Raw genomic sequence first — 115,343 nt, 5'->3', positions numbered from 1 at the left:
TACCGAACTCGTCCGGCGAAATCTCACCTAAACCTTTAAAGCGGGTGATTTCCGGATTCTTCCCCAGCTTTTTCATAGCTGCCTGCTTTTCGGTTTCGTTGTAGCAATAAATGGTTTCTTTTTTGTTGCGTACCCGGAACAAAGGTGTTTCCAGAATAAACAAGTGTCCATTTTTAACTAAATCCGGGAAAAACTGTAAGAAGAATGTCATCAGCAGCAAGCGAATGTGCATTCCATCTACGTCGGCATCGGTAGCAATTACCACACGGTTATAGCGCAAATCTTCCAGGCTTTCTTCAATATTAAGGGCATGCTGCAACAAGTTAAACTCCTCGTTTTCGTACACCACTTTTTTCTTCAGGCCGTAGCAGTTCAAAGGCTTACCACGCAAACTAAATACCGCTTCCGTATCTACATTGCGGGATTTCGTAATAGAACCACTCGCCGAATCACCCTCGGTGATAAACAATGTCGAAAGCAGGTGTTTATCGCTTTTTTCGTCGGTAAAATGTACACGGCAATCACGGAGCTTGCGGTTATGCAGGTTGGCTTTCTTGGCACGTTGGTTAGCCAGTTTTTTGATGCCGGCCATATCCTTCCGTTCGCGCTCACTTTGCTCAATCCGGCGCTTCATGGCATCGGCCACTGCCGGATTTTTGTGCAGGAAGTTATCTAAATGCTCTTTAATGAAGTCATTAATGTAACCACGAACGGTAGGCCCGTCATGAGCCATGGCAATAGAACCCAATTTGGTTTTGGTTTGCGATTCAAAAACTGGCTCTTGTACCCGAATAGAAATTGCACCAATTATAGATGCTCGAATATCAGAGGCTTCGTAATCTTTTTTAAAGAACTCTTTTACCGTTCTGGCAATAGCTTCTCTGAAAGCTGCTAAATGCGTACCGCCTTGGGTGGTGTACTGGCCGTTAACGAAAGAATAATACTCTTCACCGTATTCGTCGCCGTGGCTTAAGGCTAATTCAATATCATCCCCTCTTAAGTGAATAATTGGGTAGCGTAAAGCCTCTACGTCTGTTTTATGCGATAATAAATCCTTTAATCCGTGTTCTGAATAATATTTCTGGCCGTTGAAATTCACGGTTAAACCAGCATTCAGGTATACGTAATTCCGCACCTGGTTTTCCAGGTACTCCGGAATAAACCGGTAGTTCTTAAAGATAGTATCATCCGGAACAAACGTAACAGTAGTACCGTTGCGCTGCGTGGTTTCTACAATCGGGTGGTCCTGGATTAATTCGCCACGCTCAAATTCAGCAACCTTCATTTGCCCGTCGCGCACCGATTGCACTTTAAAGTAAGAAGCTAAAGCGTTAGTCGCTTTCGTACCTACCCCATTCAAACCAACCGATTTCTGGAAGGCTTTGCTGTCGTATTTACCACCGGTGTTAATCTTGCTTACACAATCGATTACCTTACCCAATGGAATTCCCCGGCCATAGTCACGCACCTGCACCTTGTGGTCGGATATTTTTATTTCAATGGTTTTGCCATTGCCCATCACAAATTCGTCGATGGCGTTATCTATAATTTCTTTTACTAAAATATAAATACCGTCGTCCTGGCTGGACCCGTCGCCGAGCTTACCTATGTACATACCCGGACGTAAACGAATATGCTCCCGCCAGTCAAGCGAGCGAATACTGTCTTCGGTATAAGCGTTATTTACTTCTGCCATTCTTTATAAAAAGTGGTAAAAATGAAATGAATTTAAACTTAAAGATACTAAAAAAACCTGAAATGCTAAAATATTTAGAGTGGTTTCTTAGAAGAGAGGCGATCAAAATTACATAATAAGCTGAACTATATAGAAATATTTATTTCTGTTTATATGTAACCAAATTTAGGGGTTGGAGGTTCAATAAAACAAGCGAAAACCGCCTTTTAAAGCCATAAAGAACGGATAAATTAAATTTTTACTATATTTAGGAGCTATTGATTAATCTTTTCGTTTTTTTATAAAATAAATACTACTGCCCGTAATCAATTACTTTAATGGAGCTAAAATTACCTAATTATTTTAAATACACGGTTGTCTTACTAGGAATCATTTTACTTGTCTGGCTGCTCCAGGCTTTCCAGTCATTTTTGGTCCCACTTTGCTTTTCCATGCTTTTTGCCTTGTTGCTTTTGCCGCTTTGTGAACGCATGGAACGTCTGAAAATCCCGCGGTCTTTATCTATAGTATTGGCCATAACCATTGTGTTTTTAGTAGTAGGGCTTCTTATTTGGTTTTTATCTCATCAGTTAATGAGCTTTTCCGAAGAACTTAGTAATATAACTGATAAACTGATGGTCTTTTTCGATAATGCCCAACAGTTTCTTTTTCAGAAATTTGGAATTAAGCCTACGAATAAAAATGAGCTAGTTACCAAAAACTTATCAACTATACGAGATACCGGTACCCGCTTTCTGGGAAGTACCATTTCATTAACTACTGGCGCCTTAAGTACTGTAACCATAATTCCGATTTACATTTTTTGCATGTTGTATTACCGCGACCATTTCCGGCGGTTTATGTTTCAATGTATAGCCCGGGAAAAAAGGGACGCCTTTATGAGTACAATAGATAATATCCAGAAAGTAGTAGAAAGTTATATATCTGGTTTAATGATTGTTATAGTTATTGTAGCTTTTTTAAATACAATGGGTTTATTATTTATGGGTGTTCCTTACGCTTTTTTCTTTGGAACATTTGCGTCTATTTTAACCATAATTCCTTACATAGGTATTTTAATCGGAGCTTTATTGCCTGCCCTCTACACTTTGGTAAACACTGGTTCTATCGGTAATGCAGTAATTGTTATTGGTATTTTTACTTTTGTTCAATTTCTGGAAGGCAATTTTATTACCCCTAACATTACCGGTTCCAAAGTAAGTATTAACCCTTTTGCGGCCATACTTGCCTTAATTTTAGGAGGTGAAATCTGGGGTGCCACCGGGATGATTCTATCTATTCCCTTGATAGCTGTGCTTAAAGTATTATTTGATTCTTATGAACCGCTTAAACCAATTGGTTTCTTGTTGGGCGATGTTAGTAGTGCTAATAATGGTCCTGGAATTTTTGAAAAATTTTTTGAAAAATTCAGGAAGAAGCCAGATATTAATCCATAAATAATAAATCTAGCTAACTCTTCCTATGTCCCAGTTTTAGTGCAACTTATAATAGGCAATTAAAGTATATAATTTTACCTATTTAAAGGTAAAAAGCGTGAAACGTACACTAAAACTAAGGAGAATTAAAAATGGATATGAATCAGGATAATAAAGCAATAAAAGCTATAACCGACTTATTAGAAACTGCAAAAGACGGCATGAAGGGGTACGAAACAGCCGCCGAAAGTGTTGAGAACCCACAAGTAAAAGCAGAACTAAGCCGGTTGTCGCAACAACGGGCGGCTTTTGTGAACGAATTAGAATCTTGTGCCAACCAATTTGGTTTCTCAGCCAATCAAAATACTACTGTAGAAAGCGTAGCCATGGATGCTGCCGGGGCTGTTCATAGAGGCTGGATCAATTTAAAATCTGCCATTACTGGTAATAGTAGCCAGGCCATTTTAAGTGAATGTGAAAATGGAGATGCTGCCGCTTTGAAAACTTACGAAGAAGCACTTTCTAATACTTCACTACCCACTGAAGTACGGAATGTAGTGGAAAAACAACACAGCGAAATTTTGGAAGCTAAAAATAGGGTAACCATGCTGAAACAGCAGGTTTAGAATATAAAGTTATAAACTAAAGAAAAAGAGCAGCCATTAGGATGCTCTTTTTTATTTTTCATTTATTTCCTAATCGTTTAAATTGCTAAAAAAATTAGCTTTGCTAAATTTATGAACCCAACGATACTTTTTAGGGTTAATAAATAAATTTACCCTCTTTAAATTAGAAATAGTTTTGTACGCTATCATTGATATTGAGACCACCGGAGGGCAACCCTCACAAGATCGAATTACGGAAATAGCCATATTTATTCATGATGGTGAGAAAATAGTTGATCAATACAACACATTAATAAATCCGGAACGACCTATACCTTTTTTCATTACCCAGCTTACCGGTATTACAGATGCCATGGTAAGGGACGCACCTAAATTTCATGAAGTAGCTAAAGAAATTGTGCAGTTTACTGATGGGAAAATATTTGTTGCCCATAATGTCCGATTTGATTATTCCTTTATTAAAAAAGAATTTTCTGACCTGGGATTTAATTATCAACGCAAAACTTTATGTACGGTGCGGCTAAGCCGTTCTTTGATACCAGGCTTACCTTCTTACAGCTTGGGCAAACTTTGCAAGAGCATTGATATTGAATTAAAAATGCGCCACCGCGCTATTGGGGATGCTGAAGCCACTGCCATTTTATTTGACAAGCTTCTGAAAATAAATAAACAGGAAATTTCTGTCACAGCAGAAAGTACCTCCCAGGAGAAAGTCATTAAAAATGCTGTTAAAACCTCTCTGCTTCCTCCGGCAATTAGCAGGGAACAAGTAGATGCCTTACCCGATGCAGCGGGTGTTTATTATTTTTATGATAGCGATGGTGAAATAATTTATGTAGGCAAAAGCATTAACATCCGGAAAAGAATTATTCAGCATTTCAACATAGATTATAAGAGTAAAAAGTCCATTGAATTTAAAAACCGGATTGCTGATATCACCTATGAACTAACCGGCAGTGAATTAGTAGCTTTATTATTTGAATCTGACGAAATAAAACGCTTAAAACCTCAGTATAACCGGCAGCAGCGCCGAAGCGTATTTAGCTCCGGAATTTATTTAGATGTGGATGAAAAGGGGTACAAACGTCTTTCTTTTGATAAGGTATCTACGGAACGATCTCCTATCATAGCCTTACCGAATCATTTTAAATCCAAAGCCTTTTTGTTTCATAAAGTAGCCAAATACAACTTGTGCCAGAAACTTAGTGGACTTTATAAATCGAACGGGGCCTGCTTTGATTACCAAGTACACCAGTGTAAAGGTGCATGTATAGGCAAAGAATTGCCGGATGAATACAATGCCCGGGTGGATGCGGCCATTGAATCCTTTAGTTTTGAGTACGATAATTTTGTTATTATAGGCAAAGGGCGGCAGGCAAATGAAAAAACAGTGGTTGTTATAGAAAATAACCGGTATCTGGGATTTGGTTATATAGATGAAACCTTCTCGGCCAATAATTTACAGGATTTTAAAGATGCTATTAAGTTTTACAAGGATAATAAAGATGTTCAGCAAATTATCCGGGGCTATCTCCGATCCAGTCATAAAGACAAGGTTATCATTTTCTAGCGTTTTAAGCTTTAGCTATTCATATTTTAATTTAAATATTTGCGAAAGCAGAAAAACTGATAGTAGACGAATTTATAACTAGTGACTTAAATTTTGTAAAACCATCTTGCCTTAATCATGAAGCCTATGCAAAAGCAGCCAGCCCGCTCCGCTGTACTCATGCGCCAGCGGGTATTTATTTTTGATTACTTTCGTTTTAGGTCCGGCAGAAACAGTATTCCCATCAGGTGAATTGTAAATCCGGGTTTTCTTCAGGATGGATTTTACCTGTGAGCTGTCATTAATAACATCCTGGCCTTCGCCATCATAAATTCGGACTTTTATTCCGTTTTTTACCTTACCGGAAATAATAAATTCGTCATTGCCCCCAAAGCCGTAGATAGATACCGCTTTTGTTTTGGAGGTATTAAAAATACGTTCCCCTAGTTTTATTTCGCCACAATCCCCTTTTCCCAAAGTATGTACACTAATCCGGGTTTCCCGATTGTTTAATCGTTCAATCTTAAATAAATCCTTTCGGTCGGAGCCAGTTACACTTACATACTTGGAAATTAAGTTATAATACTTTTCAGCTACCTGCGGCATTTGGTTTCGGCGGGAAATTAATTTTTGCTCAAATTCCTTACCGGTCAGGGCCTGAATATTCTCTGGCCACACCCCTATCGCTTCTTTAATAACCGCATCTGAAAGCTGGTTCTTCATTTCCTGCGCTACCGCTAAAAAATCTTCTTTCGAGAGCATGGCCAACAAATATTCATCCATTGGTCGGGCACTTCCATTCAATCCTTTTACATCCTTAATCTGGTATCCAAAAGTTTGGTAATTAGTTTTTATTTTACTGGTAAACCAGGTAATTAGCCCATCATTAAATAAGAAAAAAGCATGGTCGCGATCACGGGGAATAGGTTTATAAATAGTTTGATTGCCGTTGGTAAAGGTACTCCAGCGCCACTGATCTTCGCGCCGGCTCCAATCGCCCAGCCACATATCAAACAACCGTGATTTCAGGTATTGGCGGCTATCCACCGCATAGCAACCGGAACCAACCATTTTAGAAAATGCTTTGCGGGAACTTATAATCTGGGAAGAATTGCCAAAGCTTTCTATTTCCTCCCTTTCCCCCTGCGGCCTTTCTTCCACTAATGCCAGCATATGGCCAAATTCCTGTTGAAATTCACCTAAAGCTGGATCGTCGGGAATAATGACCAGCTTAGGGTTCGTATGATAAATTTCCGCTGCACGGGCTAAGGTAGGTACAATAAAAGCGCCATACGGATGAATGACACTGGTTTGGTCGCGCATTAAATTGCCCACTAAACCATTTTGTAATTTCGAAGGCAATGCTTTAGAAGGATCTTTATCAATGGATCTAATTACAAACTCTTTACCTTCCGGATTTACCATCCGCAGGTTTTTGGTTTGAAAGCTACCTCCTTTTTTAACGGGAGTCAGTCCTCCTGCTTCTTGCTGTAAATTTAGAATTGGTGCCTGCACAGGCGTAGCCCATACATCACGGTAATGTTTTCCCCAAAATAACTGGTAAAATTTGCTGCGCTGGTAATGCTTGCCAGCTGTAACGGTTACTAAAGAATCCGGATTAACTGTAGGAAAAACTTTGTTCTGGTGTTCTTGACCCAAAACTCCTGCTCGACACTCTTTTGATTGAGGTAAACCGGCAAAACTTAAACTTATTAATATAAAAATTTTTTTCACGGTAGTGCCTACGCGTTTATACGTATAATAATATAGTTAAATACTTATACTTAAATTTCTAAATTTCGTTTAATACCCTTAGTAAATCATTACTCAACTATAAAAAAGGTCAGATCTTGTAACCTGACAACAAAAAGAATATAATTAAAATATGTACCTAAGATTTCTTTGTATAACCTTACTAATTTTCTTTACTAACTGTGCCCGCAAGAATTTTTTTCAAGAGGATGCACTTTATACCAAAAATGAGGCCGTATCTGCCTCTCCGACTAATACTGTTTTGGTTACAGCCGGAAAACAATATAAAAGAAGCCGGTTACACGAAATAATTTGGGGCCGGCATTACCGCCAAGTTTGGGCCACTCCTGTGCCAGCAACAGTTATAGATATCCATAAAATACATGGTGGTCTGGAGCCGGTAAAATTAGGGGGAGGTATGCAAACCACCAGTCTAACTTTAAAAGATAAAGCCGGAAAACTTTATTCGTTAAGAACCTTAGATAAAGATCCTAGTTTAGCTTTGTCTAAATCCTTACGGAATACTTTTGTGGCCAATATTATGCGGGATCAAACATCGGCCGGTAATCCATACGCTGCGTTTACCTTGCCTCCACTGGCCCAGGCCTCTAAAATTCATTATACTAATCCTGAAATGTACTATGTACCTAAAAACTACCAGGGCTTGGGAGAATTCAGTGAAAAATTCAGGGGCAAGGTGGTAATGCTGGAAGAAAAATACGAAGGCAAAAAATCGTTGGCACCAAAATTTGGAAATGCTACTGATTTGGTTGAAAGTGATGAAATGTTACGGGCCCGTTTTAAATCAAATAAAAATTCGGTAGATCAATTAGCTTTGGCTCGCGCACGTTTATATGATATTTTAATAGGCGATTGGGATCGCCACGAAGGTCAGTGGACCTGGGCAATTTATCCCGATAAGGACAATAAGACAAAAGTTTTTTATCCCGTACCTAAAGACCGGGATCAAACATTTTACCGTTTTGCCGATGGCATCATGCCCTGGCTAGTAAGCCGGAAATTTTTGGTTCAAAAATTAAAACCTTTCCGGCATAATATTGAAGATGTAAGCGGATTGATTTTTAATGCCCGCTTTTTAGACCAAAGGTTTTTAAATGAAGTTACGGCTGAACAATGGGCTGCAATTGCGGAGGATATGAAAGGTTCTATTACAGATGAGGTTATACAAAAAACAATTTCTTTGTTTCCGGACCCCATTCAAAAAATAGAAGGAGCTAAAACTTCTTCCAAATTAAAAAAACGGGTAGATCAACTACCGGAGGCGGCACAAGATTTTTATAAGATCCTGGCAAAGGAAGTAACTATTGTTGGCTCCGATGAACAAGAAATGTTTACTGTAAAAAGAATTGACAATAACACCACGTCGGTAGAAGTATTCGCTATACCTGAAGATAAAGAAGAAAACCCAAGAAGTATTTATTACCGGGTATTTAACCACCAGGAAACTAAAAAACTTATATTACATGGGTTGGCTGAAGATGATGAATTTGAAATTGAAGGAAAAGTGGATAAGGGTATCGAAATAGAAATTTATGGCGGATTGGGCGAAGACAAAATAACTGATACATCAAGGGTTAAAGGACTAAAGAAAAAAACTAAAGTATTTGACACGAAAAATGGGACTGAATTAAAAGCAGGTAAAGAAACCAAAGATAAAACGACGAAGGATGTTGCTGTTCATGCTTACGACCGGGAAGGCTATTGATTCACCTTTAAAAAACGTATTGGTTTTAATAAAATATAAAACAATAGTAAAACATTGTACCTACAATAGATGTATATACAGGAATAAATTTCTACCTTTGCGTAGCATTTAGCATTATGAAACTGGAAGAAGAGATTAAACAGCAAAATTTTAAGACCCCTTACCACCGGATGGCTGTGAACGTGATGTTTACCGGCAACTGGATTCAAAAGGATTTGTCTTGTCAGCTGCGTGCTTTTGATCTTTCTCTGCAACAACACAATGTTTTAAGCATTTTAAAAGGCCAATATCCTAACCCCTGCACCCTAGGGTTAATACAGGACCGTATGTTAGATAGGGAAAGTAATGCTACGCGGTTAGTTGATAAATTAATTGAAAAAGGATTAGTAGACCGCTGTGTTTGTGTTTCTAATCGCCGCAAGGTAGATATTTTAATTACTCAGGCTGGTTTAGATTTACTAGAAAAAACCGCCCCCATAATTAATGCTATAGAAACCCGCTACCAAAACCTTACCCCTGAAGAAGCTACCTTATTAGGTAATCTGCTGGATAAACTTAGAGAATAAATTTTTTTACCTTAATACTTGTATATACAAGTTTTGTACATACATTTTTATAATAAATATGAAAAATCAACCATTATTAAAAAGCTTTCAGTTAGGGTCCATACTACTAAAGAACCGAATTGTTATGGCTCCTATGACTCGTAGCCGTGCAGTAAATCCAGAAACTGCTGCCGGTGACTTACAAGTAACCTATTATTCCCAAAGAGCCAGTGCCGGATTAATTATTTCAGAAGGCACTCCTGTCAGCCCCCAGGGTGTTGGCTACATCAACATTCCTGGTATCTACTCAGAAGCGCAGGTAGCTGGCTGGCAAAAAGTAACTCAGGCTGTACACAATAAAGAAGGGAAAATTTTTGCTCAAATCTGGCACGTAGGCCGGATTTCACATCCTGATTTTCATAACGGAGATCTACCAGTAGGTCCTTCTGCCATAAACCCTAATGATAAAGTATTTACAGCCGAAGGCTTTAAAGAAACCGTTACGCCACGGGCATTAGAAACAGCAGAAATCAAAGCCATTGTTCAGGACTTTAAAAATGCGGCAGCCAATGCTGTAAAAGCTGGTTTTGATGGGATTGAAATACATGCTTCGAACGGGTATTTATTCCATCAGTTTTTTAATACATGTTCCAACCAGCGCACAGATGAATACGGAGGATCTATAGAGAACCGCACTCGCTTTTTATTTGAAGTGTTGGATGCGGTGAAGGAAGTAATAGATTTAAACCGGGTAGGAGTTCGATTAAATCCATCTTTACACGGTATGTTTGGCATTTTTGTAGACGAAGAAACGATTCCAACATTTGAACACATTGTAAAACGCCTAAACGATTACAACCTGGCTTACCTGCATTTATCAGAACCATTTACGCCAGTAGACAAGGTACCATTTGCGGTAAAAGAAATAGCTAAACATTTTCGCCCCCTTTACCAGGGTACTTTAATGATTAACAAAGGCTTTACCCGGGAAACTGGCAACCAGGTAATTGCCGATGGTTTGGCTGATTTGGTTGCCTATGGCGTACCGTTTATCGCCAACCCTGATTTAGTTCAGCGTTTTGAGCAGGAAACTGATTTAAACACGCCTGATCCGGCTACCTTCTATACCAGCGATATAAAGGGATATATTGATTACCCTGCGTTGGCCGAAGTTACAATAGCCGTTTAATTTTACCTGTTTTCCTTTACCAGGACGAATCTTTAGCCAGTTCGTCCTGGTTTTTACTTTTACAGGTACTGTCCATTATTAATTAAATAATTTTTTAAAGCATTTTGGATTTAATTTATTTTAGTACCAGAAAACCCGTTACGTAAATCAAATTCAATTATTGTGGACCTCAATTTTTACTATTTTATTTTAAAAATATAAACCAAAAACTATGGAATTAAGAAAACTAGGTAACTCAGATGTAATGGTTACACCTATGGCCTTTGGAGCTTGGGCTATTGGGGGCTGGATGTGGGGCGGTGCTGAAGAACAAGCCGCAATCAGTGCCATAAAAGCAGCTTTTGATGCCGGTATTACCACCATTGATACCGCACCTGTTTATGGATTTGGCAGAAGCGAAGAATTAGTGGGAAAAGCAATGGAAGGCGTATCGCGCGATAAGTACCAAATCTTAACCAAGTTTGGCATGAACTGGGAAACCGAGCAAGGCGAATACTTTTTTGACTCCGTAGATAATGACGGAAAACCTTTCCGGATGTTTAAATGGGCCTCCAAAGAAAAAATAATGCAGGAATGCGAAGTCAGTTTACGTCGGCTGAAGACTGATTACATTGATCTTTACCAGATTCACTGGCCTGATGCCTCTACTCCTATCCATGAAACTTTTGAGGCCGTACAACGCCTGATAGAGCAAGGAAAAGTAAGAGCAGCAGGTGTATGTAATTATAATACCGCTCAGGTTGCAGAAGCTTTAGCTACTATACAATTAGCTTCAAACCAGGTTCCGTATTCTATGATTAATCGTGGAATAGAAAAAGATGTGGTGCCGCAAGCTATTGAAAAAGGACTCGGAATAATTCCTTATAGCCCATTACAACGAGGTTTACTTACCGGTAAAATTAAACCTGGTCATAAATTTAATGAAGGCGATACCCGGGAAGGCAATTTATATTATACAGATGAGAATATCCGCCGGACCCATACCTTACTGGAAGAAATAAAACCCATAGCCGAAAAACATGATGCAACCTTAGGTCAGTTAGTTATTAACTGGACCATGAACCGGCCTGGTGTAGCGTGTGTTTTGGTAGGTGCCCGGGATGAACAACAAGTAACTGACAATGCCAAAGCCTTTGCATTTACTTTAACTACGGAAGAATTAAATGCTGTAACTGAAGCCGCTGACAGATTTAGCTTAGCTCCGGTTAACCAAGCATAATTTTAAAGAAAAGGAAAAAAGCAGGAGAATTATTTTACCTGCTCTTTTTTTGTATTAAGTTACTAAGCCATAAAATTAATCAAAGCTTGTAATTAAGTAATTCAGGTGGTATGGATCTTATTTCTTATACAAGGTGCACCCATATAACTTTTATATTTCCCGGAAGGAATGCGTTTAAAACTAAGTATATTAGATCAGTCGTTGGTAGCGAAGGGCATTACCGCCAGCCAGGCGCTGGCTCAAACAGTAGAGATGGCCCGGCTGGCAGACCAGTTGAGTTATACCCGATTTTGGGTTTCTGAGCATCATAACATGACAGCTATTGCTGGTTCGGCACCAGAAATTCTGATGGTTAAACTAGCCGATGCCACCGAACGCATAAGAATAGGATCCGGAGGTATAATGCTGCCCAACCATAGTGCCTTAAAAATGGCAGAAAACTTCCGGCTCTTAGAAGCTTTATTTCCGGGGCGGATAGATATGGGCATTGGCAGGGCCCCTGGCGGCGACCGGACAACCGCTTACTTACTTAACCCATCCAACGACTTCAGTGAAAATAGTTATAGGCAGCAATTAGATTATTTACAATTATTTTTTTCTGACACCGCTAGTACTGAAAACGGTAGAATAGTAGCTATTCCACAAATCAGTACCACTCCTAGCCAATGGATGCTTAGCTCTAGTGGCGGAAGCAGCAAAATAGCTGCTAAATATGGAATGGGGTTAGCCGTAGCCAAATTTATCAATGGTGATGTTACTCCCCAGGTAGTTCTGGATTATCACAAAAATTTTAAACCAACCTCACAATTTCCGGAACCACACACCATTTTATCAGTTATTGTGTTGTGTGCTGACACCGCTCAAAAAGCCTTTCAAATGCGTAAGGTATTGGACTACCGGTTTATCCAAATGGAACGAGGGAATTATTCTTCTTTAAGTACGTATGAAGACATTCAGGATTATGTGTTTTCAGATTATGAATTATTGCGCATAAAAGCTAATGCCTCTAGGGTAATATCGGGCACGCCTGAAATTGTAAAATCCGAATTAGAAAAGTTAGCCCAGAATTTTGGAATAAATGAAATAGTAGTTACCACTATGGCTAATTTTGAAGAGCGAAAAAGGTCCTTCGAATTATTGGCTAACGCTTTTACTCTAAACAAATAAAACATTAATAGCTTAACCTAACCGATTAACCCAAAACACCACTTAGATAAAGTGGTGTTTTGGGTTAATCAGTTTAAATAGCATCTGTTACTACCGGATAGGTAGGATCTTCCAATATGTTTACATCAATTACTCCTTTAGCATTATTTAATAATACCCGGCAATCAGGACTTAAATGCCGTAGATGTAATTTTTTACTAGCCTTATGATAACGTTCGGTAAGTTTATTTAAAGCTTCAATCCCGGACATATCGGCCACCCGGCTTTCCTTAAAATCAATTATTACTTCTTCCGGATCATTCAAAACATCGAATTTTTCATTAAAAGCTGTTACAGAACCAAAGAATAAAGGTCCAAATATTTCATAATGTTTTATTCCTTTATCATCTGTATATTTTCTGGCCCTAATACGTTTAGCACTTTCCCAGGCAAATACCAAGGCTGAAATTATAACGCCAATTAAAACAGCTAAAGCCAGGTTATGTAGCCAAATGGTAATCACCGCCACCAGCATGCCTACAAAAATATCCTGCCGCGGCATTTTATTAATAATGCGTAAACTCATCCATTCAAAAGTACCAACTGCTACCATTATCATTACTCCGGTTAGAGCAGCCATGGGCAAACCTTCAATAACCGGAGCCCCAACCAGAATAATAACTAAAATAGTAAGGGCGGCAACTATGCCGGATAACCTGGTTCTGGCCCCTGCCGAAAGATTAACCAGGGTTTGAGCAATCATGGGGCATCCGCCCATACCGAAGAAAAATCCGTTTAAAATATTGGCACTCCCCTGGGCAACGCATTCCTTATTTCCCTGTCCACGGGTGCCAGTTATTTCATCTACCAGGTTTAAGGTTAATAATCCTTCTGTAAGCCCGACTCCCGCCATAATTAAGGCATAAGGAAAAATAACCTGCAGGGTTTGTAAGGTAAAAGGAACCGAGGGAATGTTGAAAGGAGGCAGTGCACCACCAACAGAAGCAATATCTCGAACAGTTCTCGTATCGATATTTAAAACCAGCACTACACTATAAACGGCAATAATGGCCACCAGGGAACTTGGGATTGCTTTAGTTACTTTGGGAAATCCTATTACAATGGCAATGGTTAATAATACCAGGCCCAGCATTATCCAAAGTGGTGTACCTGTCAGCCAATTTACTTCACCGTTTACCACGGTTTTAAATTGTTCTAATTGGGCCATAAAAATTATAACCGCTAAACCATTAACAAAACCATACATAACGGGTTGGGGCACCAACCTGATAAATTTACCTAACCGGAAAATACCAACTAAAATTTGGAGAACACCAGCCAGGGCTACGGCCGCAAAGACATATTCCAATCCATGGGATTGCATTAAAGCAATCAGGACTACTGCCGTTGCTCCTGCCCCACCCGAAATTAAACCCGGTCTGCCTCCAAATAGGGAAGTAACCAATCCCATAATAAAAGCAGCATATAAACCGGCTAAAGGCGGAAACCCGGCTAAAATAGCAAAAGATAAAGACTCGGGCATCATGGTCATGGCCACCGTTAATCCCGCTAATATTTCAACTTTAAAATTTATTTTTTGACTAAAATCAAACAAATGCAAATAATATTTCATCCTGATAAAAATGAAAGAGATAGACAATAAAATTTAGGTACCAAACCTGAGGCTGGAATAAAAGGTTAAGGGAGGTGATAAATGGTACTCAAGGTGGAGTCAAGATGATATTGTTTCTGTTGACAGGCAAAATTAAACAGAAATTGAAAGGATTCCTAAAAACTGGCTTTTTGGAAGATTAGCTTTAAGCTAATCTTCCGATGCTGGCAAATACTTAAAAGTCATTAAAATAACTAGTTAAGCCTTGGCTACTGATTTTAACATATCTAAAACCATAGTTTCGGTAGGTGTCAGGTAAGTATTATCTTTGGTAGTAGCATCATGTTTCTTCAGGTAGTCAAATAATTTATCTTCTTTAAATATATCCAGCACTTGCGGATGCACATAGTATTTACTGCAAACAGATGGGGTATTTCCTAAGCCTTTTGCCACCGTTTTAAACGCTTCTTTAACCGTTTTATCTTTTTCCAGCTCAGGTTTTTCATCAATTAGCTGTTCCAGGCATTGCACCATTAACACGGTACCGCCCCAGGTTCGAAAATCTTTAGCCGTAAAATCTGCCTGGCTAATTTCCTGGATGTATTCATTTACATCCCCTGACTCCAGGGTATGTCGGTTACCTTCTTCGTCAAAGTACTGAAACAAATCATAACCTGGAATATCCTTGCATTTTTTAACTAATGTAGCTAGTCGCCGGTCTTTAATATCAATTTCGTGCTCTACTCCTTTTTTTCCTACAAAACTGAACCGGACATTATGGCCTTCAATTGTCACATGCTTATCGCGTAGAGTGGTTAAGCCATAAGATTTATTAGATTTAGCATAATAGCGATTACCTATCCGGATAAGGGAGTGGTCTAAAAGATTTACCACAATGGCCGTAATTTTCTGTTTATTTAGTTCTTTAATAGCTAAATCTTTTTCCAGTTGTTTTCTGATTTCCGGTAGTTTTGCCCCAAAGGCAATCATCCGACCAAATTTATTCAGGCTGCGGGCATCCCGCCATTTTGGATGGTATATGTACTGTTTACGCCCCTTTTGGTCCCGCCCTGTTGCCTGAATATGGCCATTCGGTGATGGACTAATCCAAACATCTGTCCAGGCCGGAGGGATAATTAATTTAGTAATGCGTGCTAATGTTTTTTCATCGGCAACCTCTTCTCCTTTAGCATCAAAAAAAATAAATCCATTATCTGCTGGTTTGCGGCTAATTCCTTTGCCTGTATCAGGTAAGTACCGCAAACCAGCTACTGAAGCCGACTGAACAGGATCTGCATAAACAGCATGGATATCTAAAGCATCTGGATTAGCCATTGTCTAAATTTTATTTACTATTTAACCAGAAGAGGTATCAAAAGGTTATAAGAAGGTAAAAGTAATATTCAATAAAATTTATATTGTTCCTGGTCAACTAATTAATCTTTTCCAAATATAAAATCCTGATCATTCTTGTCTCTTTTTCGTAATACTGATGCAGGACTCCAATTAACAGAAAACATTATATAAGCTGTCTCCTATTACACAGCCTTGCTTTCTATAGTTAATGGAAAGCTGCAGCATTCATTTTCACCATTATGATCAGAATATTTACTTTACCAGTTTATTACCTCTTTATTATGGGGGTGTTTTTATCTTTAACTGTGTCCTGTACGGAAGATAAAAACGGAGACCGCCTGCTTTTTTCCATTGAAGATGATATAAGATTAGGCCTAGAAGTTGCCGCAGAAGTAGATTCCACCTATCGGGCAAAAGGACAGCTGATTGAAAGAAACAATCCTAAATATTCCATTGCTTACCAAAACCTGGACCGGATAGTAAATCGAATTTTAAACTCGGGCAAAGTAAGTTACAACAGTGAATTTCCGTGGGATGTAAAAATTATTAATGACGATAAAACATTAAATGCTTTTGCCACTCCCGGTGGACATATATATGTATTTACCGGGCTAATTAAATTTTTAGACACTGAAGATCAATTGGCCGGTGTGCTGGGACATGAAATTGCCCATGCAGATAAACGACATACTACCAAACAATTACAAACCCAATATGGTGTTGCTTTATTATTATCGGTAGCTTTAGGAAAAAACCCGGGTACCCTGGCACAGATTGCAACTGGCCTGGCAGGCTTAAAATTTAACCGGGAGTACGAAAAAGAAGCCGACGATAATTCGGTAATATATTTAGCTGGTACCAATTTTTATGCTTGTAATAGCGCAGCAGCCTTTTTTGAAAAAACCTTAGCCCTGCAAGATGGCGTCAGTTCTCCTGAATTTTTAAGTACACATCCTGACCCAGGAAACCGGGTACAGGCCATTAATGCCAAAGCTCAACAAGAAGGCTGCAAAACTACGCCATCCGGTTCCAATGGCTTCCAGGAACTAAATAATAATTTAAATCAGTAACCGAAAGGTTTAAAATATAGTAAATCCCAGATAAAACATCTGGGATTTTTTATTTCATCGCAAAATGGATTTAAAAAAAGCATTTACCACGTACGCTGCTCAAATAGAGGAAAAGATTGATACCGTAATATTTGATTTACGGAGAAGGCTAAATTTGTTCCAGCCATTACAAATTGTGCCCTACCGGAGCTACGGCACCCCAGAACGTTTATATATAAAAGGTCGCGTACTGGCAGATAAAGGATTAACACCCGCATCCGATAAAGATAAGTTACTGCATAATTTGCTAAACATGTACCGGCGTTTCGAAAGTGATGAAATACCAAATGCCCGGATTAAAATTTACCTGCAGGACGAAGAATATGAAACCACTACCGATCACGAAGGTTATTTCACCATTAACCTGGAACCTAAAACGGCCTTACAATTAGATGAAATATGGCATTTTGTAGTCGTAGAACTGGTAGATGCTCCTCTGGAAATACCAAAAGGTTTACAGGCTCGGGCGGAAATTCTGGTACCCCCGCCGGATGCTGAATATGGCATTATAAGCGACATAGACGATACCATAGTCAAAACTTCTGCAACAGACCTCTTAGCTATGTCTGGGCAAGTATTTTTGAAAAATGCCTTTACCCGATTACCATTCGCGGGAGTTTCGGCATTTTATAAATCATTACAGCTGGGTTGCAACGGGAAACGAAACAATCCTTTCTTTTATGTTTCCAGCAGCCCCTGGAATTTATATGATTTACTGCATGATTTTTTGGATATTAATGAAATCCCTCCCGGGCCACTCCTGCTCCGGGATTTTGGATTAGAAGGCAACAAGTTATTTACAAGTGACCACATGGGGCACAAGTTTAAGGAAATAGAAAATATTCTGATAACTTACCCCCAGTTGAACTTTGTTTTAATCGGCGACAGTGGCCAGGAAGATCCTGTTATATATCAGGAAGTAGTAAAAAAATACCCCACCCGCATTTTAGCCATTTATATAAGAGATGTGCAACTGCCTGAGCGGGAAAAAATAGTAATACAGGTTTCGGAAGAATTAAAAGGGCATAAAGTAGAGATGGTGTTAATTGACAATACAGTGGAAGCCGCCGAACACGCAGCAAAAAATGGTTTAATTTTCGCCGAAGAAATTCCAGCCATTGAGGCAGAAAAAGAAAAAGATAAAAGTCCCGAACCAGATACCTTACCCTAAGGTCTAGGTATTAGGGCTTACCTGTTATATCTTTTACGTGCTGAATTCCGCCAAGCTGCCGCATACCCTTCAACACCCGGCGGCGCTTGCGAAGCACGCCTTCAGAGGGATGATTTATTTTATAAATAATAGGGTTAGGTAAAACTGAGGCTATCAAAGCCGCTTCCTGCTGGGTTAAGGAAGCGGCAGGTTTATGAAGATATAACCGGGAAGCTGCTTCCACTCCAAAAACCTGGTTACCGGTTTCGGCAATATTCAGGTAAACCTCCAATATTCTTTTCTTTCCCCAAATTACCTCTATCAGCATAGTAAAATACGCTTCTACGGCTTTACGGACGTAACTTCTGCCGTGCCAAAGGAAAACGTTTTTAGCAACCTGTTGGCTTATGGTGCTCCCCCCGGCAATTCGTTTACTTTTTAAATTACGCTTAAAGGCGCCTTGTATGGCTTCAAAATCAAAACCATTGTGCTGCAAGAAAAGTTGATCTTCGGCTGCAATAACTGCCAAAGGCATATTAGGAGATACTTCTTCTAAAGAAACAAACCTGTATTTTATATATTTATTTGCTTCATTTTCGCGGCCAGCCTCAGCCCGCCGGGAAAACATATGTAAGGTAGCCGGAGGTGGTAACCATTTGTAAACCAATACCCAAAATATACTTAATATAAATAAACTCAGCGTAAGCCGAAAAAGGAGCGATCTGATGAGTCGGGGATTTATATTCATGCAAGTTTTAATCGTTGAAAAGAAGCGGCAAAAATAGAATAATTTAGGTTGTTGCCCTTTTTAAACGTAATAATTAATTATGGTTTACCTTTAAAGGTATTTCCCGCTGTATTTTACTGGCGTTGCAGTAAATTATTTCGTAAATCGCTTTACTAAAACAACCCGCCTTCCAACATGGCCCGTTTTTTACCTTTATTTCCACTTGGTATAGTAGTATTTCCTGGTGAAAAGTTAAACCTGCATATTTTTGAGCCGCGGTACAAACAACTTGTCTCGGAATGTTTTGAACAGAAAAAAACCTTTGGCATTCCTGCTTTTATTAATAATGCGGTTAGTTCGTTAGGCACCGAAATAAAGATTTTAAGCATTGAAAAAACGTATGCTAACGGGGAAATGGACATAAAAACCAAAGGCATGGGAATTATAAAAGTGGTAGATTTTTTTAAACAGGCTCCTAATAAGTTTTACCCGGCCGGTACTGTGGAAGATATAAAAACCTCAAATAGGGAAGATTCTTTGTTACGGGCAAAAATTACAGAAAGCATCAGGCAGTTGTATAGTATACTAGGCATAAACAATTTATTTATGGAATTGCCTGACAATTATAAAATCTTTGATATTGCCCATCACATCGGATTTTCGATTGAGCAGGAGTATGAAATTTTGCAATGCCAGGATGAAAGCTCTCGCCAGGAAATTGTCTTTGCTCATTTACAACGAATTCTTCCAGTTTTATTAAAAACAGAAAAGCTAAAAGATCGGGTGCGGATGAATGGGCACTTTAAAAATATTGTTCCTCCCAACTTTTAAGCTACTTTCCCGGTAAGTAAATTAAATATAAATTTATTTACGCTGATAAGACCTGCATGCTGTATAATACCCTGCTTATTTTATTTATTTTAATTTGTTTGGGTTTGGTCATTGCATATTTTAGGGAGAGCAAGCACCGGCGGCAACCTTACTTCAAATTTCCGGCAGAGGCGCAGCCGGCTTCTTTATCAAACCTGGCCAAACCTATTCATTCAGTAGCGCTTATTGGTGACCCAGGCAACATAACGGATTCCGAAAATGACCCGATCATGAAATTGCTTCGCCGCTGGATGACTTTTGCCGGTGAGGCAGGTACAATTATTATTTTAGGCGATAACATATATCCAAAAGGGCTACCGGCTAAAGATGATTATAAAAGAGCTAACGCCGAATTAAAAATTAATGCCCAGTTGCAGGTATTAAATGAGCATAAAGGGAGGACTATTTATTTAAGTGGTAACCATGACTGGAACCGTGGTCGAAAGAATGGTTTTTCTTATTTAATGCGTCAGCAAGACTATATTACAAATTATTTACAAGATGCTGAATCATATTTACCGCTGAATGGTTGCCCGGGTCCGGTTTCAGTAGAGCTTACGCCCGGGCTACAATTAATAATTATTAATACGCAATGGTGGGTACAACGTGGCTTACGCCCTATTGGTAAACAGTATGGCTGTACAGTAGACACGGAAGAAGATTTTTTTAAAGAATTAAAGGCATTATTAGATGCCAATAAAGAAAAGCAGGTACTTATTGCGGCTCATCACCCTTTGTACAGCAATGCCCAACACGGTGGCAAATTTAATTTAAAACAACATGTTTTTCCGCTTACTGCCGCAAACAAACGTTTTCTTATTCCGTTGCCTGTAGCCGGCTCTATTTATCCTATGTACCGTAAATATATTGGGGCTTACGAAGACATGTCGCACCCCCGTTACCGGCATATGCGCCGACAGCTACTAACGTTATTGCACCAATATAACAACCTTATTTATGCTGCCGGCCACGATCATAACCTGCAATATTTTCCAGTTAAAGGAAACCATTATCTAGTAAGTGGCTCTGCCTCTAAAACTACTTTCGTTAAGAAAGGAGGAAAAGCCGCTTTCACTCATGAACACAGAGGCTTTTTTACAATTGATTTTTATGAGAAAGAAGTTTGGTTACGGGCACTGGAACCCAATCTGCTTTTGGAAAACCACCCGGAGGTAGTTTATCAGCGAAAATTAGTTTAAGCTTCATTGGGAAGCACTTTGGGGACTAACACGGGTAAACTTTGTTTATGCATTATGATGCGGATCTCATTCCCTACCGATACTGGCTCTCCATCTATTTGCAGAATATCTTCCGTTTCTTTTATTATGGTGGCTTCCCGGCAAGTTAAAATTTTCGAATATTCTGAATTCTGAATATCATTGGTATATAAATCATACAACACTCCGAAAGCGGCCTGTTTAGGAAAGGGCTCGATTAAACAAATCTCAAATTTTCCATCGTCTACAATGCCGGCTGGGTTAATAGCGGCATTGCTACCAAAAGCATTAGCATTGGCAATAGTAAGCATAAATGCAGGTCCATGAAAGGTTTCCTTGTCGGTGGTAATGGTATAGGTAAATGGCTCGTAGTATATATATTCTTGCAGGGCAATTTTTACATAAGCAGCCGGTCCGCGAGTTTCCCCCTCGCTGAATTTCTGTACAATACGGGCATTAAATCCTAAATCACTTAAATGAAAGGAAATCTGGCCATTTAACTCCAAAGAATCTATTTTTCTGATTACGCCTTCTAATAATACATTTAGGGCTTCTGAAATAGCTTGCGGAATATGTAAATCCTTAGATAATCCATTGCCTGAGCCTAATGGTATAATGCCCAAAGGAATATCGCCATAATTTAAAATATTGGCTACCAAACTTACCGTACCGTCTCCTCCTATAGCTACAACCAGATCAAATTTATTTTTCTGAATTAAATTCCGGATAGCTTTATCATCATTTTCGCCGGAGGTAAAAAAAAGGAAGTACTCCATCTGATTCTGGGAGCAAAATTCCTCTAAAGCTACCTGAACAGTTTCTTTTTCCAGTCCGCCGGAAATAGGGTTTAAAACAAAAAGAAGGTTTTTAAAAGGTGGAAAAGCCTGCATATATTTTTTACCTGTTATTGAATCAGACCTGATGGCACACCTTGCGGAAACTCTTCCTGAATAGCTGTTTCTAAACGGGCAATTCTATTTTCCGGGTTGGGATGGGTTTGAAAAAATTCAGGTGAAGAAGCTCCATTACGGGCAGCTCCTAAAATCTTCATAACTTCAATCATGCCCCTAGGGTCATAACCAGCTTCTGCGGTAAACTTTACAGCCCATAAGTCTGACTCCAGTTCATCCTCCCGGCCGTACTTTAAAGTTAAAAGTTTGGCAATAGCGGCGGCAGCAATGGCTCCACTGGCACTTGCAGGTCGGTCCGGGTCATAAGTAGCTATACCGGCTGCACCAGCTAAACCTTGAGTTAATTTGGCTTTTGCCAGCTGTTCGGCAGAATGCCTGGCAATAACATGCCCGATTTCATGGCCCAAAATTCCGGCTAATTGTCCTTCCGTTGATAATTTACGGAGCAAACCAGCTGTTATAAATATTTGGCCACCTGGTAATGCAAAAGCATTTAAAGTTTTTTCATCTGCCAATAAATGAAAATCAAACCGGTAAGGACTGGATCCCGCTTTTGTTTGCTGCACCAGGCGCTGCCCAATGTTTTTGACTTTAGCCGTTGCCTGATCGTCGCGGTGCAGGCCGCCATACTGCTGGGCCATTTGCGGAGCAGCTTGCAAACCTAAAGCAATTTCCTGATCAACCGTCATATCAATATGTTGAACTTCGCCGGTAACGGTATTTTCTTCTCTTTTGCACCAATAAGATATCAAAGAAAAACCAGCTATTAAAAGCGCAATGATGTAATTTAATGCACTACCCATTCTTCTTATTTTTTAACTTAACAACGCCAAATGTTATCCATAGTTTCAAAGCTCAAAGTGTTCTAAACAAAGAAATACAGAATAAAGACAACTAAATGGGGTACAAATGGAGTAATTAGAAATTTTCTATATACCTGAAGTTAAATTAATCGTAAAACCGTTGAAAATCAGGTAATGTTAACCTTAAACGATAACATAAGAAACTATGAACCTTAAAAGAACATTCGGTGCTATATTAACGATATTAGGAATACTTTTTATTATATGGGGAGCATTTGCCTTCATGCAGGGAGGTGGTTCTGTTGGCGGAATTGCAGTTGGCAAGTTCAATTCTATTGTTCCTTTTATTGTTGGTCTTATTTTTTTTATGTCGGGCATAGGCCTGATTAAAGGAACTAAAGACGAGGCCTAACCAAAAGTTGTATAAAACAAAAGCCACTTCTACTTTTAAAAGTGGCTTTTGTTTACTTATCAAAAATATTATAAACTAGCTTGTAAGCTCTCGGTCTGGCTAGCATAATGAGCAATAGCTTTATCCCGATTAAGGTAAACAGAAGTATATTTAGATTCCGGACCTTCAATATAAAGTACTGTTTTCTCTTTTATTACATTTATTACCTTAGGCGTAAGGTCACTTGGTAAAACCGGGCAACCAAAACTTCTACCTAAATAACCATTAGCCTTAATAAAATCTTTGCTTACATAATCGGCACCATGCACCACAATGGCACGATTTCGGGCATTGGTATTAAAGCCTTTGTCTACACCATCTAATCTTAAAGCAAGACCATGTACACCATAATACGTTTTATCGGTAACATAAAAACCTAGGCTACTCTGGTGGGAATTAGGCTTATTGGAAAAAGCAAATGGCTTATCGCCGCCACTTCCCTGACCATGAGCTACTAAAGAATTAAATACTAACTTCTTTGCTTTTAGATCAATAGTCCAAAACCTTTTGTTTTTGCCAGATTTATTGAAATCTACGATAGATAATACAGATTTATAAGGTGATACCTGTCCGGCTAATTTTAGGTTATGATAACCAACAATAGCTCTTTTGAAAATATCTTTCTTTAAACCAGCTCTTCTTAAATCAGCAGCATCATAAATTTCATTCACATACTTCTCATATGAGTCCTCTGCTGATTCTTTTACGACAGTTGATTCAAGTTCTACTTCTGCTTCAGCAGTAAGAGGCAAAGCCGCTTCAAAATTTGGCACTTCCTGAGAAGAAACATTTGGGTTCCAACTCATAGCAGGCATAGCGAACGCAAACATTAAAAAGCTTGCGCCTGTTAGGATAGTTTTTTTCATGTTAGCTCCTCTTTTCATTCAATTAAAAAACCTTAAAAGCATTTAAATTGTTCCCTTTTGGCTAATATTATAAATTTTAATATAAATTTACCCTAAAATTAAATTCCTTCAAATAAATTTTCACTTTCTGCAGAAGTTCCTAATATATGCCAGGTAAATCTTTATATTTTAAAACTTATAAGGTAACCCTTCTAAACTTTTTTATTTTAATTATTATAAGTGGGTGCAATAGCAAAAAAATCGATTTACCTGGATTCAATCAGGAAGAATGGCGCCAGGATGAGCGAAGCTGTGGTAGTAGAAGACCTAATTTACTACCAGGTTTCCGAGCGATAAGAAAAAAGCTTATAGGGCTTAACCATTATGATATAATTACTATTTTTGGTAAACCAGAAGGTGAATCCCTGGAAGCTAGTGGACAACGGATTTATTATTATTTTGTTGAGGCAGGACCGCAATGCCAGGAAAGGAGAGCCATAAAAGGAGTAGAAAAAGTAGCTATTAAATTTGATGTTTTAGATCGGGTAAATGAAATAATTTTTGTGAAAGATTAAATAAAAAAGCCGCTATTTAGATAGCGGCTTTTTTATTTAATTTACTCTTTAACTTTTATTTTTTTGTTCTTCGTTTCCATTTTAAACTTATCATCCTCTACTTTCACTTTGCCATTGGGAGTTTCTAATTTAGCTTTACCTCTTTCGCTTTTCGCTTTATAAGCTCCGTCATTTGTTTTAAATTTTGCTTCATCTGCATCAGCCTTGTACTCGGCGCTGCTGGTTTTAGCTTTTTCTTTATTTCTTTTAACCTTTAATTCATTGCTTCCCGATTCCACTTTAACTTTGTCATCAGTTACTTTAACTTCTCCACTGGTAGTTCCGGAAAAATCAGTTGAATTTGTTCCCATGCCAGGAGTAGCAAAATTAGCTGAATCGGTAGTAGCTCCCCCAGCGCGGTTTACAGCACCCATTTCCAGTGTACCACCAGATTGTGTATCTGTAGCCCGTCCAGTTAAGGCTAAATATGAATTAAATTGTTTTGGAGAAATAGCCTGAGCTAAATTAGAATCAAAATTTTGCTGAATTGCCTGTAATCTTCTTTCCCGCATTTGGGCGTCGTTGGCATACATGCTATTTATTTGGGAAATTTGTTCTTGGCGGGACCGCATTAAATCTCTCAATTTTACGTATTGCCCTTCATTCAGTTCTAATTGATTAGCTAACTGTCTTACTTCTTCAGGTGTGCTAACGCGGCTTGGGTTATAAACGCCCACCTGAATATGACTTTCTGTAGAATTCGTCTGAGCTGTAGCAACTAAAACTGATGCCAGCATAAAAGAACTCAAAATTAACTTTTTCATATTTATATATTTAGTTTACTCCAGTCTGTTTTAGCATTTTTTACGGCACAACCTTTTATATAGTTATTTATCAGAGTTATAATATTCCAAAACCTATAAATTATTTATATCTATTATACAAACTTATTGTTTAAGTCCTATTTACAATAAAATTCAATCTACTTAAATATGGAAATTATAGGTGTTTATGGAGAGGCTATTTAAAAGGAAAGAGAGGGAAATAATATACAGGGAATAAAAAAGGAGTGTTCAAAGACACTCCTTTTTTATTCCCTGTACTAATTAAGTATCATTTATTAAACGTTCAAATGTTTACTAGCTGAGGTGTCACCTCCAGATTTATCGTAAAGCATCATTAAGATATAAGCTACAAAGGCACCGCCCACTACTCCTAATAAGGTAATAGAAGCAAACTGAACAATTGGTGAAATATCAGAACCAAAATAATCTTGGGTTCTTAAGGTATTTTGATATTCCTGACCAATCAAAGTCATATACAGGTAAATAAAAATTCCGTAGATAATAGACGATACTAAACCTATTACAAAACCAATACCTAAACCCTTTAGGTAGGAAATAGAGCCATCATTAACTCTCTTGACTTTAAGAATGGCCATTATTACCCCAATACCTATAAAAATATGATTTAAGAATCTGATTTCTTCTATATTTTGTAGACCAAATAAATTTAAAATTAAAAAATATATACTCATCGCTATACCAGTATAAATACCATAGCGAAGCCCTATTCTATCTGTTGCTGTTCGTGAAGTTGCCATAAAATAAATTATATTATAATACAATTCCTTTAAATACCTTAAATACTTAAGGCTTGTTTAATGTGATTTATTTTATATACTCCGGTTATACATCGAAGGTTTAATCAATGTATATTATTTTGCTATTAAACTTGTGATACCTTTTATATTATAATTAAGCGTATTACAATTAAATTTTATTAGGTATGAGTTTTTTTCTTTATAGAGCCTTCTTTTAATTTTTTTAATTTTTCTAATTTCCCTGGTTTTAATATTTTATAATTTTAGCGCTATTTGATGAAAATTTACTTTTAAAGAATTAAAAAACTATTCAATGAAAAAGGCTGGTATTACCAGCCTTTTCTAAATTATAGGTCGGGTAATATTAATCCCTACCCCCTGAGTTATCATATAACATCATAAATATATATCCGGTCATGGCCCCTACGGCAACTCCTAACAAGGCAATACCACCAAATAGCATTACCGGGGATAACTCTGCACCAAAATAATCCTGGGTTCGTAAGGTTGTCTCATAACCTGGATTAAACAGATAGGCATAAAGCATAATAAATAAGGCATAAAAGAAAGAAGCCGATAAACCGGTCAAAAATCCTATACCTAGTCCAGGTAAATATTGCATATGGCCATCGTGGCTCCTTTTATAGTACCCAATGGCTAATACAGTACCAATAATAATAAATATATGGCTGCCAAAACGCACTTCTTCCATATGCTCCAGTCCTAATAAATTTATTATTAGGAAATAAATAATCATCGCGATGCTGGACATGGCACCATAACGAAATCCTATTCTGTCTGTTGAAATTCTTGTTAGTTCCATAGTTTTAAATATTTAGGTTAATGACTTTTGCCATGTAAGAGCTGAGTTTATTTATATACAACAAAAACAAGTATTTGTTTAAGTTCCAACTAGTTATTATACCGAAATGCCCAGAAAATGGTTAAAAGGCCCTTTAAGAATTAATTCGGTCAGACGGCTTTAAGGTTCCTTAAAACTTATTGAACTAACTAAAAAGCCTGTTAGTTATAGTAGATCACCGCCGCAAGACAACTTAAAAATCAATTATTTATTTACCTTTGCGGCTAGAAAACAAATAGAACATTATGATTAGTACTTCCAATGTAAGTTTGTCCTACGGCAAGCGCACATTATTTGAAGATGTAACAATTAAGTTTGTACCGGGAAATTGCTATGGCTTAATAGGAGCTAATGGCGCCGGTAAATCTACTTTTCTGAAAATATTAGCCGGTGAAATTGATCCACGTACCGGCCGGGTAGAAATACCGAAGGGTATGCGTTTAGCCGTGTTAAAACAGAACCATTTTGAATTTGATGAATTTCCTGTTTTGCAAACAGTGATCATGGGGCATAAACGTCTTTTTGACATTATGCAGGAGAAAGATGCTATCTATGCTAAAGAGGACTTTACGGAAGAAGACGGCTTACGAGCTTCTGACTTGGAAGCTGAATTTGCAGACTTAGAAGGTTGGAATGCTGAAAACGATGCTGCTACTTTACTTAACGGTTTAGGTATTTCGGAGGATTTACACTATGCTTTAGTAAAAGATTTAAGTGGTAGTGAAAAAGTAAGGGTTTTATTAGCGCAGGCTTTATTTGGTAATCCAGATATTTTATTACTGGATGAGCCAACTAACCACTTGGATGCCGAATCTATTCTGTGGTTAGAGAATTTCCTGGATTCTTTTCCTAATACGGTAATTGTAGTATCACACGACCGCCACTTTCTGGATGCTGTTTGTACGCACATAGCCGATATTGATTTCAGCAAAATCCAGTTGTATGCCGGTAATTATTCTTTCTGGTATGAGTCTAGCCAGTTAGCTTTAAAACAGCGTACCGATGCGAACAAGAAAACAGATGACAAACGGAAAGAACTAGAAGAATTTATCCGGAGATTTAGTGCCAATGCTTCTAAATCCAAGCAGGCTACTTCCCGGCAAAAATTATTATCTAAGTTAACTTTAGAAGACATTAAGCCTTCCTCCCGCCGGTACCCCTACATTGCTTTCAAACCTGAGCGTGAAGCTGGAAACCAGTTATTGAATGTAGAAGGCTTAACAAAAACGGTAGAAGATGGTACTTTACTGTTTAAGGATATTGCTATTACGGTTGAGAAAAAAGACAAAATTGCTGTACTGGGTCGTAACGATTTAGCTGCTTCTACTTTTTTTGAAATTATAATGGGTGAAGCTAAGGCGGATTCCGGTTCCTTTACCTGGGGTACTACCATTACACCAAGCTTCTTCCCGAAAGACAATGCTCAGTATTTTGATACAGATTTAAATCTGGTAGATTGGCTACGACAATATTCAGCTGAAAAAGATGAAAGCTTTATAAGGGGCTTTCTGGGCCGGATGTTATTCACAGGAGAAGAATCTTTGAAGAAAGCCAATGTTTTATCTGGGGGGGAAAAGGTACGGTGTATGCTATCTAAAATGATGTTGCAATCTGGTAACGTTTTAGTACTGGATGAGCCAACCAATCACTTGGACCTGGAATCGATTACGGCTCTAAACAATGGTTTGAAGGATTTTCCCGGAACAATTTTGTTTTCCTCACACGATTTACAATTTGTGGACACCATTGCTAACCGTATCATAGAATTAACTCCAAAAGGTATTATCGATAAGCGTATGAGCTACGAAGAGTACCTGGCTGATGAACAAATTAAAGCTTTGCGTCAGAAGATGTATAGCTAAATCGAATTAGTACTATATACGTATTATAGACGTTATTAAGCAAAAATTAAAATGTCTTCAGCTGTGTTACCAATATTTAATACTATTAAAAGAGGCATTAGTTTGCCTCTTTTTCTTATGGTCCTGCTTGGGAGCACGCAAGCAGGTTTAGCCCAAACTACTGATAGTACTTATCAGGCACCGCAATTAGAACAAGGTCCTCCGGGTAATCCGGCCATCAATTCTGCTCCTGCGAGAAGGGAAGTTCCTAGTCCGGTTACGCCTGCTCCAGAAAGAACGGCTCCGCCAGTGGTTTCTAACCCAGAGCCTGAAAGAGTTAAAGAGGCTACTCCCAAAGTAAAACAAACGCTACAGGAAAAACTTTTCCTGGCAGGTAGCGCTACTCTGGGGTTTTCTTCAAGCTCTTATTTTGGAACTTATTTCCGGATTGGCGCCTCGCCTATGCTAGGCTACCGCATAACCAAAAGATTTGCGGTAGGCCCCGGGTTAAGTTACCAATACAATGGCATTAATAATATGGCTTACTCCGATTATGGTGCAAAAGCTTTTACTCAGGTAATTGTATTTGGTCCTATTCTTATACATGCTGAACATGCTTTGTTGAATACACAGGCCTATTTGGTAAATTCATCTGGGCAAATAGTAGATAACTACCGAAGGAATATCCAGGAAACATTAGCCGGATTAGGTTACCGGCAAATGGCTTCCAGTAAATTTGGGTATGATCTGTACGTATTGTTCCGGGTTAATACCACTGATAACTTTAATACCAGAAATTCTATTCCAATTTTAAGGGCTGGATTTATTTATAACTTTAAATAATCTGTTTCTTCAATATAAAAAAAGAGAGGCACTTACTAAGTGCCTCTCTTTTTTTATATATGTAGCTTAAAATAATCTTGTTTTAGGCTGCTCCTCGTATCAGACGTAATAGTACGGCTACAATAGCAATTACTAATAATACGTGAATAACACCTCCCACACTATCACCAAATCCTAAGAAGCCAATAAGCCAAAGAATTACTAATACCACCGCGATTATATACAATAGATTTCCCATAGTTTTAAGTTTATTTAAGTTTCAGAAAGTAAAGATTTATTTAAATTTAGGCTGCGCCTCTAATTAAGCGTAAAACAATAGCTATAACAGCAATAACTAATAATATATGAATTAAGCCACCACCTACGTGCATTCCTACGTAACCAATAAGCCACATTATTACTAAAACTACTGCTATCAGATAAAGTAAATTTCCCATTTTTATTTTGTGTTTAGTTAAACTAGTAAATATTTAGATTTTACTTAATTAGCTCAATACCAATTGATTAATAATTAGTAGTTATTCCTAATAATTGTATCCTGCTAATATAATTCCTCTTACGATTGAATATCATAAAAGATTTATATAGTTAATTCTTTTTACCTATTTTTTTTATATTACAATAATTATATTAGAACATTTATATTCTTTCTTTTCAAGGGTGCCTTTTTGCCTTAAACCAAGGGCTTTTTACCCAAGATGTAGTATCTGTGGCAGCTATAGGGAATGGAGAAAGTATAAAGTAAAACAAACTAAATTTATTCCGGCATGAAGAAAATAGCGGTTATTGGTTCAGGAACGATGGGTAATGGCATTGCCCATGTTTTTGCACAACATGGTTTTTTAGTTTCCCTTATTGATATATCTGAAACTGCCTTACAAAAAGCCTTGCAGACCATCAGTAAAAATTTAGATCGCATGATAGCAAAAGGCAATCTGACAGAAACACAAAAAGATGATGCTCTACAACACATAAAAACTACTACCGATTTAATGACAGGTGTTTCCGAAGCCGATTTAATTGTGGAAGCAGCTACTGAAAATGTAGAGCTGAAATTAAAAATATTTCAGGAGCTGGATATGTATGCGAAAACAGAAGCTATTCTGGCCACCAATACCTCCTCTATTTCCATTACCAAAATTGCAGCTGCTACCAAAAGACCAGCCCAGGTAATTGGTATGCACTTTATGAATCCGGTACCGGTAATGAAGCTGGTTGAAGTTATAAGAGGGTATGCTACGTCGGATGCAGTAACCCAAACCATAATGGATTTAGCTATAAAATTAGATAAAGTACCCACCGAAGTAAATGATTATCCGGGCTTTGTTTCAAACCGCATCTTGATGCCCATGATAAATGAAGCCATTTATACCTTGTACGAAGGAGTGGCCGGCGTCAATGAAATAGACACAGTAATGAAATTAGGTATGTCTCACCCAATGGGGCCGCTGCAATTAGCAGATTTTATTGGCCTGGATGTATGCCTGTATATATTAAAAGTTTTGCATGATGGCTTTGGCAATCCTAAATATGCTCCTTGTCCGTTGCTAGTAAACATGGTTCAGGCGGGTCATAAAGGAGTAAAATCGGGCAGTGGTTTTTATTCCTGGCAACATGGCACCAAAGATTTAATCGTTGCCGATAGATTTAAAAAAAGCCTTAAATCTTAAAATATACACTAAAAGCGGGCAGTGCTCAAGGCTGGCATTCTCTCTTTTACCCAATTAAAAAATAAAGGTAGGAACATTTATAAAATATTGTTCCTGCCTTTATTAATGATTGATAAGTTATTCCTTAGACTTTCTACTTAAACGGCCACGCCATTATCACGTAGAGCATCGTTCAAGGAAGTTTTAAGGTCAGTACTTTCTTTCCGTTGGCCAATTATTAAAGCGCACGGCACCTGGTAATCTCCAGCGGGAAACGATTTTGTATATGAACCAGGAATAACTACAGAACGCGGAGGAACATAACCATTGTAGATTATAGGTTCTGGTCCGGTTACATCAATAATTTTTGAGCTTCCGGTAATGCAAACATTAGCACCTATTACAGCTTCTTTACCAATATGGCAGCCTTCTACTAAAATACAACGCGAACCAATAAATGCTCCATCTTCTACAATAACCGGTGAAGCTTGTACTGGCTCTAAAACACCACCTAAACCAACACCACCGCTTAAATGAACGTTCTTGCCTACTTGTGCACAGCTACCTACGGTAGCCCAGGTATCTACCATAGTACCTTCACCTACATAAGCACCAATGTTTACATAAGAAGGCATCATAATTACTCCTTTAGATAAGAAAGAGCCATAACGGGCAATAGCATGAGGTACTACCCGCACACCCAACTCGGCATAATTTTTCTTAAGGGCAATTTTGTCATGGAATTCAAAAGGACCTACTTCAATGGTTTCCATTTTCTGGATTGGGAAGTACATCAGTACGGCCTTTTTCACCCACTCATTTACTTTCCATTTCTCATTTTCCCCATCTGGTTCTGCCACCCGAATCTGGCCTTTATCTAAAAGTTCGACTACTTCCCGGATAGCATCTAGGGTTTGAATTTCTTGCAGCTTGGAACGATCTTCCCAGGCTTGTTCAATTATTTGTTGAAGCGACATTTTCAGACGAATTTGTATAAATATTAAAAACGCCGTAAAAGTAGTATTTTTACTTTAATGAAAGAAACAAGAATTCTGCTGGCTTCTATTCTGAAACCGGTTACCGATACCCGCATGTACCATAAGTTTGGGTTATCGCTGGCCAAAATTCCTCAGGCAGCAGTTCATGTAGTTGGTTTTGCCACTCCCTTGCCAACCAATGCCCCTCACAATGTTTTTTTTCATCCCATTTTTTCTTTTCCCCGCCTAAGCCCCAAACGGTTTTTGGTGTCCTTAAAATTTTTGTACCTGCTTGCGCGGGTAAAACCTCAGGTAGTTATTATTTGTACTCCTGAATTATTAGTAGCCGGATTAATTTATAAATTATTTTCCTCCTGTAGTCTAATTTATGATGTGCAGGAAAATTATTATCTGAATATAAAATCGCAAGGTGTTTATCCAAATCTTATGAAAGATTTGCTAGGTAGTTTTGTTAGGCTAAATGAGAAGCTGGCTTCTTATTTTATTCAACAGTTTTTACTGGCTGAGAAAAGTTATGCGCAGGAATTAACCTTCCTCCGTGATAATTATATAATTTTGGAAAATAAGTTTAAACCCGAATCTTTAGAAGAACCAATTAATTATATCAGCAAGGGCGTGCAGGTCAACCCTGCCCCAATTAAGCTATTGTATTCCGGCACCATATCTAAATTATATGGCATATTTGAGGCAATTGAACTAGCCAATGCTTTATTTAAGGTCAACAATGCTGTTTCCCTAACTATTATAGGTTATTGTCCACAACCAGAAGTATATCAACAGGTAATCACCCAAATTAAAAATAAGCCTTACATAACTTTGATAGGCGGTAAAACATTAGTGCCACACGCACAAATAACAGAGGCCATTAGAAATAATACTCTTGGATTACTCCCCTATCATTCCCATCCCAGTATTTCACATTGCATTCCAACTAAACTTTACGAGTACATGGCTAACGGATTGCCTGTAATTGTAGAACAAAACCCTTATTGGCAACCCATTATAGATCATTACCAAGCTGGTATCCATATTAATTACCAGGCTTATAAGCAGGAAGAGATACTGGAGGAACTCTATAAACAGGTATTCTACAAAGGCAGGGATTTAAGAGAAGCTTTTTGGGAAACCGAAGAAAAAAAATTATTGAACTGGTTTCAAAAGGTGCTTTAACGGGTAAACAAAATTATTTAGTTATTAAACTAAAACCATTAATAACCTAAAAATCTAATTTTTAAATTCACCCTTAAAGGAAATTATAACACGTTTTTTAAATAAATTTTCGGTAAAAAGGTGCTCAACCCGTGGCCAAATTTATTTTATCATTTCCTCCGCCCATTTTAAATCCCTAAAAAACAATAAACCTCCTAAACTATTTAAAAGTATTTAAGTATTCTTATATTATTATTAAAAAATTATAACATTTCACTTTTATTATAACTTTTGTAATCTATTATGGCGGAGAGTAAATCGTTGGAAGAAGTTAATGCTTCTATTGATACCACCTCTCACAAAAGTTTCTGGAAAAGGCTTCTTTCTTTTTTAGGTCCGGCTTATTTAGTTAGCGTGGGCTATATGGATCCGGGCAATTGGGCTACAGATATTGCCGGAGGTAGCCAGTTTGGGTATAGCCTGATCTGGGTACTCCTGATGAGTAACTTAATGGCTATTTTGCTTCAGAGCCTGAGTGCCCGGTTGGGAGTGGTCCGGGGCAAAGATTTAGCCCAGGCTTCGCGGGAAACTTATCCAAAAACGGTAAATATATGTCTTTATATTTTAGCAGAAATAGCTATTGCGGCCTGCGATCTGGCCGAAGTTTTAGGCATGGCAATCGGGTTACAACTGCTCTTTGGAATTCCGTTGGTTTGGGGAGTAAGTCTAACGGTTCTAGATACCTTTCTTTTGCTTTACCTGATAAACCAGGGTATGCGCAAAATGGAGGCTTTTATTCTGGTGCTAATATGTATTATAGGTTTTGCTTTTATCATGGAAATGATTTTTGCCAAACCAGATATGGGGGCTTTGGCACGTGGTTTTATTCCCTCTTTACCCAATAATAATGCCCTTTACATTGCCATTGGAATTATCGGTGCTACTGTTATGCCTCATAATTTGTACCTGCACTCTTCCCTGGTACAAAGCCGTAAAATAGATCGTAGCCAGCAAGGCATAAAAAGAGCTTTAAAATATAATTTAATTGATTCTACCATTGCGCTTAATTTAGCATTTCTGGTAAACGCAGCCATTTTAATTTTAGCTGCCACGGCCTTTTATAAAAATGGCTACTACACTGTTTCCGAAATCCAGGATGCACACCGCTTTTTAGCAGGAATACTCGGCACAAAATGGGCACCTATTTTATTTGCAATAGCCCTGATAGCTGCTGGTCAAAGCTCTACCTTAACCGGGACCCTGGCCGGACAAATTGTAATGGAAGGTTATTTAAATCTCCGGATTCAGCCGTGGCTTCGCCGGATGATAACCCGGATTATAGCAGTAGCTCCTGCCCTTTTTGTAATAATTGTTTTTGGGGAAGATCAAACAGGTAAATTATTAGTATTAAGCCAGGTGGTATTAAGCTTGCAACTAGGGTTTGCTGTTATTCCGCTCATTCATTTTGTTAGTAGCAAGCGCCGGATGGGCAATTTTGCAATTGGCCCCAAAGTAAAAATTGCCGCCTGGATTTCGGCTTTGGTAATTGTAGTATTGAATGCCACCATGGTTTATGAAGAAATAGCCGGATGGATCCAAAAATCAAAACACCCCGCTTTGGTTGGAGGCCTTGTAATACCCATAGCCCTGGCTGCGGGTTTCTTGTTATTATATATTTCGCTTCAGCCCCTAATTGCCAATCTCCGACGTAAAGAAAGAGCCAGCCAACCAGTAAAAGTAGTTTCTTATCAGTCCCAGGAAAGACTACCCTATACCCGTATTGCCATTTCCCTTGATTTTTCTAAAGTAGATATGAATGCCATTAACAGCGCCTTGGCTATTGGTCAGAAAAGTGCGGACTATCTGCTAATACATGTGGTAGAAACAGTCGGAGCGCATGTTATGGGGCTGGAAATACGCGACCGGGAATCAAGTATAGACCGAATGAACCTGGAAATTTATGCCACTGATTTACGCCGGCAAGGCTACAAAATAAGGACTGACCTAGGGTTCGGAAACCCTAAGAAATGCATTCCTTTGATAGTTAAAAAATTTAATGCTGATTTACTTGTAATGGGCTCCCATGGTCATAAAATGGTAAAAGATATGATTTATGGCACCACCATTAATGAAGTAAGACATAAAGTCCAAATCCCCGTTCTAATAGTTTAAAAGCAAATAAAATATTTTGACTGAACCAGCGTATACTTAATAGGTGTTTACCAGGTATACACCTGCTTTTGAAGATTATCCCAATATGAAATTTAAAATATATTTTTTTGTTTTAAACCTGGCTCTACTTAGCAGTTTCACTGTTCTGGTAAAGCCAATTAATCCTGTAAAGGAAAAAATAAAATGGGTTACCTTAGAAGAGGCGGCAGCACTATCTAAAAAAGAACCACGCAAAATGGTGGTTGATGTGTATACTGATTGGTGCGGCTGGTGCAAGGTTATGGATAAAAAAACCTTTACAGATCCGGAAATTGCAAAATATGTCAATAAGCATTTTTATGCCGTAAAATTAGATGCAGAAGGAAAGGCTCCCATTACTGTAAATGGCAAAATGTATAAATACAACGAGCAATACCGTACCCATGAAGCGGCCCTGGCTTTACTAAAAGGACAGTTAAGCTATCCAACTACGGTATATTTAGATGAACGCATGGCTATAATTACCCCAGTGCCGGGTTACCTGGATGTTCCTAATTTCAAAACATTATTAAAATATTTTGCTGAAAACCATTATAAAAATAAATCCTTTCAGGATTATACAGCCACTGCTTCAGTAAAATAAGTAAAACTAGTTAACAACTGGCCGAAAAAAAGCACCAGCAGAATTAAATAATCTTGAAGCTTCCTATTGCTTAGCACAATCGTTAAAAGTTTCCGTTAAAATATTAATAATTCAGGACTAAAATTTATATTAATTTTACCTGTTCATCTAGTTTATCCAAATAATTGAATACCCTATACTCTACCCAGAATGCCGATACTATTGTAGCTCTGGCTACTGCTCATGGTAAAGGTGCCATTGCCGTAATTCGCTTGTCCGGACCCGCTGCCATTAGTATTGCCGATACTATTTTTCACGGTAAAAAACTAGAGGACCAGCCTTCTCATACTTTACATTTTGGTACCATTCGCGAAGAAGGCAAAATCATTGATGAAGTAGTTGTTTCTTTATTTAAAGCTCCTCACTCCTACACAAAAGAAAACGTTGTAGAAATTTCCTGCCACGGTTCCGATTTTATTGTAGAGCAAATTATAAAAGCCACTCTAAAAAATGGAGCGCGTTTAGCCCAAGCGGGCGAATTTACCAAACGTGCATTCCTAAACGGCACTTTAGATTTAGCTCAGGCCGAAGCTGTGGCTGATTTGATTGCCTCTGACTCTAAGTTATCGCACGAAGTAGCCATGAAGCAAATGCGGGGCGGCTTTAGTCAGGAAATCAAAGCCCTGCGGGCTCAGCTCATCCACTTTGCTTCTATGATAGAATTAGAATTGGATTTTGGCGAAGAAGACGTAGAATTTGCTGATCGTACCGCTTTACAAAACCTGATTTTTAACATACAGAAGCTGATCCGGGATTTATTAAAATCCTTTGAATTTGGCAATGTTATTAAACATGGGGTACCGGTGGTTATTATCGGGAAACCTAACGCCGGTAAATCAACCTTACTTAATGTTTTATTAAACGAGGAAAAAGCCATTGTTTCGGATGTTGCGGGCACTACCCGTGATTTTATTGAAGACGAAATCAAGCTTGAAGGCATCAGCTTCCGGTTTATTGATACCGCCGGTCTGCGTGAAACTACTGACAAGGTAGAAGCCATTGGAGTAGAACGGACTTTAAAGAAAGTAGTAGAAGCTTCTTTGGTTATTTATTTGTTTGATATGCAGTCCACTACGCCAGAGGAATTAGCAAATGAAATCAAGGCCTTAGAACTAAATGAAAACACGCCTCTTCTGGCAGTTGCCAATAAAATAGATATATTTGATACTTCCCGTTTAGAAGATTATAAGCCGGTTGCCAATATTTTAGCTATTTCGGCCGCCGAGAAAGTTGGAATTGATTTGCTGAAGCAAAAACTGATCGAAAAAGTTAAGGGCAACCAATTGGATACCGGCAATCAAACCATTGTTACCAATTTGCGACACTACCAAAACCTGCAGCAAACTTATGTTGCGTTAGATGATGTATTGAATGGTATTAGCAGCGGTATTACCGGTGACTTCTTAGCTTCCGATATCCGGCGGGCATTATATGCTCTAGGGGAAATTACCGGTGAAATTACTACTGATGATTTGCTGGAAAACATTTTCAGCAAGTTCTGTATCGGCAAATAAATTGCCTTAAAACACTACTTTTATATCATAACATATGTTTTTAGAATAATTCAAAGGGATTAAAACGTGTTTAAAAGGAAGAATTTGTGGCGTTTTTGTTACAAATTCTTCCTTTTTCATTTTTAAACCTGGTAGTGGCGAAATGATGTCCACTTCAGTCCTTTGCTGACCTGCCTAGACCTTAGTAGTCCATTAACATGAGCAGCAACATCAGAATAACTCGCAAATGCCAGTACTGCGGAAAACAAATTATAGCAAAGACTACTGTTACTACTGGCGTAAACAAGTAAATCTACGTCAGCTACTAACTTTTTATGCTAATTACCACCTTTTTCATAAAGCCGATATCATTTGGGAAGTTTGGATAATTGATGAAATTTAAGCCCAGGAGCAACTTGCTTCAAAACCTCCATAAGTTCTTTGTTTTTTTCCTGTGAAAGATTCTGGTTCATGATGATTATGTTTAAGGTTCAGTGATCCGCCTTGCTGCCAACGTTCGCTTGGCGAAGGTTTGATGTTTGTGTTAAAGTGTTTTAGTGCGCATTAAGATTGAACTTTTGAATTGGGAAAGCTATTGAGTTACAGCAATCAAACCTTTTGCTAAGCTTATGTTAGCGGTTCGGCTATCTTATCTATATGAGATAACATTAATTAATTTCTATATCTAATTGTCTCCCTTCAACTGAAGCTTTCTTGTCCATGCCTGACCCTACAACAGCTCCAATTGCCAAACCAATAGGCAACATTGCCATATTGCCTATACTTAGGCCAAAAACTGTTCCAATTGGTAATCCAAATGTGGCCATTCCATTAGCCAACCAAAGCTTTGAATAGTGTTTCTTAGGAGTAATTTTCAGTTGCTTTTCAACCAGTGTTATTACTTTCTTCTGCTTTTGTTTAACTAATTTGATTAATTCATTACCTGTCTTATTCGTAGTATTTATTTCTCTTATATCTTGATTAATCCGTTCAGTAATATCAACAGGTAATTGCTTCTTATTTAATTCTTTTAGAAGATTACCAAATTGAATATAAATTTTAGTTGATTCTATATTTTGAGAAATGTATTGTCTTTCTTTTAGTTCGATTATGTTCATCGGGGTCTGGTTTTTCTAGCTTATCGCAAAATTCTGCTTTAGCTAATTTATATTTTAACATTTCTGCTTCTCCAGCCTATGTTTTTCTGCAAGGCGAGAAGAGCGGTTTTTCATTTTTATAATATAATAATTAGACCTAACGTCTCTGCCAAACAGCTGGCGAGGCCGTCGCTCCAAGCCTTGCGTTTAGGTTTAGTTAAGCAAAGATGTTTTTCTTTTTTTTAAATATTTTATTGTTAAACATTATTGAAAAAAAAGTGGCTGCTGTTATTAATAATCTTCCATAATATTCCAATAGATACTAATAGGGCTCTATTTATCTTAGCTTTTAAACAGAATAAATTGTCAGAACTGACCGTAGCTATCCGCCGCATCTCATGAGCAGCTAAAACCTCTTGCTGAGCCTCGTCTTTTTGTTCTGGTGTTGAACATGACCAAAAGCATGCGATGAAAAGCAAGGTTGCCAGAACCATAGTTTTACGAGTTCTAAATTTTTCACTGAAAATATTTTTCGAGTTATATTCATGTTTGTTTTTTTGATGTTGGATTAAAACACCCTTCTAAACTAATCATGTCAAATTTGCATCATCTGTCTTGCATCCATCCGACCGCCATAAACTTCCTGGCGGGCAAAGGCCGTATTAAATTCAGCCCAATCCAATGCTGTAAATCTGATATTGGCAGCTCCCATATTTTCCTTCAGGTGAGTACTGTTGGTAGTGCCGGGAATGGGAACAATAAAAGCTTTTTGGGCCATTAACCTGGCGAGGGCAACCTGTGCCGGAGTTGCGCCCCGTTTAACACCAAACGTTCTTAATAGCTCGATAACTGGTTGGTTGTTCTGCATAACGATAGGCGAAAACCGGCGGAATGTGGCCCGAAGATTATTTTTCGAGTCCCAGCTTGCCTGCACATTTATGTCCATTGTACCGGGAAGAAAGCCTTGCCCCAAAGGGCCCCAAGGTACAAAGCCGATACCAGTTCCTCACAGGCTTGTAGTACGCCGTTGGTTTCTACACTGCGCTCAATAAGAAAGTATTCGGTTTGAATGGCGAAAACCTGTTGCACGGCATGGGCCCGGCGAATGGTATTAGCGCCTGGCTCGGATAGTCCAAAGTGCAGAACCTAACCAGCTTTTATCAAATCCTGTATGGTGCCTGCAACGTCCTCAATGGGTACGGTAAAGTTTACACGATGCTGGTAATATAAGTCTATGCGGTCACTCTTCAGGCATTTGAGGGATAGCTCGACGACCATGGATGCGGCCTGGTCTGCTGTCCAAGCCATTTGTACCGTCAATCTTGAAGCCAAATTTGGTAGCTAATTCAACCTTATTGCGAAAAGGTGCAAGATCCTCGCCGACTTACTCCTCATTGACATAGGGCCCGTAAACTTCAGCTGTGTCGAAAAAGGTTACGCCTTGTTCGTAGGCATTCCGTATCATACGAAGTCCAGAAGCTTTGTCCAGCCCAGGGCCGTAGTGTCCCCCACTAAGGGTCATGTTCCCGAAGCCGAGAGAAGAGACCTCCAGTTTTCCAAGCTTGCGGGTTGTTATATTAGTTATATTAGGCTGTGCCTGAGCAAACATCCGTAATGGATTAATAAGGATTAATCCTGCACCCGCCATGGCCGTTTGTTGAATGAATTTCCTTCTGGATGATTGATTATTCTCTTGGTTAAACATGATTGAGTAGTTTTTACTATTTTCGATTTCACTTACCCCAATAGGAATTATTGTAAGGCAAACGTAACCGTTACATTCCCAGTGCCTAATGCTGTAGTTAGCCCGGCTATTTCATCTATCCGCCCAATTCTGGTATAACTATAAGAGGTAGAAAATGATTTGTAAAATAGCACCAGGGTTCTAGACCCATATAGCATTAAATCGCCGGTTTGAATGGTACCAGGATTGGCGGCGTTGGTCGGCAAACCATTAGCAAAATCAAAATATTTCTCGTTGCTATTCAGGTCGCGCATATTTATAGATAAAGGCAACAAAGCTTTAAAAGCCGTGGCGGTGGCATTATTGTTAAGCGTGGCGGTAAAGGTGCTGGTGCCAATTGTTATCTTTATCTTACTTCCGGTCGGGTTAGCGTTATTGTTTTCATTGATATTCTCCGTATCTGAGTTGCTGGGAGCAGTGGTTTCTTTTTTACAAGAAGCACAACTGGCCGAAATGAGCAAAAGCGAGAAAATAATTATAAATGAAAATTTCATGATTTTAAGCTTTAAATGACCTAGTATTATACTTTGCGTTAGGGTAAGCTTTGTCCGAAACCGGGTGCCGGTATTTCTCTGGCTAATATTCTACCCGCGACTGTTGTAGCGCATCATATCGGTCACCAACCACCCCAATTTTCTGGATTTTGTTTTCAATCTCCTTTATTTCTGCAGCGGTAAAGGAGAAGTCGGCAGCTCTTAAATCTTCTTCTAAATGCGAAAGTTTGGTGGTGCCGGGTAAAGGAACAATGAAAGGGTATTTTGCCAGCATCCAGGCCAGGCAAATCTGCGAGGAAGTCATACCTCTGGTTTTGCCAAACTCATTCAGCGCCTCCACAATCCGGAGATTTGCTTTAATCGCTTCCGGCTGAAACCGGGGCCAGGCACCCCGAATATCATTTGTTTTTAGATCGGAATATTCGGTTAAATTTCCACCTAATAAACCGCGGCATAGCGGGCTGTAGGCTACAAATCCAATTTCCAATTCCTGTAAAGTAGAAAAGATGAAATCTTCAGGAAGCCGGGTCATGAAAGAATATTCACTTTGCACCGCTGTAACCGGGCAGATGGCGTGAGCCCTTCTGATAGTTTCCGCCTTCGCTTCACTAAGACCAAAGTGTAGCACCTTGCCTGCTTTGATAAGATTTTTTACAGTGCCGGCAACATCTTCTATGGGCACGTTGGGATCAACCCGGTGCTGGTATAAAAGGTCAATACGGTCGGTCCTGAGGCGCTTTAGTGATTGTTCCACAACTTTCCGGATGTTTTCCGGTCTGCTATCCAAACCACCGGTACCCCCTATTTTAAATCCAAACTTGGTAGAAATGGCCACTTTGTTTCGGATGGGGGCAAGCGCTTCTCCGACCAATTCTTCGTTAACATACGGCCCATAAACTTCAGCCGTATCGAAAAAGTCACAGCCCCGTTCCGCCGCCTCCCGAATCAATTTAACCATGCTTTTATAATCAGGGTGGACACCCCGGCCGGTGTGCATGCCCATGCAGCCCAACTGAATAGCTGAAACCACCAGCGGATTTTTCTTTGATCCTAGAGAGCGCTTCTTCGTCAGGATGGTGCCAAAACTTTTTTTATTTTTTGTTTCCTGTGAAGCAGCCGCCGCATAACTGGTAACGGGTCCCCCAGCTATGGCTCCTATTCCCAGCAACGTTGCGGCCTTGAAAAAGTCGCGACGTAAGATGGTACCTGGATTCTTATCTTCCGATTGATTATTATATTTATTATTCATTGCTGATTAATTGTTCAAAAAAAAGTGTTATGGGCAATTAGGCTTTTGTTTATTAGAAGTAATAATTAAACTACTGCCTTAAAATCTATTTTGAATTGCTGTATTCGGCATCCGTAACCGGGTGCAGCCACTGCACAATGCCTTTTTCGGTATTAGGTAAAATATAGAGTTGCTGCATGCCCGTATCGGGGCTAGCACCGTGCCAATGCATCACATTAGGCGGACACTTGATGACATCGCCTTTTTTAATGGTTTGCCGGGGCTGCCCTTTTAGCTGATGGTAACCCACCCCATCGGTAATAACCAGAATTTGCCCGGCCGGATGGATATGCCAGTTGCTACGGGCTCCCGGCTCAAAATATACATTACCCATCAGGGTATTGTACACGATGTCGTTCGGAACCAGGCTATAGTTCCAGGCTTTGCCAGTAAAGTTTTGGGCCGGTCCTAATTCCCCTTTTGGGAAAATGGCATTTGTTTTAGAAGAAGCGGCTTGCTTATTTGTCTGGGCCGCACAACCAGTACCAAACAAGATGATGAAAGCAAAAGCGGCTATTATGGAATATTTCATCAGGCTAAATATTAAGGGTGAAAAATAAAGTTACTTACCGAACCACTGCTGCCTTCACCGTTTCCGTTGATTTAACTTGTTTCAGATTTTCGTTGAAGAAAGCAGTTAGTTTATCAAAAGGGATGATATTTACCCGGTCGTACAAATCAACGTGGTCGGCTTTGGGTACAATCACTAATTGCTTTGGCCCGGATGCTATTTTGTAAACATCTTCCGAATAATAACGCGAGTGGGCATTTTCTCCTGCAATCAGCATTATTGGACGAGGCGCAATCAGCTCCATGTTGGCGGCCATCGGAAAATTAAAGAAGGCCATAGGGGTAGTAGCCGTCCAGGCGGTGGTAGAGTTGATAGACCTGGGGTGGAAACCACGAGGTGTCCGGTAATAATCGAAGAAAGCTGCTAAAACCGGATCCGGACTTTTGGGTAGAGTTTCCGGAAGTACCCGCGTTCCTTTTACCAGATTACCGTTTTTGTCAAACGGAACTTCGTGTAAGCCTAAGGCAGATTTGCCATTCGCTGCATCGGTCCAACGCTGCTGACTCAGGTAATCAATCACTTTTTGGCGCTGTTCCGGGGTATAACTATCCTGATGACTGCGGCTCATGCTCCGTGACATATCATACATGGAAGCCGTAGCTACCGCTTTAATCCGGGTATCACTGGTGGCCGCCGTAAGGGCCATCCCGCTCAAACCACAAATGCCAATTGCACCAATGCGGTTCCGGTCAACAGTAGGTAGTAAGCCAATATAGTCTACCGCAGCGCTAAAGTCTTCGGTAAAAATATCGGGTGAGGCAACATTACGGACTTCTCCGCCACTTTCGCCAGTAAAGGACGGGTCGAAGGCCAGCGATATAAATCCTCGGGCAGCCATTTCATTCGCATACAAGCCGGAAGATTGCTCTTTCACTGCACCAAACGGGCCACTCAGTACCAGCGCGGGAAGTTTTTGATTGGTGCTATTTTTAGGCGTATACAAATCACCCTTCAGTGTAATGCCATAACGGTTTATAAAGGTTACTTCCTGGCGGGTAACTTTATCGCTTAATACAAAGGTATAATGGTCGATTTTACTTATCTCTGCTTTTTTCTTTGTCGATTTTTCACTTGCTTTAGTTTGGGCAAAAGTCTGTCCCAAAATCATTAGGTATGTAAGAACTATTAAGGTTATCTTTTTCATGTTTTTTAATTTTAATTAGTCCGGAGTATTAGGCCGAACGGTCAATAATTATTCAATCGATTTAATATATTTGGCAGGCACTCCGCCAACAATGGTATTATCCGGCACATCTTTCGAAACCACTGCCCCGGCAGCCACAACCGAATTTTCGCCAATGGTTACACCCGGTAAAATGGTAGCATTGGCACCAATCCAGGCGTTCTTTTTTATGTTAATCTTTCCCACCGAGAGGGTTTGCCTATCGTTTATAGAAACTGGGTGGCCTTCAGTCAACAGGCTTACTTTGGGAGCAATCATGACATTATCTTCAATAGTAATGCCCCCTAAATCCAAAAAAGTACAATCGAAATTGATAAATACATTTTTGCCGATTTTGGTATTCCTGCCATAATTAATTTGGAATGGTGGGAAAATGGTGGTAGTCGCATCAACTTTAAAAGCCATTATTTGGCTCAATAGCTTTCTGATTTCAATGGCATCCGGTTCGTTGTTCAACTGAATGAGCAGCTTCCGGGTGTCATTACACGCCTCCACAATTTTAAAATATTCCGAATCGCTAAATGGAACTGCTTCGCCATTTAACAATCTTTGAAAAATTCCTGGTTCTTCCGTTTTCATATTCCTCTAACGTTCTGGATGGCAAATTTATCCATTATAAATGCGCTATTTATTACACTTTTCACGCATATAATGTCAAATATTTCTTATAATTGTTAAAGTTAGATTTAAGGAAATGGAAAAAGTAAAAGAGGATAGCATTATCTTGCTCCAGGCCCGTGGGCAAATTGACTTACCGGAAGATTTTCTCGAACGGTATCATACCCATATCTACTGCCACGGCGGAAGTATTAACTTTCTTTTTAATGACCGGCCTTATAACTGTAACGCCGGCGAATTTGTTTTTTGGTTTGCCGATAGCAAGCTGGCTGATCTGACCTTCACGAAGAAAATTAAAGCAACTATTTTATTGGTAGAGAAGGATTTCCTCTTTGCAAATATCCCGGACCAGAGCAGGAGCATTGATGTGGTATTGCACTCCAAAGAAAACCCAATATTGCACTTGCATGATAAAAGCGACAAGCAAAAAGTGCTTTCTAATTTTCAACTCCTGTACGAAAAATTCAGAGAGACAGGTCACCGTTTTTATTCTGAGGTGTTGAAGTTGCAAATGCAATTATTTATTCTGGAAATGTGGCACACGTTTGCCAATGAATATGAACATCGGAAACGAACTTTGGAAAGTGGGTCGCTTTATGAGCGGTTTATGCAATTGGTACAGGAACATTGTATGAAAGAGCGCGAGGTGCAATTTTACGCCAGTCGGCTTCATATTACAGCCAAGTATTTAAATTATGTATGTAAACAAAATACCGGTATTACCGCCTCGGAATGGATACAGCGGTACGCCCGGGAAAGAATAATTATTCTCCTGCAAAACAAAAAACTGAACATTTCCGAGATTGCCGATGAAATGAATTTTTCCAGCCGATCGTTTTTCACGCGTTATGTACGGAAGGTTCTGGGCGTTTCGCCAAAGGAATATAGGCAGCGAATGGTGGATTAATAAAGGATGAAACGCATTGGAAAACTGATATTATAATCTTAGGACTTTTTCATATTAAAAGACTAATTATAGTGGACCAAAATACATTTATCAATCTTGAATAGTAAAGTATTATAAGCTTAGTATTCCTTCCTTACCAAAGGATAAACCGAGCTAAAATTGCAGGTAGAATAATAAGGTTTTTGATGCGATAAAATTTCTTAAGAAACGGTAGTATCTGGAAAGGGTCGTGGTCAATCTAATTCAAGGTTTGACTATTTATCTCTGTCATAATTTCTGCAAATAACCTGGTAGATTTTAATCGGTCATCCTGGTGGTACATGGCGTTTACAGCAATTAGTTCGTTTACACGTGTTTGGTCCAGGAATGCTTCTATTTGTTTTTTAACAGTTTGCTTACTGCCAACAAATGAATACTTCAGCATTTGGTTAACTGCAGGATGTTGAAAGACCTCTTTTAACTCTTCCGTCATTTTGGTTGGTGGGTTTAAAGGATGTCTGGCTCCGGTTAATACCCCAACAAACATCTTTATTAAACTGGTGAATTGTGCTTCAGCTTCCTCATCAGAATCAGCAATATATATATTCACCCCAGCCATGGTATAGGGTTGGTTTAAAACTTGTGAAGGCTGAAATTCCTGATGATAGATTCTTAATGCTTCAAGTAAATGCGTGGAGGCAAAGTGGCTGGCAAAAGCATAGGGTAATCCCTTTTTGGCCGCAAGGTGGGCACTGTCAGTACTTGAACCTAAAATGTATAACGGCACATCTGCGCCTTCTGCAACGTTTGCCCGTACACTGGAATTTTTGTTCTCTAAAGAAAAATACTTCTGAATTTTAGCCACTTCATTGGGAAACGATTGTGCCGCCTGCATAAAATCTGACCGGATGGCCTGTGCAGTTCCCTGGTCTGTGCCGGGCGCTCTTCCAAGACCTAAATCAATGCGTTTTGGGTATAAATGTGCCAGGGTTCCAAACTGCTCGGCTACTATTAAAGGAGAATGGTTGGGAAGCATAATGCCACCAGAGCCTACCCTGATGGTTGTGGTGTTTTCTGCTACGTACCCAATAAGTATGGAGGTGGCACTGCTACCAATATTATCTGAATTATGATGTTCTGCAAACCAAATACGTTTATAATTACAAGCTTCCGCTTCTTTTGCTAATGCCAAAGAATTATTCAAGGTTTCTTTTATTGTTTCCCCTTGCGAAACAATGGCGAGTTCTAAAATAGAATAAGCTATATTTTGTTTATCCACTATTTGTAAAGTTTAAAAGTCAAAGGTATTGTACCTTTTATGTTCCCCTACAAACTACGTAAGGCTTTACACCATTGATGCCTATTTAACTTCTGAAGGCATTACAAGCAGTAAAAACTAAAGAAACGAAACAATAAAATCTGTATCTCTATTTTAAATTTGTAGCAGAAACCGAACAGTTTAAGGCAACAAATTCTTCATGAGGAGGCATTGTTTTATAACTCATTATTTTGGTTTTCATATAATCCCTTTTGGCAGGGGCTTTCCCTTTTTCTAAATCAGCAAGCCGACAAAGCAAATAATGCCCCAATATGGCGTGAAATTGCGTAGCGATATATTTTAGCGGAGCCGGATTTAATCAAACTTGTTTCCGCCTGGCATACCGACCTGGACTTATTACGCCCGATAGAACTGATGACCAACATGTTCAAGAGCCGTAAGTTAGAATTTAGGTTTACCAGAGCCCGGAAGATTCATTTTATGAGCAGTTACGAGCAGAACTATTATTACCTTAAAAATTTGTTATATGCAGGCTTTTAGGCTTTTAGGCTTTTATCTTAAACTTGTTTGATAATTATACAGGTATTCCAGGTAAAAATTGTTTTAATTAATTGTTTAGCATCCATAAATATATGCCGTTGGTCCACCCAAAGCCATCCTGATTGGGGTATTCTCCTCCTCCGGCGGGCAAATCAATGTCTACAACATTGTATTTTTCCATCATTTTGCCAGTTTCTTTAAAAACTTTATCATTAAGGGCTATCCACCTATTTTTCAATTCTCCTGCTGTCTCATAAAAATTATAGTTGTGGAGGCCCTTATAAGTTAGGTATTGCAATGGAGCCCAACCATTAGGGGTGTCCCACTGCTGTCCACTCTCGTGGAGAGAAGAAACTACGCCCCCCTTTTTTAAAAAGCTTTTTGTAACATGTTCGTGCACATGATTTGCTTGTATGTCAGTGGCTATCTTGAAGAATAATGGAAATATTCCTGCCAACGATAATACAGTCGTGGATTTGTTCAAGGCTGAATCATAATCCATGAAAAACTTTTTATCACTATTCCAAAAATATTTAATTATGGCATTTTTTCGTTTCTCTGCCTTTTGAAGAAAATATTTAGAAGGATCTGTAAAGGAACTTTGGTTATAAGCTTCTGATAACGTTCGTTCAAGTTCGTATAGCAGGCAATTTAGATCTACAGGTATGATTTCGGTGGTATGAATGGTTTCCATATGGTTAACATCCCTAAACCATCGGCAAGAAAAGTCCCAGCCAGATTCACAAGCTGCCCTTATGTGTCTGTAAAATGTTCCAGGCGCCACACCAAAAGGCGCGGAGTAATGGGCCATTTGTACATCTTCATGGTAAGACTCAGGCCGAGGGGCAGCAAGATCATCCCAGTAACGGTTTAGTATGCTGCCGTCTGGAAGTAATACTACTCTACGAAAAGAAGTTTCCCTGTCGGAAAGGCGAAAGTACCCGTCCATCCAATAATTATATTCTTTTTGCATATGCGGAAGGTATTTGGCAAAGACTTCCGGTCCATCTATTTCAGCAAGGATTTTTATCATCAAAGCAAAAAAAGGAGGCTGGGATCGGGTAAGGTAGTAACTACGGTTTGCGTTTGGAATATGGCCATACGCATCAATCAGATAAGCGAAATTATCAATCATATCTCTTATCAGTTCATACTTTCCTGCCGTTTGTAAACCCAGCATCGTAAAGTAGCTGTCCCAATAATATAGTCCTCTGAACCGGCCTCCAGGAACAATATATGATTTGGGAACCGGCAACATAGAGCAATTTGGTTGGGATTGCCTCGTTAACAAGGGCCAAAGCAGATCTATATGCTCCGTAGCCGGTAAAGATTGGTTACTTGTATAACCAGTAGTTATAGGCTCCGGAATCTGAAAATACGCTGAGACAAAATTAAAAAGGTTAAAATCCTCCTGGTGCTTTTCAATTTCATATAAACTTAGAATTTCTTCTGGAGATCGTATTGGGTAACAGTCTGCAAAAGTTATAGAATCAGGAAAAACATGATTCATCTGAACATCGTGGAATAGCGGTCCAAATAATTGATCAGGAGGTAAAATGGCCGGAACTACACTGTAAATCTGTGGGGGTTCAATAAATCGCATTTCATTCTGTTTTTCATCTTTCACGCAATTCTGACTTTTTAGTTGAAATTTTTTGTTTTTAAAAGCTTCTAACATTGTATATGCTTCTCCATTAAAGGCAATGTTTTGGAAGAGAAAAAACCTTATTTAGCAGTATACTTAAGTGAAAGAAAGATTTCTTATGCCCGAAAAATAATGATGACTCTCCTGTAGTTTAAGGGTATTAGAAATGAAGGTTACATCAGCCAAGAACATAGGCTTATAGTTATTTTTGGGAGCGGTTTCCTGAAAACCTTTATTATCTTTTTCAGATTCTACAAACGAAGCAATAATAGTAAAGGAACACATTCAATCTCACTTCGTTAACTTCCCTTCCAATTATTTATATAGCCGGGAGGCAATATTCTACGTTAGCATTACAGCGAAACCTTTACAACATTTAGTCATCTATGATGAAGAAAACCACCAACTTTAGTGTTACCGAAAGTAAAAAAGAATATCAAGTCGCTGAAGAATTTGCTAATCCGCTTCCCCGCACGGTCTTAAGGCCCAATACTTATTTATTATTGGATGGTGAGTGGCAATTTGCTTATGATATTGATGATAAAGGGCTAAGCGAGAAATGGTACGAAAATTTTGAGTACGAATATACTGCTTTATGGCCTGGTTCAGTTGAAATGCATATAGCGGAGGCACTTGGTCAAAAGCAGGCCTTTACCTGGCAAGATAAAGTAGTGGTGTGGTATGAACGGACCTTTCCCTGCCCTATTCTGGAAGAAGGGCTGCCGCCTTCTATGTTTCAGATTACTTTCGGTGCTTGCGGTTATGAAACGCAGGTTTGGTTAAATGGCCGCTTATTACAAACCATTGAAGGAGAAACGGTACACTATGGCAGCCATACCTCTTTTTCTTATGAATTGCAGGAGTCCGACCTGGCACCTGAAAACCGTTTAACAGTTCGGATTGGGGGAACTATGGACGCCGAGATACCAAGGGGTAAGCAGGCTTCTCATGTATATAAACGCGGGGGAATTTGGTACCAGACAAACACCGGAGCAGTTCGCAGCGTCTGGCTCGAAACAATTGAGCGAAATCGGCTTCGGTCCCGGCTTGGGGTGGTAAGTGAGGTGGAAGATTATTTGGTGCGATTTAATGTTACCACGCGGATTCATGATGCAGGTCATTATATCATCAGGCTTCAGGTGTATGAAAAAGATAACAGCTCTAATGTGCCACTGGCAGCTTCCGATTTTCCGTTATATTTAGAAGTAGGGCAAAAACAACAGCGACTGGTAGTTGAGGTGCCCGGCTCCCAACTGTGGTCACCGGAATCGCCTAAACTTTACCACCTTGTAGCCCTCCTGATAGATGAACAAGGAAACGAATCCGAGATTCAGGCACATTTTGGCATCCGCAAAATTGAAGCGCGCGGCAGATTTATTTACCTGAATAACAAAAAGATATATTTGGATGGGATTTTGTATCAACCAGGCACCGCTACCTTCGAAGAAATGCAGAAGCACATGTACGCCATGAAAGAATTAGGGTGTAATATGGTTCGTGTACATATCGCTGGAATCGATCCCCGCATTTATAACCTGGCAGATGAAATGGGAATGCTGCTTTGGGTGGAAGTGCCAAGTCCGCATTCTTCTACTCCGCTAAGCCGGGAAAATCATCGCATTGAGCTGTTGCGGATGTTGGCCTTAATAGAAACAAATCCTTCAGTAGTTATTTGGAGCTTATATAATGAAAGTTGGGGAGCCCTTGATATTGGAGAGAATCAGGAAACCCGGAAATATATTGTAGAAATGTACCACTACATGCGGATTCATCATCCCCAATTTTTGGTAATAGATAATGATGGATGGCAACATATTTCTTCTGAAGGTAAAATAAAATCTGATCTGTTAACAGCTCATTTATATACGCCAGACCTTCCTTTCTGGAAAGATTTGCTGGATCGGTTAACCAATGGAGAGATGATTGGAGTCGCTGCCTATCCCCTGGTGGTAGGAGATCCTTTTTTTTACCGGAAACAAATACCCTTAGTAGTTAGCGAGTGGGGCGGTTTTGGATTTCCAGATTACGGTGGACCTCAAGATAACGAAGAACGAACAAAGCGGATTAAGGAGTTTAAGGAAGAATTACGCCGCCGACCTATTGCCGGGGACATTTATACCCAGGCTACCAACATAGAAGATGAACGGAATGGCCTTATAGATGGGGAAACCGGGGAGCTGTATGTACCCGCCGGTGTACTTTATTCCAGAGATAAAAACAAAGGAAACGCCAAAGACAGGAAATAAAGAAAAAGGCAGGTTGAATATTCTATTAGTAGTAAGTACTTGTTTTATTAGTAGTAAGTACTTGTTTTTTGGTAATATACTTCATTCACTTATCCCTTTTGGAAAAATATACTAATTGGATTTTTTAGAATAATCTGATCTGCCAAATTTATATTTACACTTTAGTAGAAACCGTACTACCAACAGGGAAGTATATTAATTAAAATTCCTTAAACTACTAATGCCAAATATTCTTAAAGCAGTAAGTATCAGGTACCTGATATACATATTTTCCTGTTTTAATTTTCTGTTTTTATTTTTGGGGATCCCAACCAAAGCGCAATTACTTACACCGCCTACCGATTCTGCTGAGGTGGTTGTGCCGTCCTGGCCCGAGGATTCCCTGGGCAGGCGCACGCCCCGGGGTACCGTAGCAGGATTTATTAAAGCTGTAGCCAATGAAAATTATTCCCGCGCGGCCCATTACCTGAAGCTGGATTCCACCTTACGGGAAAACCAAGATGGGACCAAACTGGCCCAGCTGCTGCAACGCTTACTGGACAAGAGCGGACACCTGTTGCCTCATGCCCTGTTAAGTAATAATTCGGAAGGAGCTCAGGATGATAACCTGGGGCCTAATCTGGACCGGATAGGAACTGCAACCATCAACGGCGAGACCTTTCATCTAATACTGGAAAAAACTACCAGCCCGGATGGTGGCCCCATCTGGCAGTTTTCTTCCCAGACGGTACAAAGGATACCCACACAGCTGGACGTAGAAACCAATGTTCCTTATGTAAACGAACTGGTACCGGATGTATTAAAAGAAAATAAATGGGGAGGTGTGCCCGCAGGCCATTGGCTGGCAATACTGGTGCTCATGTTTACTGCCTACATCGTGTCTTGGTTTTTAACTAATTTGCTGCTTGGAGCAGTACCTTTGGTCTGGCCCAGAGCCAAAACAGAACCAACGGCCGGCATTGTAAAAGCATTTGGCTTACCTCTCAGGATTTGTCTTATTGTTTGGATTTTGGTCGCCGCCAGCCAGCAGGTAGGTATTTCTATTATTATCCGACAGCAGTTTAGCCAGGTTACCTTTTTAGTTTTTGTAGTGGCCATTCTGCTCCTGCTCTGGCGATTAACCGATGCCATTACCCGCTTTACCGAGCGCCGGCTTACCCACCGGAATAACATGGCCGGGGTATCGGCCGTGTTATTTTTAGGACGGGGTGCTAAAACTGCTTTAATTATTATTGGAGCCATCACCATTCTGGGTTCACTGGGCTTTGATGTAACCACTGGTATTGCTGCTCTGGGAATTGGTGGTTTGGCCTTGGCGTTGGGAGCTCAGAAAACAATAGAAAATTTTGTAGGCAGTGTTACCCTTATTGCTGATCAGCCAGTACGGGTAGGCGATTATTGCAAAGTAGGTAACACAGTAGGTACAGTAGAGCAGATTGGGATGCGCTCTACCCGCATCCGTACATTGGAACGCACCATTGTAACCATACCCAATGGTGAATTTTCTTCTCTCCAAATAGAAAACTTTGCCCACCGGGATAAATTTTGGTTTCATCCTAAGTTAACATTACGCTTCGAAACCACTCCTGATCAGATCCGATTTCTATTGATAGAACTTCGCTCAATTTTATATGCCCATCCGCAGGTAGATCCCGATCCGGCCCGAATCCGGTTTACAGGCTTCGGCCCCGACGCCCTAAATATTGAAGTATTTGCCTACGTGAAAGCTATAGATTTTAACCAGTTTTTGGAAATACAGGAAGATTTATACCTGCGTATGATGGAAGCTGTCGAAAAAAGTGGAACCAGATTGGCTTTTCCGTCTCAAACGCTTTACCTGGCTAAAGACAAAGGTGTATCGGAGGAAAAGACTAATAATGCGGAAGAACAGGTCCGCCAATGGCGCGAAGCCGGAGAATTGGGTTTGCCTAACTTTTCCCCAGATCAGATCAATAAATTGCATAATACAATCCCTTATCCGCCCGAAGGCTCTGCTTCTAAATAAGAAGCAGAGCATTGATACTTTTTAAACCTAAAATTACTTTTAAAGATTCTGTTAATGAACCGTTAAGAAATATTGTGTTTTGCAAGAAGTCTTTAATGGTTGGATCACCGACTGTACCTTAAAAAAAACAGTTAGCCCATTTAATGGAAAACCCCACCTGGCACCCGGTTCCTTAGCTCTTCCCAGCTTGGTTGATAAACTTTTGGTAATTTGCTTCAGATTCAAAATAAAGGACACTACCATTATTCATGGTTGGATTTAAGGTAATAAAAGCTGATGATTTATCTACTTCCTTTCCAGTTAAAGGATCAGTTGCAACCCGTACCTGGTGCTCGTTCTGAATTGTTTTTACGCACATCTGGCAACAGCCGTAATATAACTTATCCTCAAAATTAACCGGAAACTGTTTCTTGCCCATATAAGCGTTATTTACCATGCAAACCAATTCTTTTGGCAAAGCTTGGCCCGGCTGGAAAAGAGCTGCTTCAGCTGAGGATCCGGGTTTTTCTTCTACCTTATGCAAATCCGGACTGTGGTTATTAGCCGGCTGTTCGGTGGCTAAATTTACTTCAGCAGCAGGCTGTTTGCTGTTATTTTCTGATGAACAGGATGCCAGACCTACCAAAAAAGCTACTTGAAAGATGAATGTTTTGATTATCATAGATTTATAAATTCAATAATAAAAATGCTTTATGATTTGAAAAGTACTTAAGCTTTAGCCAGTGCAAAATAGCCTAAAACAAACTTTTAAAGCAATTTAATAATTTAAAAGAAGGCTTATTTCATCCTCTCCTACAACATACTTATTAGATAAAAAATTTTAAAACAAAGTATAATTTTTAATCTTCAACTTAAACAGTAGTTTCCTGAAAAAACTAAAATATTCTATTCCCCAGCACCCAGGACAATTTAAAAATAAGACAAAATTTCTCTATTCTAAATGCTCCTCAAATACTATTTATTATGGTAATTCACTATTCAAAAACCAGTTTTAAAATAATTTAGGGAGTATGTTTCACCTCTAAGAATATTTTTTTCCTAGTTATCATTGTATCTGCCTGACGGCTTTTTAACTATTTTTAACTATTATTTATTCCTTTAATTGATATTATTTAATTAGCTTTTAATCAGCACTCTATTAAACATAAATTACTTTACTTGTTTTATAGGCTTTTCGTACCTGATAAAAATATTTATCCAAATAGCTCGAGATAATCGAAAAATAATAGGAAGGAAACCTACAACAACCGAAATGACCACTCCCGCCATTAAGGGCAATGTTATTTCCTCAACGAAAAGACTTAACAGAAATAGAGAAATTAAAAATATTCCGACATTAAAGGCAAAGCTAACATACATGGCTCCATAGTAAAATCCTGGTTCTTGCTCTAAATTTTGTTGGCAGTTGGGGCAGGTTTCATGCATATCGGCAAAGCTGGTGGTATACAAAGTTTCTTCCGGAAACATATTTCCCTCACGGCATTTTGGGCACTTAACATGTAAAATCCCATATAAAAATGATCTGGTCCGATTCATGCGTGTTTAATTTATATTTTAAAACAAAATTACTTTACCGAAGCTTCTACTTTGCAGGACAAATTCTCCAAATTACTGGACTTTTAAGCAGGTAGAAATACCTGGTAGTTTACAGTTATTAATGTTTTAGATGGAATCAAAAAAGTTTACCACCTCATTCAGGTCCTTCCAGCAAAATGAGATTAAATTTACAGTTACTTTGCTAAGGTCTGAATAGGCTAAAAAACAGCTAAAACAATTTTTTTCCTAGAAATAGCATTTTAGAATCAGATTTAGGCTAGTTATTTCAACTTATAAGCCATTAATAATGCAAATGAAATTTCTTCCGTAAATTTGCTCATCTAAAAAACAATAATGCCCAAAGAACATCTGCCCATTTATCAAATTCAGGATTTTAAAGCCTGGGAGCAAAAAGAGCATTATCTATATTTCAGTTCTTTAAAGAATCACCTGCAAGAACACCAGTTTATCAGGGAACCTCACAAGCATAGCTTTTTTATAATTTTATTGATAACCCATGGCAGCGGTACCCATACCATAGATTTTCAAACCTATGAGGTAAAGCCTAACGTTGCTTTTTTTATGATTCCCGGGCAAGTACATAGCTGGGAACTTTCGCAGGAGGCAGATGGATTTGTTATTTTTTTTACGCCAGAATTTTATTTAAAACAGTTTCCGCACCGTAAGCTTTATAGTTTTCCCTTTTTTAACGCTCTTTTGCACAAGCCAATTCTTTTACTTTCTCAAAAGGAACTAGATAAGGCCTTAGAAACTATTCAGAATTTTCAACAGGAGTATACGGGAAGTACTTTTATGCGCAACGAGATGTTATGTTGTTTCCTGGAAATGCTGCTGATTTATTTAGCCCGAATATATAAAAAGCAGCAAAAAGAAGTACAAGTACAGGCGGGAGAACCAACCTTACTACAAAAATTTGAAAACCTGGTGGAGCAGCATTTTAAAGAGCATCTGCCCGTTAGCTTTTATGCAGACAAATTACACATTACGGCTAAGCAGTTAGGGGAAGTAATAAAGGCGACAGTAGGTAAAACCACCACCGGTTTAATTCAGGAGCGTTCCATTCTGGAAGCCCAAAGGTTGTTGGTCCACTCCGATTTAACCAGTACTCAAATAGCCACCGATTTAGGATATTTTGATACTACCTACTTTTTCCGGTTCTTTAAGAAACATACCGGCTTAACTCCCGAGCAATTCAGGAGTACGCATAAATAAACTTTTCCATGCCTAATAAAATCGGTCAGGTAATTATAACTTCAAATTTGAACACCTTCTAATTTACCTAGGTTTTTAGTAGAATTAGCTTTCTTACATCATCTGCAACTGTTGTAGCTAATACACAAACATTTGCTCCTAAAGAAAAACCAGTTTACAAATAGCCCTTCCCATCAAAATGGTGGTGTTTTTTATATTAAATAATAGTTTAACGCATCTGGTAATCATAAACATTTTCTAATAACCAAATTTTCAACGTTCCAGAAAAAACTAGATTTTAGAACCAATGGAAAAAGAAGTAGTAAAAGGTATTTAATCCTATATAACCTAAAACAGTTATAACTTAAATATTTAAAGAAATGATATGGCTAAAATAGCAATTACGGGCGCTACAGGCCATTTGGGCCGCCTGGTCGTGAATAAATTAAAAGAAAAATTATCTCCCGAAAACCTGGTGGCACTTGTTCGCTCACCACAAAAAGCATCTGATTTAGGAGTTGAGGCTCGTGAAGCCGATTATAATAAGCCGGAAACCTTGGATAATGCTTTAACCGGAATAGATACACTTTTGTTAATATCGGGTAGCGAAGTTGGTCAACGAGCTATACAGCATAAAAATGTAATAGAAGCGGCTAAAAAAGCCGGAATAAAGCGGATTGTTTATACCAGTATCCTTCATGCTGATACCTCCCCTATTAGTTTGGCCGATGAACACCGGGCAACGGAAGAAGCCATCAGAACTGCTGGCATTCCTTTTACCTTATTACGAAACGGCTGGTACACCGAAAACTATACAGGTTCTATACCAGGAGCATTGGCTGGGGGAGCTTTTATTGGCAGTGCTGGGGAAGGTAAAATATCTGCCGCTATCCGCGCCGACTTTGCCGATGCAGCAGTGGCAGTTTTAACCGCAGAAGGACATGAAGGTAAAATTTATGAACTTGCCGGCGACGATTCTTTTACCCTTACGGAATTAGCTGCGGAAATTTCCCGCCAGACAGGGAAAGATATTCCGTATAAAAACTTACCGGAAGCAGATTATGCCGCTGCGCTTATTAGTTTTGGTTTGCCCAAAGGATTTGCTCAGGGTATTGCTAGGTGGGATGTAGATGCCTCCAACAGTGTTTTGTTTGATGATACCAGACAACTTTCTGCCTTAATAGGCCGGCCTACAACTCCCTTATCCGAAGCTGTAGCAGAAGCACTTAAGGGCGCTTAAGAAGTGGATTTATATAAGCAAGATTAATCTCAATTAACCTAACTAACCTTGCCAAAACCTGAAAAGCCAATTCATGGGTACACCATTTAAACTGTGTTGCTATGAATTGGCTTATTTTTTATAATCAGGTATAAATAATAACTATACGGGCTGGGGCAACTTGTTTTTTTGTTATTAATCTTCCAATAAAAAGAATCCAAAAGAAAAATACTAAAAATCATGAGTTGCTTTATAATTTAATTCAGCCGTCGAAAGCCATTACTCGTATAGCTTAAACAATAATTGGAATAGAATAAAGTTTAAATAAAAAATAAATACGTATTTTTACAGCATTAATTCGTATTTAATACCTAGATAATCCTATCGTATTAAAAGAAGCTTAAAGTGATAACTTTAACAGAAGAAGAAATAAACGGCTTTAACCATAAAGAAGTAGAAGAACAGCTTTTTTATGTAAAGTATTTATTGATCCGGGAAAAACAAGAATCCAGAATTGAATACCTATATAAATACCGGTTCTTACTAGAACAAAGGAAAGAAACTTTGTTTGCCATTATGAGTCATGAGAATGCTAACTGGTAGAAAGTTTTTACATACGGAGGTGGCGTAACATCAAATACCTTTATTTATTTTGATGATCTTTCTTTACTCCGCTTAAATAAGTCTCTTTCGTATTCTTTTATTAAAGCTGCCAGTTCTTTCATTTCTTTTGCTTCCGGAGAATTGGCTGCAGCATTTCGCAGTGCCTCCAGGCGCTTTACAGCAAAATCATACTCTACACTACTACCTAATACTTTAAAATTCATAATAAACAACATTATATATTCCTATGTTGTCACTGGCAAATTTTAAACCAATTATGGTGCTGGATCGGTGAAACACCTGTAAAGGTAAGTTTAATAATAAAAAGGTATATAATTTAAATACCTTTTTTAGCCCTTAGATAAAAGCTGATTAAATCTTGATAGTTGAAAATTAAGACCCGTCCAATCCTGTTATATTTATTAAATATACTAAAGAGCAATTTTCTAACTATTTTGAGCTAAATAATCTATCCGGGATTTAAGTAGATGAATAAATTTTTTTTCTTCCGAAGACTTTTTCAATTCCTTCGGAGTGTTTCTATTCATAAAATTTAGAATATCCAGGCATTCAGTAATATCATATTTTTCCAGGTTAACATTATTGTACTGTAACTTCATCTTAATTGGGTGTTTGCCTATCTTTATTCATTGTAATTGATGGTTTTACCTAATTATTTAAGCAATGGATGTTCTCCAAAAGTATATTTCAGTATTTAAACATTATTTTAAGTAAAAACCCTAAGCTGAAAAGCTTTATCAGAAATAATACGGAATAGGTAGTTTACTGCCTCTTCTCCTCTCAAAACTAAACTCTTTAATAATATTACCGCTGCCTCTTTATTATTCCCATAATAGGTGCCTTTGCTTTTCAGACGACAAGGTTATTCCTAAAATTTGATGGCTTTCAAAATCTTTATATCAGCATTTAGACGCTCCTTTGTGCATCTTTATGTAACCAACTCCAAACCATAAGTAATTAAACTCATTCTAAAAGAAGTACTTACACTAAAAACCCGTACTACTACCCATTGATGCTCAAAATATTACAAACTAATTTTGTAGCAGAAATAATTTAATTAAAACAATTCATGGTATTAAGTAATAAAGATTTAGCAGAAACCCATTATAGTTTTATTGTAGACAGATTACTTAATACGATAAAAGACTATTCTGTTAAATATGATGAGTTTTTGCTTTTAAAAAATGACATCAAAACGTTGCTAACAGAAAGTAGTTCTTTACCTTTTGCCAAACGGTTGGAATTAGTTTGCCATTTTTTAAAGAAAACCGGAAGCAAATCTTATATTATAAAGCTTTTGTACGCAGAATTAACTGAAGATTATAAAGCATTCAAAGAAGAAAGAGTAGACCTTTCCAGGGCTGCATTTTGCTGGGATTAATAGTAATAAATCAAAATATTTATTATTTCACTAGCTCTAAAATTCTTACTTAAGCTTCAATAAAGTAACTAAACCAAAAAGTTAGAACTCATTTTACCAGAAGGCTTTACATTAATTAAGTAAAAAAAACTCTAGGATCAGGTTTTCTATTGCTTTTCCGTTAGATGGCAAACCAATGGAAAACCTGGCTTTGTTTCCCAATAATATTTTTTTATTAAAAACTAATTACACAGGTTTCGCCTGAATTACAACACCTTCCCGCTCCAATGCATTTTTTATCAGGGCTACAAACTCCAACGCATTTGATTCGTCCCCATGGATGCATATGGTATCAGCCTTTAGAGCAATTTCTTTCCCATCCAGCGTCGTTACTTTCAGCTCTTTTACCATTTTAATTACCTGCTTTACTGCCTCCTGATGATTTGTAATCAACGCGTTGGGTAACCGACGGGAAGTAAGCGTTCCATCCGGTTGGTAAGTCCGATCGGCAAAAACTTCATTAGCCGTAACTAACCCTGTTTTAAGGCCGGCTTTAATTAAAGCACTCCCTGCTAAACCATACAAAACCGCTTCCGGGTTAACTTTATAAATGGCTTCGGCAATGGCTTCGGCCAGGTTTTCCTGAACTGCGGCCATGTTGTAAAGAGCCCCATGTGGTTTTACGTGATGCAGCCTGCCCCCATTTGCTCTGACAAAAGCTTCCAGCGCCCCTACCTGGTAAACTACCATATCAAAAACTTCTTCCGGAGAAACAGCTATATCCCGGCGACCAAAGCCTACCAAATCGGGCAAACCAGGATGAGCGCCAATGGCTACCTTGTGCATAAGAGCTAGCTTTACGGTCCGGTTCATTACAGACGGGTCTCCAGCATGAAATCCACAAGCAATATTTACCGATGATACATAAGGTAAAATAGCGGCATCATTTCCTAGATTATAGGATCCAAAACTCTCCCCTATATCACAGTTAAGGTCAACGGTAAGTGCAGGAGTCATTAACTAATAATTTTTAAGTGTAAAGCCCTTTTAATGTGTAAAATATTTCTTTCCTGCTGGTAGTAAAGGCTTTGTGCTTCTGGTAGTGTTGCCTCCTGAAATGTAATTTTTTTACCCATTGGCACTTGCACAAAAGAAGAAAAATGAGCCGAGCAGACTTGCCCAATTCTGGGGTAGCCCCCGGTTGTTTGATGGTCGGCTAGTAAAACAATCGGGTGCCCATCTGGAGGAACCTGGATGGTGCCAAAAGAAACAGCACTGGAAATTATTTCGGTTTTATCTGTTACGCTTAGTTCCGGGCCCCGAAGCTGATAACCCATTCTGTCAGAATCGGACGTAACAATAAACTTTTCCTGCCAAAATTTTTCTGCACTTGGTCTGGCAAACCATTCGTATTCCGGGCCTTTTAATACTTTTATTGTTGGATCAGGCGAAATAACAGGAAGCAAGGCCGGATCCGGCGTCCAGTTTACCCCACACCAAGCTTTGGTTCCCAAGCTTAATTTTAGTTTCTGGCTTAACTTGGCACCTATTTCGCTAGGTCCGTGTACAGGTATTATATCCCCCACATGCAGTGGCTTTCCTTTAAACCCACCAAAGTCGGCTCTGAGGTAGGTGGCGTAACTACCTAAAACCTGTGGTATTTTAAAACTACCAGAAACAGCTATATAAGACCAGCTGCCCGAACGAGGTGTACCAAACTCTAAGGTACAGCCTGCGGACACTAATAAGGGTCGCCACATTTTTACCTGTTCACCATTTATGGTTGGCGATAAATCCGCCCCGGTTATAGCAATCAAGCCTGCTTCTTCAAAACGAATTTTGGGTCCTAAAAAAGTTGTTTCTATGGCGGCGGCATTCTCGGGGTTACCTACTAAAATGTTTCCCACCCGTATCGCAAAAGTATCCATGGCTCCGCTCACCAGTATCCCCTCTTTTTGATACCCTATCCGCCCGGTATCCTGAATAGTGGTCAATAAACCGGAATGTAAAATTTTAAGCCCCATTTCTTCCCTCTTTTTTACTTTCAAATTCTTTTTCTGAAATAGGAATAAACTTAATGTGGTCACCGGGCTGCAACAAACAAGGGGTGTTCCGGTGATAGTTAAATAATTGAAGTGGCGTTCGGCCAATAATTTGCCAGCCTCCTGGAGTAGCTAGCGAATAAATGCCAGTTTGTTTACCCGCAATTCCTACCGAACCTGCCCAGACTTTTGCTCTGGGTTTACTTTTCCTGGGGGTAGCAATCTTTTCACTCATGCCTCCCAAATACGGAAAACCAGGCGCAAACCCCAACATGTACACCAGGTAATCGCCTGTTGTATGAATAGTTATTACCTCTTCCGGGCTTAGCTGATTGAGCTCTGCCACTAATTCCAGATCAGGACCATAACTGCCGCCATAACAAACTGGTATTTCTACTAACCTGAAGGAAGGAACACTATTTACCTGATTTACCTGTTGGAGCAGTTCATTTACTATTCCTGCCACCTTGTGGTAAGGATCAATCAACCCCTGCTGGCTAACAATAAACGGATTATAATAAATAGTTAAAGTCGTAAAGGCCGGCACGTACTCTATAAAGCCCTGGAAAGGGTTCTGGGCCAAAAGAGCGCCAAAGGCTTGAATATCATAATGGGTATTCCGTTTTATGGTATCGCCAAACTGAACCACGATGGCCGTATCTCCCAGCGGGTAAAGCCGGACATTAGAAGTAGGCATTTGCACCTTGTTTAAATTATTTAAACTATAATATTAATTTTTACTTAATGCAGACAGGTAATTATTCTACCAAATTATTCAGCCATTAAATATTATTCTTAATCTGCCTTAACAAAATAGACTTGAATATTAACTAACAACATTTTTTACCTGATACCACCTCGGTTTGCTCTTTGTTCTCCTACTTCTCATGGTTATAGTGGTTTGTACCGGACTGCTATATAAAGCTATTTCCACAGGCAGTCACCTAAAATCTAGATTATTTTTCAAATTCACGAATATTTAAATGGCAGTTCATCTGTTTTAAGAATACATGCTAAAAACCTAATCAGTTACTATAGGTAGCTACCGGTTCTTATACATAGTATTTCTTAAAATTTTATTTAACTAACACCAGGAATATAGTTTAATCTGTACTTTTTGATTTGAACAATCTGTTATTTACGCATGAATGAAATTACCAGGTTAACCGAATTATATATTTATAATTTTAAATACGCCACCAGAGAAAGATAATCTTCAATGTCGATCCCGGTTAGTTTAAATTCAGACCGAGGACTAAGCCAAACCAGGGCTTATTTTGGTAAATCCAATATCTTTTATTTGGGTCTAATAAATTATCGAAGCCCAAACTTACTCCAGCAGTTAATTTATTAATTGCCAGTATGCCTGCTATTCCTTTCTGTACAATTAATCCATCATAATCAGCGGCGATACCGTTGGCCGTGGTTGAGGCGTTCATGGCGGTATTGCCCATTCCTATAAAGCCTCCGGCACTAAAGCCAAAGTGGTTTATTTGCCGCCCAAAAACACCCAAGTCATTTTTTTTATAGTTAATATGGTATACATCCTTTCGGCGGCCTACATACACATTTCCATTAAAATTAGTGTTAAACTGTATAGGTAAAACATCCTTTACCGGCGGCCTTATTTTGAACAAAGCAGTAAGTACATCTACGTCTAATGAGGATTTGGTAAGCTGTTGTTTTACTCCATAATAATTAGCTGCCTCTTTTGGAATATAGGTATAAATTTTTCCCGGAAGCTTATATAGGATTAGGCTGTCTTCCAGGTTTTGCAGGTAAACGTTATACAATTTCCCTTCCATTTTAAGTTTATAGCGTCCCTCTGCCAATTCATATTTAGAAGGGTTCTGTATTCGGGTACAACTGCAAAAAAAAACCAGTATAGAAATAAAAATACATAAAATTTTAGCCATAGTATCTTAAAGCTAATTTTGTAGGCGCCGCGGAAGTACCCGTTGTCGATTTATCCATTTTACTTCTGTTTATTAACCTTTTCGGTTAGGTAAGTTGTATTTTGATCTATAACAACAGGAATACGCCAATGTAAACTCAAATTCCGTCAAAAAATATTAAAACAATTTTATCTTTTACAATATTCTGCTGATCTGGATCCGTTCCTGATCAGAATTGGTAATGGTCACTTGGTTTTGATTGAGAAGCTACCTATGGCACCCATTATTATTAAAAATGCCGGACTGAGCTTGAAAATGCTTATCCGGGAACAAGGCTGTATGGGTGCAGGTTGAAAGCTGGATATTAAAAGGGCAGTTTGCTTAAATCCACATTTCCCCCGGAAAGAATTATCCCTGTTTTTTTACCTGCAAAAATTTCTTTTCTTTTTAGGACCGCCGCCAGCGCAACAGCACTGGATGCTTCTACCACTATTTTCATTCGCTCCCATATTAATCTCATTGCCGCAATAATTTCCTGGTCACTTACTCTTACAATTTCTGCTATGCCGGCTTGTATAATAGGAAAATTTATTTTGCCCAACTGGGTTTTTAGTCCATCTGCAATAGTATCACCAGATAAATTACTTTCAATTTGTCCGCTTTTAACCGAGCGGTAGGCATCATCCATCGTCTCGGGTTCTCCTCCAACTACTTTACAGGTGGTCCCATAATGTTGGGCTGCTAAAATGCTGCCCGCTACTAATCCGCCCCCGCCTACTGGAGTAACTATATATTCCAGATTAGGGTGCAGCTCCAATAATTCTTTTGCGGCAGTTCCTTGTCCCAGAATTACACTTAGGTCATCAGAGGGATGAACAAAGGTAGCCCCTGTGTCCGCAGCTATTCTGGCGGCCGTTTCTTCCCGGGCTTGTAAGGTTGGAGCACATTCTACAATAATTCCGCCATAAGCGTTTACCGCTTCTTTTTTGACCTGCGGCGCATTTTCGGGCATTACAATAAAGGCCGGTACTTCTAAACTTCGGGCGGCCAAGGCTAGTGCCTGGGCAAAGTTTCCGGAAGAATGGGTAACAACCCCTTTTTGCTTTTGGTCTGGTCTTAACTGCATTATAGCATTTAAAGCCCCCCGCATTTTGAAAGCCCCCATCCGTTGGAAATTTTCACATTTAAAATACAAATCAGCCCCGGTTAAGGCATTTAATATTTGGGAAGTAAGTACCGGAGTTCGATGAATGTAAGGTAAAATGCGGAAATGGGTACTGCTTAATTCTTCTTTCATAAATTTCTATGTTACTGGCTTGTTCCTTCCGAGCTAGCTTCTGATACAGCTTCAAATTAATTAAAACCTATTCATTTAATCCTGTGACAAAAGACGATACCAAATACCAGATTTTTCCTGGTCTTTTAGGTAAAATCAAAATAAGCCTCATTACCTTTTCCTGGTAGCAAAATTGTGGTTAGTGTTACCTTGATAGTTGTATAGGTGCCCTAACTATTCTATCATGGAGCGAAATTTTACCAACAAATATTTTTATTGTTTCGGATTAATCAAAGATGAAATTACTGGCTTAGGTATAAAAACCGGCTGTAAAGTAGCAATATCAGCGCATAAGTCTGGTGCCAATTTATTTTAAGTTTAAAAACCTGATTTTAAAAATGAATAAACCTACTATAAAAGTAAATAAAAAGCTTAGTGCTAATTTATAATAACCACTCCAAACAAGGCTAATCTGAGGAGTGCTGGTAAAGCTGTGTTGGGGCTCCTTAGCATAATCGTTATGTGTAAAAGCAACCTGATTAAATAAAAATGGATAATAAAATTCCCGTAAAGCGTCATGGTAGCGGGTGGCACTTTGCATAAAAGCCAGGTGGGCGAGCAAATCCGTACCTGTTAAGGCATTTAACATTCCCTGAACATTTACCGGCACAGACAAAACATTCAGGTTTTCAACCAATTGCTGACGTTCTTTTAATCTGTTTTGGTAATCTTTAGCAAGGTCGGCAACCGCTACATCGCCTAAATGCTGAAAAGCATAATACCACCGCCAAACAAAACGCTCTTTTATTTGGGTAGTATCACGCCATTGCGGATAAAGACTAAAAAACTTGTTCATGGTTTCTTCTTTTGGTTTATCCCAGCCCCCGTGCACGACCTCGCGTTGCTTTATAGTTAAAGCCAAGGCTTGGGGCACTGGTTTTTTCAGGGCAACATATACGTTTAGCAAAGCTGGGATAACCATGGTAAGCAGCAACCAGATGCCCAGTAAAGTGATGGCGTTAAAGGCCGAGCTTTTTTGTAGTGCTGCCACCAGAAATATTACTGCAAACCAGAATAAACAATATAAAACAATTGCCCCGAGCCAAAGAACAATCCGGCTATCCGGAACAACCTGCGCCCAAAACATACCTGTTAAGGAAAGTAAAACCGCCAGCCCCAGCACAATAAATGCCCGGAAGCTAAGTTTAGCGGCAACTATTAAGCTTAAATTAATTGGCTGAGATAATAAGAGTGGCAAAGTACCCTGTTCTTTTTCAATGGAAAACACATTAAAACTTAAACCAATAATAAATAGCGGAAACAGGTAAATCAACACAAAAGCCAAATCAAAGTTACCTGTAAACACCTTTAATGGGTTGATATTATCAGAATCGTATAACTGTGATTGCAGGTTGAGCAGCCGTAGCTTAATATAATACGGATTTATATCGCGTTGCCCCAATGATAGACTGGCCCAGGAATCAGGGTGGTTTACGGCAAAGGTAGAATGATAGTAGCCTACGTCGCCGGCATCGGCTTCCCCGGGAAACTGTACCTTCATATTTTCTACATCGTGGGCGGTTATTTTAGATAAGTTGGCCAGATGCTGGCGTTGGCGGCTTATTTCGGTAGTGCCGTAGTATATACCGTATAAACCCGTTATTAAAGTGAGCAGGGTTATGAGCAGCAATCCTTTATCAGCCCGGAAATTGAGCCATTCGTACTTTATAATTGTCCGGAATTTGTTCATATTTTAAACGATTTTTGTTTTGTCAATTAGCTTAAACCCAGTAACAACGACTAAAAAAAGCCAGAAAAGCAGGGCTATAATGGAATTGATTTGGTTTTTGAGGGCCCACCCCACCCCAGGGCTGCTGTAGCGAAAAGGCGGTATTTGTTTCCAGGTGGCGTTGCTTAAACGGGTGGTTTTATCCTGGTATTTGACTTGGGTAGCCTGGATGTGGTTTAAGGTTTGAGCCAGGTTATACCGGTATTTTTCGGCTACTTTTTGATAATGCACATAATGCGCAAAATCCGAACCCGCCATGCTCATTGAGAAATGGCGGACCGCCAGATAAGGGTTAAGTAAACCCAGGTATTCGGCAATGCGGTTTTGTTTCTGAAAAATACCTGTGAGGCGGTTAAAGTGCTTTTGGTACACTTGGCTGCTTTGCGCCTCACTGGCCGCCATTACCAGGCCATCGGCATTTACCGGCAATTGCTCCAGCGAACCTACCCCATATTTTACCAGCAACTGCTTTTTAAAAGCTGCCGCGCGTTCATCGGCAGAGTTATGGCCGTTAATACTTTGGGCTACTTCATCGTGTACATCGGCATCCAGTTGGGCTTTGGTGGGCGTGGTATATAAATTGGCGCCTAGGTTAGCGGCCGCTTTCGGCAGAATAATACAACTCAGAATCCAGATACCCAACAAGGAAATCAGGGCTGTGCTGGACCGTTTGTTCAGAGCCGAAACCACCACCGACAATACAATAAAAATAAAAAAGTAAACCAGGTAAGCCCCAATAAATAAAAGTAAGCGCAGCAGCAAATCAGCATTAAGGTTAAAGCCGCTCTGGCTAAACAATAGCAAACTTACCAAAAACAAAGCTGGCGCTACTACCAAGGCTACTATCTGGCTATACCCGGCCACTTTGGCCCATGAAATCTGGCGTAAAGACACGCCTTGACTAAGCATGAGCTGGAGGGTGCCGGTTTCTTTTTCTTGAGTAAAAGCTCCGTAACAAAGAAATATAATCAGCAAAGGAATAAGCATCTGCAAAATAAAAGCCACCGTCATTTCGCCGAACCGAATAAGTGATGACGATTGTTGCGCCTGGCTGAAATTAGAGCTGTTTTGCTTATGTGCTTCCAGGAATAACGATGTGCCGGTAAAGGAATCTAAACCAAAATCAAGGAAACTAAGGCTGGACTTGGGCCTGAAAGCAAAGGACCCGTAGTGCGCCATCCGGTGCGGGTGCCGGTCGGCGGAGTTGGCAAAATGGTGGTTTACTTCCTCCTGGGCCATTTCCCGCTCGTGCTGCAAGGTGTAATAACTGTGCAAACCTACTACCGTGGCCGCTAATAAGAGCAACAATACAATAACGCTCAAGGCTAGAAAGCGAGCGTCGCGCAGGGCGCTGAGGAATTCTTTTTGGGCAATACTTTTAACCATTTTCTTAGTGCATGTAGTTTAAGTACAGTTTTTCGAGTTCGTTCGCATTCAGGTCGGTGGTACCCAGTACATCCACCAGTTCGCCTTCGCGCATAATGCCCACGCGGGTACCTACTTCCTTGGCCCGGAAAATATCGTGCGTAGCCATAAATATGGCAGTACCCTGGGCGCTTAACTGCAGGAGTAATTCCGAAAATTCATTGCTGGCTTTGGGATCCAGACCGGAGGTGGGTTCGTCCAATAACAATACCTTAGCGTGTTTGGCTACCGCAATGGCTATGCCTACTTTTTGCCGCATGCCCTTAGAATACCCGCTTACCCGCCGTTTTACTGCATCAGCCGGCAGCCCCGCCCGGACCAGATAATCGGTAATTTCTGCTTCCTGGTAATCATAGCCGGCCAGGCTGCTGAACAAAGCCAGGTTTTCGAGGCCGGTCAGGTTGGGGTACAGCATCACGTTTTCGGGAATGTACGCCAGGAATTCTTTTACTTTGGTAATGTTCCGGGTTACCTCCAGACCATTTATAAAAGCGGCTCCCGAAGTGGGTTGAATAAAGCCCAGGAACAAATTAATTGTAGTGGATTTACCGGCCCCGTTTTGTCCCAGCAAACAAAATATTTCGCCGGGTTTTATTTGCAGGTCCAGGCCCTTAAGAGCCAGTTTATCCTGGTATTCTTTTCTGAGATGTTTTGCTTCTAATACAAATTCCATGATGTTTTATCTGATATTTAAGGTAAGCTCAAATAGATATTAAATTAAAACAGGTCTATAACCAGTGTTTTCAGTTCCGGAAAGGTCCGGTAATAAGTAGCGCCTAATTAAGCTGCCGGGGCATCTGCTCGGTAGCAATGCCCCGGCAGCTTAATTAAAAGGTATAACCAATGGTAGCCATAAAATTGCGTGGAGCGCCCGGACTAGCCCGGAAGTAATCGTACCCACCCACAAAATATTTTTTGTCCAACAGGTTATTTAGGTTTAGGCTAATTTTAAATTTATTCAGGTTATAAAATAAGGCGGCATTGGCAACGGTATAAGCTGGCCAGTAGTCCCAGATTAACTCCCCGGTGTTTACTCGGTTAACCTGAATTTCCATTCGCCGGCGACTTACATAATTACCCCCAATGGCCAAACCTAAACCCGGTAAACTACCAAAGGAGAAAGTATATTTGGCCCATAAGCCTGCCAAATGTTTGGGAGCGTTGGCAGCCATCATGCCATTTTCAGCAGCCACATCAGCATCCAGTACCTGGCTGTGATTAAACGCATAATTGGCGTTCAAATTAAAATAGGGCCGTATATTGCCGGTTATTTCTAATTCGGCTCCCCGCGACCTTACCTGGCCGTTTTGCCGGTAAATAGGGTTCCCTTCTTCGGTGAGCAGACCAGTATTAACCAGGGTATTTCGTTTTTTAATCTGGTAAACCGAAAGGGTGCCATACAAAGCTTTTTGTAAAAATTCTCCTTTTAACCCACCTTCTACCTGGTAGCTTTCTTCGTTGTGGAATGGGGCGGTGCGGCCGTAGCGTTCAGGGTATTTGATGTATTCGGGTTTAATGGGCCGAAAACCCTGGCTATAGGAGGCAAAAAAGTTCAGGTCTTCCCGCAAGGCATAAGTAAATCCTAACCGAGGTAAGATTACATTTTGCTTTATTTTTTCTTCACCGTCGCCGTAGTTTCGTTCATCCCGGAACATTTCGTAGCGCAAACCCAGGAGTAAACCCAATCGGGTGGTAACATCTACCTGGTCCTGTACATACAAGCCGGAAGTATGGTAAACGGCGTTAATGTAATCAATGAAAAAGGCTGGTGTGGGCCGCCGGATGTAGTTACTTGTATTTTTTATTTCGTAAACCGGATTTTTAAGATCAAAGGTGAGCGGTATGGCTTTCCCGTTACTGTTTTGTTGGCGTGCCTCCAACATGGTGCTGTTTTTGTCGGTATCAAATTTCACGTAATCTAAACCTGCCACTATTTTGTGACTCAGGCTCCCGGTTTTACCGTTTAAAGAAAAATAAGTGGATATATTATCTGTATATTCTTTGGCTCTCCGCTCAAAATACCGCATGTTCATTACGGTGTTCAAAGGAGCATCAGCAAAAGTGTTCAGGGTACGGTGTTCCTTTAAATCTTCAGCATACGCAAACCTTAGGTATGCCAGGTTAAATGATATATTGTTAGTTATTTTGTGATTCAAGGAAGCATTTAATGATAAGTCGTTAACTTTAAAATAATCGTTAGGCTGACTTAGGGAAAAAGCAAAAGGTAAAGAAAATAAATTGCCGGAAGCAATGGGCAAGCCCCTATCCAGATAACCATTAAAACTGCTGAAAACCATTTCGGCATTAACCGTAGTTTTTGAGGTTGGCCGGAACGTTACGGTAGGCGCTATGATAAACGATTGCCGGTCGTTCATATTCCGGAAAGTTTTGGTGTTTTCGTAGCCAATATTCAGGCGGTACAATAAGGTGGTATCATTGTTTAAGGGGCCGGTAAAGTCCAGGGTGGAGCGCATGGTTTGGAAACTACCTACCGAGAAATTCATTGCTTTCCGGCTTTCTGATAAAGGTTTCTTGGTTACCATGTTGATGGTTCCGCCCGGGTTGATATCGCCAAACAAAGCTGCTCCCGGTCCTTTTAGTACTTCTACCCGTTCTAAATTTACCGTAAGAGGCACCCTGAAAAAGCCATTGCCGTAGCTATAGCCCGAGCGTAAACCATTTACCAATCGAAAGCCACTTTCGTAACCATTCCGAAATCCCCTGACCGTAAGGTCATCGTAGCCTGAATATTGATTTACTCCCGCTACATTTTTTACTACCTCGTTCAAAGTAAAGGCTTGTTGGTCTTCTATCAATTCTTTCGTAACAGTAGATATGGTCTGGGGCACATCTATAACCCGGCTGGCGGTTTTGGTGCCAATAAAGCTGTAACTGCTCTTATAAGTGGTTTCTTTGCGGCCCAATACTTCTACTTGCTGCAGGGTTGTGGTATTTTCCTGTAAGGCAAAATTGAGTACGGCATTAGGCGCATCGGCTGTAAGAGTTACTTCTTTTATTTGCCTGGAATACACCAAACCGTGAGCTTCCACTGTGTACTTGCCTGTATGTAAGTTTTTGATGACAAAGGAGCCATCTGAAGTAGTAAGCGCCATGGCATTATTTTCCTGTAACGCCACTGGTATGCCTTCTAATGCATGGCCGTGGTTATCAGTAATTCGACCTTGAATGCTACCTAATTGTTGACCCGTAGCAGCTAAATGGCTGAGCACTGCTAGCATAAATATTATAAAATTTTTCATATTATATTCTTTTAGGTAAAGCAGTGGTTAGTAGGTTTTGCCCTACCGCGCTTCTGCCTGTTTGTATCTGATTATTATTAGGGCTTAATGAATGTGCCCAATATTGAATAGACTTTCCCCTTTCTGGATAGGCGGATTAAAGGTTTTGTATAGAATAACCCCATCAATTGGGCAGGTAACATCAGCTATTTTATTCCCAAAAAAGTCGGTGGTATAGCCGAGCTTCATGCCTTTCTTCACGTAATCGCCACCGGTCAGGTCACTGTAAAAAATTCCAGTGTGTTCACTTTCAACAGTAGTGCGTTTGGCTATAAAAATAGGGTTTTGTACAGCGTTAGGATGGCCTTCTAACATGTGCAGGTGGCGCATCAAGCTTATAATTGCCTTCTGAATCTGCAGCACATTTTTCGCTTCTACCTGGCCCTTACCCCCACATTCAATATCGGCGGCCGGAATATTTCGCTTGGTAGCTTCGCGTGAACAGTAGATGCTAGCCTCGGTTAAGCTCGGTTCGTTGCCAAACTGCACAATAAAATCAAAGCCTAAAGCTAAAGCCATCTGCCTGGCTTTTTCCGACACTTTAGGTTTATCAAAATAATTGTAATAACCCGAATAAGGCCTTAGATCCCCATTGGCATCCCCATCATGCACGTCTAGAAAATAGTTGCAGCGGGCAATTATCTGATTGGATATAGTCCAGGCTATTTTTTCGGTACTCGTACCATTAGGTTGCCCCGGAAAAACCCGGTTCAAATTTTTATTATCTAAGGGATTTACACGGAAACTACGGTTAAGAAAACCCGTTACGTTTGCCACCTGCACCAAAATAACTGTTCCACTCATCTGGGTGGGTTCCAGTTCTTTTGCCAAAGCTTGTGCAGCCATAATGGGAGCATACTCCAGGCCATGCACGCCAGCCGTAATGCCCAAAACCGGTCCTTTTTTACTTCCATGAAAAACTGTAACCGGTATAAAAGTACTATCATTGCCAGTTATAACTGGCAACAGGAAAGATTTCTTACTGCCGGGAGCAATCTTTTTGCCGTTAAATAAAAATGCATTTTTTTGAGCCTGAAGAATGTGGCTTTGAAAAAAAAAGAAAAATAAGAAGTATAATAATTTATGAGGTATCATACAGATATAGCTTATTAGATAGCTCAAGCCTATGAGCAAAAAGAAGTACAAAAAAAAATATAGGTATAACAGTTTCGGTTTCCGGATTGGAAAGAAACAGGTATCTGTAGCCCCGAGGGGATATTTTTTTAAAAGAATAAATACTAGTGTATAGCCAAGTAAAGGAAGGCCATCCTGGTATAAGTTATTCTTAAAAAAACAATTTCAGGGCAAAAAAGAAGAAGGCTTAAGCTACAGGAGGACCTCTTAGATCGGTATTATTGGGAAAGGTAAATTTCCAGATGCAGGAATGATTAGCGGAATAGGTATCGGTGAAGGTAAAAAAGTCTAAAGTCTGAATAACAACTTTAGGCGCCGGCGTGAATGGAGCATTGATTAACTCATCAATTGGGCAGTGTTGGTGCTTTTTATCCACCTTTAAACCAATCACCAGTTCGTCCAGATCCTCGGTATGATCATGGTTATGCAACTGTAGCAGTTCCTGCTCTGGTATTAATACCCGCACAAACAGCAGCAAAAGCAAAAGGGCGATATGGTTTTTAAACCTATTCACATTCTTTAATCTGGGCTAAAGATAAAGATTTTGGTTTATATAATACTTAATAAAAAGAGGTGAAAATTAAATTTATCTTAAGTTTTTATGGCAAATTCTTTATTTTAAGCAATAAATAATCATGTTGTTGGGTGATTCCTTTAACCGAAATACTTACTTTTTACTATCAAACCATTTTATCAGACTTACATATATAACTGCCTGCGGATAGGTAATCAGAAAGCTTATGGTAAATCTGGCTATCCAGTCAGATAAAAGGTTCGGACTATCACTGGTGGCAATAAAGCTGTTAACAATACAAAGCGGAGTAGCAACCAGGGCCACAAACCGTAGGGTGGCCTTACCATTTTTAAGGAAAAAATTATTATTAAGGGTGGGCCGGAGCAAAAGGAGGAAAGTTTTCATTATGAAGAAACTGGCGTTAATCTGATTAACTTTTTTACTAATTACGCGAGATGCCGCTTTACCAGTTTAGAACCAATAAAAGCAGTAAATAATTTGGTACCTGCCAATTTATTAAAAATAAACAGGAGACTAAAATAATAATAATTATAGAAGCCACTTTCTTGTCACTTGTTAAACTCCTGTATAAAAGCAAAATATAGTGGCAGGGAAAGTATAAATAAACAGTTATAACAAAGCTCAACTACTGGTAAAACCACAGAAAAATGGAAAGGGTATTTTGCAACCTATGATTTCCCAACCAATATTATTCAGCTAGATCAAATACTTTTTCTAAGGCATACATTTGGGTACCCGGCATGGCAGCGTTTCCGGCATTTAGCATAGCTTTGGCTACCGTTTGTGCAGGTATGGGTTGATAGCTTTTAAACAACCCTACCCTATTTACTGCCTTTAACACATAGTAACCAACTTTCTCACCGGTTCTTTCCTCCTGACGTTTTCCTACCAGCAAGCCCGGCTGAATAATATTGATACTGGTAAAGGCTAATTGCTTAACCTGCCTTTCCAGCTCTCCTTTCATTCGGGTATAAAATACTATGGAATTAGGATCAGCTCCGGCCGAAGAAACCAAAACATAAACCGGAACCTGGTTTAGGGCAGCGGCTTCGGCAAACTGGTATTGATAAGTAAAATCAATCTTGTATTGGGCATTTTGTCCCCCGGCTTGCTTCAGGGTGGTTCCCAAGGCAGAAAACAGGACATCTCCTTTTACCAGGTGCTGCCAGGTTTCCGGCCTGTCAAAATCTATAACATATTCTTCCAGTTTGGGATGGTTAAAATCAGCAGACCGCCGGCCAAAAGTTAGCACTTTGTCGAATTTAGAATTGGTTAAAAGTAATTGCACCAAAGCACTTCCTACTAAACCAGTAGCCCCAATAACAATAGCTGTTTTCATTCTTTTTTATTAAATTCTAAATAAACAACTAATACGGCTGTGCCAGATAAAAATCTATTCCTGCCTATCTAGTTTAACTTAAACGCAGCATGTAACTATTAGGCACCTGGAATGATGACTATAAAAAAAAGCAAATGCCAAGTTTGGCATTTGCTTTTAATAAATTAAGAGAAATTTTACTTATTGTTCCGCTACAGCCGGAAAGTTATATTCTTTCTTCCAGGTATCACTCATATTTGGGTACTGCCGACGACACTCCAGGTACTCTTCCATCATGCGCCGCATGGTTGGGCTTAAGGTTTGTAAATAATCTTCTGTTAGTAAATCGCCGTTCAGCAGGTAAAAATGCCAGGTTGGCGGATAAGCCGCACTGTGATAGCCCATATGCAGGGTACGACGGGGTACCTTCATTACTTCGGTATAACCCCTATGGATCAGGTTATTATTGTATAACACAGCCTGACCAGCCTTTAACGGTACCGCAATTCCACCGGGCATTTCAGCTCCAATAGGAGCATAGTGCTTGGAACCAGCAAAGGCCGCATTTTCAGCTTCGGTATTCGGGCGGTTATGGCTACCCGGTACTACCCACAGAGAGTTCTCATCTACCAAAGGCAAGTTTATTTGGACGCTGTTATGGAAACGTTCCGGCGAAAATAACCAGTCTTCTATTTCATCCTGTGGTATCTGAATGATATCGCGGTGCCAGCCTAAAGAATAAGAAGTTCCCTCGTTGGCTGCCAGAATAGAGGCATTATTCACAATCAGGTTGGGACCTATTATTTCTTCCACCGCTTTTAGCATAACCGGGTGATGGAAAGCATGGTGAATAGGCTCAGTACCCGGCTTGGTTAATAGGTGAAAATAATATTGCCTGGCTTCTCTTCCAAAATCAGCAATTTCATCGCCCAAATGCTGAAATGATGCGCTATGTTTTTTGGTATCAGCTGCCTTTACTTTGGGACTAAGCAAAGCATCCATCACCTCCCTGAAATCTTTTACTTCCTGCTCTGTTAGTACATCTATGATTACATAGCCATCTTCCAGAAATTTTTCTTTTATTGTTTTTTCCATGGTATTAAGCTTGTTCGTTATTTTTTAAGGTTTACCCGTTGTCCTGTTTGTGCCGATAACAAACCAGCTTCCAGCACCTGAAGGGTTTTTATTCCATCTTTAAAGTTAGGCTCTATGGTTTTATTTTCCGCAATTGCATCCAGAAAATCTACTACCGCATGTATAAATGTATGTTCGTAACCAATGGTATGGCCAGCCGGCCACCAGTTCTTTACATAAGGATGGGTAGCATCGGTTGCTAAAATTTTCCGGAAGCCTTGCATTCCCTGCGGGTCTTCATTGGAATAAAACAACAGTTCATTCATGTTTTCCAGGTCAAATATAAGACTGCCTTTGCTGCCATAAATTTCAAAGGTATTGTGGTTTCTCCGACCGGTGGCAAAACGCGAAGCTTCAAAAGAACCGATAGCGCCGTTTTCAAACTCCACCATCATCAGAGCCGCATCTTCCACCGTAACTTCTCCCCTTTCTCCTTCTTTGGCTTCAGCACTTAAATTACCACTAGAGGACTCTACGGCTAAAGGCCTTTCTTTTATAAAATTAGAAGTTAAGCAGGAAACTGATTTAATATCGCCTATCAGGTATTGGGCCAAGTCCACGCTATGCGAATTCAGATCCCATTGTGGCCCGGCCTGAGCTGTTTCTTTTTGGAGCTGCCAGGTCAGGGGAAACTCCGGATCTACAATCCAATCTTGTAAATAAGCTCCCCGCCAATGAAAAATAGTACCCAAATGGCCACTCTCTATAATGTTTTTAGCTAAGGCAATAGCGGGTACCCGGCGGTAGTTATGATTTAGGTAATGGGTTACTTTGTTGTCCTCACAAACTTTCAGCATTTCCTCGGCCTGTTTTAAATTCATGGCCATTGGTTTTTCGCAAAAAATATGCTTGCCTTCTTTAGCAGCCGCAATGGCTATTTCATAATGCAAATGTTGCGGCAGAGCAATATCAATAATATCAATATCCTGGCGGGTGATTAGTTTCTTCCAGTCTACTTCCGTTTCTTCCCAACCCCATTTCTGCGCAAATTCTTTTAAGGATTCTTCATGCCTGCCGCAAGCCACTTTTAATATTGGCTTACTTGGGGTATCAAAAAAAAGTGGAGCCTTAATCCAGGCATTACTGTGGGCCCGGCCCATAAATTTGTACCCAATAAGCCCTACATTCAATTTCTTCATAGTTTTATTTCAATCCGTTACTTATATCTCTTAATGTTTGTATACTTCGCTGCACCACCTCTTCTTCCTGGTTGGTGTAATCCGGATGCAGGAAATCTATTTCCACGGCTAAAAAGCCTTCATAATTATTATCCTTTAACAGTTGGGCCAGCCGCTCGTTCTGAATAAGCCCTTCTCCGGTAGGAACACAAGAGAAAAAATACCACTCATTAACCGGCACACCCTTCACCGGTTTTAAATCTTTAATATGGGTAGCAAACACATGCGGGGCCAATTTTTCCATAGCCTGAATAGGATCATCCAAAACCCTTAAAAAATTACCGGAATCAAAATTTACACCAAAATATGGTGAATTTACATTCTGAATTAATTGCAAAATTTCGTCAGAATTATAATCTATGTGGTTTTCTACTGCTAGCTTTATGTTATAACCTGCCGCAATCTTGGTTGCTTCCGCAAACATACGGGTCAGTTTTTCCAGCTGGGGAGCATGAGGCTCAAACCGAAACATTAAACTGCTACCTACCACCCGCATTACGTTAGCACCTATTTGCCTTGCGTATTCAATATGCTGGATCATTTCTTCGTACGCCTGCTCGTTGGCGCCACCTTCCAAACCATCCGGATGCCCCCAGGCATATACCCGGTCCATGTTAGAAGCATCCAAGTGACTTTTTATAAAAGCTAAGTAATCATCATTAAACTTAGGAATAAAACAGGATTCCAATGAAACCCCGTCAATCTGGAGTGTATTTATTTTTTTTAAGAAATTTTCAAAGCTAAGTTCTTTTTCGGGCTTTTGCTGGTTGGGGTAAACTTCACCAAAAAGTCGATGGTAACAATAACTATCAATGCCTACTTTCATACAATTTAGTTTTCGGTTTGTTATAGGTTTATTGGTATTTAAAATTTAATTTAAGTTGATCGACCTTATGGTATTGTTTTTATTATTTAGGCAATTTCACCTTGACGTCCATGTTTTAAGTAGCCGAATACCAATTACATTACTAGTTTCTTTCTACCATTTAAAAACCTCTTCCGATTCAATATTTATTCCCTTTTAGCATCCGAAGCAAAAACTAACAAATGAAAGGCAAAAGTTTTCAGCCCCGTTTCATTTATTTATCTTATACCTACATCCTTTCCAGGTTCCTAAAAGAATGTAGGTATCAATTCCATCGCTTCCATCAGACATGAACAAAACAGATCGACAAAAACTAAAATAGCCGGGTAATTAAGTCAGTGATTTAAATTAACTACTGTAGATATGTTATATAAATAAGGTTTATTAAGCCTGGTATTGGTTTACCTGATTGCTTCTTTTGAGTTCCTGGGTTCCGGCATTGGAGCTTTCCCATCGCTAAATAGTATAACATTTTACCTTTATTTAGTGGACGCGTTCCTTTGCTGTTTTTGATTAAGATAAATGTTAAACGAGCTGCAAAAAGAAGAATGACCAATAAAACTACCTGAACCTAAAACTTTTTAATCCTACATAATTTCCCGAACTATTTTAGTTAAATAAACAATTTAAAATTTAAAAATTTAAATTTAAAGTTATCTATTTTGATAGATTTTATCGGAATTGCAAAATTGTTCTGTCTCGATTTTGTTCCAAAATATTCCTTCTTTGGTATAATGAAATAAGATATAAAAGCAGTAAATTTAAATGGAACCTTACCTGAAAAGTTACGGAATAAATGTTTTTTAATTTAAATAATGAAAATACAGAAACAGAATTAGGGAGTAAAATTTTCTTATTTAATGGCAGAGAAAGGAATGTTTTGGATGCGGTAAAATCTCCAATCCTTGTAATCAAAATGCCACCACTCAACTTCAAAAACTGTAAATCCGTTGGCTTCCATTTTCGATCTTAATAAATCCCTCATTTTACGTTGTTCCTTGGTACCACCCATATAATTAGGATAGGATCGTTTGGTCATTTCATCGTATTCTCCCGGCATTTCGACTTGTTTTCCTGAAGCCAGATCATACAAACTCAAATCAACGGCACAACCCCTATTATGCCGGGATCCTTGTTTAGGGTTAGCCACAAATTTTTTGTACTGTTTAGGCGTAATATCCCAAAATAACTTAGTTACACTCCAGGGTCGATACCCGTCAAAGATTACCAATCCCAGGCCCAGTGGCTTTAACTCCTTATTTACCTTTACCAACGCTTCTGCGGCCGGACGCTGCAGAAAAGCCCTGGCTTCTGTATACACTGGCCGTCCTACAAAATTGTTGTTGGTGGCATACCTGATATCTAAATGCAAGGTAGAGTCTAGTTGAGTTAGCTCCACCAAATCCGTTTTTTTAAAACCACCTTTTTCCTGTGGGGGCCTGGAAATACAGCCAATAAAAATCAGAAAATATAAAAATAGTTTTACTCTCCAGAATACAAATTTATTTATCACCATAGCAGCCAAGTTAAATTTCAACTTTAAAATGTTAACCATCTAAATATCAAGATTTTAAGATTATAAAAACAAGCAGAATCAGGTATAATTTTAATAGTTTATCATTACCAATAGTAAAGGTTTTAATTACTAAATTTTCAATATTTTGAGGAGTTAATTTATAAAATTGCCTTTAAATAGCCTATAAATGGAATTTTTTTAATTATTAAATTGTACATATTACAATTACTTAATCATTCTGACAAGCTTCAGAGAGTTAGTTGGCCAATGAAAAGATTAATAGAAAATACCATTAAAAATATAAACGTAGAGAATTTAAGCAGAGAGGAAGCAAAAGATGCTTTGCATTATATTGGTTTACTACTTGATAACACCAATGATTTAGATAAGGAGGTAAAACTTTTAGATCTACAGCAAAAAATAATCGACTCCTTTATAAGAATCGACATGGAAGAGGTGAAGAAAGTAGTCGATAAAAATATTCTTAACAAAAACGATATATAGGAAAAAGGTTACTCTATTTTATGTATAGGTAATTACAGGTTTTTTAAACTATTTGTTTAAACGAATATTCCTTTTCTTCTAAAATTAGTTTAGCAATTACACAAGGGGTAAGGTGATTATGACCTTTCTTCTTTAATTTCGTTGTATACTACCAGCATAAAAAAGCCTGACTTACCTGTCAGGCTTTTTTATGCTATTGGAGAAATTTAATTATTTATTGCCGTACCGATAGCGGAAAAGTAACACTACTTATTTTATTCGCTTTGGTTAAGTTTATTCGTAAAGTTCCGTTTCCTGTTGCCCGGGTAGTCAGTGTAGGGGAAACTCCACCACTTATTGTAGCATCTATTCCTGATATCTGATAACTTACTACGTAATCCATTGTTACATTTGCCTTAGGATTTTTACTTTCATCTTCCAGGGTTATAGTACCTATATAAGTGGCATTGGCATCCACGGTTACAGTATTAGTGGCGGTTTGATTGTTTATGCCATTTGGGTCACTAAAAGTAGCAATGGCATCAAGTTTACCTTTGGGTGCTGCCAGTTCCAGATTTACTGTGGTTACTTTATCCTGATTGGGAACCGTACCAGAACCCCCGTTATCTTTTTTACAAGCTACTACCCCTAACCATACCCCCCCAAACAGGCAGCTTTTGACAAGATAAGACTTAATGATTTTCTTCATGCCGGTTTTAATTATAAACTGTTTTTCTTTACTGGTTATTCACCTTTAAAAATAGAAAGTACTTCATTTATTGTATAGTTATGAAGAATATTAATTAATACTTCCTCCTCGTATTATTATGCTCAAGCTCCAAGAGCTTAGGTACTACATTTGGTAAAGGTTAAATTACCTGTTACAAATATAAACTTTTCATATTATCTTTTAGAGAAGCAGGTAAAAACGTCTAGCCAAGTGAATAGAAAAGTTTAAGTTGGCCTGCTTTTCCAGGTGACAATGAACTAAATTAAAATACTCGCTATTTATATATGGCTTAGGTGATGCCACCAATTGAGAATCGAAATAATTTTGCTAATTTTTTAATTCGATATTATTAGTGTTTCCCAACTTTCTACCTTACCTATCATCGGCTTAAGCTAATATTTAAAATTGGCACCTAATAAATAAGCTTATTTTATGGTATGAATTACCTAATTGACAACTATAACCGGAAGCTTTTGCTCTCCAAGGACATAAAAAGTAAATCCTTTTAATTTGAGTTTTAACAAATGTTTTAGATTTCATTGTCAAATTATAGAAGAAACTAAAAATCTTAAATTAAAATTTTCAGCCTGTTTAAATTTAACCAGGCGTTTGGTTCTTAAGTAAAAGCTTAAAAAATATATTAAAGTTTCCATCCTAAGTTTGTTTAAAAGGCTTCTAAATAAAATTTAGCTTTTAAGCTTTTTTGATTTCACTTACACAACCAATAATTAATTTTTGAGTAAAATTTCTATTAAAGAAGTTTATTTATTAAAATAATAACAATCAACATTTTTGCTCGTTAACTAATTTTCTACTTTTGTGGCAACTTTAGATGCATATGAGCAATTTAGATTTTCCTGAGTTACAACAACTATTAGGTTTACCTTTTACCAAAGCCACTCGACTTGGGCAGATTCAATATTTTCATTTTGGTAAAGCCCAGGTTACTAACAGCAACGGATTAGTTCTGGATGTGGGTGCCTGGACACTGGAGGTTTCTTGCATGTGGGAAATTCAAAAAGCGGGTACAGTAGCTATTGCTTACCAGGAGGTGGAGTTGCCCCGGGAATTTCAAGCATTACCTAATCCTGCTTTCAATCCTCAGGTACCCGGCAGCACGTTACGGGACCGCAAATTACAGGAACTGATTCAAAAGCCGGAGTTAAAAGTTTTAAAAGCTTCCGCATCTGCCGCAGGTGTTTTGGAAATTGAGCTAGAAGAAAATACAAATTTACTTATTAATCCAGGTCAGGGAATTTTAGAAAGCGAGCCTTTTTACTGGAGCTTATTCAGTAATATAAAACCCAAAGAGACCGTTAGCGCCGGAGTAAATGGCTTAGTAAAACAATAAAAAGAAAGCACAAATATAACGCTTAAAAGAAGCAGGACTACATTCTAATTTATAAGAAGCCATCCAAACCATTAAGTTGGTTTATAATTTTTAAGTATTTAAATAAGATTTCACGTGAATAAAAGATTATTGCCGCTGGCCTTAGGTGGATTAGGCATAGGCACAACTGAATTTGTCATGATGGGGCTGCTACCCGACATTGCCAGTGATTTTAATATATCCATCCCTACCGCCGGTTATATGATTTCGGCCTATGCCCTTGGAGTAGTTATTGGAGCACCTTTATTAGTAGCTGCCAGCAGCAGAATGGCACCCAAAAACATTCTGATTGGCCTCATGTTAATGTTTACCGTTTTTAACGTTCTATCGGCTTTTGCCCCTAGCCACACAACCTTATTTCTGGCCCGGTTATTTGCGGGGTTACCGCACGGTGCTTTCTTTGGCGTAGGTTCGGTGGTGGCCAGCCGCCTGGCGGATAAAGGAAAAGAAGCGCAAGCCATTTCTAAAATGTTTGCCGGGCTAACCATTGCAAATCTCCTTACTGTACCTCTGGGTACTTATATAGGTCATCATTATTCGTGGCGGTATACTTTTGGCAGTATTGGCCTGATTGGTTTATTAACCCTAGCCGCCTTATACTTCCTGCTGCCTGCCCTGCCTAAAACTAACAATGGCAGCATTAAGTCGGAGTTGAAAGTTTTTGCCCGTCTGGAGCCGTGGCTTATATTTTTGATAACTGCCATTGGCACCGGAGGCTTATTTTGCTGGATCAGTTATATTGCTCCGCTCATGATTAAGGTATCCAACTTTGATCCGGCTACCGTGCCATATATTATGATGGTTGCAGGTTTGGGTATGGTTGTGGGTAATTTTGTGGGTGGCAAATTGGCCGACCATTTAAAACCATTGAATGCTTGCGTTGTCTTGCTGATAGCCATGGCTGTTACCTTGGTTCTGATTTACTTTGTTTCCTCAAATCAAAATCTGTCATTAATAATGACTTTCATTGCTGGTAGTTGTGCGCTGGCTATTGCCGCTCCTATTCAAATACTGATGATTCAGATGACGAAAGGGGCCGAAATGTTGGGTGCCTCTGTTACACAGGCAGGATTTAATATAGGGAATGCCCTGGGTGCTTTCTTAGGAGGTTTACCGCTGGCGGCTGGGTTTGGTTATTCCTCTCCCGTTTTAGTTGGCGTTATTATGGCCATTTTTGGGGCAGGCTTTGCTTGGGTTCTGGTTATCCGGGAAAAAGCTCCGCAAGAAGAGCCCCTTACTGAATTTGAAGTAAGTGGTCATAAATTTTTATAAACCATAACTTCTTTTACACCTGATCACCTTAATAAAGATGGTGGTCAGGTGTAAAATATAAATACACCAGCCCTACTTTACTTCCTTTAAAATCCCCAAAAGCTTTTTTCTTCCATAACCTAAACTTTTTAGCTCAAACTTCCCTATCCCTTTAGGTTGCATAAGGTAACCAAACTTTTCTTTTAGAATTTAAGTTAAAAAGGTATTTGGTAAGCCTATGTTTGTATTCTATATTATCTTTTCCTGTCTTTTTGCATTTTTTCTTCCTGCTGAATTAAAAAAACAGGAAGGCCCGGAAGCAGATATTCTAATTAAGAATGGCCGGATTATTGATGGTACCGGAAACTCCTGGTTTTACGGAGATGTAGCCATCAAAGGCGATCAGATTCTGGCGGTAAGCACTTCCTTAAATATGCGGGCAAAAAAAATAATAGATGCCCAGAAAAAAGTTATTGCCCCGGGCTTTATAGATGTACATACGCATATTGAGGGTGATGAGAAAACCAGTCCTAAAGCCGAAAATTTTATATACGACGGGGTTACCTCCATTATTACCGGCAATTGCGGTTTATCTAATACGGATATGCAAAAGTACTTCCGGCACCTGGACAGTTTAAAGGTTTCGGTAAATATTGGCAGCTTCATTGGCCATAATGATGTCCGGAAAGCAGTCATGCAAATGGCTAACCGAAAACCTACTCCAGAGGAATTACAAGCAATGGAAAACTTGGTGGAGAAAGCCATGTTAGAAGGCGCCGTAGGTTTTTCTACGGGGTTAATTTATACTCCAGGCACCTATGCCAACACATCAGAAGTGGTTTCGCTGGCCAAGGTTACCGCCAAATACCAGGGGGTTTATACTTCCCACATTCGCAATGAAACAAATAAAATTTTTGAAGCCATTGACGAAGCGTTGAACATTGGCCGAAAAACAGGTATGCCGGTACAGGTGTCGCATTTTAAAATTGGCAAGCCTAACTGGAACCGGTCTAATGAAACCTTGGCGATGATTATTAAGGCCCGTGAAGAAGGTATGGAAGTAACCATAGACCAATATCCTTACACCGCCAGCAGTACCACTATTTATACTTTAATTCCTTCCTGGGCTTTAGCGGGAGGTCAGGACAGTATCTCTTATCGGTTTCGGAAACCTGCCATTCGGAAAAAAATTATAGCCGAAATGGTTAACGATATGAAGCGACGCCAGCGTACTGATTTTAGTTATGTGGTAGTGGCTCATTTTGAGCCAAATACAGCTTATAACGGCAAAAATATTTCGCAGATAAACACCCTGCTAAACCGCCCCAAGACCATTCCGGCTGAAATTGAAACTATTTTGGATTTAGCTGAGAAAGCTAGTGCGCAAATGGTGTTTCACAGCATGAATGAAGCCGATGTAGAATATATCATGAAATATCCGTTTACCATGATTACGTCCGATGGGGGTATTAGGGAGTTTGGTAAAGGCGTACCGCATCCGCGTAGTTACGGCACCAATGCCCGGGTTTTGGGGCATTATGTAAGGGATCGTAAAATTATTGGACTGGAAGATGCCGTCAGACGTATGACTTCGCTTCCGGCCCAGAAATTTAATTTAATTGACCGGGGATTATTGAAGAAGGGCATGATAGCCGATATTGTAGTATTTGATCCTAAAACTATTAAAGATTTAAGTACTTTTGAGAAGCCCCATGCCTACTCTCAAGGGGTGAAGTATGTGCTGGTAAATGGTAAATTAACCTTAGAGGAAGGTAAACATAATGGTGTACGGAACGGTACCATCCTTTATGGACCAGGATATCAAAAAAACAAATAGAGATTTAATTCTTAAATACCACTGAAAATTAGTCTTACTGGCGGGAGGAAATTTGCTTTTTCTTATTTCTTAATCAACCTTCCTCCCCATTTTAACTAATATTCTTATAAAGCTAACCATTCATGATAGGTTATATCAACCTTAGCTATATCTAAATCCTTGAATCAGCCGTATTTGTGGCAAAAGAGAAGAAGAATTGGTTAAGCATGAAAAAACAATTTCCTTTTAAGCACCAAATCCTACTAGTCAGTTATAGTTTTTTATTAGCTTTTTTAGGGCTGGCTTGTTCTAATGAAAAGAAAGCGGAGCAAAATTCAGCTGAGACTAATGTAATTACAAAACAAACAAACGAATCAGATGCGACTGCGCCAGATTCCAGCAATGAAGAAGTAGAACCGGCGCCACCCAAGCAGGAAGTAGCTCGCATGAGGGAATATACCACCTCGCGGAAGTATGTTTCTTTTTCTGCACAAAGCCTGGAGGCCTGGCAGAAGGCTGTACCTGAAATTGAGGATATAAAAGTTACCTCTACCAAAGATGGTAAACAGGAACCAGCATTATTCTATAATTCGGGGAGCGAAAAAAAGAAACCACTTTTAGTGGTTTTGCACAGTTGGAGCGATGAATATTTACAACAAGCGAGTATTCCTTTTTGTTTGTGGTCTAAAAAGTATGATTGGGTATTTATACAACCCAATTACCGGGGCATATTTGAAAAACCGAAAGCCATGGGTTCAGAATTGGCTGTTCAGGATATTGTGGACGCCGTAAATTATGCCAAACAAAATGCCAATATAGATGCTAGTCGGATTTACGTTACCGGTGCCTCAGGTGGCGGCATGGCCTCTTTATTGGTTGCCAGTCAGCACCCCGAAATATGGGCCGGTGTGGCAGCCTGGGTGCCAGTGGTGGATATTCTGGATTGGTATAAATACAACGCCAAGTTCCCGAGCCGGAAATACCGGAAACAAATTGTAGCAGCGGCCGGTGGCGACCCTACCCAAAGTGATAAGGCAGCCGAAGAAACTAAAAAACGTAGCCCGATCAGTCACTTAAACCAGAATATACAAGTACCTATTTACATTGCTCATGGTATCAAAGATATATTGGTACCACCCAATCATGCTTTGCGGGCTTATAACCTTTTAGCCAACAAAGCCGATCAATTCACCGAAGAAGAAATATCATATATAGTAAAAAAACAATCGGTACCAACTAACCTTAAAAGCTTTAATAACACCTCCTTTTTTGGCTCTCCGGATCCAAAAGTGCACCTGGTTAAGGAGTCAGCAAATGTTAAACTGGTTTTATTTGAAGGAGTACATGATTTGGTATATAATCCAACTCTCCTTTGGCTTAACGAACAGCAAAAACGCTGATAACTGAGTAAGACTATAATACAGGTTGTTTGTTTTAATCTGTAATCAAAAATCCTGTATCTGGCTTCAATCACATCTAGGAATTTCGCCAATGACAAGAATCAAATTTTATAATTTTAAAAAATGAAAAGGCAAGCATCTCGAAAATGGTGGGAGGTATCATTTAGCAATAGGAAGCCAAAAACAAGGGGAGTTTCTGCTTATTTTTCTTCGGCCAATTCCTATGCGTAAAGATTACCAGCAGATTAATGTAATAAAAGGATTTGCTATTATCTCTGTAATAATATTGCATTCCATAGACCAGAAAGCTCTTTTAAAAACTTATTCCATCTTACATATCTGGCAGGCTGTACCACTTTTTATTATTATAATGGGTTTAAATGCCGGCATGTCTATTGCTACTAAACAGCCCCGGCTGCCTGAATTATATACAAAAACCTACTTTCGTAAGAAGTTCGATCGGATACTATTTCCATTTATTCTCGTTTTTATTGGATCTATTTTATTGGGGTATAGCTGGTACTGGGTAATAGGCAACAACAAAATCGATTTCAGGCTTTCGAATTTGATGGGGGTTTTACCAGTGGCCGGACCAGGCAATTATTTTATAACCCTGACTTTCCAGTCTATCCTGTTATTGCCCTTAATTAAATATGGATTTAAATACCAACCTTTTTTTACCCTTATTTCGCTTGTACTTCTGGAAGTAGCTTTTTTACTCATCAGCGACAATCTTAAATTATTTACCCGAAATAATTATTTATACAGTGCCGCTTTTCCGCGTTACTTTTCAGCTATTGCCTTTGGCCTGGTTTTATCGAAATTAGTATTTCGGCCGGCCAGGGCTACTAAAATTATACTTATAACTAGTATTGCACTAATAAGTATAGTTTACCTTATAGAAATTTTATATGGAGATTTGGTAATTCCGCATATTAAAGAAGAATGGAAAACGCAAAACATTTTAACCTTTAGCTATGCCGCTTTTCTGATTTTGATTTTATTTAAAGCCTTACCCGACCATTCTGAAAATAAGCTTTTAGCCTTTTTAGCCAGTATGGGTAAATCATCTTACCACATTTTCTTATTCCAGATAGTATATTTTGGTTTAATAAATGAAAAACATCACCTACCTCTGAATTTACTTATTTGCCTGCTGGCAGGCTTCCTTTTCTGCCGGTATGAAAAATCCCTCTTTAATGTGTTTTTCCCTCCCAAAGAAACCAAACCTGCTTCGTAAGATTCAAGTTATTTTATAGGTATACGCTCTATCGCGATTTTTCGTAATTCTGAAAATAACAGGAACAAATTCTCAATTAAATTAATAGGTTTCGTAAGGGCTGTCGGATTTAACCACTTGGGCTTGCAATTGGCTGGTTGGGGTATAAGCGTTCTTGTATTCTCCAATTTGTGCCCGGTATTGTAAAAATTTACGGAATTCTACTATTCCGATAACTAATCCTACCGGAACAAAAACAGTTCCTACCTAAACATAAAAGTTTTCTTTGAAAAAATTCATCAGGGAAAATCCAGCTAAAACTAGAGCCATAGCCGTTCGGATGTATGCCAAAAAAGTTCGTTCAATGGCCATTCTGGTTTGTTCAATAGCTAGGCTATCCCTGATTTCTTTATTCTCTTTTTCAGTTACTTTTATTTCTTGCTGAGTGGCATCTTTTTCAATATTTTCTATCTTTTTCCGTTTTAGGTAATTTTATACGGCAAAAGCATAGAACCTTCCTTCATTAGGCCAATCTTTCAGTTTTAGAGCAATAATTTAAAAATGTAAACCAGCTGGCGAAAAGAATATTTATAAAACCTTACATTAATGTAATAACTACTTATTTCCGAACATTAAGCGCAAACTGAATGGCTTTTTTTACCTCCTCAGCATAAAGCGGAACATTATTTAATGCAGCATCACTGTTTGCCGACAAATTTGAAAAACTGGTTTTTAAGGATTCTTTTGCGCTTTCATCAAAATCAGTAGCCAGATTAAAATATTGGTACTGGTTGTACTTTTGCAACACAGCTAAAATCAATTTACATTCCTCGTAATTACCTTCTTGTTGGTATTGATTTATGAGGTAGTAAAGGGTTACATAACCATACTGCAATAAACTGGATGAATATAAATTAATCCTGATGCTTTGCTCAGGATTATACGATTGAGTTAAGGTTTCCACGGTACTTAAAATAATTCTACTTCACAATTCTTCCTTATATAAAGGAAATTAGCCATCTTACAAGAATTTACAAAATGCAAAAGCCACACGTTTACGTTATTTTACTGAAGGCAGGAACCACTGGTAAGTGAAAAATCGGCGCTTTTCGTTAAAATACTGGTTGCAATCATTTAATCTAACGGTAAAGAACGCAATTTATTTTGATCTTATCAAGCCCTTTCTTCTTTTACCAAATTCTACTTATTAAAAAAATTATAAATCATGTGTATTTACCAAATTTACAAATTCTTTATAAAATACTAATACACAAATCTCCTTAAAATTAAAAGCTATTTTCATACATGGTGTCATAGTCAGATTTTTTTAATTATACCTATCTTTTAACGTATTGTAGACTATTGATTTTTAATTCAATTTAAAACCTATTTTTTGGTTCTGATTACTTTAGTAAGCGGGTTTTTCCAATCATCCAATACTAAAAAGCCCATTTCCTGGATTGTTATTGGTGATTCCTTTACCTATTTAAATGATCATTTGGATGAAATTGGGAACCGAGTTACTAGTGGGTATATGACGAAGGTAGTAAAGAAATAACCGGAAATAAAATACATAAATAAAAGGGTATAATGGTTGGACAGCGGGAGGTATTGCAAAAGAAATTAAAAATTTAAGTTTAATAAAAGTAGATTTATATTCCGTTTTTTTAGGCACCAATGATTGGTGGCAAGGTCGGCCATTTGGTTCCATAGATGATTATTTACATAACACCGGTAATCACACCTTTTTTGGATCTTACCGCATCTTTATAAATAAAATCCGGGGCTTAAACAAAAACGCTAAAATTATACTTATTAAAGGGTATGCCATTATCTGAAGGATAAACTAAAATAAGTGATTAAAATTGAATTAAAGTTAAAAAGTAAATAAATATTCTTTATTAAAAAGAATGCCACACGATCTCCCCTGGCTAAACAAATTTATTTTAAAATGTTATAATACTATAGGACTACCTAAGTCCTTCCTATCTTTACCTTATTTGAAGTGGCTACTGGCTTTCCATATCAAATTATTTAAATTTTGTAGAGGGTAACCTGTTTACTAAAATATCAGCAATATCGTCCCCGGTTTCTTTGTTCTTATCAATTTCCAGAATACGGGTTTTACAACCAACTTCTTTTAAGATAGCCTGCATCCGTAAGGCTCCTTCCCTCCCGGTTTGGTGCATATCTGGCATAATCATCACCTTCCGGCCTTCCAAAACTGTTGCCCGTTCCTTCTTTAAACTTACCGCCCCTCCGGTTGCCATCCAAATAAAGTCCGGGTAATGTACATGGCCAATAATAGCAGACTTTTCACTTTCCACCATTACTACTTTAGCAGTTGGAGCATAAGTAGCCAATTGAAACTCACCGTACAAACAATACTCATACCCACCATCGTTCTTAAAAATAAGTGGACTTGGTTTGCTCCGGTACTCATTTTCTAAGCTTTTTACCCGGTGCCCATCCAGTTTATAATATATTCGCTTTGGTTTACGGTAATTTCCCTGATAATCCTGATACCAAAATATTGTACCTCCTTCTCTGGTTGTACCAATAGAAAAGTACTGTAGTAAGTAATCAGCCGTGGTTGGATATTTTTCCTGAAGCCAAAGAGCAAAATTATTTATCTGGTAACTTTTAAGGGTCTTTTTTACTAAATCTGTTTCTATGAACCTAAGAGCTTTCTTAGGAATAGGTTCCAGCAGAATGTTTGTTGTAGACTCTTTTGCAAGGGTGTTGGGAAAGAAATTATTACCGCAACTATGACAATGGCCATAAGCTGGAGCCGGTTGCCCATCCAGAATGATAGGTGAAAATTTACCGTCTTTATTGCTTTTACCACAAGGGCAATTTGGTGCTACCTTGTACCTATTTGATTCGACAAATTTAAAATTCATTATAAAATAAAGAGTAGAAATTTACAGAATAATAATTAATCCGCCACTACTTCTTTCTGATTTTAATTGGTTAAAAACCTAACTTTTTTAGTAAAAAAAGGTATTTCATCGCTTTACCGACAGCTGTCCTACTTATATTTTATACTAACTTCCAGCACAAGGATTCTTGCAGAATTTACCTTTTTTCGAGTTGTAACTTAACCCTTTATTAAATTTTTATTTGGATAACCACCTGCTTTATGATTCTTTATTATCATAAAATGCTTTTATTTTTGGTAACTATTTAACAGGCACAGGTGCCATAAAATAGTTACCAACTTTTTAATAAACAAAAAAACCACAGGCATAGAAATTTGTGGCTTTTTACTTTATCTAGGAGTAGTTAAACCTCCTGTGTTCCTGTTATATCTTTGAATTTTTCCTTTGCCTGGTTTACCATATTGTCACCGATGGTTACATGGTCTGTGTCCATGGTATCACCTTTAGGGACTTCAAATTGCAGCTTCTCTGCATAGGGCGCAGGACGGTTCATTACAAAAGCGGCTGTTTGCTCTGAATACTTTTCTCTTGCCTGTTCAGCGGTTAACTTTCCCATTACAATTTCGTGCATGAGGTTAAGAGCAAGAATATTGGCGGCCTCCATGTCACATCGGGCTGATACTTCTCCTTTCGTGCGTTCTACTATTACACTACCATCAAACCTGGCCAGTTCCGTAAACATTTCAATGGGTACTTGATAGTCTATTACCTGCTCAAGAGTATCAGAATGAGGCTGCGGGAAGTTGTGTGGTATCTCATCCCGGTAAACAATAGTCCGTTTCCAGGCGCCGTTGTTATACCAAATCAACCGGCTGGGAATAGCTTCGTTAGGCGGACCATATTTCTGCACCATCTGCTCCACAGATTTTTTTGACATGGCCGGCCAGTCTTTGGTGAGGGCATGAATAGTATCCATGTCAACATAGGAAGGCGTGGACTGCTCGCCTGCTTCCCCAACCGTCTGTGTTTTAATATTACTCATCATGCCCGTTGCAGCAGTTTTTAACCTTTCCAGCGGGTTCTCAATTGGATCCTTTTCATTCATAGCTTGTATGTTAAAAATGTTTCGTCCAATTTAAAAGAAGCAGGTCATGGACGCTAAAATTTAAACGGTTGGAGTTCCTCTATGGTTTAAGGAAAAGCTTTATGTTTCAAGCCCTTACTAAAATTACAAGCTTACATTCAAAATCAATTACATTTATAGCCTTTAAGGGTGAGCAGTTTTTATAAATAAGCATTTATTTATGTATCTACCATTATTTAGTTGCTGCTGTTAAAAATATGAAAGTTAATTACTGAACAATTCAAGGTTTATTATTTAAGCTCTGTTGAATAAATATTTGCTTTTTTACCTGACGGGTTTTTAAAGAATTCAAAATACCAAACTTCTTGTTCTTGGTATCCAGTAAAAGCCGGTAGTTTAAGAAAAGCTTATTGCCAGTCATGCCACCTATACCCATTTGCACCATCTGTTGTACCTGTGCATTGCTGGCCCCTTCTATATAGGTTACCCTGTTTATTGGTATATGCCGGAAAGCCATCTCCAAGCTATCTGATGTTGCGGTTGTATGGGCTTCTAAAGTATTTTGCCAGGATTTAACCTGATATTGTTTTGGTATACCCAGTGGGGATGCCAGCAGGCTATAGGTCTTTTTATCGGTTAATAATTCAAAAGCACTTGAACCTGTATCAAAGAAAAGCATTGTTTTTTTCCCTCTTACCGTTGCTGGTAATAAAACGCTTCTGCCCATATAAATAAAATCAGTTAATTGAGTTAATAGTACGTTAGCCGGAAGCTCTGATGCAGAGGTAATTTCTTGTTTGGGGTAATCGATTACCATTACTCTGCCGTCTATGAAGTCCGCGCCTATGGTTCCAATAATTGTTTTTTCATCCGCTGCATGCCTACTAGCTTTTAGGCCTCCCATTTGCCTGACCTGTATCTCCTTGGCAAAAACCGGCATCCTGCCAACAGTAAAGGTGTAGTTTTTCATAATAGTGGCGGTATCCACTAGTGGTATGGCATGGGGAAATTCAGTGCTAACCTCTTTTAATTTGGAGCTATAAAACATAGAGTAAGGCGATCCCAAATCAAATTGCATGTAAAATTGCTTGGGGCAGTTGGGTAGTTTTACAGGCAGTAACAGGGCGGCATGCGGTTCCCATTCGGTTTGCATGGAATCCCCCTGCCACTGAAAATTTATGGTATAAGTTTTTGAGGGAAAAATTAACTGATTTTCCGGAAGAGTTGCCAGTGCCTGGGCATTGCCTGTTGTTTTAATAAGACCTGTTACAAGAAGGATTATCAGAAAAGCCTTTTTCACTAAAGTTGTCATGGGTTGTCTCGTATTATTTCCATGCAAACCTATTCAAACAGGCACTTATCTGAGTCGTCGTTTATGCGACATTAACCTGACATTCTTAATTATTCAATTGTATAAAAGGCCTTTTTAGAAGAAAACCTCATTTTTACTGCGAATAAGGGTAAAAGAAATAATAAGTGCATTTAACCCGTACATCACAAAAAAAGGAAACAAGTAATTAACCTGAATAGATTTACCAAAATAAACCTTGCTCAAAATATTATAGAGCAGGGTACCCAAAAGCAGCAGGTTTAGCGCAATTACCCAATAAACCTGAACCCTGATTACTTTTCTGGCAAATACCAGGATTTTCAGATTTTGCTCTTTTCTTTTCTTCAGCAGGTAAATAGGTAGGATAAAATGTACAAAAGGCAAAATCAGGTAACTAAAGCAGGAAAGACAAAGAAGTTGCAGAAAATTAATCGCTTCTTCCTGCTTGTAGCTTAATTGATCAATTTCTAATATGGTGGCAGTATCAATTGGATTTGGTTCAGCTGTTTGTAGGTCCTCAAAATTAATATCAAGGGCAGCGGCAATGGCTTTTAAAGTAAAAGGTCGCGGAGTGGATTCACCACTTTCTATTCGTTGGATTGTCCGTACAGTAAGGTTGGTGATTTCAGCTAACTCCTCCTGTGTAAGCCCTTTTTTCTTTCTCGCAGCAACGACATTTTGGGATAGGTGCATTTTAAAAATTGTATATTCAGTAACCAAATCCACCTAACGAGTTCTGGCTAAAAAGTGCTTAAGAAATTTGCAGGTATGTTTATTCGGAGAAATCACAGTGCGATAAATATTAATTTAAAGTAAACTGTAAAGAAATAGCAGGCAAAAAGGACTTGCTTGGTCCGGTATATCGAAAAGTAGGAATACTTAAAAAATTAAAATGAGCGGAAGCATCTAAGGCCTTTTGTTTGTTTCTGGCAGACGCCTTGGATAAAGCAACACCACCTGCTATACAACCAGCACCAAGGGCAACTGGTACTATGGGGAATGGAGGCCCGGAAGTCCCTCCTCCTGCTGAGCTCACTACACTTACTAAGCCTCCCACTAAGCCTATGGTACAGCCAAGCACCACCAGTAGTACCGAACCTTGTTTTTGATTCTCGCTTTTTCTCAAATAGGCTTCACGGGTTAATTGTGGTAAAGAATTAACTTGTTGCGCCCATGCACCTTCTCGTACCAAGAAAAGTAAAGCCATTCCTATAACAATTTTTTTCATGAACTTTCTTTTCGCCCTTACTTGATAAATTTAAAATAACCTCTAATTGTTGAATTCAATTTTTATAAACCGCTAAGGCTCTCAGGTAAAAAGAACTTTAAACCCTAAAAGTGTTGTTGTTGTTAATATTATTAATTTACTACTGGATAACCTAGGAGATATAATTTTTTAGCTTTGCCTGTAATTATTCCCTTTTCCCATCTGTATTCGTCAGAATGCAATCCTTCAAGCAATAGGTCTAAATCCTTTAAAGTGTACGTTCGGACATTGGAAACTGCTCCATCCCAGGCAAACAATATTGGTATAATTGGTATCAGGTAGGTAAATACAATTTGCTTCCACGTCAATGGCCTTACAAAAGGAGTAATAAGAAGTGCCATAAATATATTCAAAGGCAAGGCAATCCACCACAAAAAGGTTGGCAAACTATTATCGCTTATTTCAAAAATACAAATAGGTTGTTTCCGTTCTTTTGTATCTTTTAAAATTTTTCTTGCCATGTCGGGTTTCATGTGATGAAAACAACATATCATTGTCCGTAAACCTATTAAATGGGAAGGCACGTTTGCTGCATCTATTGAATTAGTTTCATAAAATATATCCGATCTTCCTTGCTGATTTATTTGGTTGGCTAGTTCTCTATTAGGGTATAAATCTGTTAAAGTAAGGGTTAAATCCTTTAAATGGTATTCCTTTTTTAAATTTTCAGCGACAGCTAGCATAGCACCTCCACTGCCTGAACATAGATCAATAATAGTAGGTATGCTTGAATAGCTGATGGCTTTATTCACCAAATTTGCTAATTCCTTAGTTGTCCCTAACAATTGATGCATCACCACAATGAGCCTCGTAACACTAATTCTAAGCCAATCCGGAAACCATGGTAAATCTTCAAATTCAAACAAATGGATTCTTTTCATTTTATATTAGTTACAACGGTTTGGCTATAGGTGTTTTTGCATTAAAGCTTTTGTTAGGGACAGGCAATTTTATTTCATAAGAAGGTAGTAAATAAAACTGCCACAAACATTAATAATATTATGAGCAACAATACACGGTAAGACAGAACCTGTTTTAGCCCTCAACCATGCTAATGCGACTGCTGCAATTGAGGTAGATGTAAAGATTAAAACTGCCTCCATTCCCGACGATTGAAGAATATGCAGGACGCCAAAAGGCAAGGCCTGTAAAATTATTAAAAGCCAAATCCCTTTGCTTGAGATATTATGTTGTTTCGCGTAGTATAGCATAAAACCGAATACCAATCCTCTTAATCCTAGTTCTTCACCTAATCCAGGCATGGTGGCCTCATACAGGTAGTACTCCAGGCTGCCAAGTTCAGCAGGCTCATCTCCCATCATTCTCGCAATTACAGAAACAGTTATTACAAATAAGGCTGTGACCATAGACATCAAAATCCATTCTCTATTTTTAGGGATTAATAATCCCATTAATTCTTTTGGTTTTTCAAAAAAGCTGGCAAAAATTAGTATAACTATACTACTTATTATATGCTGTCCCCACCCCATTTGAAGCTTCAACCCTAAAGCTTTTTGAATGATTGTGCCTGCTACAACTGAAGAAAAATAAACTACAAATGAGATTATGGCCCAAAGAAATGGTATTCTTCTTGAAATGGTTAATGACTCTACCCCTGTCCAACCTTTAATCATGTTTTTTAAATATTATTGCATCAAAGGGATTGGTTCGTTTATGCAATGTTGCTTTTAATTTTCGGAATTAATTATTGCTCAATTCCTACTATCCCAATATATTTTGCATTTTTAAATAACTCATTGCATACCAGCTCATTCCCACTTCCACACACTGTTTTACCATTACAATCAATAGGGTTACTTGCGATATCAGCACAATGATTTCCTAATACAAAGTATTGCTTGTTTTGGTATTGGTACAAACTTACAAAGTTCTTACAGCCAATTTCTCCTCCTTTGTAACTGACCATTTTATTTTGTTCCAGGTATGTTTCCATACAATCCATAATGCAGGTAACTTCTTCTTTTTTATCGCAGCCGAAGCTTACAAATAAAAAGATAATTAGTAAGAAGTAACTGCCAAGTTTAGTTATCATAATCAATGAAAAAGCATAAATCAGTTTATTCGCTTTACTCATAACAGCCTCGTGTAAGGGACGGCAAAAACTTATGTTTGTGTCTTTTTGGAGTAGTTAAGGTTATTTACCTGTTCCGAATCTTAATAAAACTGAACAAAAAATAAGCTCCCTTATAAAACTGCTATACAGATCGCCTTCATTTCAAACCTTGATTGATCCTATTATTCAGGAGCCACTAAATAAATAATAAAAAAATCAACGAGTGACAAAACTATTACAATTCCAACTGTCCAAAAGAAATATTTTAAATTTTTTGTTTTCCAATCCTGTTCCTGTTTTACAAGTTCTTTAAATATGAACCAGAAAACTATCCCTATTCCATTAAGTATGGTTAAAACTTTCAATAAAGTTAATAGAGCAAAAATCGTATTTCTCATTATTACCTTAAGAGTAACCAGCACAGGTGCTTTAAAAAATTAGGAGCGGGTTGTGCTTATTATCCCATACAAATAGGGCAGCCTTTAATTATAATGAATTTTTTCAGAAAGTTCTAAATTGCTTTGAGGCAGATCAGGCATTTATTTTTCTCCTGGCCCGGCGTACAACAGCGCCAGGAGAAGTGTAATTGATTTCGGTTCCTTCTGCTACTGATCTTCAGTTTTAATTTTCTGTCTCTCAGAGGTAGCGAAGAGAAATATTTATTTATGGCCGTGCCTAATCTATGGAAGTTACAGGCCTTTCCTTTTTCCTAAGTTCGTCTACAATGCAGTCAACAGCAGCTGAAAATGTAGGGCAGACATCTTTTTCAGGGATTAATTCTGGGATTATGCCGCCATCCCTCAGCATTTTCTCCGGCTGTTTTAAAAGACCCGTCAGAACCACTTTGATTTTCCTTTCTTTCATGGTCAGCAGCGTTTCCTGCAGGGAGTATAATCCTGTCTGGTCAATAAAAGGAACTTCCTCCATACGGAAAACAGCGTGGCTTACATCAACTACTCCTTCTGCCATCTTTTGTAACCCAGATGCAAAACCAAAAAATAAAGGCCCCTCGATGTGCTTAACCAGAACATTTCCTTCTAACTCAACTGGCATGTTCCTGTTTTGCCAGTGCAGTCCATTATCGTACGTGGCCAGTGGTTCTATCCGAGTCCGCTCGCCAATAGCATCACTCATCTTTTTCATGAAGAAAAGCGCCGCCATCACCATTCCTACCCCTACTGCTGTAAGCAAATCCAAGAAAACAGTTACCAGTAACACCACAATCATAATAGCTGCATCGGTGCGCGGAACCACCCGAATATGTTTGATTCCACGGGTATCGAGAATTCCAATACCTACTGTAATGAGTAAGCCTGCCAATACTGCCTTAGGAATTAAAGCCGCATAAGAGCCGATAGCCAACAGAATAACCGCAAGGGTAGCCGCATGGATAATGCCCGACCACCTTGACGTTCCGCCCGACCGAATATTAACTAGCGTGCGCATAGTGGCGCCGGCACCGGGTAACCCACCAAAAATTCCGGCAACCGAATTGCCTATGCCTTGCCCAATCAGTTCACGGTTACTGTCGTGCCGCGTCTTGGTCACGTTATCAGCTACAACCGACGTAAGCAAGGAATCGATGGCACCCAATGCAGCCAATGTAATGGCTACGCGAATTATTTGTCCGTAAAAATTGGCATCAATTGTAAAAATGCTACCAATTTGCATTTCAGGAAGCCCCGAAGGGATGGTACCGATCACTTCGACGTCTTTCTGAAGCACAACAGACAAAATAGTTACACCAACAAGTGCTACCAGCGTACCCGGAACTGTTTTCGTAATACGGGGAAACAGGTAAACAATCACTACCGTCAGTATTGCATAAAGCAATGCCCAAACGTTGATATCTGAAAATGCAGGCCCAATCTGTCGGACCACCTCAAAAGTGGTGGGTGGTGATGGCTGGCCTATAGCCGGGAAAAGCTGCAGCAGGATAATGATCACCCCAATACCACTCATAAAGCCCGAAATTACCGGGTAGGGAATAAAGCGAATCAATTCGCCAAGTCTTACTACGCCCATAAGCGCCTGTATAATACCGGCGAGTAGGAAAGTGGCGATGATAGCCCCAATTACGTTTTCAAGACTTCCGCCAATTTGGATAAAACCTGCAATGGCAGCAGTTGCAACAACAGTCATCGGGCCGGTAGGGCCGCTTATTTGGGTATAGGTACCACCCAGAAGTGCGGAAAACAATCCCAGAATAATTGCGCCATAAAGACCTGCAGCAGCGCCTAACCCTGACTGAAGTCCAAACGCAAGTGCAAGCGGTAGTGCCACAATACCGGCTGTAAGTCCTCCAAAAAAATCACCTTTGGTAAATGTAAATCCTTTCATAGTTTCGTAGTTTGGGGCTAGCAGGCAAGCCCACCACCCAGTGCGTAGAGAATAAAAATGCAACCGGTCATTTGCCGGGAATCCACCACATTCAGGACTTGCTTCGGTGGCGGAATTTGTTAAACGTCCGACATTAACAATAGTTAATTGTTAGTACCCATGTTGATACTAAACTAATTTGGTTGTTTTTAGCAAAGGATTGAATAACTATTGGGATGATTTGTAGCGAACAGTTTATTTGGTGTCCCGCAATAGCAGGGTTAAAGTAAAATAAGTGGGAAGTTTAAAACTTAGTTTGGCGCCTCTGGGCAGAGGCAAATTTGATTATAAAATTGCAACCAATTTTCTCTTCTTTTTCTTTTAATTGAGTTGTTTTCAAGGAAGAAGCCTGAAATACTAATAAACTTTTATTTACAATGTTAGTGCTTCAATATTGTTTTAATTGTATTTAATCAAAAATCCCATTCTTTTCAGTCAGGATAATCGGTTGTCCATCTGTTACAACAATAGTATGCTCATGTTGTGCCATGAAGCCCCCTTTATTCCCTACCATTGTCCAACCATCATTTAAGGTTTCAGCATAAGTAGATGTTGTGGAAATAAAAGTTTCCACTGCAACTACCGAATTCTTTTTGAATCTTTTGAAATTAAATCTATCCTTAAAATTGGCAATTTCTGATGGCTCTTCGTGCAAGCTTCTGCCAATTTCGTGTCCCGTAAGATTTTTTATTACCTTGTATCCACGCTTTTTTGCTTCTGTTTCAATTAAATATCCAATTTCAGAAATAAGAATACCTCCTTTTATGTTGGCAATTGCTTTCTCTAATATTTCTTTGGATGCGTTAACCAATTTTTGGTGGTTATTTTTATCTTGCCCCAGTACAAAGGAACCACCGTTATCGGACCAATATCCATCAAGTTCCGCTGATACATCAATATTTATTAAGTCACCTTCTTTTAATATTCTATTATTGGAAGGAATCCCATGGCAAAATTCGTTATCAACGCTTATACAAGTCCACCCGGGAAATTTGTAGGTCTGGTAAGGTGCGGATTTTGCCCCAAAACTATTCAGGATATTTGCACCAAATTCGTCCAATTCCTTGGTCGTTATACCTGGTTTAGCAAAGTTCCTCATTTCTTTCAAAGTGTAAGCCACAACGTCACTTACCTTTTTCATTGCCATTAATTCAGATTCACATGTAATTGACATATTGTAATATTTTTCCGTTAAGTAGTTTTGGCCTGATTTGTAATGGTTTGTACATGAGGCGGGCGAGGCCTCGGCCGACGCATTATGTTTACACGTGGTTAGCCACTGTTGTTTTTTATTCGCCACAGACCACTCTTGTTACTATTTGCGTACCTGGGTTGAAATATATTTCTGTTCCAGTAGATGCTGCAAATGGAGCAGGATAAGTCAGATAGTAAGTTTTTACTGAATCATTGGTAAAGTAAGTCCAAATCTCACTTCTATTTTTCCGTTCATAATATTCATAATCTCCCATTATTTCTTTAGCTTCTCTCAAAGTCATTCCGGTAGAAACTTTTTCGCAGTTTTTTAAATACTTGGAAGCGTCTGATTGTTTTTTCCACAAGTCAAAAATTAATTTTGTGGTACTGAACAGGCCAATAAAAACAAATATGTAAAAGAAGATTTTCTTCATTTCAATTGTGGCTAACGGGCCGCGTGTATGCAAAGCCTGTAGCGAAGCAAGGGTTTTGTATACATGGTATTGCCAGGAGTTATTTTTTAGAATACAATACTAGCCTTTCCTTTCTGAGATTTTGCTTTTTCGGTTCAGCTGCGTCAATAACTACTTGGTTAAATAAATTTATTCCTTCTTTCACATTCTTAATCTCTTGGGAAACAAGCCAGTAAAAACGCCTTTCTTTTTTATCGTAGTCAAACTTTACTTCTTCGATTGGTAAAATCTTATTATTTATTCTTTTTGCTATTTCAATCACTTTGCATACAGTTAGGGAAGGATCAATTGTTTGATAATCTCCTTTTGATGGAAAGTTGAATGGCGAGACTATATTTCCCTCTTCATCAACTGCCAACCCTATATTGTAAGTAGCTAAAGAATCTGGGTTGAAAGTATAATAGAAATAGTATTTGCTCTTGCACTTCTTCATATTAACCCCTGGAACCCTATCTTCAAACTTGGCTATACTGTCTGGAAAGACAATCTCAACGGAACTGAATTTCATTCTAGAGAAAAAGGACTCACCTGAGTAGCCCTTTATTTGATTTTCGACCTTCTCTTTTATCGGGAATATACTTTTTGCTACTTTCCTTATGTCAATCGGATCTAGAATATTCCAGATTTTTGATGTGTCACCGTCAAAGGAAAACTGGTACCTTGGGCAGAAGTAGGTGTAATGATGAGAATCGAAGTTCCCTCCATAAACGATTTTATCAGCGTCTATACATTGAGAATAGGCAATTGAGGTGGTAAAAGCAAATATTAATAAGAAAGCCTTTTTTATCATTTTAATTACTGGCAACTACTACCTAAACGGAACGTGTTCCGGTTATTACACCTTTGGATGGAAGAAATATGACAGTAATTTTAGCAAATTGTCTATTCCGATTATTCTAATCCATTTATAAGATTCCAATATATTTATTATAAATTATCCCGCCAAGGTTAAATAATGTCTAAAGCCAAGAAAGTTATTTAAGTTAATATAAAGTTTATTTTACCTCAATTATGCCCCGGTAGCATTTTAATTTACCTCCAGTTTATACTTGATACAGTCAATGCGCAGCAAAATTGGCCGTAAGCTATGGGTAATAGAATATTTAAGATGCCTGTTTCGGACAATTAACAATAAGTATTTGGGCATTTTGCTGGTCCTTAAACTTTATTTTCCAGGATGGTAAGTCCTTTCTGCGTGCTTCAGCACATCCTCCTTGTAAAATAATACCTCTTTAAATTCGCCTTTGGTATACATCAGCGCCTGGTCATTGAAATGTTTAGAATCAGGATTGCTGCTATTGCCGCCTGCCATTAAGGATTTAGCTTTTATTCTGCTACCAAATTCTACGGCGCAAACAAAGCTATTGCCGTTGTAGCCATACCGTTTAGTAGTGCCCGGATAAGTTCTACTAACAAATGATGGTAAAGCGCCCCAGGTTGATGCGGCAAAGCCGCTCGGCAAGCTGGGTTTGGCATCATCATACTGCTGGTCCAGGTTTGCGGTTAAGCGCTGGTATCTGTTTATTTCACCCCAAGCAACCTGCCATTTACCAAGTTTAGTTTGCAGTTCCTGCAAGACAGCCAGCATGGGGCTTAGTAGTTGTTCGGCCGAAGCCGTTTTGGCAAATTGTTTGGTTTTCTCTACCTGGTCGGCTTCTCCCTGTTCTATGTACACCGTGCGAATAGCCGGGCTTAGTTTTTGGGCCCATTCAACAGCTAAAGTAGTAGCCACGGAGTTTTCAGAAGAGTTTCTATCCCAGCCAGCCAGTAACTGTATAGGTTCAGTTAATAACTGGTATGTTTGGTCTGATTTATTTTCTTCAAATGCTTTAACCAGTGCTGGCACCAACACATCAAAAGCGGCCAAATGTGTATCGTAGCCGGCAGCAATTACTTTATCCAAAGTAAACCGGTTTTGTTTTTGTAAAACATTCACCGCATTTATTCCTCTGAAATTTTCGCCATCGGGTGCCATATACGGGGGGTAATCGGCTTTTTTAGGGCTATTGGCACCAGCGGCCGTAAATGGGGTGGAATTGCAATTCTGAACCCAGCCGTTTGCCGGGTTTATTATATGGACGGTTTCCTTTACCGGATGTAAACCCTGCCATTCGGTTTCGGTCCTGGTGCCATCCACGGGCTTCGACCAATCCAAATTTTTGTTGCGCTTGGGGATAAAGTTACCGTGCCAATAAGCAATATTGCCTTTATTATCAGCAAATACCGTATTGTTAGAAGTATTGGCTTTTAGCTCCATTACCTTTTTATAGTCGTCTAAACCTTTGGCTTTAGTCCGCTGCCAGCTCTGAATTAAACTTGTCATGGACCGGTTATAGGATTTAAGGCTAATGAATTTACCATTCCTTTTTGCCATGATGGGGCCATGGTGGGTGTATAGGGAAGTAAAGGTTTTAGTTTTAAGCTCCTTGCCATCCAGGTAACGGATGCTGATCTGTTTCTGCCGGACCGGCTTCAGGGCATTGTTATATTCATAAAAAAGCTTCTTCTCCTTCTGTACAATTTTTTCTTCGTACGTATCGGCTACATCCACAGCACTGGAAGTATGCATCCAGCCACAATACTCGTTAAAGCCCTGATACACGAAAAATTGCCCCCAGGTAACGGCACCGTAAGCATTTAGGCCTTCCTGGCTTTGCACCTGCACTTCCGGCCGGAAATAAAAGGTAACGTGCGGGTTGATATACAATATAGCATTTCCCGATTCAGTTACAGCAGGTGCAAAGGCAAACCCATTGGAGCCACTTGGTAACTCAGCCCTTTTAGGAGGGGCATAACCAGTAAAATCGTTGGAGCCTGAATAAAAGCTTTTCAATTCATTTATGGTGATATCAGCTGTACTAATGGCGCCAATGCTACCATCGGTCCAGAGCAGCGGGTACCAGGGCTTAAACCGGTGCAACAAAGCAGGTTTTACCTGCGGGTTTTTATGTAGGTAATAATTTATCCCGTCAGCATAGGCGTTCAGCAGTTTTTTTAACCAGGGCTCCGCTTTATTGTAGTCTGCCACCGCCTCCGTAGAATCAATTAATAATTTTATCAGCAAATCATTATACAACTCTGTTTCACCTTTTACTTCTGCCATGCGCCCCAGCTTTTCAATGTAGTTCATTTCTACCCGCTTAAAATCATCTTCGCATTGCGCAAAAAGTAACCCAAAAACAGCATCTGCATCGGAGTTGCCATAAATATGTGGAATACCATAATTATCCCGGATGATGGACACTTTTTGAGCTCTTTGCTCCCAGCCCTCAATTTCTTTTTTAGTAAAAGCCTGAGCAACTAACTGGAAGGGCAGTAATAAAAGGATTATAATCTTGTTCATTAACTAATTCAGGTTTTAAAATTTACTTAACTAATTGGCTATAAGCTACATACCTAGCAAAAAGTCAAATTTGGTTTAAGCCGCTAGGGTAACCAGGGCAGAAATGATTTTATCGATATCCTGTTTAGTATTGTATATGTGCGGCGATAACCGGATCCCCCCGGTAGGTGCTCCTGCTATGCCATAATGGCTATACAATTTCTGGTAAATTTCTGCATTATTCAGGTTAGGCAATGTAAAAACCATTATCCCGCCACTTGCTTCCGGCAAAGCCGGTGTAACCATAACCGTATTAGGCACTTTGGCTTTAAGCTGTTCTTTTAAATAACTGCCTAATTGTTGTACCCGATTCTGAATAAGCTGTTTGCCTATTTTTTCATGAAACTCCAGGATAGCCGGTATGGCGGAAACAGTCAGATCATTATGCTGCCCCAAAACACAATATTTTTCGTCTACGGTTTTATACGTTTCTTTCCAGCCGGCACTAATTATATTCGGCCATACTTTTTCCATTTGGGCTTTATTTACATATAACACCCCGCTTTCTACCGGCCCCATCAGCCATTTATGGGTACTGCCGGTATAAAAATCACACCCCATATCCTTTAAATCTAAATCCATAGATCCAAAAGACTGCGCCCCATCTACCAGGGTTAAAATATTTTTTGATCTGGCCAATAGGCAAATGTCGCGTGCTGGTAGCGCCAACCCGCTGGAGTTAGAAATATGGGAAAAAGTTATAATTTTTGTTTTGGGTGTAATGGCTTCGGCAAAAGGAATCACTAATTCTTTTATAGAAGCAGGCTGATCCGGAACCGCTATTTTCTTTACGGTGAAGCCGTATCTTTTTGCTCTTTGCTCCCAGGCTGTACCGTTCGTCGGATGATTCTGCTCCCAGGTAATAACTTCATCTCCGGGCTTCAGGTCCAGGCCGTTCACAATAATATTATTGCCTTCGCTCGTATTCCGGGTTATGCCTATCTCCTCTTTACTTACTTTTAAATAACTAGCCAGCAACTCCAAAGCTAATTTCCGTTTTTCTTCAAACTGCGTCCGGTTCTGAAACGACACATCTTTTTCTAAACTTCTTAATGAAGTCAGGATCTGATTACCAATACCGGCCGGACTTGGACAAAGATTGGCTGCATTCACCATAATTTTATCATTCGGTACAGCAAACTGTTTCTTCACTGCTTCCCAATACCTCTCATCTGGCACCCCTTTATAACCTCTTAAAGCAGGTGCTTCTGGTAAACTATTATTAGAAGAAATGCCTCCCATTAAAGGATAAGCCATGGTAGTTGCCCAGCCACCGGAAAGCAATTTGATAAATTTTCTTCTGTTAGCAGAAATGAGATACGGGTTAACCTTCTTCATATTGTTATTGGTAAGGGTGTTCAACTATCTTAACCCCTTATTTGTTTTACACTATTTCTAACAGAATAAAAGGTTAACTGAATACGAACTAATAATAACAATATTTTTTTTAAAATAGCAAAATTTTATTTCTACCTCCTTATTTTTCATGTATCAAATAAAGATTTATAGCGATTTCAAAGCAATCCCCTATTTATTTAATGAACTACAGCTTCATTCTTCAAATACAACGTCCCACCTACTTTCTATTATTAATTATACTAAGATTATATGTTCGTATAGACTAATTAGGAGTAACTAGTATTTTGCTACATTCTAAATTATTAAATATGGTAGTTATAAAAATATAGGCATACCATGAAATGAGTTATTTAAAGAATTGCAAGCCTAGACAATTTTGTAATGGGGTAAGGCTAATAAAATAGGTGCAGCAAGTGTAGGAAGTATTATTGTTTTGCCTGGAAGCAGATGAGAAAGATTAAAAAGCAACAGCTAAAATCTATCTTCAGTTATTTAACATAAATAAACAACTGGAGATTATTCTCAGAAATAAAACCCACTACTGAATCAGCTTTTTCAGCAATCTTAAAAAAGGAATGGAGGCAGCTATTTTTAATTAAATTCTTTTGATAAAACTAAACAGGAAGTTTTAACTAACTTGTTTAAAAGTTAGCCTTGGTTTGGGGTTAAACCTTTACCCGTTGTTAATTACAAATAATCAGCTTTTTTGAAGTATACCCGGAATACTGATCCTTTACCTGGCTCGCTCTCTACTTCTATTTTGCCGCCGGCATTATCTACTATGCGTTTTACCATGTACAAACCAACTCCGGTTCCTTCTACATGGTCATGGAAGCGACGGAACATAGAAAACAGTTTATTCAAGTTATTAGGGCTTAAACCCAACCCATTATCCCGAACTGAAAGAACTAAAAATTCCTGTTCTTCATAAAACCGCACCTGAACCAGTGATTTGCGCTCCGGAGACCGGTACTTAATAGCGTTGGAAATTAAATTATAAATAATACTCCGCAAATTCTTTTGGGAGAACGAAAAGAGCAGATGCGTGTCAAAAGAAGTATTTACCTGGACATCTGCAGCAGCTATATGTTGCTTTAAATCTAACTGCACATCCTTTACAATTTCAGCTACATTTACCAATGTGGCATCAGTAGCATTACCTTTTTGCAGCTTAGAAATTTCGGTAAGGTTAAATATCGTTTTCTTAAACCTGTCTATAGCATCCCGAATAAGTCTAATGATTTGAGCTGTTACGCCTACATCCAGGGTTTCTCCGGGTAGTTCAATCAGCAGTTCTTCTACTAGCATCTCTATATTGGTTATAGGTGCTTTTAAATCATGCGATGCCGTATAAATAAAATTATCCAGATCTATGTTCGTGTGGGTAAGCTGGTCATTGGCCATGCGTAAATATTCATTAGCTTGAGCCAGCTCTTTGGCCATATCCTGAATTTCCTGAATACTTTGCTCTACCTCCTGGCGGGCTATTACCTGATCGGAAACATCGGTAACCAACGTATAAAAACCTACAACATTGCCTTCCTGTACATCCGGAACAAAAGTAGCACTTATAAATTTCTTCAGGTCCTCCCGATAAGGCATGGCCGATTCAAAATTTACCCTTTCCCCAGCCAGGGCTTGGTCCATGTATTTTTTAACATTCTGGTAGGCTTTTCCCCCCAATACCTCAGGAACCTTTTTACCTATTACATCTTCTAATTTTATGGAGAACCAGCCTTCATAGGCCCGGTTGGCAAACCGGTAATATTCTTCCCGATCCACGTAACCAATAAGTACGGGCAAAGAATCGGTAATTAACTGCAATTGCTTGGCATTGGCCTCAATAGATTTGCGCGCATTTACCTGATTGGTAACTTCATGGGCAAAAACCATAACACCATTAATATCGCCATTACTTTTTCGTCTGGCTAAATAGGTAAAGGACCAGTAAATTTCTTCCAGGGGCTCCCCTTCGTGCCGGGCCATCATCAGCGGTAAGTCCTGGGCTACATACATTTCGCCGGTTTGGTATACATGCTGTAAAAGACCGGGTATAGGGGTATCTTGTAGCTCCGGTAGCGCCTCTAACAAAGGTTTATTTAGTAGATCACGGCCCGGAAAAATCTGTTGGTAAACCGGGTTAATCAGTTGGAACGTTAATTCTGGTCCGTCCAGAATACAAATGGCAGAAGGAGCATACATAATCAGGTATTCCAGTTGCTGCCATTGCCGGTTGGTTTCTGCCTGCGCAATTTTTAACTCCTTTGTTCTTTCCTCTACCCTTTTTTCCAGCTCCTGGTTTAGCAAACGTAAGGCCTCGGCGTTTTGCTCTACCTGCCGCCTGGCTAAAAAAAATTCGGTTACATCCAGCGCAAAAATTAAAATACCATTTACTTTTCCTTCCTTATCATAGACGGCTTGGTAAATAAAATTCCAATAAATATCCTCCGGTACCTGATTCTCAAATCTGGCTACCGGAATCAGCACTTCTTTGCCTTCAAAAGTTTCACCGGTATTGTACACATTATAAATAATATTGTAAACCTGCGAGTCTTTTAGCTCCGGTAATGCCTCAAATAAAGGCAGATTCATTAATTCCCGGCCCGGGAACAATTGCTGGTAAGAGCTATTGATGACTTTAAACACCAGGTCTGGACCTTCCAGGATAGCCAAAGCGGCCGGCGCTTGCTCAAATAAGCGTTCCAGCCGCATGCGTTGCTGTTCGGCCTGGGCCATGGCCAGCTGCTCCCGTTCCTGACTTTCCTTAAGCTGCTGCTGGGCTTTTTCTCTTTCGGTTACATTAACTGTTTCGTGGATAATACAGACTATTTCATTTCGGTCATTAAAAACCGGCGTATTTAAAGTAGTCCAATACCGCTCTAAAAACGCACCAGGATTATTCGGATCAGGTATATCGTACTGGATAATTCCTATGTTATCGTTTATACCGGTAGCTAATACTTTTTGTAATGAAGCATTTAGATTTCTGGCGAAGGAGGTCTCGGCAGCCGGGTTATCAGGAAAAATATCAAATAAATATTTGCCTGTTATTTCTTCCCTAACCATATACGTTTCCTGAAGATAGGCATTAGTAGCTGCCAATATCAACAGATCAGGTGAAAGCACCAGCGCCAAATTAGCTTGTGCTTCAAAAATTTTAATAAAAGATAAGGCTTCACCCGAAATAGTTGGTTCCGGATTGGCTGGTGAAATATTATTCATGAAATAAATGCCTGCGTAAAAAAGTGCCCAGTAGAGTCGTCCTTCTACATGTTTAAATCAAATAGTCGAAACTATATAATTTATATTATTTGAAACTAAACCTTAAAAATTATATTTAACAGGTAATATTTCCTCCCTTTGATGCAAGTGTCAGGCTACCATTACGAACAAGCAAAAATATAGTTCTTTCCTGATATTTAAGTCAATAAGTAAAAAATATAAGTCCGGCCATAAAAGTAGTTTTTATTAACAAGCAGGAAATTTGGTGATTAGCAAACCCTCACAACTTTTGATATGAAAGCCTGACCATGGACAATTCTCTTAATATTTTACCACTCTTTTCTTTCTTTTACTTCTGTCTTTTTAATAATATACACCTTTATAATAGGTCTGTACCGTTTAATTATTTATTGCTTTAAATAAAATTTAAAAGTTGTACCTATTCCCTTTTGACTTTCTACTTCTATGGTACCACCCATTGCTTCAATGTGTGTTTTGGTTAAAAACAAACCAATCCCCCTGCCTTCTTGTTTGTTATGAAACCGTTTGTACAGATTAAACACCTGGTTTTTAGCCCTTTTCATATCAAACCCAGAACCATTATCGGAAATGGTAAAAACCGCCACTTTTTCACCTTTGCCTACTGTACTGTGCACCAACACTTGCATTTGCAGGTTCCGGTCATCTGCTTTGTATTTTATAGCATTCGAAAAAAGATTATATAACACAGAATACAAATAAGCTTTATTAGCTATTACCATGATCCCTTCTTCTACGTCCAGCGCTAACGTGGCATTAATTCTGGTAAATGTATCCTGGTAAAATGAAACCACCTGGTTGATGATAGTAATAACTTCTACTTTTTCCAGTTCTAGCGTATCACTCTTTCCCCGAATACCCAGAATAGTATTCATATCCCATAAAACATTGTCTAACTGCTTTATGGAAATAGTTAAATTAGATAAGTAAATATTGTATAGTTCATTGTCTTTTTCCAGTTTGGTTAAAGCATCTGTTATACCCATGGCATTGGCTACAGGTGCTCGTAAATTATGGGAAACAATGTAGGTAAACTGTTGCAGGTCACTATTTTTCCGATAGAGGTCTTGAGACAATACAGATAATTCTATTTGAGAATTCTTTAATGCGGTAATATCTGTTTGAACAATAATAAAATTTTTAATAATATTACCTTCCTGAAAAATAGAAGTAATATCCACATTAACCCATATTTCTTCTCCATCTTTTTTAACATTTAAAATTTCAAAAGATATCGGTTCACCCCGCATTAACTTGGGCGTAAGCGTGTGATACTTTGATTCATCTGTTTTAGAGTTACTCAAAATATCATGTGGGCGCTTACCTAAAACTTCTGGTAAACTATACCCAAATAACCTGGTAAAACCCTCATTTACCCATTGTATCTCCCAATCTTTATCTACAATCAGCACACTATTATTGGTTTTACTGGCAACCAGAGATAGTTTAGCGAGCTCTTCTCCTTCCTTTTTTCTTTTGGTTATATTATTTTGAATAGCAACAAATTGCGTTACTTCACCCTGCTCGTCTAAAACAGGAGTTATTTCCAGGAACATCCAAAACTTCTCTCCTGATTTTTTATAATTTAAAATTTCTTCAGTAAACGGTTTTTTCTCCCTTAACTTTTGCCTAACTCTTTTTACGGTTTCTAATTCTGTTTCGGGACCTTGTAAAACTTCTCCAGGTTTTTTGCCAATTACTTCCTGCAATGTATAGCCTGTTATTTTCACAAAGCTATCATTTACCCACTCGATAAAACCTTGAGCACCGGTAATTATTACACTGTTGGTGGTTCTGCTAGCAACTAAAGAAAGCTTTTCGTTTTCTTTTTTTATTTTAGTCCGTTCGGTAATATCATTAAAATAGACCGATAGTCCTTCGGATGAAGGAAAAGCCTTCACCTCTATCCACAAATTACACTTGGCGTAAAAAGCTTCAAAATGAACTGCTTTACCCGTAACTGCAGCTAAATGGTATTGTTGGTAAAAAATTTTTCCGACCTCATCGGTAAAGATATTCCAGATATTCTTACCAATTATTTGAGTCCGATCCGTTTTTAAAATAGCATCGAATTCAGCATTGATGTAAGTAAAATTCCAGTTGGTATCTAAAGTAAAAAAGGCATCTGTAATGCTTTCAAAAATGGTGTTTAATTTGGTTGCTTGTTGCTGAATAGTTTGATAAGCCTCCACCATAGGCGTTATCTCTTTCATGATGGTTTGTACGGCAATAATTTCCCCTTTTACCTTTATCGGAAATTTGATGGTATCGAATATTCTTTGCCCTTTGTTTTTCGTCTGAATCTGTAAATCGCACCTCATCGTGCTGCCTCTTAATGCTTCCTGCAAAGACAACTCAGAAACAGAAACCATATTAGCCGGCAGGAAGGATGAAGCAGGATGGTTGATAACGTCCTCTTGCGCCAATTCAAATTCTTTATAAAAATTTTGATTTACCTCGGTAACTAAACCCGAGCTATTTTCCAGGTATATAATATCAGGACTATTCTCAAAAAAAGCTCTATACCGCTCTTCACTTTCTTCTAGTTTAAGCTTGTTTTTCTTCTGTTCCTTTAGATTGCGGGCAACACAAAACATCAGTTGGTCTTCTTCGGACCATTTTGCTGACCAGAGAATGGGTATGGTCTCTCTATTTTTATGATAGTAATAATTCTCAAAATTAGTTGGGGTAGAACCTTGCAGAATCTTCACAATAATTTGCTCCGTTACCTGGATAAAGTCAGGGTGTATAAATTCCCGAAAAGAGCGACCAATTAACGCTTCTGGGTCATACCCTAACAAACCTTTACTTGCCTCATTAACATGAATGAAAGTGCCATTTTCATCTAAGGCACAAAACATATCAAGCGATACTTTAGCAAACTTTAACCAAATAGGAGATTTACTCTGCTCTATTTCCATACAAACAGATTATGAAGTTTAACACACGGCTATTTCATATAAGGAGGGTCTTTAACTAATTACGACCATTAGGAAGTTAAGTATAGCAAAGCTTAAAACTATCCATTAAAGTAAGGATTTAATTGTAAAATCTATTTTTTTATTTATTTATAAATAAAATTAATAGGCTAGGGAAAAAAATAGATTGAGACCGCTTTTAAGGAGCACTTGTTATTTTCCTTTATTTTACCCAGATAAGATAAATTCATATCCCTATTGTTAAAGTTATTTTAGCAACTACCTGGGTTTTAGGAACAAAAAAAATGACCTGTTTATGCAGGTCATTTTTTAGTTGAATAGATTGGAAAATTTGCCTTTGATTACCACTTTAATTTTGAAGTAACCAAGTATTAGCTTCGGGCAAATCTGAAAACATTTTGATAGCAATAGGAATATTAAATTTCTGAGAAACATCTGATGTTACCCGTGCCAAACGTTCTTCGTGCTTAATAACCGCTGTGTTTACCCGGGCTAGTTTTTTCAGCCGGCTTTTGGTTAAAGTTAAAATAAAGTTTTCTACTACCGATTTATAAGCATCATCTTGTATATCCTCTACAACTACATTACTGCTATCGAGCAAGAGGTTCTTTATATCGTAATTTTTAATATTTTCTGCCACTATATCTAAAGACCGGGATAATTCCAGTACTCCAAATTGAGCTACATTTGGGAGTTCTACTTTTAATATATCTACTGCAGGATTGTAGTCTAAGGTTATTAGACCATTGTTATAAATGACCATAAATTAATATTGCATAGCAAATATACGATATTAAAAGGAATAACGGTTTTATATCTTCTCCAGCTTATTTATCCTTAGTAAGCTTATTTAACCCTTAAATAACGTACTGCTTTTATGCCAAATCATAACCCATCCCATTGCTCTTTAATTCATAATTAATTTTTATTAATCCATCATTTACTATTTTAATTTGTTTTTTATTCAGCAAAACCAATCCAATTTTAAAATAAATTTAAAATACAGCGCATATTATTGTACTTTTTACTTAATTACATTCCTGATTACGGTTAGCGACCAGTTCCTACTCTGGCTTCAAATAAGGTTAAGCTACTAAATTTAAAATTATGCGCTCGGTAATAATTATTTTACTTCTGTTGGGTTCTGTTAAACCAACCTGGGGGCAGGATCGGAAACGCGCCCGGGATTGTGGCATTAAGATTGGCATTTTACCTACCGGAGCCCATAATGCCATAACCGATGTAACAGGCATAAAGGTTGGCCATGCAACTCTTAATCAGGGAGAAAATATCCGGACAGGTATTACCGCTATTATTCCCCATGAAGGTAATATATTTCAGGAAAAAGTGCCGGCAGCTATTTATGTTGGCAATGGTTTTGGCAAACTGGCCGGCAGTACGCAGGTGCAGGAACTAGGTAACCTCGAAACGCCCATTCTGCTAACCAATACCTTAAGTGTAGGTAGCGCCCTGAATGGCCTGGTTGATTATGTTTTACAATTGCCGGGTAACGAAAAAGTGCAATCCGTTAATGCACTGGTAGGCGAAACCAATGATGGCTTTCTGAATGATATACGGGGCAGGCATGTAACCGAAAAGCATGTATTGGAGGCTATTAAGAATGCCAAAACCGGTATAGTACCAGAAGGCAATGTTGGGGCTGGCACCGGCACGGTTTGTTTTGGCTTTAAAGGAGGCATTGGCACTGCGTCCCGCAAATTACCAATTGACCTAGGTGGCTATACGGTGGGCGTTTTAGTGCAAACCAATTTCGGGGGCGTGCTGCAAATAAACGGCGCACCGGTAGGCGAAGAGCTAAAACAATTTTATTTAAGTCAGCACGTAAAAGACAACCCGGATGGTTCTTGTATGATAGTAGTGGCCACCGATGCCCCGGTTGATGCCCGCAACCTGGAGCGGATGGCGAAAAGAGCCATGCTTGGTTTAGCCAAAACCGGTGGTATTGCTGCTAACGGCAGCGGCGATTATGTGGTAGCTTTTTCCACGCATTCCAATCTGCGTATTGCTCATACCTCCGGCAATAAAATGCAAACCACCACTTTATTGCGCAACGATGAAATGTCGCCGCTCTTTATGGCCGTTATTGAAAGCACCGAAGAAGCCATCTTAAATTCTTTGTTTAAAGCCGAAACAACTAAAGGTAAAAACCAAAACGAGGTAAATGCCCTACCATTAGAACAAATTTTAAAGATTCTGAAAAAATATAATGCAGCCAAGTAACACTCCTTTTGCCTTTTTAAATGGCACTATTTTGCCCCTAAACCAAGCTTATTTGCACGTAAGTGATTTAACTATTCAGCGCGGGTACGGCATTTTTGATTATTTCAAAGTACAGGACAATATACCTTTGTTTTTGGATGATTATTTGGTGCGGTTCTTCCGATCGGCGGAGCTGATGCAGCTACCCGTACCCTATACGCAGGAAGAACTAAAGCAAATTATTCAGGAGCTACTACAGAAAAATAACCTGCCGGTATCAGGGGTTAAAATGATTTTAACAGGCGGTTACTCCGCAAATGGTTATGATCTGGCCAATCCTAACCTTATCATTACCCAACACCCGCTTTCTTTACCTGGTTCGGAACAACTAAAGCAGGGTATCCGAATTATTACCCACGAATATGTTCGCGAAATTCCGGAAGCTAAAACCATAAACTACACCGTTGGCATCCGGTTACAACAAAAGCTAAAGGAGCAGGAAGCTGATGAGGTATTATATCATCAAAATGGCATCGTAACGGAATTTCCCCGCTGTAATTTTTTTATCGTGACAGCCGATAATACCATTGTAACACCAATTACTAATGTACTTTATGGCATTACCCGGAAAAAGGTATTAGAAGTAGCTGGCCAGAAATATAAAACCGTGGAAGGTGAAGTTCCCTTGTCAGCCGTTTTAGAAGCAAAAGAAGCTTTCCTGACCAGCACCACCAAACGTATTTTGCCCATTGTTCAGGTAAATAATCAAATTATTGGTGAGGGCAAACCCGGAAGTATTACCCTTGGTTTACTGGCCGATTTAGTAGCCCTGGAAGAAGAACAACTAAAACTAAAAGCCTAAGTCGCTTGCCTGGGTTTACCTAAGATAAATACTTAATTTAATCCGGTTTATCTGTATTTAAGACGGCTTGTCCTTACCATACCTTTCTAACTTCGTTTAACAGCGCTAAAATAGGTATTTATGAAAGCCTCAGCGCATAGTTTAAGAGCCTTGGATTGGGCAAACCTTTTCATGGCCGATGTGAAGGATGGAGTGGGCGTTTATTTATCGGTTTATTTGCTGACGGTCCGAAATTGGGAACCCGACGAAATTGGCATTGTAATAGCCGTGCCGGGTATTGTGGGTATTTTGGTGCAGGCACCCGCTGGCGGACTCATTGACCGTACCAAATTTAAGCGCTACTTGCTGATAGCCGCTTCCATTATTATTGCCGTTTGTTGTTTAGTAGTTATCCTGAGTGAGAAATTTGTACCTATATTTTTGTCTCAGGCGGCGGTCGGTTTAGTCCAGACTGTTTACCTGCCGGGAGTAACAGCCATTACCCTGGGGATGGTGGGCCATGCCGTGCTTTCCAAAAGAATTGGCCGCAACGAAAGTTTTAATCATCTGGGTAATATGCTGGCAGCCATTATGGCCGGGCTTCTCGGCAGGTTTGTATCGTATGAGGCTATTTTTGTCTTTTCTATTTTTCAATGTCTGGCTTTGGTAGTTGCCGTTTTGTTTATCCGGGAAAACGACATTGACCACGAACTAGCGCGGGCGGCCAGCCACACCGAAAGCGCTACTACAGAAGTTGCCGGCGTAAAAGCCTTATTCCGGAACCGGAACATCCTGCTTTTTACCTTAGCCATGGGTATATTCCACTTAGCCAATGCCGCTATGCTGCCTTTAGTGGGCCAGAAAATGGGCCTGGTAGATAAGCAAAATTCTTCTCTATATTTATCGGCGGCCATAATTATTGCCCAGGGAGTTATGACCTTAGTAGCCTCCTACAGCGGCAAAAGGGCTGAAAACGGCCGTAAAAAAATATTGCTCATTGCTTTTATTTTATTACCAGTGCGTGCCGTTCTGTTTGCTTTTATTTCCAATCCTTATGTATTAACAGGTATCCAAATTCTGGATGGCATTGGAGCCGGTATTTTCGGGGTAATCAGCATTTTAATGATTGCCGACTTAAGCCAGGGCACCGGTCGGTTTAACCTGTTACAGGGCATAGTATATTCCTCCATTGGCTTGGCTGCCTCCCTGAGTAATATAATAGCCGGGTTTATAGTAAAGCATTTTGGCTATGCTATTGGCTTTATTTCTTTAGCCGCCTTAGGGTTTCTGGGTTTGTTATTCTTCCTGCTCTTAGTACCGGAAACAAAAGATATAAACGGGCCTACTACCGCACACCAGAGTTAATGCTGATTCTACTTATTTTAGATTGTATGATTGGATCCATAATTTCAAAGCAGGTAATTGGTAAAAGATTCTATTTAACCTAAACCTTAATGAAGAATTAATATCTATACTTTTCTTCCTCCCAAAAAAGTTTTTAAATAGCAGGAAGTTATACTATATGAGAATCCTATCCTGTATTTTATTATTGATGCTATCCAAACCTGTTTTAGGTCAAGAATTAGTACCAAAGAGTAAAAAGCTAACTCGTCCTTTTATTGGGGAAGAATATTACGTGCTTAAATCTGACCCAACCATAAAACAAGGGGAATACAA

General features: G+C 39.0%; 108 protein-coding genes (2 of these 108 cut by a window edge). 38 read left to right on the top strand and 70 right to left on the bottom strand.

Translation table 11 applies throughout. The features are described 5' to 3' along the window. Positions 1-1,696, bottom strand: partial view of a DNA topoisomerase IV subunit B gene (locus ADHAQ_RS0120200; protein WP_026464474.1) — the 5' portion only. Its footprint begins 179 nt before the window's first position; only the first 1,696 of its 1,875 coding nucleotides appear in the window; its start codon is at positions 1,694-1,696; its stop codon lies off the left edge, out of view. 261 nt (positions 1,697-1,957) lie between these two features. Then, positions 1,958-2,005, bottom strand: a complete 48-nt coding sequence (locus ADHAQ_RS29060; RefSeq protein ID WP_425393696.1) for a hypothetical protein — start codon at positions 2,003-2,005, stop codon at positions 1,958-1,960. A gap of 8 nt (positions 2,006-2,013) precedes the next feature. Here ADHAQ_RS29060 and ADHAQ_RS26485 point away from each other — a divergent pair, with 8 nt between their 5' ends. The 3 genes from ADHAQ_RS26485 (at position 2,014) to ADHAQ_RS0120185 (ending at position 5,307) form a co-directional block, all read left to right on the top strand. Beyond that, the gene (locus ADHAQ_RS26485) at positions 2,014-3,132 is read left to right on the top strand and encodes an AI-2E family transporter (protein WP_071781138.1); all 1,119 of its coding nucleotides are present in this window, start codon (positions 2,014-2,016) and stop codon (positions 3,130-3,132) included. A gap of 131 nt (positions 3,133-3,263) precedes the next feature. After that, positions 3,264-3,737 carry a ferritin-like domain-containing protein gene (locus tag ADHAQ_RS0120190; protein WP_051360057.1) on the top strand — a complete coding sequence of 158 codons (474 nt, stop codon included), beginning with the start codon at positions 3,264-3,266 and terminating at the stop codon, positions 3,735-3,737. Between the two features lie 175 nt (positions 3,738-3,912). Beyond that, complete coding sequence (locus ADHAQ_RS0120185; RefSeq protein WP_026464472.1) at positions 3,913-5,307, top strand: exonuclease domain-containing protein; 1,395 nt, start codon at positions 3,913-3,915, stop codon at positions 5,305-5,307. A gap of 111 nt (positions 5,308-5,418) precedes the next feature. Here ADHAQ_RS0120185 and ADHAQ_RS0120180 read toward each other — a convergent pair whose 3' ends face one another. After that, the gene (locus tag ADHAQ_RS0120180; RefSeq protein WP_026464471.1) at positions 5,419-7,020 is read right to left on the bottom strand and encodes a hypothetical protein; all 1,602 of its coding nucleotides are present in this window, start codon (positions 7,018-7,020) and stop codon (positions 5,419-5,421) included. Positions 7,021-7,171: 151 nt separating this feature from the next. On the opposite strand from ADHAQ_RS0120180, the gene ADHAQ_RS0120175 reads away from it, so the two are divergent. From ADHAQ_RS0120175 to ADHAQ_RS0120155, 5 genes are all read left to right on the top strand, one after another. Then, positions 7,172-8,764 carry a hypothetical protein gene (locus ADHAQ_RS0120175; protein ID WP_026464470.1) on the top strand — a complete coding sequence of 531 codons (1,593 nt, stop codon included), beginning with the start codon at positions 7,172-7,174 and terminating at the stop codon, positions 8,762-8,764. 116 nt (positions 8,765-8,880) lie between these two features. Further along, entirely contained in the window at positions 8,881-9,330 is a 450-nt protein-coding gene (locus tag ADHAQ_RS0120170) for a MarR family winged helix-turn-helix transcriptional regulator (RefSeq protein WP_026464469.1), read from the top strand. A 58-nt stretch (positions 9,331-9,388) separates the two neighbouring features. After that, positions 9,389-10,498, top strand: a complete 1,110-nt coding sequence (locus tag ADHAQ_RS0120165) for an alkene reductase (RefSeq protein WP_026464468.1) — start codon at positions 9,389-9,391, stop codon at positions 10,496-10,498. Positions 10,499-10,709: 211 nt separating this feature from the next. Then, positions 10,710-11,717, top strand: coding sequence for an aldo/keto reductase (locus ADHAQ_RS0120160; protein WP_026464467.1), 1,008 nt, complete (start codon positions 10,710-10,712; stop codon positions 11,715-11,717). A 168-nt stretch (positions 11,718-11,885) separates the two neighbouring features. Continuing rightward, on the top strand, positions 11,886-12,884 hold the full coding sequence (locus ADHAQ_RS0120155) for an LLM class flavin-dependent oxidoreductase (RefSeq protein ID WP_026464466.1): 999 nt from the start codon (positions 11,886-11,888) through the stop codon (positions 12,882-12,884). Positions 12,885-12,957: 73 nt separating this feature from the next. Here ADHAQ_RS0120155 and ADHAQ_RS0120150 read toward each other — a convergent pair whose 3' ends face one another. Both ADHAQ_RS0120150 and ADHAQ_RS0120145 read right to left on the bottom strand, forming a co-directional pair. After that, complete coding sequence (locus tag ADHAQ_RS0120150) at positions 12,958-14,496, bottom strand: SulP family inorganic anion transporter (RefSeq protein ID WP_026464465.1); 1,539 nt, start codon at positions 14,494-14,496, stop codon at positions 12,958-12,960. 237 nt (positions 14,497-14,733) lie between these two features. After that, positions 14,734-15,810 (bottom strand): DNA topoisomerase IB, encoded by a 1,077-nt coding sequence (locus ADHAQ_RS0120145; protein ID WP_026464464.1) that lies wholly within the window; start codon positions 15,808-15,810, stop codon positions 14,734-14,736. A gap of 260 nt (positions 15,811-16,070) precedes the next feature. Here ADHAQ_RS0120145 and ADHAQ_RS0120140 point away from each other — a divergent pair, with 260 nt between their 5' ends. Beyond that, complete coding sequence (locus ADHAQ_RS0120140; protein WP_026464463.1) at positions 16,071-16,901, top strand: M48 family metalloprotease; 831 nt, start codon at positions 16,071-16,073, stop codon at positions 16,899-16,901. Positions 16,902-16,965: 64 nt separating this feature from the next. Continuing rightward, positions 16,966-18,111, top strand: coding sequence for an App1 family protein phosphatidate phosphatase (locus ADHAQ_RS26480; protein ID WP_034256949.1), 1,146 nt, complete (start codon positions 16,966-16,968; stop codon positions 18,109-18,111). 10 nt (positions 18,112-18,121) lie between these two features. Here the strand turns inward: ADHAQ_RS26480 and mtgA are convergent, their stop codons facing one another. After that, the gene (gene mtgA / locus ADHAQ_RS26475) at positions 18,122-18,838 is read right to left on the bottom strand and encodes a monofunctional biosynthetic peptidoglycan transglycosylase (RefSeq protein WP_034256947.1); all 717 of its coding nucleotides are present in this window, start codon (positions 18,836-18,838) and stop codon (positions 18,122-18,124) included. A gap of 174 nt (positions 18,839-19,012) precedes the next feature. On the opposite strand from mtgA, the gene ADHAQ_RS0120125 reads away from it, so the two are divergent. Then, positions 19,013-19,648, top strand: a complete 636-nt coding sequence (locus ADHAQ_RS0120125) for an LON peptidase substrate-binding domain-containing protein (protein WP_026464462.1) — start codon at positions 19,013-19,015, stop codon at positions 19,646-19,648. A 56-nt stretch (positions 19,649-19,704) separates the two neighbouring features. Beyond that, positions 19,705-20,886, top strand: a complete 1,182-nt coding sequence (locus ADHAQ_RS0120120) for a metallophosphoesterase family protein (RefSeq protein ID WP_051360056.1) — start codon at positions 19,705-19,707, stop codon at positions 20,884-20,886. On the opposite strand, the gene ADHAQ_RS0120115 is transcribed toward ADHAQ_RS0120120, so the two are convergent. After that, on the bottom strand, positions 20,883-21,794 hold the full coding sequence (locus ADHAQ_RS0120115; RefSeq protein ID WP_026464460.1) for a diacylglycerol/lipid kinase family protein: 912 nt from the start codon (positions 21,792-21,794) through the stop codon (positions 20,883-20,885). The genes ADHAQ_RS0120120 and ADHAQ_RS0120115 overlap by 4 nt on opposite strands. 14 nt (positions 21,795-21,808) lie before the next feature. Next, positions 21,809-22,618, bottom strand: coding sequence for a M48 family metalloprotease (locus ADHAQ_RS0120110; RefSeq protein WP_026464459.1), 810 nt, complete (start codon positions 22,616-22,618; stop codon positions 21,809-21,811). Positions 22,619-22,823: 205 nt separating this feature from the next. Here ADHAQ_RS0120110 and ADHAQ_RS0120105 point away from each other — a divergent pair, with 205 nt between their 5' ends. Next, on the top strand, positions 22,824-23,030 hold the full coding sequence (locus tag ADHAQ_RS0120105; RefSeq protein WP_026464458.1) for a hypothetical protein: 207 nt from the start codon (positions 22,824-22,826) through the stop codon (positions 23,028-23,030). Positions 23,031-23,098: 68 nt separating this feature from the next. On the opposite strand, the gene ADHAQ_RS26470 is transcribed toward ADHAQ_RS0120105, so the two are convergent. Then, entirely contained in the window at positions 23,099-23,935 is an 837-nt protein-coding gene (locus ADHAQ_RS26470) for a murein L,D-transpeptidase catalytic domain family protein (protein WP_169728020.1), read from the bottom strand. 146 nt (positions 23,936-24,081) lie between these two features. Between ADHAQ_RS26470 and ADHAQ_RS0120095 the strand changes: the two genes are divergently transcribed. Continuing rightward, positions 24,082-24,489, top strand: a complete 408-nt coding sequence (locus tag ADHAQ_RS0120095; protein WP_026464457.1) for a hypothetical protein — start codon at positions 24,082-24,084, stop codon at positions 24,487-24,489. A 41-nt stretch (positions 24,490-24,530) separates the two neighbouring features. On the opposite strand, the gene ADHAQ_RS0120090 is transcribed toward ADHAQ_RS0120095, so the two are convergent. From ADHAQ_RS0120090 to ADHAQ_RS0120080, 3 genes are all read right to left on the bottom strand, one after another. Next, entirely contained in the window at positions 24,531-25,292 is a 762-nt protein-coding gene (locus ADHAQ_RS0120090; RefSeq protein WP_026464456.1) for a hypothetical protein, read from the bottom strand. 296 nt (positions 25,293-25,588) lie between these two features. After that, positions 25,589-26,071: a DUF4199 domain-containing protein gene (locus ADHAQ_RS27400; protein WP_084523919.1), complete on the bottom strand. Its 483-nt coding sequence runs from the start codon at positions 26,069-26,071 to the stop codon at positions 25,589-25,591. Positions 26,072-26,435: 364 nt separating this feature from the next. Continuing rightward, a complete protein-coding gene (locus ADHAQ_RS0120080) occupies positions 26,436-26,894 on the bottom strand; it encodes a DUF4199 domain-containing protein (protein ID WP_071781137.1) in 459 nt (152 codons plus the stop codon). Positions 26,895-27,178: 284 nt separating this feature from the next. Here ADHAQ_RS0120080 and ADHAQ_RS0120075 point away from each other — a divergent pair, with 284 nt between their 5' ends. After that, positions 27,179-28,795: an ABC-F family ATP-binding cassette domain-containing protein gene (locus ADHAQ_RS0120075; RefSeq protein ID WP_026464454.1), complete on the top strand. Its 1,617-nt coding sequence runs from the start codon at positions 27,179-27,181 to the stop codon at positions 28,793-28,795. Between the two features lie 51 nt (positions 28,796-28,846). Beyond that, on the top strand, positions 28,847-29,617 hold the full coding sequence (locus ADHAQ_RS0120070) for a hypothetical protein (RefSeq protein ID WP_026464453.1): 771 nt from the start codon (positions 28,847-28,849) through the stop codon (positions 29,615-29,617). A gap of 82 nt (positions 29,618-29,699) precedes the next feature. Here ADHAQ_RS0120070 and ADHAQ_RS28220 read toward each other — a convergent pair whose 3' ends face one another. After that, a complete protein-coding gene (locus ADHAQ_RS28220; RefSeq protein ID WP_157433471.1) occupies positions 29,700-29,855 on the bottom strand; it encodes a lmo0937 family membrane protein in 156 nt (51 codons plus the stop codon). 46 nt (positions 29,856-29,901) lie between these two features. Beyond that, on the bottom strand, positions 29,902-30,054 hold the full coding sequence (locus ADHAQ_RS28215) for a lmo0937 family membrane protein (protein WP_157433470.1): 153 nt from the start codon (positions 30,052-30,054) through the stop codon (positions 29,902-29,904). 330 nt (positions 30,055-30,384) lie between these two features. Here ADHAQ_RS28215 and ADHAQ_RS0120055 point away from each other — a divergent pair, with 330 nt between their 5' ends. Then, on the top strand, positions 30,385-31,287 hold the full coding sequence (locus ADHAQ_RS0120055; protein WP_026464452.1) for a 3-hydroxybutyryl-CoA dehydrogenase: 903 nt from the start codon (positions 30,385-30,387) through the stop codon (positions 31,285-31,287). A gap of 137 nt (positions 31,288-31,424) precedes the next feature. Here the strand turns inward: ADHAQ_RS0120055 and ADHAQ_RS0120050 are convergent, their stop codons facing one another. Then, complete coding sequence (locus ADHAQ_RS0120050) at positions 31,425-32,243, bottom strand: 2,3,4,5-tetrahydropyridine-2,6-dicarboxylate N-succinyltransferase (protein ID WP_034256945.1); 819 nt, start codon at positions 32,241-32,243, stop codon at positions 31,425-31,427. 57 nt (positions 32,244-32,300) lie between these two features. On the opposite strand from ADHAQ_RS0120050, the gene ADHAQ_RS0120045 reads away from it, so the two are divergent. The 4 genes from ADHAQ_RS0120045 to mnmE all read left to right on the top strand — a co-directional run bounded on the left by ADHAQ_RS0120045 (position 32,301) and on the right by mnmE (position 37,760). After that, positions 32,301-33,434: a glycosyltransferase gene (locus ADHAQ_RS0120045; RefSeq protein WP_026464450.1), complete on the top strand. Its 1,134-nt coding sequence runs from the start codon at positions 32,301-32,303 to the stop codon at positions 33,432-33,434. Between the two features lie 282 nt (positions 33,435-33,716). Next, a complete protein-coding gene (locus tag ADHAQ_RS0120040) occupies positions 33,717-35,585 on the top strand; it encodes an Nramp family divalent metal transporter (RefSeq protein WP_026464449.1) in 1,869 nt (622 codons plus the stop codon). A gap of 85 nt (positions 35,586-35,670) precedes the next feature. Beyond that, a complete protein-coding gene (locus tag ADHAQ_RS26460) occupies positions 35,671-36,207 on the top strand; it encodes a thioredoxin family protein (RefSeq protein WP_034257500.1) in 537 nt (178 codons plus the stop codon). A gap of 164 nt (positions 36,208-36,371) precedes the next feature. After that, a complete protein-coding gene (gene mnmE, locus ADHAQ_RS0120030) occupies positions 36,372-37,760 on the top strand; it encodes a tRNA uridine-5-carboxymethylaminomethyl(34) synthesis GTPase MnmE (RefSeq protein WP_026464448.1) in 1,389 nt (462 codons plus the stop codon). 647 nt (positions 37,761-38,407) lie between these two features. On the opposite strand, the gene ADHAQ_RS0120020 is transcribed toward mnmE, so the two are convergent. The 10 genes from ADHAQ_RS0120020 to ADHAQ_RS0119970 form a co-directional block, all read right to left on the bottom strand. Continuing rightward, complete coding sequence (locus ADHAQ_RS0120020; protein ID WP_026464447.1) at positions 38,408-38,857, bottom strand: hypothetical protein; 450 nt, start codon at positions 38,855-38,857, stop codon at positions 38,408-38,410. Positions 38,858-39,431: 574 nt separating this feature from the next. Further along, positions 39,432-39,782 carry an aldo/keto reductase gene (locus tag ADHAQ_RS28740; RefSeq protein WP_026464446.1) on the bottom strand — a complete coding sequence of 117 codons (351 nt, stop codon included), beginning with the start codon at positions 39,780-39,782 and terminating at the stop codon, positions 39,432-39,434. After that, positions 39,773-39,925, bottom strand: coding sequence for a hypothetical protein (locus tag ADHAQ_RS28735; RefSeq protein ID WP_245590644.1), 153 nt, complete (start codon positions 39,923-39,925; stop codon positions 39,773-39,775). The genes ADHAQ_RS28740 and ADHAQ_RS28735 overlap by 10 nt, the downstream gene beginning before the upstream one ends. A 57-nt stretch (positions 39,926-39,982) precedes the next feature. Next, the gene (locus ADHAQ_RS28915; protein ID WP_281172374.1) at positions 39,983-40,144 is read right to left on the bottom strand and encodes an aldo/keto reductase; all 162 of its coding nucleotides are present in this window, start codon (positions 40,142-40,144) and stop codon (positions 39,983-39,985) included. 76 nt (positions 40,145-40,220) lie between these two features. Then, positions 40,221-40,541, bottom strand: coding sequence for an aldo/keto reductase (locus ADHAQ_RS28910; RefSeq protein ID WP_026464445.1), 321 nt, complete (start codon positions 40,539-40,541; stop codon positions 40,221-40,223). 47 nt (positions 40,542-40,588) lie between these two features. Further along, positions 40,589-41,074, bottom strand: coding sequence for a cyclophilin-like fold protein (locus ADHAQ_RS0119990; protein ID WP_026464444.1), 486 nt, complete (start codon positions 41,072-41,074; stop codon positions 40,589-40,591). An 82-nt stretch (positions 41,075-41,156) separates the two neighbouring features. Continuing rightward, positions 41,157-42,323, bottom strand: coding sequence for an aldo/keto reductase (locus ADHAQ_RS0119985; protein WP_071781136.1), 1,167 nt, complete (start codon positions 42,321-42,323; stop codon positions 41,157-41,159). An 85-nt stretch (positions 42,324-42,408) separates the two neighbouring features. After that, positions 42,409-42,894: a cupin domain-containing protein gene (locus ADHAQ_RS0119980; RefSeq protein ID WP_026464442.1), complete on the bottom strand. Its 486-nt coding sequence runs from the start codon at positions 42,892-42,894 to the stop codon at positions 42,409-42,411. A 34-nt stretch (positions 42,895-42,928) separates the two neighbouring features. After that, the gene (locus ADHAQ_RS26450) at positions 42,929-44,077 is read right to left on the bottom strand and encodes an alpha/beta hydrolase (RefSeq protein ID WP_051360053.1); all 1,149 of its coding nucleotides are present in this window, start codon (positions 44,075-44,077) and stop codon (positions 42,929-42,931) included. A 48-nt stretch (positions 44,078-44,125) separates the two neighbouring features. After that, a complete protein-coding gene (locus tag ADHAQ_RS0119970) occupies positions 44,126-44,695 on the bottom strand; it encodes a sugar O-acetyltransferase (protein ID WP_026464441.1) in 570 nt (189 codons plus the stop codon). A gap of 115 nt (positions 44,696-44,810) precedes the next feature. Between ADHAQ_RS0119970 and ADHAQ_RS0119965 the strand changes: the two genes are divergently transcribed. Further along, a complete protein-coding gene (locus tag ADHAQ_RS0119965; protein WP_026464440.1) occupies positions 44,811-45,641 on the top strand; it encodes an AraC family transcriptional regulator in 831 nt (276 codons plus the stop codon). A 238-nt stretch (positions 45,642-45,879) separates the two neighbouring features. Here ADHAQ_RS0119965 and ADHAQ_RS0119960 read toward each other — a convergent pair whose 3' ends face one another. The 3 genes from ADHAQ_RS0119960 to ADHAQ_RS28415 all read right to left on the bottom strand — a co-directional run bounded on the left by ADHAQ_RS0119960 (position 45,880) and on the right by ADHAQ_RS28415 (position 49,369). Next, positions 45,880-46,899 (bottom strand): LLM class flavin-dependent oxidoreductase, encoded by a 1,020-nt coding sequence (locus tag ADHAQ_RS0119960; protein WP_026464439.1) that lies wholly within the window; start codon positions 46,897-46,899, stop codon positions 45,880-45,882. Between the two features lie 607 nt (positions 46,900-47,506). Beyond that, a complete protein-coding gene (treF, locus tag ADHAQ_RS0119950) occupies positions 47,507-49,066 on the bottom strand; it encodes an alpha,alpha-trehalase TreF (RefSeq protein WP_281172373.1) in 1,560 nt (519 codons plus the stop codon). 114 nt (positions 49,067-49,180) lie between these two features. Next, a complete protein-coding gene (locus tag ADHAQ_RS28415; protein WP_026464437.1) occupies positions 49,181-49,369 on the bottom strand; it encodes a hypothetical protein in 189 nt (62 codons plus the stop codon). Positions 49,370-49,470: 101 nt separating this feature from the next. Between ADHAQ_RS28415 and ADHAQ_RS0119940 the strand changes: the two genes are divergently transcribed. Both ADHAQ_RS0119940 and ADHAQ_RS0119935 read left to right on the top strand, forming a co-directional pair. Next, the gene (locus ADHAQ_RS0119940) at positions 49,471-51,330 is read left to right on the top strand and encodes a glycoside hydrolase family 2 (protein ID WP_026464436.1); all 1,860 of its coding nucleotides are present in this window, start codon (positions 49,471-49,473) and stop codon (positions 51,328-51,330) included. A 220-nt stretch (positions 51,331-51,550) separates the two neighbouring features. Then, complete coding sequence (locus ADHAQ_RS0119935) at positions 51,551-53,335, top strand: mechanosensitive ion channel family protein (RefSeq protein WP_051360052.1); 1,785 nt, start codon at positions 51,551-51,553, stop codon at positions 53,333-53,335. Between the two features lie 172 nt (positions 53,336-53,507). Here ADHAQ_RS0119935 and ADHAQ_RS0119930 read toward each other — a convergent pair whose 3' ends face one another. After that, positions 53,508-53,996 carry a hypothetical protein gene (locus tag ADHAQ_RS0119930; protein WP_051360051.1) on the bottom strand — a complete coding sequence of 163 codons (489 nt, stop codon included), beginning with the start codon at positions 53,994-53,996 and terminating at the stop codon, positions 53,508-53,510. A 488-nt stretch (positions 53,997-54,484) separates the two neighbouring features. Next, complete coding sequence (locus tag ADHAQ_RS0119925) at positions 54,485-54,871, bottom strand: DUF983 domain-containing protein (RefSeq protein ID WP_026464433.1); 387 nt, start codon at positions 54,869-54,871, stop codon at positions 54,485-54,487. Between the two features lie 354 nt (positions 54,872-55,225). Between ADHAQ_RS0119925 and ADHAQ_RS0119920 the strand changes: the two genes are divergently transcribed. The 3 genes from ADHAQ_RS0119920 to ADHAQ_RS0119910 all read left to right on the top strand — a co-directional run bounded on the left by ADHAQ_RS0119920 (position 55,226) and on the right by ADHAQ_RS0119910 (position 57,905). After that, the gene (locus ADHAQ_RS0119920; RefSeq protein ID WP_026464432.1) at positions 55,226-56,104 is read left to right on the top strand and encodes an AraC family transcriptional regulator; all 879 of its coding nucleotides are present in this window, start codon (positions 55,226-55,228) and stop codon (positions 56,102-56,104) included. A gap of 364 nt (positions 56,105-56,468) precedes the next feature. Further along, positions 56,469-57,323 (top strand): SDR family oxidoreductase, encoded by an 855-nt coding sequence (locus ADHAQ_RS0119915; RefSeq protein ID WP_026464431.1) that lies wholly within the window; start codon positions 56,469-56,471, stop codon positions 57,321-57,323. 384 nt (positions 57,324-57,707) lie between these two features. Further along, entirely contained in the window at positions 57,708-57,905 is a 198-nt protein-coding gene (locus ADHAQ_RS0119910; protein WP_026464430.1) for a hypothetical protein, read from the top strand. 44 nt (positions 57,906-57,949) lie between these two features. Here ADHAQ_RS0119910 and ADHAQ_RS0119905 read toward each other — a convergent pair whose 3' ends face one another. Next, entirely contained in the window at positions 57,950-58,129 is a 180-nt protein-coding gene (locus ADHAQ_RS0119905) for a hypothetical protein (protein ID WP_157433469.1), read from the bottom strand. A gap of 222 nt (positions 58,130-58,351) precedes the next feature. Further along, on the bottom strand, positions 58,352-58,525 hold the full coding sequence (locus ADHAQ_RS28410) for a hypothetical protein (protein WP_169728019.1): 174 nt from the start codon (positions 58,523-58,525) through the stop codon (positions 58,352-58,354). 470 nt (positions 58,526-58,995) lie between these two features. On the opposite strand from ADHAQ_RS28410, the gene ADHAQ_RS0119890 reads away from it, so the two are divergent. After that, on the top strand, positions 58,996-59,307 hold the full coding sequence (locus tag ADHAQ_RS0119890; protein ID WP_026464428.1) for a hypothetical protein: 312 nt from the start codon (positions 58,996-58,998) through the stop codon (positions 59,305-59,307). A gap of 225 nt (positions 59,308-59,532) precedes the next feature. On the opposite strand, the gene pxpA is transcribed toward ADHAQ_RS0119890, so the two are convergent. From pxpA to ADHAQ_RS0119795, 17 genes are all read right to left on the bottom strand, one after another. After that, positions 59,533-60,303 carry a 5-oxoprolinase subunit PxpA gene (gene pxpA / locus ADHAQ_RS0119885; RefSeq protein WP_026464427.1) on the bottom strand — a complete coding sequence of 257 codons (771 nt, stop codon included), beginning with the start codon at positions 60,301-60,303 and terminating at the stop codon, positions 59,533-59,535. Continuing rightward, positions 60,303-61,310, bottom strand: coding sequence for a 5-oxoprolinase subunit C family protein (locus ADHAQ_RS0119880; protein WP_026464426.1), 1,008 nt, complete (start codon positions 61,308-61,310; stop codon positions 60,303-60,305). The genes pxpA and ADHAQ_RS0119880 overlap by 1 nt, the downstream gene beginning before the upstream one ends. Beyond that, positions 61,300-62,025 carry a 5-oxoprolinase subunit PxpB gene (gene pxpB / locus ADHAQ_RS0119875; RefSeq protein ID WP_034256944.1) on the bottom strand — a complete coding sequence of 242 codons (726 nt, stop codon included), beginning with the start codon at positions 62,023-62,025 and terminating at the stop codon, positions 61,300-61,302. The genes ADHAQ_RS0119880 and pxpB overlap by 11 nt, the downstream gene beginning before the upstream one ends. Positions 62,026-62,560: 535 nt before the next feature. Continuing rightward, on the bottom strand, positions 62,561-63,244 hold the full coding sequence (locus ADHAQ_RS0119870; protein ID WP_026464424.1) for a hypothetical protein: 684 nt from the start codon (positions 63,242-63,244) through the stop codon (positions 62,561-62,563). 343 nt (positions 63,245-63,587) lie between these two features. Then, on the bottom strand, positions 63,588-64,520 hold the full coding sequence (locus tag ADHAQ_RS0119860) for a pyridoxal-phosphate dependent enzyme (protein WP_026464423.1): 933 nt from the start codon (positions 64,518-64,520) through the stop codon (positions 63,588-63,590). Between the two features lie 346 nt (positions 64,521-64,866). Continuing rightward, a complete protein-coding gene (locus tag ADHAQ_RS0119850; protein ID WP_026464422.1) occupies positions 64,867-66,249 on the bottom strand; it encodes an ABC transporter permease in 1,383 nt (460 codons plus the stop codon). 3 nt (positions 66,250-66,252) lie between these two features. Further along, complete coding sequence (locus ADHAQ_RS26445; protein ID WP_051360050.1) at positions 66,253-67,674, bottom strand: ABC transporter permease; 1,422 nt, start codon at positions 67,672-67,674, stop codon at positions 66,253-66,255. Between the two features lie 4 nt (positions 67,675-67,678). Beyond that, positions 67,679-68,386: an ABC transporter ATP-binding protein gene (locus ADHAQ_RS0119840; protein ID WP_034256942.1), complete on the bottom strand. Its 708-nt coding sequence runs from the start codon at positions 68,384-68,386 to the stop codon at positions 67,679-67,681. Between the two features lie 154 nt (positions 68,387-68,540). Beyond that, positions 68,541-70,973: a TonB-dependent receptor gene (locus ADHAQ_RS0119835; protein WP_034256941.1), complete on the bottom strand. Its 2,433-nt coding sequence runs from the start codon at positions 70,971-70,973 to the stop codon at positions 68,541-68,543. Positions 70,974-71,057: 84 nt separating this feature from the next. Beyond that, positions 71,058-72,107 carry a succinylglutamate desuccinylase/aspartoacylase family protein gene (locus ADHAQ_RS26440; RefSeq protein ID WP_051360049.1) on the bottom strand — a complete coding sequence of 350 codons (1,050 nt, stop codon included), beginning with the start codon at positions 72,105-72,107 and terminating at the stop codon, positions 71,058-71,060. A gap of 226 nt (positions 72,108-72,333) precedes the next feature. Further along, positions 72,334-72,660 (bottom strand): hypothetical protein, encoded by a 327-nt coding sequence (locus tag ADHAQ_RS0119825; protein ID WP_026464419.1) that lies wholly within the window; start codon positions 72,658-72,660, stop codon positions 72,334-72,336. Between the two features lie 153 nt (positions 72,661-72,813). Then, complete coding sequence (locus ADHAQ_RS26435; protein ID WP_034256940.1) at positions 72,814-73,065, bottom strand: hypothetical protein; 252 nt, start codon at positions 73,063-73,065, stop codon at positions 72,814-72,816. Positions 73,066-73,369: 304 nt separating this feature from the next. After that, positions 73,370-74,020 (bottom strand): NAD(P)H-binding protein, encoded by a 651-nt coding sequence (locus ADHAQ_RS0119815; RefSeq protein WP_026464418.1) that lies wholly within the window; start codon positions 74,018-74,020, stop codon positions 73,370-73,372. Between the two features lie 180 nt (positions 74,021-74,200). Next, complete coding sequence (locus ADHAQ_RS0119810; protein WP_026464417.1) at positions 74,201-75,094, bottom strand: phytanoyl-CoA dioxygenase family protein; 894 nt, start codon at positions 75,092-75,094, stop codon at positions 74,201-74,203. Between the two features lie 17 nt (positions 75,095-75,111). After that, positions 75,112-76,272 carry a Gfo/Idh/MocA family protein gene (locus ADHAQ_RS0119805; protein ID WP_026464416.1) on the bottom strand — a complete coding sequence of 387 codons (1,161 nt, stop codon included), beginning with the start codon at positions 76,270-76,272 and terminating at the stop codon, positions 75,112-75,114. A 4-nt stretch (positions 76,273-76,276) separates the two neighbouring features. Then, the gene (locus ADHAQ_RS27395) at positions 76,277-77,137 is read right to left on the bottom strand and encodes a sugar phosphate isomerase/epimerase family protein (protein ID WP_026464415.1); all 861 of its coding nucleotides are present in this window, start codon (positions 77,135-77,137) and stop codon (positions 76,277-76,279) included. 892 nt (positions 77,138-78,029) lie between these two features. Continuing rightward, positions 78,030-78,692 carry a M15 family metallopeptidase gene (locus ADHAQ_RS0119795; RefSeq protein ID WP_084524047.1) on the bottom strand — a complete coding sequence of 221 codons (663 nt, stop codon included), beginning with the start codon at positions 78,690-78,692 and terminating at the stop codon, positions 78,030-78,032. Between the two features lie 267 nt (positions 78,693-78,959). On the opposite strand from ADHAQ_RS0119795, the gene ADHAQ_RS0119790 reads away from it, so the two are divergent. After that, positions 78,960-79,196 (top strand): hypothetical protein, encoded by a 237-nt coding sequence (locus tag ADHAQ_RS0119790; protein ID WP_026464413.1) that lies wholly within the window; start codon positions 78,960-78,962, stop codon positions 79,194-79,196. A 214-nt stretch (positions 79,197-79,410) separates the two neighbouring features. On the opposite strand, the gene ADHAQ_RS0119785 is transcribed toward ADHAQ_RS0119790, so the two are convergent. Continuing rightward, positions 79,411-79,884 (bottom strand): hypothetical protein, encoded by a 474-nt coding sequence (locus ADHAQ_RS0119785; protein ID WP_026464412.1) that lies wholly within the window; start codon positions 79,882-79,884, stop codon positions 79,411-79,413. 859 nt (positions 79,885-80,743) lie between these two features. Between ADHAQ_RS0119785 and ADHAQ_RS0119775 the strand changes: the two genes are divergently transcribed. From ADHAQ_RS0119775 to ADHAQ_RS26415, 5 genes are all read left to right on the top strand, one after another. After that, positions 80,744-81,256: a hypothetical protein gene (locus ADHAQ_RS0119775; RefSeq protein ID WP_026464411.1), complete on the top strand. Its 513-nt coding sequence runs from the start codon at positions 80,744-80,746 to the stop codon at positions 81,254-81,256. A gap of 114 nt (positions 81,257-81,370) precedes the next feature. Then, positions 81,371-82,567 carry an MFS transporter gene (locus ADHAQ_RS0119770; protein ID WP_026464410.1) on the top strand — a complete coding sequence of 399 codons (1,197 nt, stop codon included), beginning with the start codon at positions 81,371-81,373 and terminating at the stop codon, positions 82,565-82,567. Between the two features lie 217 nt (positions 82,568-82,784). Beyond that, positions 82,785-84,383: an N-acyl-D-amino-acid deacylase family protein gene (locus ADHAQ_RS26425; protein ID WP_034256939.1), complete on the top strand. Its 1,599-nt coding sequence runs from the start codon at positions 82,785-82,787 to the stop codon at positions 84,381-84,383. A gap of 206 nt (positions 84,384-84,589) precedes the next feature. Next, a complete protein-coding gene (locus ADHAQ_RS26420; RefSeq protein WP_051360048.1) occupies positions 84,590-85,762 on the top strand; it encodes an alpha/beta hydrolase family protein in 1,173 nt (390 codons plus the stop codon). Between the two features lie 223 nt (positions 85,763-85,985). After that, the gene (locus ADHAQ_RS26415) at positions 85,986-87,002 is read left to right on the top strand and encodes an acyltransferase family protein (protein ID WP_051360047.1); all 1,017 of its coding nucleotides are present in this window, start codon (positions 85,986-85,988) and stop codon (positions 87,000-87,002) included. A gap of 246 nt (positions 87,003-87,248) precedes the next feature. Here the strand turns inward: ADHAQ_RS26415 and ADHAQ_RS29055 are convergent, their stop codons facing one another. The 20 genes from ADHAQ_RS29055 to ADHAQ_RS0119650 form a co-directional block, all read right to left on the bottom strand. Further along, on the bottom strand, positions 87,249-87,353 hold the full coding sequence (locus tag ADHAQ_RS29055; protein ID WP_084523914.1) for a DUF202 domain-containing protein: 105 nt from the start codon (positions 87,351-87,353) through the stop codon (positions 87,249-87,251). 247 nt (positions 87,354-87,600) lie between these two features. Then, positions 87,601-87,945 carry a hypothetical protein gene (locus tag ADHAQ_RS0119745; RefSeq protein ID WP_026464409.1) on the bottom strand — a complete coding sequence of 115 codons (345 nt, stop codon included), beginning with the start codon at positions 87,943-87,945 and terminating at the stop codon, positions 87,601-87,603. 1,066 nt (positions 87,946-89,011) lie between these two features. Next, on the bottom strand, positions 89,012-89,884 hold the full coding sequence (locus tag ADHAQ_RS0119735) for a DUF6371 domain-containing protein (RefSeq protein WP_026464408.1): 873 nt from the start codon (positions 89,882-89,884) through the stop codon (positions 89,012-89,014). A 382-nt stretch (positions 89,885-90,266) separates the two neighbouring features. After that, on the bottom strand, positions 90,267-90,968 hold the full coding sequence (locus tag ADHAQ_RS26400; RefSeq protein WP_211240599.1) for a hypothetical protein: 702 nt from the start codon (positions 90,966-90,968) through the stop codon (positions 90,267-90,269). Between the two features lie 259 nt (positions 90,969-91,227). Next, positions 91,228-92,259, bottom strand: coding sequence for a hypothetical protein (locus tag ADHAQ_RS0119725; protein ID WP_026464407.1), 1,032 nt, complete (start codon positions 92,257-92,259; stop codon positions 91,228-91,230). 114 nt (positions 92,260-92,373) lie between these two features. Beyond that, positions 92,374-92,970, bottom strand: coding sequence for a helix-turn-helix domain-containing protein (locus ADHAQ_RS27390; RefSeq protein ID WP_084524045.1), 597 nt, complete (start codon positions 92,968-92,970; stop codon positions 92,374-92,376). Positions 92,971-93,079: 109 nt separating this feature from the next. Next, positions 93,080-93,505 carry a hypothetical protein gene (locus ADHAQ_RS0119715; RefSeq protein ID WP_026464406.1) on the bottom strand — a complete coding sequence of 142 codons (426 nt, stop codon included), beginning with the start codon at positions 93,503-93,505 and terminating at the stop codon, positions 93,080-93,082. Positions 93,506-93,636: 131 nt separating this feature from the next. Beyond that, positions 93,637-94,425: a hypothetical protein gene (locus ADHAQ_RS0119710; RefSeq protein WP_026464405.1), complete on the bottom strand. Its 789-nt coding sequence runs from the start codon at positions 94,423-94,425 to the stop codon at positions 93,637-93,639. 69 nt (positions 94,426-94,494) lie between these two features. Then, entirely contained in the window at positions 94,495-95,178 is a 684-nt protein-coding gene (locus ADHAQ_RS0119705; protein WP_026464404.1) for a CPBP family intramembrane glutamic endopeptidase, read from the bottom strand. Positions 95,179-95,249: 71 nt separating this feature from the next. Beyond that, a complete protein-coding gene (locus tag ADHAQ_RS0119700; protein WP_157433468.1) occupies positions 95,250-95,639 on the bottom strand; it encodes a hypothetical protein in 390 nt (129 codons plus the stop codon). Between the two features lie 161 nt (positions 95,640-95,800). Next, positions 95,801-96,016, bottom strand: a complete 216-nt coding sequence (locus tag ADHAQ_RS0119695) for a hypothetical protein (protein ID WP_026464402.1) — start codon at positions 96,014-96,016, stop codon at positions 95,801-95,803. A gap of 277 nt (positions 96,017-96,293) precedes the next feature. Next, positions 96,294-98,021 carry a SulP family inorganic anion transporter gene (locus ADHAQ_RS26390; protein WP_211240598.1) on the bottom strand — a complete coding sequence of 576 codons (1,728 nt, stop codon included), beginning with the start codon at positions 98,019-98,021 and terminating at the stop codon, positions 96,294-96,296. A gap of 385 nt (positions 98,022-98,406) precedes the next feature. Beyond that, positions 98,407-99,171, bottom strand: a complete 765-nt coding sequence (map, locus tag ADHAQ_RS0119685; protein ID WP_026464401.1) for a type I methionyl aminopeptidase — start codon at positions 99,169-99,171, stop codon at positions 98,407-98,409. A gap of 115 nt (positions 99,172-99,286) precedes the next feature. Next, positions 99,287-99,625: a hypothetical protein gene (locus ADHAQ_RS0119680; RefSeq protein WP_026464400.1), complete on the bottom strand. Its 339-nt coding sequence runs from the start codon at positions 99,623-99,625 to the stop codon at positions 99,287-99,289. 79 nt (positions 99,626-99,704) lie between these two features. Continuing rightward, positions 99,705-100,454, bottom strand: a complete 750-nt coding sequence (locus ADHAQ_RS0119675; RefSeq protein ID WP_157433467.1) for a hypothetical protein — start codon at positions 100,452-100,454, stop codon at positions 99,705-99,707. 375 nt (positions 100,455-100,829) lie between these two features. Continuing rightward, the gene (locus ADHAQ_RS0119670; protein ID WP_026464398.1) at positions 100,830-103,007 is read right to left on the bottom strand and encodes a penicillin acylase family protein; all 2,178 of its coding nucleotides are present in this window, start codon (positions 103,005-103,007) and stop codon (positions 100,830-100,832) included. Positions 103,008-103,082: 75 nt separating this feature from the next. Continuing rightward, positions 103,083-104,384 carry an aminotransferase class V-fold PLP-dependent enzyme gene (locus ADHAQ_RS0119665; RefSeq protein ID WP_026464397.1) on the bottom strand — a complete coding sequence of 434 codons (1,302 nt, stop codon included), beginning with the start codon at positions 104,382-104,384 and terminating at the stop codon, positions 103,083-103,085. Positions 104,385-105,092: 708 nt separating this feature from the next. Continuing rightward, positions 105,093-107,627, bottom strand: a complete 2,535-nt coding sequence (locus ADHAQ_RS0119660) for a PAS domain-containing sensor histidine kinase (RefSeq protein WP_034256937.1) — start codon at positions 107,625-107,627, stop codon at positions 105,093-105,095. A gap of 407 nt (positions 107,628-108,034) precedes the next feature. After that, positions 108,035-110,587 (bottom strand): PAS domain-containing sensor histidine kinase, encoded by a 2,553-nt coding sequence (locus ADHAQ_RS0119655; RefSeq protein ID WP_026464395.1) that lies wholly within the window; start codon positions 110,585-110,587, stop codon positions 108,035-108,037. A 367-nt stretch (positions 110,588-110,954) separates the two neighbouring features. Further along, positions 110,955-111,368 carry a hypothetical protein gene (locus tag ADHAQ_RS0119650; RefSeq protein WP_026464394.1) on the bottom strand — a complete coding sequence of 138 codons (414 nt, stop codon included), beginning with the start codon at positions 111,366-111,368 and terminating at the stop codon, positions 110,955-110,957. Positions 111,369-111,712: 344 nt separating this feature from the next. Here ADHAQ_RS0119650 and ADHAQ_RS0119645 point away from each other — a divergent pair, with 344 nt between their 5' ends. The 4 genes from ADHAQ_RS0119645 to ADHAQ_RS0119630 all read left to right on the top strand — a co-directional run. Beyond that, entirely contained in the window at positions 111,713-112,846 is a 1,134-nt protein-coding gene (locus ADHAQ_RS0119645) for a DmpA family aminopeptidase (RefSeq protein WP_026464393.1), read from the top strand. Next, positions 112,833-113,687: an aminotransferase class IV gene (locus tag ADHAQ_RS0119640; protein WP_026464392.1), complete on the top strand. Its 855-nt coding sequence runs from the start codon at positions 112,833-112,835 to the stop codon at positions 113,685-113,687. Before ADHAQ_RS0119645 ends, ADHAQ_RS0119640 begins: the two co-directional genes overlap by 14 nt. A 120-nt stretch (positions 113,688-113,807) precedes the next feature. Further along, positions 113,808-115,031 (top strand): MFS transporter, encoded by a 1,224-nt coding sequence (locus ADHAQ_RS0119635; protein ID WP_026464391.1) that lies wholly within the window; start codon positions 113,808-113,810, stop codon positions 115,029-115,031. A gap of 157 nt (positions 115,032-115,188) precedes the next feature. Then, positions 115,189-115,343, top strand: the start of a protein-coding gene (locus tag ADHAQ_RS0119630; RefSeq protein ID WP_026464390.1) for an energy transducer TonB. 523 nt of this gene lie beyond the right edge of the window; the window shows 155 of its 678 coding nt (coding positions 1-155); it begins with the start codon at positions 115,189-115,191; its stop codon lies off the right edge, out of view.

It is taken from the genome of Adhaeribacter aquaticus DSM 16391, from assembly GCF_000473365.1.
Classification (GTDB): Bacteria; Bacteroidota; Bacteroidia; order Cytophagales; family Hymenobacteraceae; genus Adhaeribacter; species Adhaeribacter aquaticus.
This window is presented reverse-complemented; position numbering and strand designations above follow the sequence as displayed.

What these genes read in the sequence shown, in the direction of transcription:
- ADHAQ_RS26485 (WP_071781138.1), top strand. Translation starts at nt 2,014, where the DNA reads ATGGAGCTAAAATTACCTAATTATTTTAAATACACGGTTGTCTTACTA.
- ADHAQ_RS0120190 (WP_051360057.1), top strand. Translation starts at nt 3,264, where the DNA reads ATGGATATGAATCAGGATAATAAAGCAATAAAAGCTATAACCGACTTA.
- ADHAQ_RS0120175 (WP_026464470.1), top strand. Translation starts at nt 7,172, where the DNA reads ATGTACCTAAGATTTCTTTGTATAACCTTACTAATTTTCTTTACTAAC.
- ADHAQ_RS0120170 (WP_026464469.1), top strand. Translation starts at nt 8,881, where the DNA reads ATGAAACTGGAAGAAGAGATTAAACAGCAAAATTTTAAGACCCCTTAC.
- ADHAQ_RS0120165 (WP_026464468.1), top strand. Translation starts at nt 9,389, where the DNA reads ATGAAAAATCAACCATTATTAAAAAGCTTTCAGTTAGGGTCCATACTA.
- ADHAQ_RS0120160 (WP_026464467.1), top strand. Translation starts at nt 10,710, where the DNA reads ATGGAATTAAGAAAACTAGGTAACTCAGATGTAATGGTTACACCTATG.
- ADHAQ_RS0120155 (WP_026464466.1), top strand. Translation starts at nt 11,886, where the DNA reads ATGCGTTTAAAACTAAGTATATTAGATCAGTCGTTGGTAGCGAAGGGC.
- ADHAQ_RS0120150 (WP_026464465.1), bottom strand. Translation starts at nt 14,496, where the DNA reads ATGAAATATTATTTGCATTTGTTTGATTTTAGTCAAAAAATAAATTTT.
- ADHAQ_RS0120145 (WP_026464464.1), bottom strand. Translation starts at nt 15,810, where the DNA reads ATGGCTAATCCAGATGCTTTAGATATCCATGCTGTTTATGCAGATCCT.
- ADHAQ_RS0120140 (WP_026464463.1), top strand. Translation starts at nt 16,071, where the DNA reads ATGATCAGAATATTTACTTTACCAGTTTATTACCTCTTTATTATGGGG.
- ADHAQ_RS26480 (WP_034256949.1), top strand. Translation starts at nt 16,966, where the DNA reads ATGGATTTAAAAAAAGCATTTACCACGTACGCTGCTCAAATAGAGGAA.
- mtgA (WP_034256947.1), bottom strand. Translation starts at nt 18,838, where the DNA reads ATGAATATAAATCCCCGACTCATCAGATCGCTCCTTTTTCGGCTTACG.
- ADHAQ_RS0120125 (WP_026464462.1), top strand. Translation starts at nt 19,013, where the DNA reads ATGGCCCGTTTTTTACCTTTATTTCCACTTGGTATAGTAGTATTTCCT.
- ADHAQ_RS0120120 (WP_051360056.1), top strand. Translation starts at nt 19,705, where the DNA reads ATGCTGTATAATACCCTGCTTATTTTATTTATTTTAATTTGTTTGGGT.
- ADHAQ_RS0120115 (WP_026464460.1), bottom strand. Translation starts at nt 21,794, where the DNA reads ATGCAGGCTTTTCCACCTTTTAAAAACCTTCTTTTTGTTTTAAACCCT.
- ADHAQ_RS0120110 (WP_026464459.1), bottom strand. Translation starts at nt 22,618, where the DNA reads ATGGGTAGTGCATTAAATTACATCATTGCGCTTTTAATAGCTGGTTTT.
- ADHAQ_RS0120105 (WP_026464458.1), top strand. Translation starts at nt 22,824, where the DNA reads ATGAACCTTAAAAGAACATTCGGTGCTATATTAACGATATTAGGAATA.
- ADHAQ_RS26470 (WP_169728020.1), bottom strand. Translation starts at nt 23,935, where the DNA reads ATGAAAAAAACTATCCTAACAGGCGCAAGCTTTTTAATGTTTGCGTTC.
- ADHAQ_RS0120095 (WP_026464457.1), top strand. Translation starts at nt 24,082, where the DNA reads ATGCCAGGTAAATCTTTATATTTTAAAACTTATAAGGTAACCCTTCTA.
- ADHAQ_RS0120090 (WP_026464456.1), bottom strand. Translation starts at nt 25,292, where the DNA reads ATGAAAAAGTTAATTTTGAGTTCTTTTATGCTGGCATCAGTTTTAGTT.
- ADHAQ_RS27400 (WP_084523919.1), bottom strand. Translation starts at nt 26,071, where the DNA reads ATGGCAACTTCACGAACAGCAACAGATAGAATAGGGCTTCGCTATGGT.
- ADHAQ_RS0120080 (WP_071781137.1), bottom strand. Translation starts at nt 26,894, where the DNA reads ATGGAACTAACAAGAATTTCAACAGACAGAATAGGATTTCGTTATGGT.
- ADHAQ_RS0120075 (WP_026464454.1), top strand. Translation starts at nt 27,179, where the DNA reads ATGATTAGTACTTCCAATGTAAGTTTGTCCTACGGCAAGCGCACATTA.
- ADHAQ_RS0120070 (WP_026464453.1), top strand. Translation starts at nt 28,847, where the DNA reads ATGTCTTCAGCTGTGTTACCAATATTTAATACTATTAAAAGAGGCATT.
- ADHAQ_RS28220 (WP_157433471.1), bottom strand. Translation starts at nt 29,855, where the DNA reads ATGGGAAATCTATTGTATATAATCGCGGTGGTATTAGTAATTCTTTGG.
- ADHAQ_RS28215 (WP_157433470.1), bottom strand. Translation starts at nt 30,054, where the DNA reads ATGGGAAATTTACTTTATCTGATAGCAGTAGTTTTAGTAATAATGTGG.
- ADHAQ_RS0120055 (WP_026464452.1), top strand. Translation starts at nt 30,385, where the DNA reads ATGAAGAAAATAGCGGTTATTGGTTCAGGAACGATGGGTAATGGCATT.
- ADHAQ_RS0120050 (WP_034256945.1), bottom strand. Translation starts at nt 32,243, where the DNA reads ATGTCGCTTCAACAAATAATTGAACAAGCCTGGGAAGATCGTTCCAAG.
- ADHAQ_RS0120045 (WP_026464450.1), top strand. Translation starts at nt 32,301, where the DNA reads ATGAAAGAAACAAGAATTCTGCTGGCTTCTATTCTGAAACCGGTTACC.
- ADHAQ_RS0120040 (WP_026464449.1), top strand. Translation starts at nt 33,717, where the DNA reads ATGGCGGAGAGTAAATCGTTGGAAGAAGTTAATGCTTCTATTGATACC.
- ADHAQ_RS26460 (WP_034257500.1), top strand. Translation starts at nt 35,671, where the DNA reads ATGAAATTTAAAATATATTTTTTTGTTTTAAACCTGGCTCTACTTAGC.
- ADHAQ_RS0120020 (WP_026464447.1), bottom strand. Translation starts at nt 38,857, where the DNA reads ATGAACATAATCGAACTAAAAGAAAGACAATACATTTCTCAAAATATA.
- ADHAQ_RS28740 (WP_026464446.1), bottom strand. Translation starts at nt 39,782, where the DNA reads ATGGACATAAATGTGCAGGCAAGCTGGGACTCGAAAAATAATCTTCGG.
- ADHAQ_RS28915 (WP_281172374.1), bottom strand. Translation starts at nt 40,144, where the DNA reads ATGGCTTGGACAGCAGACCAGGCCGCATCCATGGTCGTCGAGCTATCC.
- ADHAQ_RS28910 (WP_026464445.1), bottom strand. Translation starts at nt 40,541, where the DNA reads ATGTTTAACCAAGAGAATAATCAATCATCCAGAAGGAAATTCATTCAA.
- ADHAQ_RS0119990 (WP_026464444.1), bottom strand. Translation starts at nt 41,074, where the DNA reads ATGAAATTTTCATTTATAATTATTTTCTCGCTTTTGCTCATTTCGGCC.
- ADHAQ_RS0119985 (WP_071781136.1), bottom strand. Translation starts at nt 42,323, where the DNA reads ATGAATAATAAATATAATAATCAATCGGAAGATAAGAATCCAGGTACC.
- ADHAQ_RS0119980 (WP_026464442.1), bottom strand. Translation starts at nt 42,894, where the DNA reads ATGAAATATTCCATAATAGCCGCTTTTGCTTTCATCATCTTGTTTGGT.
- ADHAQ_RS26450 (WP_051360053.1), bottom strand. Translation starts at nt 44,077, where the DNA reads ATGAAAAAGATAACCTTAATAGTTCTTACATACCTAATGATTTTGGGA.
- ADHAQ_RS0119970 (WP_026464441.1), bottom strand. Translation starts at nt 44,695, where the DNA reads ATGAAAACGGAAGAACCAGGAATTTTTCAAAGATTGTTAAATGGCGAA.
- ADHAQ_RS0119965 (WP_026464440.1), top strand. Translation starts at nt 44,811, where the DNA reads ATGGAAAAAGTAAAAGAGGATAGCATTATCTTGCTCCAGGCCCGTGGG.
- ADHAQ_RS28415 (WP_026464437.1), bottom strand. Translation starts at nt 49,369, where the DNA reads ATGTGTTCCTTTACTATTATTGCTTCGTTTGTAGAATCTGAAAAAGAT.
- ADHAQ_RS0119940 (WP_026464436.1), top strand. Translation starts at nt 49,471, where the DNA reads ATGATGAAGAAAACCACCAACTTTAGTGTTACCGAAAGTAAAAAAGAA.
- ADHAQ_RS0119935 (WP_051360052.1), top strand. Translation starts at nt 51,551, where the DNA reads ATGCCAAATATTCTTAAAGCAGTAAGTATCAGGTACCTGATATACATA.
- ADHAQ_RS0119930 (WP_051360051.1), bottom strand. Translation starts at nt 53,996, where the DNA reads ATGATAATCAAAACATTCATCTTTCAAGTAGCTTTTTTGGTAGGTCTG.
- ADHAQ_RS0119925 (WP_026464433.1), bottom strand. Translation starts at nt 54,871, where the DNA reads ATGAATCGGACCAGATCATTTTTATATGGGATTTTACATGTTAAGTGC.
- ADHAQ_RS0119920 (WP_026464432.1), top strand. Translation starts at nt 55,226, where the DNA reads ATGCCCAAAGAACATCTGCCCATTTATCAAATTCAGGATTTTAAAGCC.
- ADHAQ_RS0119915 (WP_026464431.1), top strand. Translation starts at nt 56,469, where the DNA reads ATGGCTAAAATAGCAATTACGGGCGCTACAGGCCATTTGGGCCGCCTG.
- ADHAQ_RS0119905 (WP_157433469.1), bottom strand. Translation starts at nt 58,129, where the DNA reads ATGAATTTTAAAGTATTAGGTAGTAGTGTAGAGTATGATTTTGCTGTA.
- ADHAQ_RS28410 (WP_169728019.1), bottom strand. Translation starts at nt 58,525, where the DNA reads ATGAAGTTACAGTACAATAATGTTAACCTGGAAAAATATGATATTACT.
- ADHAQ_RS0119890 (WP_026464428.1), top strand. Translation starts at nt 58,996, where the DNA reads ATGGTATTAAGTAATAAAGATTTAGCAGAAACCCATTATAGTTTTATT.
- pxpA (WP_026464427.1), bottom strand. Translation starts at nt 60,303, where the DNA reads ATGACTCCTGCACTTACCGTTGACCTTAACTGTGATATAGGGGAGAGT.
- ADHAQ_RS0119880 (WP_026464426.1), bottom strand. Translation starts at nt 61,310, where the DNA reads ATGGGGCTTAAAATTTTACATTCCGGTTTATTGACCACTATTCAGGAT.
- pxpB (WP_034256944.1), bottom strand. Translation starts at nt 62,025, where the DNA reads ATGCCTACTTCTAATGTCCGGCTTTACCCGCTGGGAGATACGGCCATC.
- ADHAQ_RS0119870 (WP_026464424.1), bottom strand. Translation starts at nt 63,244, where the DNA reads ATGGCTAAAATTTTATGTATTTTTATTTCTATACTGGTTTTTTTTTGC.
- ADHAQ_RS0119860 (WP_026464423.1), bottom strand. Translation starts at nt 64,520, where the DNA reads ATGAAAGAAGAATTAAGCAGTACCCATTTCCGCATTTTACCTTACATT.
- ADHAQ_RS0119850 (WP_026464422.1), bottom strand. Translation starts at nt 66,249, where the DNA reads ATGAACAAATTCCGGACAATTATAAAGTACGAATGGCTCAATTTCCGG.
- ADHAQ_RS26445 (WP_051360050.1), bottom strand. Translation starts at nt 67,674, where the DNA reads ATGGTTAAAAGTATTGCCCAAAAAGAATTCCTCAGCGCCCTGCGCGAC.
- ADHAQ_RS0119840 (WP_034256942.1), bottom strand. Translation starts at nt 68,386, where the DNA reads ATGGAATTTGTATTAGAAGCAAAACATCTCAGAAAAGAATACCAGGAT.
- ADHAQ_RS0119835 (WP_034256941.1), bottom strand. Translation starts at nt 70,973, where the DNA reads ATGAAAAATTTTATAATATTTATGCTAGCAGTGCTCAGCCATTTAGCT.
- ADHAQ_RS26440 (WP_051360049.1), bottom strand. Translation starts at nt 72,107, where the DNA reads ATGATACCTCATAAATTATTATACTTCTTATTTTTCTTTTTTTTTCAA.
- ADHAQ_RS26435 (WP_034256940.1), bottom strand. Translation starts at nt 73,065, where the DNA reads ATGAAAACTTTCCTCCTTTTGCTCCGGCCCACCCTTAATAATAATTTT.
- ADHAQ_RS0119815 (WP_026464418.1), bottom strand. Translation starts at nt 74,020, where the DNA reads ATGAAAACAGCTATTGTTATTGGGGCTACTGGTTTAGTAGGAAGTGCT.
- ADHAQ_RS0119810 (WP_026464417.1), bottom strand. Translation starts at nt 75,094, where the DNA reads ATGGAAAAAACAATAAAAGAAAAATTTCTGGAAGATGGCTATGTAATC.
- ADHAQ_RS0119805 (WP_026464416.1), bottom strand. Translation starts at nt 76,272, where the DNA reads ATGAAGAAATTGAATGTAGGGCTTATTGGGTACAAATTTATGGGCCGG.
- ADHAQ_RS27395 (WP_026464415.1), bottom strand. Translation starts at nt 77,137, where the DNA reads ATGAAAGTAGGCATTGATAGTTATTGTTACCATCGACTTTTTGGTGAA.
- ADHAQ_RS0119795 (WP_084524047.1), bottom strand. Translation starts at nt 78,692, where the DNA reads ATGGTGATAAATAAATTTGTATTCTGGAGAGTAAAACTATTTTTATAT.
- ADHAQ_RS0119790 (WP_026464413.1), top strand. Translation starts at nt 78,960, where the DNA reads ATGAAAAGATTAATAGAAAATACCATTAAAAATATAAACGTAGAGAAT.
- ADHAQ_RS0119785 (WP_026464412.1), bottom strand. Translation starts at nt 79,884, where the DNA reads ATGAAGAAAATCATTAAGTCTTATCTTGTCAAAAGCTGCCTGTTTGGG.
- ADHAQ_RS0119775 (WP_026464411.1), top strand. Translation starts at nt 80,744, where the DNA reads ATGAGCAATTTAGATTTTCCTGAGTTACAACAACTATTAGGTTTACCT.
- ADHAQ_RS26425 (WP_034256939.1), top strand. Translation starts at nt 82,785, where the DNA reads ATGTTTGTATTCTATATTATCTTTTCCTGTCTTTTTGCATTTTTTCTT.
- ADHAQ_RS26420 (WP_051360048.1), top strand. Translation starts at nt 84,590, where the DNA reads ATGAAAAAACAATTTCCTTTTAAGCACCAAATCCTACTAGTCAGTTAT.
- ADHAQ_RS26415 (WP_051360047.1), top strand. Translation starts at nt 85,986, where the DNA reads ATGCGTAAAGATTACCAGCAGATTAATGTAATAAAAGGATTTGCTATT.
- ADHAQ_RS29055 (WP_084523914.1), bottom strand. Translation starts at nt 87,353, where the DNA reads ATGGCCATTGAACGAACTTTTTTGGCATACATCCGAACGGCTATGGCT.
- ADHAQ_RS0119735 (WP_026464408.1), bottom strand. Translation starts at nt 89,884, where the DNA reads ATGAATTTTAAATTTGTCGAATCAAATAGGTACAAGGTAGCACCAAAT.
- ADHAQ_RS26400 (WP_211240599.1), bottom strand. Translation starts at nt 90,968, where the DNA reads ATGAATGAAAAGGATCCAATTGAGAACCCGCTGGAAAGGTTAAAAACT.
- ADHAQ_RS0119725 (WP_026464407.1), bottom strand. Translation starts at nt 92,259, where the DNA reads ATGACAACTTTAGTGAAAAAGGCTTTTCTGATAATCCTTCTTGTAACA.
- ADHAQ_RS27390 (WP_084524045.1), bottom strand. Translation starts at nt 92,970, where the DNA reads ATGCACCTATCCCAAAATGTCGTTGCTGCGAGAAAGAAAAAAGGGCTT.
- ADHAQ_RS0119715 (WP_026464406.1), bottom strand. Translation starts at nt 93,505, where the DNA reads ATGAAAAAAATTGTTATAGGAATGGCTTTACTTTTCTTGGTACGAGAA.
- ADHAQ_RS0119710 (WP_026464405.1), bottom strand. Translation starts at nt 94,425, where the DNA reads ATGAAAAGAATCCATTTGTTTGAATTTGAAGATTTACCATGGTTTCCG.
- ADHAQ_RS0119705 (WP_026464404.1), bottom strand. Translation starts at nt 95,178, where the DNA reads ATGATTAAAGGTTGGACAGGGGTAGAGTCATTAACCATTTCAAGAAGA.
- ADHAQ_RS0119700 (WP_157433468.1), bottom strand. Translation starts at nt 95,639, where the DNA reads ATGAGTAAAGCGAATAAACTGATTTATGCTTTTTCATTGATTATGATA.
- ADHAQ_RS0119695 (WP_026464402.1), bottom strand. Translation starts at nt 96,016, where the DNA reads ATGAGAAATACGATTTTTGCTCTATTAACTTTATTGAAAGTTTTAACC.
- map (WP_026464401.1), bottom strand. Translation starts at nt 99,171, where the DNA reads ATGTCAATTACATGTGAATCTGAATTAATGGCAATGAAAAAGGTAAGT.
- ADHAQ_RS0119680 (WP_026464400.1), bottom strand. Translation starts at nt 99,625, where the DNA reads ATGAAGAAAATCTTCTTTTACATATTTGTTTTTATTGGCCTGTTCAGT.
- ADHAQ_RS0119675 (WP_157433467.1), bottom strand. Translation starts at nt 100,454, where the DNA reads ATGATAAAAAAGGCTTTCTTATTAATATTTGCTTTTACCACCTCAATT.
- ADHAQ_RS0119670 (WP_026464398.1), bottom strand. Translation starts at nt 103,007, where the DNA reads ATGAACAAGATTATAATCCTTTTATTACTGCCCTTCCAGTTAGTTGCT.
- ADHAQ_RS0119665 (WP_026464397.1), bottom strand. Translation starts at nt 104,384, where the DNA reads ATGAAGAAGGTTAACCCGTATCTCATTTCTGCTAACAGAAGAAAATTT.
- ADHAQ_RS0119660 (WP_034256937.1), bottom strand. Translation starts at nt 107,627, where the DNA reads ATGAATAATATTTCACCAGCCAATCCGGAACCAACTATTTCGGGTGAA.
- ADHAQ_RS0119655 (WP_026464395.1), bottom strand. Translation starts at nt 110,587, where the DNA reads ATGGAAATAGAGCAGAGTAAATCTCCTATTTGGTTAAAGTTTGCTAAA.
- ADHAQ_RS0119650 (WP_026464394.1), bottom strand. Translation starts at nt 111,368, where the DNA reads ATGGTCATTTATAACAATGGTCTAATAACCTTAGACTACAATCCTGCA.
- ADHAQ_RS0119645 (WP_026464393.1), top strand. Translation starts at nt 111,713, where the DNA reads ATGCGCTCGGTAATAATTATTTTACTTCTGTTGGGTTCTGTTAAACCA.
- ADHAQ_RS0119640 (WP_026464392.1), top strand. Translation starts at nt 112,833, where the DNA reads ATGCAGCCAAGTAACACTCCTTTTGCCTTTTTAAATGGCACTATTTTG.
- ADHAQ_RS0119635 (WP_026464391.1), top strand. Translation starts at nt 113,808, where the DNA reads ATGAAAGCCTCAGCGCATAGTTTAAGAGCCTTGGATTGGGCAAACCTT.